Below are 115,343 nucleotides of genomic sequence, written 5' to 3'. Positions count from 1 at the left end.
GATGATGTTGCCTCTTTAAGTAGAGCATTATCTGAATTAAAAAAATCACTACTTAAAGCAGATGTTCACCATAAAACAACAAAAGATTTAGTAGCTGCAATTGAATTAGAAACAAAAAGAAATGGTATTGGACAAGACTCATTTTTAAAAGCTCTTAGAGGTGAATTAACAAATATCTTAACTACAAATGGTAATCAAGGTTTTGTATTTTCAAGTACTCCTCCTACTGTAATATTAATGACTGGACTTCAAGGTTCAGGAAAAACAACAACAACTGGTAAATTAGCAAACTATTTAAAACTAAGAAAGAAAAAAGTATTAGTTGCCGCTGCCGATTTACAAAGATTAGCAGCAGTTGAACAGTTAAAACAAATAGCTGCTCAAATAGAAGTAGATATCTATTTTGATGATAATGAAAAAGATCCTATAAAAATTGCTCTTGGAGCAAAAGAGAAAGCAAAAAAAGAACTTTATGATGTTCTTTTAATAGATACAGCTGGACGTTTAGCAATTGATGAAGAGTTAATGGCACAATTAAGTGATGTTAAAAAAGCAGTTAATCCAAATGAGATTTTTTATGTGGCTGATTCATTAACTGGTCATGATGCTACGAAAACTGCAACTTCATTTAAAGAGCAAATAGGAATAGATGGAGTTATTTTATCAAAATATGATGGTGATACAAAAGGTGGAGTTGCAATCTCTATTGCTCATCAAGTAGGTGTTCCTTTAAGATTTATTGGTATTGGTGAAAAAATGCCAGATTTGGAAGTTTTTATTCCAGATAGAATTGTATCTAGACTTATGGGAGCAGGGGACATTGAAGGTCTTGCTGAAAAAACTGCTGCTGTTATTGATGAGAAAAAAGCAAAAGAGGTTACTAAAAAGATTAAAAAAGGTGAGTTTAATTTTAATGACTTTTTAGATCAACTATCAATGATGAGTAAACTAGGTTCAATGAAATCTATTATTGGAATGATCCCAGGTCTTTCACAAATGGCAGGACCTATAAAAGATATGGACTTTGAAAACTCTGATGATATAAAAAGAATCAAAGCTTTAATTGGTTCAATGACACCAAAAGAGAGAGAAGACCCAAATCTAATGAATCCTTCTAGAAAAAGAAGAATTGCAATAGGTTCAGGACTTAGTGAAGTTCAAATAAACAAAATATTAAAACAGTTTAAAAATGCTTCAAAAATGGCAAAAAAACTCTCGTCAAAGGGTGGAATGAAAGGGCTTCAAAGTATGATGAAGCAAATGCAAGCTCCGGGTGGCCCTGGCGGATTTAATCTACCAAGATAGGCCTTGTTTTTTAGTATTGAGTTGTAAACTTATTAGAGTTTAGAATTCAATACTAAATATAAAAAAGAAACATAAAAAAAGGAAAAGAATATGACAGTAATTAGATTAACAAGAATGGGAAGAAACAAAAAACCATTTTACAGAATCGTTGTAACAGACTCAAGAAAGAGAAGAGATTCAGGATGGATTGAATCAATTGGATACTTTAACCCAGTTACTGAGCCAAAAGTATTAAAAATTGATGAAGAGAGATATAACTATTGGTTAAGCGTTGGTGCAAAACCATCTGAAAAAGTTAAAAAATTAGCATCTAAGTAATTATAGTATAAAATAATAACATGATTACAAATTTTATAGAGAGTTATGCAAAACTTATAGTTAGTAAGCCTGAAGATGTTTCAATAACAACTAATATAATTGATGAAACATTTACAGAGATAACCATTAAAGCTGATAGTTCTGATATTGGGAAACTAATTGGTAAAAATGGTAACATGATTAATGCTTTAAAAACTATGGCAAATGGTTGCAAAGCAAAAGATGGTGTTTCTTACAAAATACAGGTTTTAGCAAACTAACTTTCGTTAATGAAAAACAGAGTATATGTTGGAAAATTAGGGAAAGCAGTTGGTCTAAAAGGTCACTTAAGACTTTTTATTGACTCTGATTTTCCTGAACAATTCAAAAAAGGTGCTATCTTTAGCACAAATAAAAAATTGACTTTAAAAGTCGAAGAGTATATCCCCTCAAGAGAGCTAATCAAATTTGAAAATTATGATGATTTAGAGACCTCTAAAAAGCTTACAAATCAAGAACTTTATGTATCACAAGAGGATAGCAAAAACAATTGTAATTTGGAAAAAAATGAGTACTTTTGGTTTGATATAATTGATTGTAAAATTATTGAGGATGAAAAAGTTCTAGGATATGTAAAAGATATCCATAGATATCCACTTGATGACTATCTTGAAGTTGTAACTGAAACAAAACTTGTAGATGAGTTAAAACTTCCTAAAACTTTTTTAATACCATACAAAAGAGATACTTATATATTAAGTGTTGATATTGATAAAAAGATAATTGAGACTAAAGATTGTTATGCAATATTAGAAAACTCGTAAGTCTTCTAATATTTACATCTTTTATTGTACTCTTCAGCAGTAAAATCTACCAAATAAGCATCTTTGTAACCATTTTCCATTAAATTAGAAAATACTTTTTCTCTCTCATTTTGTGAATCAAATGGCCCAAAATAGATTTCTATATTGTTTTTTGTATCTCTACATAGCGAGATGTTTTTATTATATTTTTCAATATCATCAAGATATGTCTTAAATAGTTCACCTTTTATAGTAGCTACATTAATAAAAGAGAGGAAGCTTTTTGTTACAATTTTTGTTGCTTCTTCTTTTGGCATTTGTTCTTGTGATACAAGTTGTTGCTCTTGTGTTTGTGCACTATTTTCATCAGTATTAGCATTATCTTCTTGTGGCGTTTGTGCTACATCTGTAGTTGGATTTTCGCTATTAGTATCTTCTTTTGCAGGTGCATTAACTGCAGGTTTATTTTCACTAGAAGTTCCATTTAAAATCTGATTTTTTTTCTCTTCTAGCTCTTTTTTTGCCTCTTCTTGTAGTTTCAAAAACTCTTCTTGTTGCTGTTTTATAGCAAGTTGTTGTTCCTCAAGAGCTTTTTTCTCTTCTTGTATTTTTGTGAGTTGGTTAGCAAGTTTTAGTTCTTCTTCTTTTTTCTTCTCTTCAATCTCTTTTTGCATCTCCTCCTCTTTTCTTTTTTTCTCTTCCTCTATTTTTTTCTCTTCTGCTTCTAGCTCTTCTTGGCTCATAATCTCTTTTTTTGTAAGCATATTGAGTTTTTTGTTAAGCTCTTTTTTGTTTATATCATTTTCATTAAATACAACTTCAGGTTCAACTTTTTTAATCTCTTTAACAACTTTTGTTTCTACAACAGGTTTTGGGTCAAAAAAACCAGAAAAATATAGTATGATTCCAATTAATAAAACAACAGACAATAAAGCGGCAATTGCAATTAAAACTTTAAATATTTTTGGTTGTTTTTTTTGAATTGGGAAATCTTCTTCATCAATACTATTATTTAAAGAGCCATCTTTATCTTCATTTTCAATAACATTTTCTTTATTAGCACTTTTGCTTTTTGAGTTTTCGTTAAGAACTGGTTCTAACTCATCATCAGATTCATCATTTTGATTTTTTCTTTTATCATCTCTAATTGAAAGTTTTGCTAATGCGTCCGCTTCATTAGTAGGTTCTTTAGATTCAGAATCTCCTGAGCCTACGATTTCATCTATTATCTCTTCATCACTCTTATTTTTCATTGTTATACTTCTCTCTTCTTTTTTCTTTTTGTTTCTCTAAGATTTTTTCTTTATTCTTTCTATAATACTCTTTTCTATACTCTTTTAATTCCTCTTTTCTTTTTTCTCTATAATTTTTGTCATATTCAAGTCTTTTATTTCTATTTGTTTTATAGTAGTTCTGTTTTTTTTCTTTATACTCTTCAATTTTAAGAAGAATTTGTTCTTTTCTATCATCTACATGGGCTTTTTGCTTTTTTGCAATAAGTTTAATATTTGCTGCAAAATTTTCATTATTAAGTTCTTGTGAGTAGTCAATCTCTTTATAATTTTTATATTTGGTATTACTATTTTTTTCTTTACTTTTTAAGTAATACTCTCTTTTTTTCTTTTTATGTTTTGCAAAATTTGTATCTCTAAGTTTTTTTAACTTTTCAAAATCTACAGACATGTTTAATATAAATTACTTAGTTTTTTAATTGGTTAACAATAGCTAACATATCATCAGCTGTTGAAATTGATTTAGAGTTTGCTTCATAAGCTCTTTGTGCAGTAATTAAATCAACCATTTCATTTACAAGTTTTACGTTAGAAAGCTCAATCATACCTTGAGAGATTGAACCAAATTGCTCTTCTGTAGCAACCCCTTCAATTGGGTCACCTGACGCATCACTTGAAAGATAAAGTGAATTACCAAGGGGAGTTAAACCTGCAGGATTAATAAAATCAACAAGTGTAATTTGTCCTAATTCTGTTATCTCACCAGTTTGAGGGTCCTCGGCACTAACTGTTCCATCATTAGCAATACTAACTTTAATTAGATTTTCAGGTATAGTTATTTGAGGTTCTAGTAAATATCCACTTCCATTTACTAAATTACCTTCATTATCTAATTTAAATGCTCCACCTCTAGTATATGCAATATCACCATTTGGCATTGTTATTTGAAAAAATCCATTTCCTTGAATTGCTAAGTCAAGGGTATTATTGGTTGTTTGAAGGTCACCTTCTTTAAAGTTTTTTTGAACTCCTGATGTTTTTACTCCAAGTCCAACATCAATACCTGTCGGATTCATGGTAGTTTCTGAGGTCAAGCCCGAAGTATAGTTTAAGCTTTCATACATTAAGTCTTGAAACTCTGCTCTGTCTTGCTTAAATCCTATAGTATTTACGTTTGCAATATTGTTTGAAGTTACATCAATTTGATTTTGCATCGCGTTCATTCCCGTTGCAGCTGTGTAAAGACCTCTAATCATGGTAATCCTTTTATTTTTGTAGCATTAAATAATTATATTTAAAGATTTTTTAAAGTTAGATAAATTGCTAATTAAAAAATAATTATATATTAAGTGTAAATTTAAAACATTTCTTATATAATAAAAAGATTTTGAATACAGTTTTGAAAAAAGGTAATGTTATGAAAATATTGATTGTTGATGATAGTTCTACAATGAGAAGAATTATTGGTAATGTTGTCATGCAATTAGGTTATACGAAAGAAGACTTCAATGAAGCCGAAGATGGTGTAAAAGCATGGAAATTATTGGAAGAGTCTCAATATGATATCATTTTAACAGACTGGAATATGCCTAATATGAATGGTTTAGAACTAGTCAAAAAAGTAAGAAGTGAAGGGAAACATCAAAAAACTCCTATAATCATGATTACTACTGAAGGTGGGAAAAATGAGGTAATTACTGCATTAAAAGCTGGAGTTAATAACTATATAGTTAAACCATTTAATGCAGAAGTGTTAAAAGAGAAACTAGACGGAGTTTTGAAATAGTTTAAAATATCAATTAAGGTGTAGATTATGAGTATGAGTCAAGAAGAGATTGAGTCTTTGATGAATGGTTTGGAGTTTAAAGATGATGAGGCAAGCTCTGAACCAGAAGAAGAGAAGGCAGAGTCTCAGGACAATATGTCTGAAGATGATATTAATGCATTGATAGCACAAACTGGCGATTTATCTAAAGAAGAAGCCAAAAGTGCAGAAGAAGATGAATCAGTTGATGATATTTTAAATAGTCTTGAAAATGTTGAAGTCTCTGAAGAGTCTAATGATGAAACGAATATAGATGACATTATTAAAGAGTTAGAAGCTAGTGGTTCTAATGAAGAGGAAAATAAAGTTGTAGAAGAGGAAAAAGAACCTACAATAGAAGAGACTATTGCTGCTTCAAATGAACAAATTTCTACAGATAATATAGATGAACTTCTCTCTTCAATTGATGGTATAACAGAAGAGGAAGAAGTTAAACCAAAAGAGAATAAAGAGGAATCTCATAAAGATGATTTAGATCATAAAATAAATAGTGGTGTTTTTCCTTTTCCTGTTGAAGAGGACACTAAAGTTGTTAGTCAATTAAGTGCTGTTGCAACTGATTCTGAAGAAAAAGCTAGTAAAATTTTTGATGTTTTAAGTAATATCTTAGATTATAACAATGCAATTCAAAAAGATATTAAAGCCTTAAGTAACTTTAGTGAAAAACAGATAAATATGCTCTCTTCTTTAAATCAAAAATTTCCTAATATAGAATCTTTTAAACAAAATTTAGAGTTTGCAAAACAGATGAGTGAACATATAAGTGATGCAAATGAAAAGTTAAATAGTGGAAATACTGAGATTTTTCAGGCAATGGAATTGATGCAATATCATGATATTAATAGACAAAAAATTGAAAGAGTTATGTCTGTTATTAGAAAGTTAACAATTTATCTAAATAATCTATTTGAAGATCAAGAAGGAAGACCAGAAGTTGCTGTTGCAAGACATATACATGGAGATTCTAGTACAGATGATTTAATGGCAGGTGATGATTTAGAGGCATTAATAGCAGAGTTTAATAAATAAGGAGTTTAATATGAATCAAGGTACTTATCCTTTAGCTGCATCAATGGTAAACCAGATCAATAGAATTGATGTTGTATCAAATAATTTAGCTAATATCAATACTCACGGGTTTAAACAAGAGGATACTACTGAAGGTTCTTTTAACTATTATCTTCAAAGAGCTCAAAATGAAGGTTTTACTCCAACAAAAATAAATACTGTAACAAATACTATACCTAAAATGGATAGTAAGTATATAAATAGTGAAATGGGTCCAATAATGCCAACTGGTAATGCTTTGGATTTTGCTTTAAATAGTAGTGATACTTTTTTTAGAGTTCAAGATAGCAGCGGAGAGGTTGTATATACAAGAGATGGGGCATTTAAAAATTTGAATGGTTTTTTAGTTGATTCAAATGGACAATTTGTATTAGGAAATGATAATGGTCCAATTGAAGTAGCTGATGATTTTCAAAACCAAATTTCAATTGCAAAAATTTCTTATACAGATATAGAAAAGTATAAAGATAACAACTATAAAGAGAAAGATGGTGCAGCAGTACAAGTTCTAGAAAATATTGAAGGAGAATTGATTCAAGGAGCTATAGAGAAATCTAATGTTAACTCTGTTTCAAGTATGGTTCAACTCATTGAAGCACATAGAAGTTTTGAGCAGTCTCAAAAGGCAGTTAGTTCAATAGATCAGATGAATGGAAAATTAATAGATAAACTTGGGAATAATAACAGCTAATGGAAGCAAGTAAAGTAACAGGTCTTTTATTTGACCAATTAAGTTTTAGAAATGATAGACAAAATGTTATATCAAGTAATATAGCAAATATTAACACGCCAAATTATAAAACAAAAGATTTAGTTTTTGAAGATGAACTACAAAAAGCTAATAACAGTAATGATTTATCTCTTACAACAACAAGTTCAATGCATATTGCAGGATCAAATGATAGTTTAAAACAACAAGAAAAGTCTAAACTTATTGAATTAAAGGGTTTAGAAGAACAGAATGATGGTAATAATGTAAATTTAGATTCACAAATGAGTGAAATGTCTAAAAACAAAGTTATATTCGATGCATTACAATCATCAATCAAAAAAGATTCTACATGGTTTAAATCTGTTATTGAATCGTCAGCAAAAAATTAATTTAGGGTATTTGTTATATGGATCAACTTTTAAAGTTTATTAATAATCTCAACTCTGCGCAAAGAGCTGTGATTATAGGTGGTTTTTCTGTTCTTTTTATATTGTTAATTGGTTTATTATTATATTCAAATATAAAAGCAGAAGATAAAAAATTAAATTATACAATAGCATCAAATTTGACTAAAAACCAGGTAATGCTAGCTTCAAATGAGTTAGAAGCATCAGGAATAGATTTTTCAGTTGTTGGTAGTGGAGATAATTTAACACTAAAAACATCAAAAGATTTTATAAATATTGCAAAAATAAAACTTGTTACAAGTGAAGCGGCTACTAGTAACCATGTTGGTTGGGAAATATTTGAAAAATCTTCACTGGGTACCACTAACTTTGAAAATAAAGTTAAATATTTAAGAGCACTTGAAGGTGAACTTTCACGATCATTAGAATCCCTTTCTGGAGTTTTACGAGCAAGTGTAAAAATAGCAATACCAAAAGAAACAATTTTTACAGAAAGAAGAACTGAACCAACAGCCTCTGCTGTTATCTCTATGAAGCCAGGTGTTTATTTAACACAAAAACAGATTGATGGAATCAAAAATTTTATTGCATCAGCTGTTTCAGATTTGAAAGTTGAAAATATACAATTAATAGACCAAGATGGTGCACTTTTACAAATGTCTTCTGATGATTTAGATAACCAAAAATCTATGGCACAGAATAAATATAAACAGAAGCTTGAAGAGGATTATGAGAGAAAGATAGTTGCTCTACTTGAACCTTTTGTTGGTGTTGGAAGAGTTGTTGCAAGAGTTAGTTTGGATTTAGAGTTTAAAAAGAGACATATCCAACAAGAGATATATGACCCAGAAGGGACAATTAGAAGTCAACAAACAGATGAATCTGAGAGCAGTTCTAGTGGAACTAAAGATAGTACAGGAGGAGTTGCAGGAGTTGATAGTAATATTCAAGTTCCAGAAAATGCAACAGGGAATAACTCTTCAAAATCAAATTCTGTTGTAACAAAAAATATCACTAATTATGAAATATCTAAAAAAGTTATTGATGAAAAGAACAATAACTACTCTACAATAAAAAGAGTGACTGCTGCTGTTACTTTTGACTCAACTGTTTTAGAAGGTATTCAAAATAGAGATGAATTTTTAGCTTCTATTCAATCAATTGTTCAAGATACCATTGGATATGACCCAAAAAGAGAAGATAAGATAACTGTTAAAGATTTTAAATTTATTGGTGTAGCTAATGGTACACAAGCCAATGGAACTAGACTTGATGAAAATGGTAATGTTATTGTATCTCAAGATGATGAAGTTGATCAAGTATCAAAAATAAGAACTATTTTAAAAGAGTTCTCTGAGTATATCCAGTACTTAATAGCTGCAATTCTTCTTTTTGTTTTTTATAAAAAATTTATTGTCAACCATGAAATTGTGATTCTTGGGGAAAAAGGTGGTAAAAAACTTGATAAAGATGGTAATCCAATAGATAAAAATCTAATGGATGGCTTTATGTCAGATTATGAGGATGAGTTTGATGCAAATTCTGCACAAGGAAGACTTAAAGCAAAAGTAAAAAGCCAGATTCTAAATAATATTGAAGGTTTAGATGAAGAGAGTGCTGCAAAATATGAGGTACTTATTGAGGCATTAGATAAAGAGATTAATAATAATCCAGAAAGTATTGCAAAAATGCTGGAGCTCCTTCTCACTGAAGGTAGCGGTAAATTTAAGTAAGGTTTATAAATGGCAGAAGTAAAAGATATTCTAAAGGGCATGAGTATGCTCGAGAAGGTTGCTAAATTTTGCGTTTTAATTGGAGAAGAAGCTACAGTTAAAATATTTCAGCATATGCCTAAACACCTTGTGGAAGAGATATCAACAGCGATTACAATGATTAATGCAATTGACAAAGAGACATCTTTGGCAATATTAGAAGAGTTTCATCTATTTACAAGATCAAAATCATTTATTAGTTCAGGTGGTTATGATTATGCAAAGGATATTTTATATAAATCACTAGGTAAAGCTGAAGCTGATGAGGTCTTAGCAAAACTATCTAGAATGAAACTAGCTTCACAGTCTTTTGCGTATTTGGATGCCATTAATCCAAAGCAGTTATCAGACTTTATTAAAGAGGAATCACCTCAAACTATTGCAGTAATTTTGTCTCATATGGAGCCTCATAAAGCAGCAGAGGTCTTAACACAACTTGATGAAGATATTAAAGTTAAAGTTACAATGCAAATGGCTACAATAAAAGATGTATCCCCTGATGTTGTTAGAACGATATCTGTAGTTTTAGAGAAAAAACTTGAATCTCTATTATCTTCTATTGTTACTGTTGGTGGGGTTAAAGTTGTTGCTGATATGTTAAATAGATTAGGTCCAAGGGCACAAGATATTCTTAAAAATATTAATGGGGTTGATACTTCATTAGCAACAAAAATTAAAGAGAATATGTTTGTATTTGAAGATTTATTAAAACTTGATTCAGAGTATATAATGAAAATCTTACAAAATGTTGATACAGCAGATGTTGCAACAGCAATGAAAAATGCAACAGATGAAGATATGCAAAAAGTATTAAGTGCTATGTCACAAAGAGCTAGTGAAAGATTTAAAGAAGAGTTTGAAATGCTTACAAAAGTTAAAATTAAAGATATTGAAACAGCACAAAGAAAAATGCTTGATGTTGCCCAAAAAATGATTGAAGAGGGTGCAATTGATAGAGATATGGATGCACAATAATGGATAAAAATAACGTTTACTCAACAGCAAAAATAGTTAATGGTGAGCAACAAGTAGAGAATTATAAATTAGGCTCTTTTGTTCAAAATTCAGCAGATGGTACACAAAACAACAATCAAACTTACTTAAATGATAGAGCAATTAATGGTAATATTGATCCTTTTTTAACGGAAGTTAAACTTTTAGCTCAAAAATTTGATCAAATGAATCAAAGAATTGCAAATATTGAAAGTGGTGGGAAAACAGGAAAAGAGATTGATGCTCAAGTGGTTCAAGCAATAAAAGATTTGAAGCATTATGCAAACTTTTTTGAACAAGCAACCTTTCAAATGGAGTCAAAACTGTTGAAGACTTCAGTCTCTATTGCTCAAAAAATCATCTCAATTGAAATAGGTGAAAATTCAACAAAAATAGCAAAACAGACAATAACACATCTTTTAGAAAAAATTAAAAATGCATCAAAAATTATAATTCATCTAAATCCAAAAGATTATGAAATTTTAAGACATGACCTAAATTTGGAAAATCATATACAGCTTGTTGAAGATATAAACGTAACAGCTGGTGGTGTAGTAATTGCCAGTGACTTAGGTAATTTCGATGGAAACATTGAAGCAAAAGTAAATAGTATGCTTGAGTCATTGGATATGGTTATATAGATTTTGACATTTGGTTTAGATTGTTTTAAATAACTTTTTTTTATGATATGGTTAATGCTTTAATAAAGAAGAAAAAATGGAAATAACTGAAAGAGATTATGACTTATTAGTTGATACACAAATTGTGGTTGACGTTATGTTAGGTAATGCAAATATAACAATAAAAGAGTTCTTGGATTTAAGTCCAGGAGATGTGCTCTCTTTAGATAAAGCTGCCGGAAGTGGTGGTGATATATATGTAAATAAAAGAATCATAGGAACAGGAGATATAATTGTAATGGATGAAAAACTTGCAGTTAGAGTTCAAGAAGCTATGGATTCTGATAATGTAGTTAGATATTTCTTCGAAGAAAATACTATATAATTTATTGGCAGAATTTTAAAATATAAAGGTAAAAGTTGGAAAATTTATTATTAGTTGTTTTATTTGGTGTTTTACTTTTATACTTTTTTTCTAGTACAAATGTATATAAATCATTGTATAGAAAAGTTAATGAAGAGAAAAGTATTATAGAAGAAGAGAATAAAAGACTTCAAGATATAATTGAAAAATATGAAAAGCAGGTTAAAGTAAGTGCTGGAACACTAAAAAACAATCAAGATAACCTCAAAGTAGCTAGAGATGATTTACAAAAATTAAGATTAGAAAATGCAGAATTAAAACATCAACTAGAGATTATTGAGAAAAGAGCAGATGAGCTTTATGCACAAGTTAACACTATGGTTTAATAGCTTTAAAAAAGTTTATTTTTTTATTTTTTTAATAGTTTCTTTAGTTAGCAACTCATATGCAAAAGATGATATATTAGAGTCTCAACCAGAAATACCTTTTAAATATGATAAATTAAAAGAGTCTCAGAATCGTTTAAAACTACAAGTTGATTTTAACAAAGCTATTTTAATGTTAGAGAGAGAAGAGTATCAAAAATCAATTGATTTGTTTAAAGAGACTTCATCAATTCTCAAAATACCATCTTTTTTAAATATTGGAATCGCTTATTATAAAATGGGTCAAACCCAAAATGCACTTCTATATTTAAACAATATTTATAATTATAAAGAGGCCTCTGTAACGGATACTTATTCATATATTTCTGCATGTTTTTATCTCTATCAAATTGAAAAAGATAGGGACTATTTAGAGACAATAATTGAAGTAACTAAAAAGTATAAAAGTTTAACTGAACATTCAAAAAGATTACTTGCTGATACATATATAATATTAAAAGATTATGAAAAAGCGTTGGATATATTAAATACTATGGAGTTTCCAATGGAGCTTAAAAAAGCAATGCTCTATTTGAAACTTAATGATTATGTAAAAGCGGAAACTCATCTGTCAAAAGCAAAAAATGAGACTTTTAATCGTGAAAAAAGAGATTTGATTCTATGGCTAATGGTCTTTAGAGATTTAAAAGCAAATGAGATTGATAAACTAAAAGAGCATATAGAAGAGTTAAAGAAAATAAAAGATGATTTAAAAGTTAACTTAGAATATCCATTAGAAATATTTTTTAATCAAAATAAATATACAGCAAATGAGTATTTTAAATCAATAACTAAATTTGATTTTAATAGACAAATAGACTTTTTATTTTACTTTGCACCATTTATCTTTTCAGATTATGAAGAGATAATGTATGATATTTCAAAAGGGTTTATTTTTAAAAATAAACAAAATGTTGAGAGTCTTGAACAAATGGTCAAGTTTAATGCTGATTTTATAGCAATAATTCAAGATGACCCAATAATAAGAGTTGATAAAATGAAAGCCTTGTTAAGAGACAATTCTAATTCATATGTATTTTATAATCTAGCTCTTTGTTATGCACAAATTGATGATTTCCATAATGCTTATAAGTATTTTACAAAGGCATATAAACTTAATCCAGGAAATAAACTTTATGCAGCTATGATGATAATCAGTGCACAAAAAATTCATGTAAAAATAAAAGATATGGATTATGTTGTTTTAAATATAAAATCAAAAGAGGGAATGTATAACTATTTTGGTCAAATTTTATATAAATTTTTTGTAGAACCAAAATATAAAGTTGATTTTGATCCACTTAATTACAAAGCAACAATATTTTATAAAGCAATAAATTTTTTATATGATATGCAAGAGAATAAACTTGATATAAATAATTCTTTATTTACAGAGCACTATAAAGATCCTTTGGTATATTTAATGAAATTAGCCTTTAGAAGAGAAGGAGAAAATAATTTTAATTACTTTTCTAGAGTACAAGATGAAACACCTTTAAAAATTAATAACAATTTTGTAGATGCTCCTTTAGTTGTTACAAGATATTATATTGATTTGTTAAAAGCTATTGGGTTATTTTATAAAGCTGATTTTACAATTGCTTCAGCGGAATCTCCATCATATTTACGTACAAAAGCATTAAGAGAACTTCATGAACATAAACCAGAAGAGAGTTTACAAATATTAGATGCGTTACAAAAACAGTATAAACTAGAAGATAAATATACAATGTATTTAATGGTAGCAGCATACCTAGAAGCAGGTAGATATAATGAGGCGTCACTTCAAATATCTCTTATTAAAGCATTATTAAATGATGGAAGTGCAGATTTTTTAACTGGGGTACAACTTATTCAAGAGTTAAAATTTTCAAGTTCATCACAATATTTTGTAAGACCTTATTATGATGATTTTATAGATTTTAAAATTCTCAATTTTGAAGAGTTACTCGAATCTCTATAGTACAAAATTAATAATTTTCTTATTTTTAAGTCTTTCTACCCATATTTAGGTTTTTTTTGCTATAATAATTAAACTCTATGCTTTAAGGAGGGTATTATGGAATTAGGTAAAATTGCTGAAATAGATAACGCTCAAACTAATCATATTAAAAAGATTCAAACTGTACAAGAAGTTGATGAAAACTACCGTGTAGTAGACAATGAAGAACATAAAAAAGCTCAACTTAAAATAACAGATAGTAGTCTTAATGAAGTTATTTTAGATAATGTAAAGTTTGGTTATAATAAAAGTTCAAAAGATTTATTTGTCAAAGTTATAAGAGGTGATGCTGAATATAAATATCCAACAGAGGATATGATGAGAATTAAAGCTCAACTTCTGAAAGATATTGAGAATACGCAAAAAAAAGTCACTCAATAATTAATAAAATATAAGAGTAAAGGTTAGTTTTTGGCATCTGATTTATCAAGTTTTTTAAAAGATGAGTTATCAAATACATTAGAACAGTTATTATCGAAAAGTGTATCAATTGATTCTGTCAGTAGTCTTGAAAGTCCATTAGAAGAGACTCAATGTATTGAGGTTTTAGTTAAGTTTGAGTTTGCAGATATCTCTTTAAATTGGAATTTTTATATTCCAACTTTAACTGCTACAAAATTTGAATTTTTCATGCTAGGTGGTATGGGAGATTTAAAAGAGCACGTTGATGATGAAATAGTAGATGCTGTAAATGAGATAATTTCTAATGTATGCGGAAGTTTATGTACTGCTGTTAATGCGCAAGGCTTCCCTGATATATCATCAATAAAATCTGAAGTTACAAATGCTTCAATAAAAAACTGTAAAGAGATGGAAACTCCTGCAAATACTTATATCTTTGATTTAAGTCTTGATGGGGAAAAATTGCCAGTAAATATAGCTTTTGATAGTATCTCTTTGCCTTATTTAAGTGAAATTACAGGAGTAGGGGAGACTTTACAAAGTATTTCTCCTTCTGTAAACACAACACCAAATGTTATTTCTAGTAATATTCCTCCAACTTCACAAATGGGAGTTAGTTCTTTGCTATCAGAAGACGCATCACAAAATTTACAACTTCTTTTTGATATAAAATTAAAATTAAGTGTAAGATTAGGAACAAAAAATTTTCTTTTAAAAGATATATTAAGATGGGATATTGGTGAAATTATTGAACTAGAACAGATGGTAAATGAACCTTTAGATATTTTAGTTAATGGTGTTAAAATTGGAGAGGGTGAAGCAGTAATTGTTGAGGGAAAATTTGGATTAAAAGTTAAATCAATTGGTAATGACTCAACTAAACTTAATCAAATAGGATTTTAATAGATGGATAAAAGTACTCTTGGTGGATTAATCGGTGGTTGGACGCTTGTTTCTTTAGCAATTATGTTAGGAGGAGTAGGGTTCGGTCCATATATTGATGTTCCTTCTGTACTTATTGTTCTTGGAGGTTCAATGGCTGTTATTGCCGGTCAATTTGAAGCAAGTGATTTAAAAAGAATTATCCCTTCTTTAAAGGTTGCTTTTCGTGAAACTAATGCAGAACCTTTACCTGAACTTGTTGAGAAGATAATTTTTTACGCAACAGAGATAAAAAAGCATGGTGTAATGCATGTTGAACAAAAAGTTTTAGAAGAGAGAAATCCTTTTTTTAAAGAGGCTTTTCAACTTTTAGTAGATGGTACAAAGGTTGAAACTATGGAACCTTTATTAAATACAAAACTTCAATATATTGATAAAAGACATAATACAATGATAGGTTTATTTGGTAATTTAGGTGGTGTTGCAGGTTCAATGGGAATGATTGGTACACTTGTTGGGCTAGTTGCAATGCTTGCGAATCTATCAGATCCAGCTTCTGTTGGTCCAGCAATGGCAGTTGCATTGATTACTACACTTTATGGGGCATTAATTGGGACACTTTTTGCTGGATTAGTTGAAAGTAAACTGACTCAAAAACATAAGAAAGAGTTAGACTCTTATGAGATTATTATCCTTGGCGCAAGTATGATTGCAGCAGAAGAATCAATAGGTAATATAAAAATGCAATTAAACTCTATCTTAGTAGATGTAGCAGAGCAATAGTAGGGTTTTATGGCAAAAGAAAAGTGTCCAGACTGTCCAAAATGCTTACCAGGTTGGCTTGTACAATTTGGTGACTTAATGTCACTATTACTCACTTTTTTTATTCTTCTTTTATCTATGGCTGTAATGGATAAAAAAAAGGTTGAAGAGTATTTTAACATAATGAGAAAAGCTATGGGTTTCATTGAAGCATCTACTGATGTTCAAACCCAATCAGAAAGTTACTCAACTAAAGATAGTAATTCTCAAGATGATAACACTGAGTCTATTGATCAAGTAACGGAAGATGCTGTTCAAGTTGTAACTGAAGTTGTAGAACAAATGAATGAAAATATAAAGGAACAATCAGAACAGATTCAAATTGAAAAAGGGAAGAATGAGTTTACTTTAGATATTCCTTCAACTGTTATGTTTGAAGAGGGAGAATATCTTATCTCTAACCTTAATGCAAAAAGATTTATTGCAAAAGTTGCAAGAGTTATTAGAACAATGCCTCAAACATATAGTATAGAAATAATTGGGCACACCTCTTCAAGCATGTATAAAAATGATAAAATTCCTAGAGATAATTGGGATTTATCTGCACTTCGTTCAATAGAAGTTGTAAAAGAACTTATAAAAAATAAAATTGATCCAGCAGTTTTAAAGGTTTCAGCATATGCTTCTTATCATCCAAAAAGTGAGATGGCTGCTGATAATAGAAGAGTTGAAATGAGATTTTTCTCTGAAAATAATCAAGAAGATTTATTAGCAGAAGAGAACTTTTTTGATAGATTGGAGTAAATTATGGAGATAAATACTAGTTTCCCAGATGTAAATATGGTAAAAGCAAATAGTGCTAAATCATATGAAAATATAGATACTTCTAAATTAGAAGATGAAGCTCTTAGAAAAGTAGCTAATGATTTTGAAGCCTTTTTTATGCAACAACTTTTAGATGTATCTTTAAAAGATGTAAATGTTGCAGGTGAAGGAAATGCTGGAGAAATTATAAAAGGTATGTATACTGAGGCTATTTCATCACAAAGTACAGGTAGTGTTGGAATTAGTGATTTACTATATAATTTCTTATCTGAAAATAATAAATAAAGAGTCTGTTATGGTTGATAAAATAGTAACTGAAATGATTGAACTTGTGAAAGAAATGCAGAGTTATATAGAACAAGATATTGAAGATATAAAAAATGCAAAACATGCAGAATTGTTAAATAGAAATGATATAAAACAAGAGTTAATTGATAGTATTACCCTTTACAAACAAAAACTAAATGAAGCAATAGTAGCTGAAATGAAAGAGGGTATTGACGTTAATATATACAGAGATAAAGTTGATAATTTAGAAGTTGAACTTAGAACCCTTTATGATTTAAATAGAAAACTTGCATTAATTGTTGAACCAATCCAAAAAATGTATAAAGATATTGTTGATGAAATTGCAGAAAATAATGGTGGAGTTATTTTTGATGTTAAAGCTTAGTGGCATAGTTTTTCTTTTGTTATTTTCTCAAGTATTTGCTATTGAAGTAACTGTAGTTAATAAAGATGTTGATTATAAAGAGCTTTTAACAAAAGAAATATTAACAAAAACTGATGTAGATAGTGTAAAAAAACTTTGTGAGCCGATTCCTTATTCAGAACTAATAACTAATAAATATCTAGCAAAAAGATATATGAAAAAAGGAACAGTTATTTGTGATAGAGATATAGAAGAGTATGAAAAAAAATCTGTACTTTTTAACTTTGGTACCATACAAATTGAAAAATATGGAAAGATTATATTTGAAAATGATGAATATATTAAAATAAAAGATAATGATGGCAATGTTGAAAAAATTTACAAAGATGGACGAATAGAATGAATATGTTGTCATTTTTAGGTGAAACTCCAACTGCAGCGTTAAGAAATGCTCAAGAAGAGTGTGGTGAAGATGCAATAGTTGTTTCAACAAAAAAGATTTCTAGTGTTAAAGATGGTAACAAAGATATGTATGAAGTTGTTGTTGCTTTAGAAGATGAACAACAATCTTTAAAGCATACAAAAAAATTTAAAACTTCAGAATCTAACGGTTTGCCATCAAGAAATATGGATGTAAAATTTTACGACTTCAGAGAAGAGATATTAAAAATGCAAGATGCAATAATGCAGGTGCAGAAATCTCTATGGAATCCAAAAAGTCAACTTTATGATTTAAATATTCCACCTGAATTTGTTGATATGTATAATCTTTTTGAACAAAATGAGTTTGATCAAGAGATGACTTATACCATTATGAAAAAAACTATAAAACAACTACCCGTTGCTTTAAAATCTAATCCAAAAAAGGTAAATGATTTTTTTAAACTTGTTCTTAGAAGAATAATCCCTATTAAACAAGAGGTTCCTTTAAGAAAACATCAAAGAAAAATAGTAATGATGGTCGGACCAACAGGTGTTGGAAAGACTACAACTATTGCAAAACTTGCAGCAAGATATGCTTATAAACTAGGACAAAATTATAAAGTAGGAATAGTTACTTTAGACTCATTTAGAGTTGGTGCAATGGAGCAGTTACAAGCATATACAAATATTATGAGATTGCCCCTTGAAATAGTAAAAAAGCCAGAAGAATTAGTTGAAGCACTTTTAAGACTAAAAGATTGTAATTATATATTTATTGATACAGCTGGTTCATCTCAATATGATATTGATAAAATTGAGTTAATTAATGAGTATCAAGAAAAAGTACATGAACTTCCTATTGAAAAGATTTTGGTTTTGCCTGCAAATGTTAAACATAGTGATCTTATTGATATTTATACAAATTATTCAAGACTAAATATAAATTATTTAACTTTTACAAAGCTAGATGAAACTAAAAGTTTTGGTAATCTAATATCTTTTGCCCATAAAACTAAGAAATCAATAACTTATTTCTCTATTGGTCAAAATGTTCCAGATGATTTAATAGTTTCAGATTCAAGTTTTTTAATTGATTGTTTTATGAATAATGCTTGTAAACGGAGATAGCCTTGTTTAATAGTATTTCCACTCAGGCTAATAAATTATTACATCTAACAAAAAAAAATAGCACAGCTTCAAAAACAAAAATTATAACAATAACATCTGGAAAAGGTGGTGTTGGAAAGTCAACTTTTACTGCAAACATGGCTTATTTATTGGCACGAAGAGGTTATAAAATTGCAATAGTTGACGCAGATATTGGACTTGCTAATATGCAAGTATTGTTTGATATTAAACCAAGACTTACTCTCTTTGATTATATTGAAGGTAGAAATACAATAAATGAGATTATCTCTTCAACTGCATATAATAATTTGGATTTGGTAGCAGGGAAAAGTGGTTACCAATATGCAAATCTAAAAAACTCTTTAGTTTTAAGCCGAGTTGTAGATGAAATAAAAGGCTTAAACAAATATGATATTGTTTTAATAGATACAGGTGCCGGACTAAATGAATATGTGCAAGAGTTTTTGTCTGTTTCTAATAATATTTTGGCATTAACAACAACTGATCCTTCTGCATTAACTGATGTTTATGCTCTAATGAAAATGCTTTCAATTGACAAAGATAGACTTTTAATCTGCTTTAATCATACAAAAAATTATAAGATTGGTGAAACAATTGCGAATTCTTTAGTAAATTTAGCTAAAAAAAATAGGTTAAATCATAATTTTGTGGTAAAATATATAGGCAATGTTTCAACATCAGCAAATATAACAACAACTTCAAGGTTGAGAAAGTTATTTGCACATGAATTTATTAATGATGAAATAACAAAACAGTTACATTTGGTTATTGATTCATTATTGGAAAATATTCATTAAATCAGATTTTGCGTTAGCATTTAATATTTTATAAATAGTGGAAGATAATGGTAGTAGAAAAATTTTCTCAAAGCGTACTTAATAGTGGTATCTTTAGACTGTACATAGCTACAGGCTTTTTCGCTACATTAATATTCTTTGTTATAAATGCAGAACTATTTACTCCATTAGAGATGATTGCTGGGATTATAGGGGTAACAATAATCTTAAAAGGCATATCTAATATGATGTTATCTTTGATTATTTTACTATTTAGTTTGGATAATAAAAGAGAAGAACTAGATTTTAAATATAACGAAGAGAAGATAAATGCTATTTTAGCAGAGCTTACAGTACATGATGCAGATGCTGTAATTAAAAAAAGATAAAGGATTTTAAATGAATAGTATATCACCAATAGGTGTTTCGTCAATTAATTCACTTTTAAATAATCAAACAAATAATCAAACAAATAAAACAGATGATAAAAGTTTTTCAGAGTTATTGAATAATGCTATTACTGAAGTTAATGGAACACAAGTTGATGCATATAATGCAATGGAAGGTATAGCAACAGGAAAAGTTAAAAACCTTCAAGAAGCAGTTCAAAAAATAGAAGAGGCAGATTTATCTCTTAAATTAGCTCTTGAAGTCAAAAATAAAGCATTGGCAGCGTATAAAGAAATTAAATCAATGCAAATATAAATAGGAGGTTAGTATGGGTTTTTTCGATGGTTATAATATAGCTGTTTCTGGTATGTCAGCTCAAAGAACTAGAATAAATGTAGTAAGTGCAAATATAGCTAATGCAAAAACAACTCATACAGCTGAGGGTGGACCTTATAAAAAACAAGATGTAGTTTTTGAAGAGGTTCTTTTGCAAGAGAATAATAAATCAAATAAAACATCAGAAAAAAATATAGTTGAAAATCCTGATTTATCTTTAAGAGGAGTAGGAGTAAAATCTATAGTAGAAGACGATGCTCAACCAGTGATGAGATATGAACCTTCTCACCCTGATGCAAATGAAGATGGATATGTTGCATACCCAAATATTAATCCTGTTATTGAGATGGTTAATTTAATTGAGGCTATGCGTTCATATGAAGCTAATGTTTCAGCTTTTAGTACACATAAAAGTATTGATTCTAAAACATTGGATATAATTAAAGTGTAACCTATGACAAAAGAGATAGATTTTTTATCAATTCTTAAAAGTGATAATACTACAGCAAAAACTACAAAAAGTTCAGAAAAAGAGGGAGCTTCTCTCTTTGATACACTTTTAAAAAGTAGTAAAGATGAAGTTGATAATAAATCAAATAATGACCAATCTTCTGACAAAACAAAAAATTTAAGTAATCAAACAATAAATGGTGACGAAAAAATTGAAGAAAATAGATCTTCAACAATAAAAAATGATAAGAACATTGAAGAGAGTCAAGATAGTGAAAATAATACTAAATCTACAAAAAGTGGAAAATCTTTTCTTGACAGATTAATTTTGGAAGCTAATAAAAATAGTGAGTTACAAGAAACAGATTTGGGATCTGATAATATAAAAACAACAAAAAACAACACTGAAACCATAACTAATCTTGTATTAGATGAAGAGAATAATAAATCAAAAACAACTAAAGAAAATATTAATGATACTTCTTCTACACAAACTAATAAGAGTGAAAAACTTGATGAATCATCTTTAAATACAGAAAATAATAAAAATGATACAACTAAAAAATTATTGAATGAGAAAATATCTTCTGATGAAAAGAGCGTAGATTCTGATTTAAATACAAACAAAACAAATTTAGAAACTGATACTAATATTGAAGAAGACAAGGATAGCAATAAATCTTTAGATAAGAGTGAAACTTTAATAAATAAAGATAAAAGTCAAGAGTTAGCTACTAAAGATATAAATTTAGTAAATAAAGAAAACACTACTTCAACAGATATTGAAAGTTCTGATATTTTAAAGGATGGTAAAGAGATAAAAGATTCATCTTTAACAAATCAAAATAATAAAAATGAATCTGAAAATATTAAAACTACAAATGATAATGAAAGTTTAATAAGTAAAGCTAAGACTCAAGAGTCGATAAATAAAGAAAACATCTCATTAACAGATATAAAAAGCTCTGATACTATAGAAAATGGTAAAGAGATAAAAAGTAGTTTATCTTCAAATAATCAAGATATTAAAAATAAAGTAGAAGTTAGTAATAAAAATATCATTGATAACGATGAAGAAGTAAAAAATAATAAATCTTTAGAGAGTAAAAATTTAGTAAATAAGAATAAAATTCAAGAAACAGAAATAAAAGATTCTAGTACAACAACAAAAAGTACTAATTTAAATTTGAATGGAGCGGAAGAAATATCAAAAAAATCTTTTGACAGTGAATCTTTAGTATCAAAAGATGAAAGAATTAATCTAGATAAAAAAGCTTTAAGTGATACTAAAAACATAGAGACTAAAGAGAACAAAACAACAAACTCATCATTTCTTGATAAGTTAATTCAAGATTCAGAAGAGATAAATTTGTCAAAAAATCCTCAAAATCAAAATACTACAACACAAAAATCTACAGATATTGTAACAAATATATTTTTGAGTACTCAAAAGGGATCAGTTCAGTCTCAATTGATGGCAAATAAGAGTGATAATGTAAAAATGGTAAAAGATGCTAACTCTTTAAAAGATGTTAAAGAGGGAGCTGATGGTTTAGATTTAGGGTTGGATAGTCTAGATGTAGCAACCCAAGAGGCTGAAATAGAACCAGAAACACCTAAAAAATTAAATAGGGATAATAATTCATTATTATCAAAATTAGCACTAAATACAAAAAATATAAATACATCTTTAATAACTGAAGATACTGTTACAAATCAAACAACAACTTCAATAAGTGATAATAGTTTAACTTCAGATGAACAAACTGTTAATTTGAATGTAAACTCTTCATTAGCAACTTCTATTCATACAAAAATAATTGGAGCTAGACAACAAATGGCTTCAATGATGTCAGATGTAGCAAGAAGTATGTATGAGAACTACAAACCGCCAGTTACTGCATTTAGAATTAATCTTACACCTGCATTTTTAGGTAGTATTGCAATATTAATGAGAAATAATAAAGAGAATTCTCTTACTATTAATATGACTATGTCTCAGTCAACTACCCATGATTCAATGATAGAAAACCAATCGATGCTAAGAGATGCTTTACACAAAACATTTAATAGTAATGAAAATAATAATAATCAAACATCTTTTGATTTGAATTTTGGTAAGGATGATGGAAATAATTCTAATAAATCAACTTTTTCAGATTTACAAGAGGAAAATAATCAGACTACAAAAAAACACTCTTCAGAAGAAATTGTTGAATCTATTATAGAGAATCAGGATTTTGCTGAAGATATGAACTATATGTAGATGCAAGAACTGATATCTTTTCTTGGTGAAGAGAAAATCTACTCTTTTCTTCTTCTTTTTGCAAGAATTCTAGCGTTTATGGTTTTTTTACCAGTTTTTAGCCACGTTGCAATATCTTCAACAGTAAGAGTTGCGGCAGCTTTTTTTGTTACAATTTTTTTGTATCCTTTGGTTAATGTTCAAGGAGATTTTACTCAAGATAGTTTTATTATAGCTATTGTTTCAGAACTAACCCTTGGTTTTATTGCTAGTATGCTTATTATGGTTGCCTTTAATGCTGTGCATATTATTGGAGATTTTATTGGTCAAGCAACAGTATTATCAATGGCAAGTATGTTTGACCCTTCAACAGGTACAAATGAGGGGTTAGTAGGTAGACTTTTATATTGGATTGCATTAATGGTTTTTTTTGAAACAGGTATGTATGAGATGACAATTGTTATGATTACAAAAAGTTTTTCTATGATTCACTTGGGAGCTTTTAATATATTCTCTTATGATGGTATTCAAATAGCAATTAATGAAATTAATAGAATGTTTGCTTTTGCTTTTTCTTTTGCCTTACCTCTTTTTTTCATAAGTTTTATATTAGATATATATTATGGGTATGGAACAAAATCAATGCCTGCTTTTTCACCTTTTGTAATCACTTTTCAGTTAAAATTTGCTTTAATATTTATATTTTTGATACTAGGGATGCAGATATTTACAGAGAGTTTTACAAACTATTTAATTACAAAGTTTCAATAAGGTAATTTTATGGCTGATGAAGAAGAAAAAACAGAAGAGCCCACCAGTAAAAAGCTTGATGATGCAAAAAATGAGGGAAACGTACCTAAATCTGCTGAAGTAACTGGAGCAGCAATTCTTTTTTTTGGGTCAATATATCTGTTATTTTTTTCAACACAAGCTGTTGATCAAGTTAAAAAGTTAATGTATTTTATATACAGTTTTATAGGACATGAACTAGATAGTAATGTCTATTACTCAATAGCATATACTTCTGTTTTAGCATTACTAAAAATATTAGCTCCTCTTTTTATTTTAGTTTTACTTTTAGTATTTATATCAAACTATAGCCAATTTGGTTTTGTAACAGTTCCCTTAAAGTTAAATTTGCAGAAACTTGACCCCATAAAAGGATTAAAGAGTCTTTTTGCCTTTAAAAAATTATTAGAAGCTTTAAAATTAACTTTTAAACTTACAATTATAATTATAGTTATGTTTCTAGTTTTGATTTTTACATACAAATCATTTTTAGCAATGATGAATATGGAGTTAATGGCAACAATCTCATCAATAATTGATTTGACCTCTTACTTCTTAGCTGCCATACTTTTAATTATAATTATTTTTGCTATAATAGATTTTTATTTTACAAGGCATTACTATTTTAAATCACTTAGAATGAGTAAGCAAGAGATAAAAGATGAGTTCAAGAATATGGAAGGGGATCCACAAGTCAAATCAAGAATTCGTAGAATTCAAATGAAAATGGCTATGAATAGGATGATGACTAATGTTCCTGAAGCAGATGTTGTAATAACAAACCCAACGCACTATGCAGTTGCTTTAAAATATGACAATAAAGTGGATAATGCTCCAAAAGTTGTTGCAAAAGGTATTGATTTTATTGCGTTAAAGATAAAAGATATTGCAAGGGATAATAAGATTCCCATTATTGAGAATCCATCTTTGGCTAGGTCAATTTATTCACAAATAGAAGTTGATCAAGAGATACCAAGTGCTTTTTATAAAGCATTAGCTGAGATATTCTCTTATGTATATGAGTTGAAAAAGAAAAAATAGAGGTTAATTTGAAATTATTTGCAGTTTTAATATTAGTTATTTCATTTTTAGAAGCCAAAAAAGATTTTTTTTATAATTTTATTGACTCTTCTGGAAATCAGATATCTGAAAAGAGTAAGTTACAGATTTCTGATGGTTTTGAAGTAATTAATCAAGCTAGAAAACTTGCAAAAGAGGGACGAATTGATGAAGCTTATAGCCAAATAGAGGCTTTTAAAGCACAAAATAAAATTAGAATTTTAGAATCTGATATTTATATTTTATATGCAGAATTATGTCTAAAAAAGAAATCAAAAAGATTGATTATTCAAGCAGCAAAAGAGCTTGAGGCAGCAATTAATAACTCAAGAATTCATGAAGATGAGTTGGCTCATGCATATATGATATTAATTGAGTTGAAGTTAAATTTAAATAGAGCAGAGGATGCTGTCTATTTTTCAAATATAATTATAAATAATTTTGACAATCCAGTAACAAAAGCCTATGGAAAAATCTATTTATCAAAAGTCTATAAATTTCAAAAAGATTATTCAAAAGCAATAAATATTTTATATAAAATTTTAACTGAAACTACAGATGTATTAGTTGCTACCATTGTTGCAGATGAACTTTTTGATGTTTATATTTTAGATGATAAAAAAGATGAAGCAAATAAATTGATTTCAAAAGTTTTGCAAAGAAATATTGATTATTATGCTGATGACTCATATCTTGCCCTTGAAAAGGTGGATAAACTTGTTAAAGTTGGTATGCCAGGGTTTGCTGCTGAAATATTAGAAGAGCTTCTCAAAAGAACCACTAGTAAAAACTCAATTGAAGATTTTAAGTTTAAGCTTGCTGATACTTATATGAATATGTATGATAGAACCCCTAAATATCTTATAAAAGCAAGGGAACTATTTAAAGATGTGATTAATGATTATCCAGAGGGTATATATTTTGAAAAATCAAAAATGTATTTGGATGAGATATTAATGAGAGAGGGAAAAATTGAACCGGCTATTTTAGTTACAAAATATCCTTCTTCTGAATCAATGGAACAAAAAGTATTATTGCAAGAGTTATTAAATGATTGGAAAAGAAAAAACTTTGAAATAATAATCAAATCTGAAAGAGTTTATAAAAAGATATCTGATAGCATTGCAAAAAGATTTGGTTTTGATTCAATTGGTACAATCTTTGATGAGATAAATATTGATATGATAAAAACCTATTTAAAAGATGGAAAATGTTCTCTTTTAGGTGATATTTTAGATGGTACAAGATCTGAAACTTTTGAGCTTTTAGTAAAAGATGAAGAGGTAAAAGACAGCTTTTTTGAGTGTACAATAGAGTCTCCCTCTGAGAAAATTTATGGAAAACTTGTTACTGCATTTAATGATAAAAGAGATGCAAATATCTATCTATATTTGGAGAGAATGGCAATAGCTTTGAAAAAATATAGTGATGCAAAAAATTTATCGGCAAAAGTTGAAATGGTTGATGATAAAAGTGTATTAAGCAAAGAGTTCCTTTATAGATTTTTAATTCTTTATGAACAAAGTGATATTGTAGCTTTTGATAGATTTTTTGATTATGCAAGAAAAAATCCAAACTATATTGAAGATAATAAAGAGAACCCTATAATAATAGATTTTTATTATAGCTACTATTTATATCTCTTAAGAAAAGATTTAAAAGTTGAAGCAAAAGAGATTTTGGATAGATTGTATAACAAACAGCAAGAGTTAAATGCACATATTTATTCTCCTTTTGTTGAATTGGAACTTGCAAAAAATGAACAAAGTAATAATAACTATGATAAAGCATTAGAACTCCTTTTAAATTCACTTGATTATACAAGAAAGATAAAACCAAACGATTTAGCTCAAACATATTACGAAATAATAAAACTATATGACTCATTTGGTAATAAAATAAAAAAAGATGAGTATATTACAAAATGTAAAGAGATAAAAGATGCAAAAGATAGTCTTTATAAAAAAATGTGTGATGAGATGTAATGGATATAGATAAAATTTTAGATAGCATTGATTCCACAAATCTATCAGTTCCTTTTGGAAGAATTGTACATATCTCTTCAACAACAATTAAAGCAAATGGAATTGAAGTAGCAGTTGGAGATATTGTAAGAATTGAGTCTCAATCTCACACTTATACTGTTTTAGGGATGGTTGCTTCCATAGAATCTAAAGATTTTACAATTGTACCTTTCTCTTTTATTGATGGTTTTAGAATACAAGATAAAGTATATTTACAAAAAGAGGGCTTATCTGTAAAAGCAGGTTATGGCCTTTTAGGAAGAGTAGTTAATGCTTTGGGTGAACCAATAGATGAAAAAGGGAAAATTAGAGATTTAGAGGAGAGTTCGGCTATAAATAAACTCTCTATGCCAGCTCTTGAAAGGGGAATTATTGATGAAAGATTCTCAACAGGCGTAAAAGCAATTGATACTATGTTAACTTCAGGAAAGGGACAAAAAGTAGGTATTTTTGCTGGTTCTGGAGTTGGAAAATCAACTCTAATGGGAATGATTGTAAAAGGGTGTGAAGCACAAATAAAAGTTGTTGCACTAATTGGGGAAAGGGGAAGAGAAATCCCTGAATTTATTCACTACAACTTAAATAATAAGTTAGAAAATACAATTATAGTTGCAGCAACTTCTGATGAATCAGCGCTTATGAGAAAATATGGAGCTTTTACCGCAATGGCAATTGCTGAGTTTTTTAGAGATAAAGGTCATGATGTTCTTCTTATGATGGACTCAGTTACAAGATTTGCCATGGCTCAAAGGGAGATAGGACTTAGTACAGGAGAACCTCCTGTAAGTAGAGGATATCCACCTTCTGTATTTGCTCTTCTTCCTCAGTTAATGGAGAGAGCAGGAAATAATGCAAAGGGTTCAATTACAGCTTTTTTTACAGTTTTGGTTGATGGAGATGATTTAAATGATCCAATTGCCGATCAAAGTAGATCTATTTTAGATGGACATATTGTTTTAACAAGAGAATTAACTGAACAGGGTTATTATCCTCCAATTAATATACTTAAATCAGCTTCAAGGGTTATGGATAAAGTAGTTGCAAAAGATCACTATAATGACTTTTTAAAGCTAAAAAGGATATTATCTCTCATTAAAGAGAATGAAGTTTTGGTTAGAGTTGGCGCTTATAAAAAGGGAATGGATCCTGAATTGGATGATGCCCTTGAGAGAAAAGAAAAAATCAGAAGTTTTTTAACCCAGAGTACAGAAGAGCAGTATAATTTTAATGAAATTATTGCAAAATTCAAAGAGGTATTTAAATAGATGCAAAGAGAAAAATCTTTCTATTTTTTAGCAACTTTTCCTTCTGTTTGTGCTAAATCTACAAAAAATAGAAAACAATCTTTAATAATTTCCTAAATAGTTAAAGTATAAATGAATATAAAAAGATTTTTTTCAAAAGACCTTTTAGTAGTTGCACTATTTGTTGCAATTTTAATGATTATCATTGTTCCTTTACCAAAAGGGATACTTGATTTTTTCCTAGTTATATCTTTGTCTTTATCTTTATTGATTTTACTTATCTCTTTATATATTCAAAAGCCTTCAGATTTGACAACTTTCCCTACATTAATACTTATTTTAGCACTATTTAGACTATCTTTAAATATTGCAACTACAAGGTCAATTTTAAGCGAAGGGCATAATGGACCAGAGGCAGTAAGTTCTATTATTTCAGCTTTTGGAGAGTTCGTTGTTGGTGGGAATATGGTAATTGGTATTATTGTATTTATTATTCTTGTTCTTATTAACTTTATGGTTGTAACAAAAGGTGCTACAAGGGTTGCAGAAGTAACAGCAAGATTTACTCTTGACTCAATGCCAGGTAAACAAATGGCAATTGATGCAGACTTAAATGCAGGATTTATTGATGATAAACAAGCCCAAGTAAGAAGAAAAGAGCTTATTACCGAAGCAAACTTTTATGGAGCAATGGATGGGTCTTCAAAGTTTGTAAAAGGTGACGCCGTTGCTGGTATCATTATTACCATGGTAAACCTTATAGGTGGTCTTTTAATCGGTCTTTTTCAACATGATATGACAATTGCACAAAGTGGAGAGATATATACAATTTTAACTATTGGTGATGGATTAGTTGCTCAAATTCCTGCGTTAATTTTATCTACTGCAACAGCAATTATAATAACCCGTTCAAATATGGATGAAGATAGATTTGCAAATCAATCAATTTCACAAATGATAAAAGATTCTAAGTCTCTTATATTAGTTGGTATTGGTATGATACTATTTGGTTTTGTACCAGGGTTTCCTACTGGAATCTTAGTTATAATGGGTTTATTGATGGTATTTATTGGATATACAATAAGCGTAATAGAGGCTGGCAAAGAGAATTTTATTACCAAACTCTTTGTTTCAAAAGAGAGTAAAAAAGTGGAATCTCCTTCTGACTTAAAAGATTTTAAAGACAAGAAAAAGAAAAGCGCTCCTGATGAAAAGAAAACTATGGAAAACATAATGAAGATGGAAGTGTTAGAGCTTAAACTTGGAGTTAGACTTTTACAACTTGTTCAAGGGGATTCTGAATTATTAGATAAAATTAAAGCAATTAGAAAAACAATTGCAAGTGAATTAGGCTTTATCATTCCTCAAATTAGAATCTCAGATGATTCTAGTTTACCTGCAAATGAGTATGAATTGTATTTAAAAAGAATACCTGTATCAAAAGGTAGAGTTGAGATTAATAAACTTTTAGCAATGGGTGGAGTACCTAATGCTGACTTAAAAGGTCTAAGAGTAAAAGAACCAGTATTTCAACTTGATGCAATTTGGATTGATTCTAAACTTAAAGAAGAAGCTTTGATGAAGGGGTTTACAGTAGTTGATGCACCAACTATTATCTCAACACACATCTCTGAACTTATTAAAAAATATGCTGAAGATATTATTACAAGACAAGATATTGTGGATATTATTGATGGGCTTAAAAAAGATTTCCCTATTGTTGTAGAAGAGGCTATGAAAGTAACTTCTTATGGTTCTTTATTAAAAGTTTGTAGAGATTTACTCCATGAAAAAATACCAATTGTTGATATGTTGACAATTATTGAAGCAGTAGCAGATATAGCAGAATTTACAAAAATACCTGATGTACTTTTAGAGCATGTAAGAAGTAAATTATATAGACTTATTACAGAAAAATTTAAAGATACAGATAATACTCTTCATATTATTACTATAAAACCTGATTTGGAACAACAATTTATAGGAAAACTTCAAGAACAACATGGAGTTTCACAACTAATGCTTTCTATTTCAGAGATAAATAATTTAGTTACTAAAACAAAAGCTATGTTAGAAAAGTTAGAGAGCAAAGGTTTGGGTAAAATTGTAATGGTCGTTGACCCTCTACTTAGAAAAAGAGTATCTGAAATTTATGAAAAATTTGGACTTCAACTAGCTGTATTATCCCATGCAGAGCTTGATTCAAAAGCTAGTTTTTCAATTGAAGGAACATTGGAGTTTTAATGAACTGTCTTAGAGTTTTAATACTATTTTTTCTTTTTTTATCTTCATTGTATGCTGAAGTTCTTCTAAAAGCTCCTGATAGTTTTGTAAAGGGTGAAGCCTATTTTTTTGAATTGGAAGTTTCAGGAGAATCTCTTAAATTTCCTAAAATTGAAAAAATTGATGATTTTGTAGTTCAAGAACAAGGTACTTCAAAGTCTATGCAATATATAAATGGAAACTATTCAGAAAAATATATAAAAAGATATATGATAGTTCCAGATAAAAGTTTTACAATCCCTAGTTTTAAATTTATTATTGATGACAAAGAGGTATATACAAAAAGTAAAAGTATTTCAGAAAAAAGAGTAGATAAAACTGATTCTACAGATTTTGATTTGACTTTAATCCCTTCTAAAACTTCTTTGTATGTGGGTGAAGAGCTAAATATAAAATTGGTTTTTAAATATAAAAAAGATTTACAAATAACAAATCTTGGTTTTGACAAACCTCATTTTGAAAATTTCTGGTATAAAAAACTAGATAACTCAAATAAAAGATATGAAGATAATGGTTTTATTGTACAAGAGCTAGAGTTTTTACTTTTCCCTCAAAAAAGTGGAGAGTTGTCTGTTGGACCTTTGAGAGTTGATGTTCAAATGGTTAATAGAGCTAATAATACACCTTTCTCTTTTTTTACAAGTTTGCCAGTTGAGAAAAAAATATACTCAAATAGATTGAATTTTAGTGTAAAAAGTTTACCTTCAAATATCTCTTTAATTGGTGATTTTAATATTGATGCAACAGTAGATAAACAAAAGATAAAAGAGGGTGAATCTATATCTTTAAAGCTTAATATTGATGGTGTAGGTAATTTTGATGATATTCAAGATATAAAACTAAATATTCCAAATGCAACAATTTATGATAATAAGCCTGAGATTAAAACAAACTATACAAATAGAGGATATGAAGGAACATATACAAAAGTTTTTTCAATTGTTCCAAGTGAATCTTTGGTTATTCCAAGTATCAAAATAGAGTATTTTGATAAAAAAGAGAAAAAAATTATAACAAAACAGAGTAAATCTTTTAAAATTGAAGTTGAAAAAAGTAAAGAGCAAAAAGCAGTTTTAGAAAAGTCTAAAGAGCAAACTACCAAGAGTTTAAAAGAGAGTGTTGTAATAGAAGAACTTTCAATTAGACAAAGAGTTGAATATTTTATTTTTGGTATAATTACCACGTTATTTATTTTTGGTTTATATACTCTTGTTAAAATTCAAAATAGTAAAAAAGAGTCAAAAGATGCTCCTTTGGTAAGTTTGATTAAAAGGGCAAAAACAAAAAATGAAATGATTAAAGTTTTAATTCCTTTTTTAAAAAAGGATGAAAAACTTGATAAACTAATTTTTGAGTGTGAAAGTCAAAAAGATTTTAAAATTCTAAAAAAAGAGATTTTAGAGAGAATAAAAGAGATTAAAATTTAAGAGGTATATATGAAATATTTATTGTTAGTTTTTTTATCGCTAAACTGTTTATTTGCAAATGAGTTTTATGCAAAACTAGAACCTATTGAGAGTTATGAAATAAAAGCAGCTGTTAGTGGCAAAGTAATATATGCTAATAGAGATATAGAAGGTAAAAAAGCAAATAATAGTACTATTGTTGAGCTTGATTCTTATGTCAATAAAATTGACTTAGAACAATCTTTGAATAAATTAAAAGCTATTGAAGAGATGATTGAGCTTCAAAATAGAAACTATCAAAGATTATTAAAAATCACTTCAAAATCTGGATATGAGAAGGATAACCAAAAAATAAATGTTATTAACCAAGAGGTTAATAAAGCGGATATGTTAATAAATATTGCAAATTTAAAAGATAGTATAAAAAATAAAAAATTAGTTGAGAAAAATTTTTATATCTATAATATTGCAGTAAATGAAGGTGATTATGTAACTGCTGGTACTCTTTTGTATGAAGCAAAAGATTTAAGCAAAGGAAAATTGGAGATTTATGTTCCAATTTTGGATATTGATGATATAAAAAACAAAACAATATATCTTGATGGAGAGAAAACCAATTTGAAAATAGAGAAGATTTTTGATGTTGCTGATTCTCAACACATCTCTTCATATAAAGTAAAAATAGTTTTAAATAATCCAAAAAAATTTTCAAGGTTGATAAAAATTGAGTTTAAGTAAAAATAGTATTGCCTGTCCACTTGATTGTTATGATACTTGTGAAGCACTATATGAAAATGGTTTAATAAAAGGGAACAAAAATCATAGAGTAACAAATGGAAAACTCTGTATAAATTTTGCAAATTTGCAAAATGAGAACTTCTTAAAAACTGCATATTATGAGAATAAAGAGATAACTTTAGAAGAGTCTTTAAATATTTTAGTTGAAAAACTTAAAAATACAAAACCTGAAAATACACTTTTTTATAAAGGTGCTGGAAACCTTGGAATAATGCAAAGTATTACAAAAATATTTTTTGCTTCATATGGTTCTGTTTTAACAAAAGGAAGTCTTTGTGATGAAATTGGAGGTTATGGTTTAGCTAAAGGAAGAGGTAAATTAGTAAACCCTCCAATAGAAAATTTGATTAATAGTGATGTAATTATTGTATGGGGAAGAAATTTTTCTGTTAGCTCTCCTCATATGTACAATTTGGTTAAAGATAAAACTTTTATCACAATTGATCCAATAAAAACAGATATTGCAAAAAAAAGCTCTTTACATCTACAACTTAATCCAAAAACTGACCATGAGTTAGCACTTCTTCTTACAAGATTTGCGTATATGGAAGATATGGAAGATGAAGAGTTTATTAAAAATAATTCTAATAATGTAGAAGATTTTTTTGATCTGGCAAAGGAAAAACCTCTTCTTTCATATGAAAAAACAACAGGAATTAGTTTAACTGATATTACAAAATTTTTTGAGTTAATAAAAAATAAAAAAGTTGCAATACTTATTGGTCTTGGAGTTCAAAAGTACTATGAAGGTGCACAAATAATAAGAACTATTGATTCCTTTGCTGCATATATTGGAGTTCATAACAAAGATTACGGTGGTGTTTGGTATTTAGATGAATCTGCTGCTGGTTATGAAAAGCAGATAGTATCAAAACCTAAAAAAAAGATTCCCCTGCCAGAAGTTGATTTCTCACAATTTGATTTGGTTTTTATTCAAGGAGCAAATCCTGTTGTAAGTGCACCAAATACTAAAAGAATCGTTGAAGGATTAAAAAATAGTTTTGTAGTCTATTTTGGTACAACTTTAAATGATACGGCAAAATATGCAAATCTGATTATTCCTGCATCAAATTTTTTGACAAAAGGTGATGTAAGACTCTCTTATGGACACAACCTAAAAGCAGTTTCAAATGCCGTTATAGAAAAAGAAGAAGGAACAATAAGTGAGTATGAACTTGCATCCTTTTTAACAAAAGAGTTCTCTTTTGAAAACTTAAAAGCTGAAGAAGAGATTTTGAATTACTATAAAAATACAGTTCCGAATAAATCTCATAAAATGGAAACTTTTAAGTTTATTGAAGAGTTAGAGATTGAGAATTTATATGAAAATAAAGAAGAGAATCAATACTATTTTATTACTGCAAAAAGAAAAAGGAATCTAAATTCACAATTTGAGAGTGATGACAAAGCCTATTTCAATCCAAGCAGTGGTTTGAAAGAGAAAGAGATGGTAAAACTTTTTACCGATTATGGGGAAGCTATATTTGAAGTGGCTTTAAGTGAAGATGTAAAAGAGAATTGCATATTAACCTATGCAGGGAACAAAAAAGCGAATTATCTAACACCTTTTAAAAAAGATGAAGTGGCAGATTCTGCAACTTTGCAAGAGGTACTTGTAACAATTGACATATCGTGAACTATTAACTAATTATCCAATTATTAGACAACTATCATTACTACAATTCATTGCATATTTTGGCTCTTGGTTTTCCAATGTTGCTATTTATACAATGGTTGTTGATTTTGGATCATCTGCTTTTATTATTGCCTTAGTAACAGCAATGCATCTACTACCAGCAGTTTTAATTGGTCCATTTTCTGGGGCAATTATAGATAAAGTTAGAGTAAGAGCTTTGATGCTAAGTCTACTTTTAACTGAACTTATTATGACTTTGCTTTTTTTAACCATTGATAGTAAAGATGACTTATGGTTATTAATGGTTCTAATTTTTATTAGAATGGGAAGTTCTTCTATGTTTTTCTCAACGGAGATGACACTTCTTCCTAAGTTAATAAAAGGAAGAGCCTTACAAAAAGCAAATGAGATACACTCAATTATTTGGTCTTTTACCTATGCAGCAGGTATGGCAATAAGTGGAGTTGTTGTTCACTCTTTTGGAATAAAAACTTCAATTATCATAGATGCTCTATTTTTTATTGTGGCAATAATTCTATTTTTTAATATTGAGTTTAAAATAGAAATTATTCATACAAAAGAGAAAATAAGTTCAATGATAAAAGATGGTTTTTTATATTTAAAAAAGAACAAACTTATCCTTCATCTAATAGTATTACACTCTAGTGTTGGGCTTACATCTTTTGATACATTAGTAACTCTTTTGGCAAAAAATGAGTATAAATATGTAATAGCTGTTCCTTTAGCAATAGGAATTACAAATGCAGTAAGAGCTTTTGCTTTGATGATTGGCCCACTTTTTATTACCAATAAAGTAAATAAGGATACTTTGACATATATCTTTATTTTTCAAGGTTTGGCAATTATTATTTGGAGTTTTTTACAGTTTGATTTTTATTACTCTTTAATTGCACTTTTTTTAACAGGTTTTGCAACTACAACTATTTGGTCTTATACTTATGCTCTTATACAAGAGGGTGTTGAAGAGAAATATTTAGGAAGAGTAATATCTTATAATGATATGATTTTTATGATTTCAAATATTGTTACAACTTTTTTTATTGGTATTGCTGCATCTATTATCTCTTTGGAGTTAATAACTGCCATTTTAGGTTTTGGTTTTTTTGTTTTTGCTTTATATTATAATTGGTTGAAAAAGTTTTTATAAAAGTTGGAGAATTACTCCAACTCATGAAGAAAGTTCAACTTTCCAAAATAATCTTCTAAAAAGGGTTTTGATACTTCCTCAAAACTCTCTTTATCTTGAAAAAGATTAATATACCACTCAAAACCTATCTCTCTTCTTTTTAAAGCCTCTTGTGAAAGAAGAATGTCATTTATACATCCTAGTTTAGATGGAGCAATCAAAATTGCTTTTGCCTCAAATATTTTTATTAAATCAATCATAAAAAGATCTTCCAAAATTGGTACCATTAAACCACCAGCACCCTCAATTACTAAAAAATCACACATGGTTTCTAAATAGTTTATTTTATCTTTTAAGAACTCAAAATCAATATTTTGTTCACCTTTAGCAACATATGGAGCAGCTGGAAGCTTAAATTGATAAGGAACCACATCATTAATTGTTGCAGTAAAATCATTATTTAATTCTTTTACAAGATTTAACATCTTTGTTCCATCTAAAGGAGAGTCAATAACTCCAGTTTCACAAGGCTTAAAATATCCTACTCTTACGCCTTTTTTTGCATAATATTTTAAAATTGTTTCACAAGCATATGTTTTCCCAACATCTGTATTAGTTGCAGTTACAAATACCCTTTTCATTATAATCCTTTTTTATAAATTATTATTTTTTAAAAAATAAAAGAAGCTTTAAAATATTTTGTAAACATTTTGTTTTACTAAGATTAGTTCTTTTTTGTTATAATATATACAACAATAAATTAAAAAGAGGTATATTGTGGCAAACGAATTAGAAATTGAACTTGATAATGACCTGGAAGTAGAAGAGCCAAAGAAATTTAAAGTACTACTATTAAATGATGATTATTCAACAATGGATTTTGTAATTGACGTCTTAACAAAAGTTTTTAGAAAGAATATTGATCAAGCTACAAAAATTATGTTAAATATTCATAATAATGGGAAAGAAGTTTGTGGAATATATACCCATGAGATTGCAACAACAAAAGTGGCTCAGGTTAAGTCCTTAGCGAGAGAAAAGGGGTTCCCTTTAAAAGCAATAATGGAAGAAGAATAAAAAATGATTAGTAAAGAATTAAGAAATATATTTGCGCAAGCAGTAAACTATGCAAAAAAGAGTAGACATGAATATTTAACAATTGAGCATGTTTTTTTAATGCTTATTCATGATGAAGTTATTGAAAATTTATTAAATGATTTGGGATTAGATAAAAATAAAATCTTTAATCAAATAAAAAAACATATTGATGAAAATACTCCAATTTTCCCTGAGAATATTCAAGATGAACCTATTGAGACAATTACACTTACTTCTACAATTGAGAATATGGTAGCACATACTCAAAATAGTGGTAGAAGAAATGCAAGTGTTGAAGATATGTTTGTTGCTATCTTAAAAGATGAAAAATCTTATGCAACTTATGTTCTAAAATCAGCAGGAGTTGAAAGGGTTGATATCTTAGAAGAGATTTCTCATAAAGAGGAAACAGAAGAGCCAAATGATTTTGATGACTTTAAAGAAGATGACGATGGAAAAGATAATAAGGTTTTAGATAAAAACTCAACTGAACTTGTAGCTTTAGCAAAAAAAGGTGATATTGATCCAGTTATTGGAAGAGTAAATGAGATAGGAAGAGTTATTCAAATTCTAAGCAGAAGAAAGAAAAACAATCCAATTTTAGTTGGTGAACCTGGTGTTGGTAAAACTGCTATTGCAGAAGGTTTAGCTTTAGAGATTGCAAATAAAAGAGTTCCAGAGTTTTTAGAAGATGCAAAAGTATTTTCACTAGATATGGGATCAATGGTTGCAGGAACTAAATATAGAGGGGATTTTGAGAAAAAATTAAAAGCTTTGTTAAAAGAGATTACAAAAATTCCTAATGCAATTTTATTTATTGATGAGATTCATACAATAGTTGGGGCTGGAAGTGTAAGCGGAAGTTCAATGGATGCTTCAAATATCTTAAAACCAATGCTTGCAAATGGAAAGTTAAAATGTATTGGGGCAACTACTTTTAGTGAGTTTAGAAATGATTTTTCAAAAGATAAAGCACTTAGTAGAAGATTTGCAAAAGTTGATGTTGATGAACCTTCTTTGGAAGATACTGTTCAAATATTAGAGGGTTTAAAATCTAAATATGAAGATTATCATGGGGTAAAATATAGCAAAGCAGCAATAGAAGTTGCCGTTGAACTTAGTAAAAAATATATCAATGATAGATTTTTGCCAGATAGTGCAATAGATGTTATTGATGAGGTTGGGGCAAGAAAAAAAATAGAGTATTCAACTGTAAATAAAAACAATATTAATATTACTCAAAAAGATATTGAAGATACAGTTGCAAAAATGGCACATATTCCTTCAAAATCAACAACAAAATCAGATATTTCATTGCTTAAAAGCCTTGAAAAAAGTATGCAAAAAAGAGTTTTTGGACAAGATAGTGCTATTGCAACTATAGTTCAATCAATAAAAAGAAACAAAGCTGGGCTTAATATTGATAAAAAACCAATAGGAAGTTTCCTATTTACAGGACCAACAGGTGTTGGTAAAACAGAGGTTGCAAAAGAGTTATCTAATCAATTGGGTATCCACTTTGAAAGATTTGATATGAGTGAATATATGGAAGCTCATACTGTTTCAAGACTTATTGGAGCTCCTGCAGGATATGTAGGGTTTGAAAATGGTGGGCTTTTAACTGAAGCAATTAGAAAACATCCACATTGTGTACTTTTATTGGATGAAATAGAGAAAGCTCATCCTGATTTGATGTCAATTTTACTTCAAGTTATGGATAATGCAGAATTAACTGATAATAGTGGAAATAAAGCAGATTTCCAAAATGTAATACTTATTATGACATCAAATTTAGGTGCTAGTGAAGCAAATGTAATGGGATTTGCAAAAGATGATTCTCTAAATGAGAATAAAGCAATAAACAAATTCTTTGCACCAGAGTTTAGAAATAGACTTGATGCTATGGTAAGTTTTGTATCATTAGATATCTCTATTGTTGCAAAAGTTGCAGGTAAATTTATTGAAGATTTAGAAAAACAACTTGAAAACAAAAAAATCAAAATTGCAATTAGTGCAAAAGCAAAAAATGAACTTGCAGTTTTAGGTTATGATAAAGCAATGGGAGCAAGACCTTTAGCTAGAGTAATCTCTGATAAAATTAAAAATGTTCTGACTGATGAGATACTTTTTGGAAGACTTAAAAAAGGTGGTAATGTAAAAATTGATTTTGTTGATGATGAGTTTAAATTCACTTATACTCCTTTAAAAAGTTAGTGTAGAGTTTTTTAGATTTTAATTAAAATAATTTATTAAATGTTTTTTAATAAAAATCATGTACAATTTCAACTTATTTTGTATAAGGAAAAATAATGAATAAAATTTTATTTAGTTTGATTGTTGCAGCTTCAATTTTTGTTGGATGTTCTGATGAAAAAGTAGAAACCACTACACAAAATGAAGAAGCAAAAGCTCCTCAAGAAAAGTTTGTTACACAAACAAAAGAATCAGCTGCTGAAGTTGCAGCTACAATAGTAGAAGAGTCTAAAAAAGTTGCACAAGCAGGTTCTGAAGCAGTAAAAGATATGACAAATGATGTTATAGAGAAAAGTAAAGAGATTAAAGAAGAAGCAGTAAAGAGTGTAAATCAAACAAAAGATAAAATTGAAGATAGTATAAATAGTATTGTTGAAGCAAAATCAGCTATAAATGATGAGTCTAAAACAATGTTAGATAAAGGAAAAGCTTTATATTTAAAGTGTGCAGGCTGTCATGGAGCAAGTGCTGAAAAACCTGCATTAGGGAAATCTCTAGTCATTAAAGGGTGGAGTAAAGAACAAATTGTTAGTGCACTAGAGGGGTATAAAAATGGAACTTATGGTGCAGTAATGAAAGGCGTAATGAAAAGCCAAGTTTCATCAATGACTAAAGAAGATATTGAGGCAGTTGCTGAGTATATTTCTAAATTCTAATTAAGACCAATAATCTTGGATATTTTCCCTTTAGATAACTACTCTTATAGTTTTCCAAATCCAAGATTGGCTTCAAATGAGGGAATTTTAGCTTATGGTGGAGATTTGTCTCCAACTAGGCTATTTAAAGCTTATTCAATGGGAATCTTCCCTTGGTATAATAAAACTGATCCTATTCTTTGGTGGAGCCCTAATCCTCGCTTAATTTTAAATCTAGATGAGTTTAAAGTTTCAAAGTCACTAAAGAAAACAATCAATAGTAATATATTTGAAATAAAATTTGATGAAAATTTTAAAGAGCTTATGCTTGAGTGCTCAAAGATAAAAAGAGAGAATCAAAAGGGTTCTTGGATACATGATGAGGTTATAGAGTCATATAATGAGTTTTATAAATTAGGTTTTGCTCACTCTTTTGAAAGCTACTATGAAGGGGAATTAGTGGGTGGTGGTTATGGTGTTGTAATTGGTGATATCTTTTGTGGAGAATCTATGTTTGCAAAAAAAAGTGATGCTTCTAAAGTTGCTTTGTATTACCTTATCGAGAGACTGAAAAAGAGTAATTTTAGATTAATAGATTGTCAAATTCCTACAAAACATTTAAAATCATTAGGAGCAAAAGAGATTAGTAGAGATAGCTTTTTAGAGTTAATACAAAAAGCTTTAGAAAATCCAAGAGAATTTTAAAAAATTATAAATTTGACTTATAATAAAACAAATTCTTATAAAGAATAAAAAATACCCATGATATATAAGAAAAAATAAAGTAAATAGTTGTAAAATTCCCAAAAAAATAGGAAAAATTATGATAAGAAAAATTGATATTGAAAGTGATGAGTTTCAAACTGAACTAGAACTAACAAAACAATTTACTAATAAAGTTTGTGAAGAACATGGATTTTTTTATAATCCTGAAGATGATGTAAATGAATCAATACAAATGGGACTAACAAGAAACAAACTTATTTATGGAAAAAGATATTGTCCCTGTTTTATGGTTGTGGGTGAGACTCAAGAGGAAAAAGACAAAGCTGATAATAGATTGTGCCCTTGTACACCAGCTCTTACAAAAGAGATACCCTCAAAAGGACATTGTCACTGTGCAATTTTTTGTACAAAAGAGTATGTGGATGATGTTTTAGCACAACAAACACCACAAAGTGAAGAGAAAAAACACTCTTTAGGTTTAACAAAAAAACAGTGTGAAGATTTACTTTTAAAACCAGAAGTTAATGCAGCAGAAGTTGAAGCTCTTTTAGAAGCAAGAAATTTAGGGTTTGTAGATTTTTTATTAGTTGATACTAGAGAGTGGATGGAGTGGATTGGTGGAAGAATTGTAGGTACAGATTATTTAGTTCCAACAACTTCATTTTATCAATCATTAGAGCAAATAGAAAACAAAAAAGAGACCCCTATTATTCTTTATTGCCATAGTGGTAGTAGAAGTGCATATTGCCAAAGAATTATGTTAAGTTCAGGATTTAAAACTGTTATTAATCTTGATTATGGAATTATGACTTATCAAGGTGAAATAGTTGCAGGAGAGTAGATCTAGTCTATCTCCTATCCTCTAAGCTCTTTTCAATACTATAAAAGTCATCACTAAACTTTTTAAGTAGTTGTAAAAGTGAGATAAAAAAAGTAACCATCGCTGGACCTATTATCATCCCCCAAAAACCAAAAGTAGAAAGACCTGCAACTATTGCAAAAAATATTAGCAGTTCATTTACTTTTGTTGGAGTTTTTACAATTCTATGATTTATATATTTTATAATAACTGGTTTTATAAAAGTATCTGCAATTACAGATATAACTACTATTGAATAAATAGCAATTGCAACGGCATTTGCACTGCTTCCTGCAAAGATTTCATAGATTGCAACAGGAAGCCACATAATCATTCCACCAACTACAGGAACAAGTGAAGCAAAGCCATATAATACTCCTAAAAGTATTCCATCATATCCAAAGAAAGAGATAAATATTCCAAAAAGAAATCCCTCTAAAATGGCAGTAGCTAAAATTGAGTATAAAACAACACTCATTACATTTGAAGATTCATAAAATAGTGCATTCGAGTCTTCCATTTTAAGTGGTAATGCCTCTTTAAAGTAGTGAGCCAAACTTGTACTATAAAAGGTAAAAAAGAAGAAAAATATTAATATCATAACCATATCAATAATAAATTTTGCAGAGTTTTTACCTAAAAATGCACCAATTGAAAAGAGATTTTGTATAAACTCTGGAATATCAACTTTATCGATTACTCTAAGGAGTTGATCTTTCAAAAAGACAAAATCATCAGGGATAGTATCTACCCATTGTTTTACAACTTCAAAAATATCAAAAAGTGCTTTTTGATCAATTTTATTAATCAAAGAGGCAAAAGAGAAGATGCAATACAAAACTGGAACAAAGAATATCAAAGTTAAAAGTATTGTTAATAAAATAGCCGAAAAAAACTGATTTGGTATATGATATTTAAAATAAATATTCATAGAGTTTGTAGCAACAGCCAAAAGTAGTGCAACAATTATTGGTTTTAAAAAAGGATCAAATAGCTGTAGCATAAAAAAAATAGTAACTACAGTCAATCCAATCAAAAAATATTGGGGTTTCAAAAAAGCCTTCCTTCGCTATCAAGTTTTTCACTTCCTGGATATGAGAGTCTGAAAAGTTCATAAGTTTTAACAGAAGCTACTCTTCCTCTTGCAGTTCTCTCTATATATCCATTTGCCAAAAGATATGGTTCTATTGCATCTTCAATTGTTCCCTCATCTTCACTTAAAGCTGCTGCAATAGTTGAAAGTCCCATTGGTTTACCTCTATTAGAGACAAGCAATTCAAGTAAATTTATATCCATTTCATCAAAACCTGATTCATTTACACCCAATTCATTTAAAGCGTATTGACATCTTTTTAGATGAATTGAATTTTCATTTTCAACTTCTGAAAAGTCTCTTACACGTCTAAGAAGTCTTAAAGCAACTCTTGGTGTCCCTCTGCTTCTTCTTGAAATCTCCAATGCTGCATTATCTTCACAGGCTTTTCCCAGTTTTAAAGAGGCTTTTTGGATAATTTTTGCAAGCTCTTCATGGTCATAAAACTGCATTCTAAAGTGCATTCCAAATCTCTCTCTTAAAGGATTACTTAACATCCCAGCTCTTGTTGTTGCTCCAATTAGAGTAAATCTTGGAAGGTCAATTTTAACAGTTTGTGCTGCTGGTCCTGAACCAATTATAATATCTAATCTATAATCTTCCATAGCTGGATACAAAATCTCTTCAACAGCAGGACTTAATCTATGAATCTCATCAATAAAAAGAATATCTCCCTCTTCAAGGTTTGTTAAAATTGCAGCCAAATCACCACTTTTTTCAATCATTGGTCCAGCAGTAACTTTTATATTTGAATTCATCTCATTTGAGATTAGATAAGATAGGGTTGTTTTTCCAAGTCCTGGAGGTCCATAAAAAAGTATATGATCTAAGGCTTCATTCCTTTTTCTAGAGGCTTCTATAAAAACTTTTAGGTTTTTTTTGATTTTCTCTTGACCTATATAGTCATCCCAAGAAGAGGGACGAAGGTTTACTTCACTACTCTCGTCTTCAAAAGATATTTGTTCAACTTCAACTACTCTTTCCATTTTTAATACTCTTCTTCTTTAGAAGGGAAAGATCCATTTTGAACATCACTTCTATATTGTTTTACAGCATCTTTTACTAAATTTGCACCATCCAAATAATCTCTTACAAATTTTGGTTTAAAATCTTCAAAAAGACCTAACATATCAGACCATACTAAAACCTGTCCATCTGTGTCTTTCCCTGCACCAATTCCAATAGTTGGAATATTAACTGCTTCACTAATCTCTTTTGCTACATCAGACATAACACCTTCTATTACAATAGAAAATGCTCCAGCTTTTTCTATTGCAAGGGCATCTTTTATAAGTTGTTGGGCATCGTGTTTATCTTTTCCTCTAACTTTGTATCCACCTTCACTTCTTACATATTGAGGCATAAGTCCTATGTGTCCCATAACTGCTATTGAATTTTTTGTTAAGTGTTCAACAATATCTGCTCTATCCTCTCCACCTTCAATTTTAACTGCTGCCGCATTTGTTTTGGCATATACTTTACTTGCATTTTTTAGTGCTTCATCTTTGTTTATATAAGTTCCAAAGGGCATATCAACAACAACAAAAGCCTCTTTTGCTCCATTACAAACTGCTTTTGTGTGGTAAATCATTTGATCTAACGTTGCAGATAGAGTGTCATTTTTACCAGCAAAACTCATATTTAGACTATCTCCAACTAAAATTATATCTGCTATATTTTTAAATAGATTCGCAAAAAGAGCATCGTAAGCAGTAATAACTGTCAACTTTCTGATATTCTTTGCATTTTTAATTTTTGTTATATTCATCTTTTCAAAATTTTCTTTAATAATACTCATAAAAATGTTTCCTAAAATCTTTATTTTGAGTCTTAATTGTATCAAATTTATCCTTTTTGTTGAAGTTTTATTTCTATTCTTCTAAATAAAATTATTTTTACTAAATTGCTATTCAAGATAATTTGGATAAAATAGAATAAATTTGAAAATTATTAGGATTTATTTTGAAAAAATTAGTAGGTTATATAACTTCATCAATTCCAAGTAATGATTTTACAGTTGATTTAGCTCTTAGTATGAAAGAGGCAGGAGTTGATATTTTGGAGTTAGGTGTTCCTTTCTCTGATCCTGTTGCTGATGGACCAGTTATAGAAAAAGCAAACCATATAGCTTTAAACAGTGGTTTTAAATTAAAAGACCTTTTTGAAGCTAGCTCTAAAATTGCACCACAAATGGATATGTTATGGATGGGATATATGAATCCTTTTTTTCATTATGGTTTAGAAAACTTTTTAAAAAAAGCAGATGAGTTTGGTGTAAATGGTATGATAATTCCTGATTTACCCTTTGAAGAGGCGCTTTTAGTAAATGATACTTTTGAAAAATATAATAAAGCAAATATCTCATTTGTTGCACCTACTCATGGGGAAGAGAGAATAAAAAAAGTTGTAGAAAATTCTAAAAAATTTATCTATATGGTTGCCTATGCAGGAATTACAGGAAGTGGACAAAGTGAAGATTTAAGTTCTATTATTTCTACTGTTAAAAAGTATTCTAATACTCCACTTTACATAGGTTTTGGGGTTGATGAAAAGAGTTGTAAAGAGAAAGCAAAAGGTGTTGATGGAGTAATTGTTGGTAGTGCATTTGTTAAACATTTGGTTGATGAATCCCTATCAAATAGTGAAAAAATCAAGAAAATATCTGCAATTGCAAAAGAGATTAAAGAAAAGATAAACGAATAATTATGCATATTTTAGAACATGATGTAGAGTTTGTTGAAGAGAACAGAGATTGCTCTTATTTTAGTGATGAGATATCTGATATTAGATATAGATATATACATAAATGTAATATTGATGATTATCAAAATATGCTTGAACATGGATGGCGACGTTTTGGTAAAATGCACTTTGTGCCAGAGTGTAAAGAGTGCACAAAGTGTGTCTCAATGAGAATTGATGTGGCAAATTATAAATTTTCAAGTTCAGAAAAGAGAGTATTCAAAAAAAATTTAGATACTAAACTTTATATTCAGCCTCCATCTTTGACTTTAGATCACTTAAGGCTTTATGATAAATATCATGAGCATATGAATAAGAAAAAAGATTGGCCATATACTCCAATTGAACCATCAGAGTATGATAGATCTTATGTTCAAGGTAAAGAAGAGTTTACAAAGGAGTTTTTATATGTTAGAGATAATAAACTAATTGGTGTGGCATTGGTTGATATATTGCCTGAATCAATTTCATCAATTTACTGTTATTATGATCATGATTATGAAAAACTATCTATAGGTAAGTTTTCAATATTAGCACAGATAAAAATTGCAAAAGAGTTGAACATCCCTTATATCTATTTGGGATATTGGATAAAAAATCATTATTCTATGGGATATAAAGAGGCTTATCTTCCCTTTGAGGTTTTGAAAAATAGAGCAACTTTAAGTGAAGATGCAGTTTGGGAAAAGTATAAAAAATAATAAGCGAGATAAAATGAAAAGATTAGTTTACTCATTACTGTTAGTTACAGTATTCTGTTTTGCTGAAGCCTTTGAAGGAGAACAAAAGAAGGCAGATTGTCTACTGTTGCAAGATGAAAACTCAATTATATGTAAGTATGAACACGAAAGAATGGAAGAAGATGTTGAAATTAGTGTTCATTGGATTTCTCCAAATGGTGAAACTTCAAGGGAGAGATTAATGATTATCCCAGCAGGTCATGGTTCAATTTATGACTTTAGATATATAGAAGGCAGAGCAAAAGGAACTTGGAGTTTTATTGTTAAAGAGGGAGATGTTGAAACTAAAACAACTTTCGTTGTAGAGTAAAATTTACTCTACAAACCAAGTCCTCTGGCAACATTATATGTAACAAATGAAAGAATCCAAGCAATTGATGTTGTGAAAACAAAAAGATAAACTAAATATCTCCAACCCCCAGCTTCCCTTGTAAATACCATTGATGCAGCCAAACAAGGCAAATAAATCATAACAAAAACAATATAAGCTAAAGCAGATGCAAGAGGAATATTTGTTTTTATTTTTTCAAGTAACCCTTGGCTACCTTCATCTGTTTCATCCCCTAGTCCATATAAAATCCCTAAAGTTGAAACTACAATCTCTTTTGCAGCAAGTCCTGTTTCAAGAGCAATTGTCATTTTCCAATCAAAACCTAATGGTGCAAAAAGAGGTTCTGAGAATTTTCCAACTTTACCTAAATAAGAGTTCTCAAGATTATAAAGAGCCATTTTATTATTCAACTCATATCTTTCTTCTTCTGAGTTAGCCAATTCAAGTTGTTGATTTATTATTGCTTCATACTCTGGTTGTTTTGGATAGTTTGAGGCAAACCAGATTAGAATTGAAGCTGCGAGGATAAATGTTCCAGCTTTTTTAAGATACATTAATGCCTGATTTGAAACTGTATGCCAAATAAGTTTTGTAGAAGGAAGTCTATATTTTGGCATCTCCATAACAAAAGGTTCATCTTCACTTTTAAATACTACTATTTTTAGCACTTTTGCTGCAATAAGTCCTAAAAGAGCCCCCACAATATAGATTAGAAAAAGAATATTTCCAGCATTTTTTTCTGAGAAAAAAGCACCTGTAAATAGTACATAAATAGGAAGTCTTGCTCCACAAGACATAAAACCAATTATAAAAAGAGTTAAAAGTCTATCTTTTGGATTTTTAAGTGTTCTTGCTGCCATATAAGCTGGAACTGAACAACCAAATCCTGTAACTAAAGGGATAAATGATTTTCCATGAAGTCCAAATTTGTGGAAAAAACCATCTAAAAGGAATGCAACTCTACTCATATATCCTGTTGTTTCAAGTAGTGCAATCCCAAAAAATAGAATAACAATATTTGGAATAAAAAGAACAACAGCTCCAACTCCAGCAAGAGCACCATCCGCAATAACTGAAGCTATTTGAGTATCACCTAAAATATTTTTTGTTTCATCAATCAATGTCGCAAAAAAAGCATCAATTAGATCCATTGGAATATTTCCAAGTTCAAATGTTAACTGAAAAAGCCCCCACATTAAAAATAAAAAAATTGGAAGACCAAATATTTTGTGAATTAAAATTGAATCAATCTTATCTGTAAGAGTTTTGTTATCTTCATTTTGTTTTTCTAGTTTTACAACTTCAGTAACAATACCCCTTGCAAAAGCAAACTTTTCATCTTCAAATATATTATTTAGATTTTTTGTTCCATAATGCAAGTAGATGTGTTCAAATGCATTTGTTAAAATGAGTTGAAGTTCTATCCAAATAGGTTCATCTCTTAAAATAAGAAAAGTCTTCTTATCCTCTTTTAAAAGTTTAATGGCAATCTCTCTATAGTGAATATTTGTTCTATATTTTTTTTCTAATAGAAATGATTTAATATTTGCAATCTCTTCTTCTATTACATCTGAAAAAATCAGTTTTGATTCAAATTTCATAGATTCATATTTTGTTGTTAACTCTTCTAATAACTCTTTAATACCAAGTTTTGTTTTAGCAGATGTTTTAACGCAAGGTTTTCCAATAATTTTTGAAAGCTGTTTTTCATTTATCTTAATTCCCTCATTTATTGCTTCATCTGACATATTTAAAGCTAAAACCATTTTTTTATCTAAAGCTAACAACTCGTTAGTTAAATATAAGTTTCTCTCTAAATTTGTTGAATCCAAGACATTTAAGATAATATCATAATCCTCTTCTTCAAGATAATTCTTTGTAACTTTCTCTTCTAATGTAAAATCTGTTAGTGAGTATGAACCTGGTAAATCAATAATTTCAAAAAGATAATCTTTATATTCAAACTCAATTTGTGTTTTTTCTACTGTAACTCCAGAGAAGTTTCCAACTTTTAGCCTTGAGTTTGAAATAGAGTTAATAAGCATAGATTTACCAACATTTGGTTGACCAACTAAGGCCACTTTGATTAGTTTTTTATTTTTTTTGTTTAACATTGTGAGTTCTCTATTTCAATTGTTTCTGCTTCAGATATTCTAATAGCAATTTTTGTATTTTGCACTTTTATTTCTATAGTATTTTTTGATAAGGTTTGTTCTAATACTGACACAATGGCACCTTTTACAATGCCAAAAGAACTAAATCTTGACTTTAATACAGGTTCTGAATCAATTGCAATTATTTTTCCACACATACCTTTTTGCAATTCACTTAGTCTCATAATAAACCTCTTTATTTTTCTTGTATTGATAATAATTATCGTTAAAATAATACAAAAACTTTGCTTAAAATTTATAATTAATCTAATTTATAAGCAAAGATAATGAAAAATTTGCAGAATTGAGATTAAAAACAATAAATTACAATAAATTTTAAGTGATTTTGATAATAATTTTGTAATAATTAATATTAGAGTTTTTAATAAGGTTATTAAATGGCAAAAAGTGAAGAAGTAATTGGCGAGTTAAAAAAAATTGTTAAACAAAAAGGTCTTAAGTATACTGAGCAAAGAGAGATAGTTTTAAATATTCTCTTTAATGCAAATGAACATTTAACTGCTGAAGAGATCTATAATTTAATTAAAGTAAAAAGACCTGATTCAAATATTGGAATAGCAACAGTTTACAGAGCATTAAGCTTCTTAGAAGAGGTTAACTTAATCACATCTATAGCATTTGGAACTGATGGTAAAAAATATGAAAGTAATTTTAAAGATCACCATGATCATCTAATTTGTACCCAATGTGGGAAAATTGTAGAGTTTATGGATGATGAAATAGAAAAAAGACAAGATAAAATAGCAAAGAAAAATAAATTTAAAGTTTCAAGCCACTCAATGCAACTATATGGTATATGTAGTAGCTGTCAAAATAGTTAATTGTAAATAAAAATTTAGGTAAAAATGTTTAAGAACTCATTATTCCTTTTTGCATGCTTAATAATATATTGTCATGCAACAAATATCACACCTATTCCTCAAACTATTGAGTTTAATTATAATAAAGCAATATTAGGTAAAAAGTTGTTTTTCGACAACAAACTATCAAAAGATAATACAATCTCATGTGCAACCTGTCATGATTTGAATAATGGAGGAGATGATGGCCTTCAATTCTCTTTTGGAGTTAATGGAGCGTTAGGAAAGGTAAATGCTCCTACAGTTTTAAACGCTTATTTTAATTTTAGACAATTTTGGGATGGAAGAGCAAAAGATTTAAAAGAGCAAGCAGCAGGTCCAATTGAAAATCCAATTGAGATGGCACATAATTTTAAACTATTGATAGAAAAATTAGAGAATACAGAGTATAAAGATATATTTAAAAAAATCTATAGTGGTGCGATAACAAAAGATAATATAGTTGATGCTATTTCAGAGTTTGAAAAAACACTTATTACCCCAAATTCAAGGTTTGATAAATTTTTGTTGGGAAATAAAGAGGCTATAAGTAAATATGAAAAAGAGGGATATGAACTTTTTATAAATAAAGGTTGTATAGCTTGTCACCATGGAATAAATGTTGGAGGAAATCATTACAATAAATTTGGGGCATTTAATTATATTGCTAGTGATAATTTAGGTCGATATGAAGTAACAAAAAAAGATGAAGACAAATACTATTTCAAAGTTCCATCTTTGAGAAATATAGAGCTGACTTCTCCATATTTTCATGATGGTAGAGAGCCTGATTTAAAAAAAGCTGTAGAAACGATGTCTTTGGTACAACTTGGACGGCCAATTACAAATGAAGAGATAGATAAGATTGTCTCTTTTTTGAAAACTTTAACTGGGCAAGTTAAAATTATTGAGTAGTAGATGAATAGAATAAAAGATTATTTTAGCTTTAAACTACTGTTTTTTACCCTTTTTTTAACTTTTATCTTTTTATATTTGTTTAAAATAGAGAATAGTAAAAAGTTTTATAATAATTATAAAAAAAATATTGATACTATGGTTGTTTCGAATTTAAGACTAAATGGTTTTTTAAATCAAAAAGAGAAATTTATAAATTTTGATACCATAGTTGATGAGACAAACTCTTTTGAAAAAGCTTTGGAGCATGTTATAAAAAGTGGCATAAAAAATGAGTTTGGACAAGATATTTATAATCAAGTATTAGAGATAAATGATACTTTTATTAAAAAATCTGACTTTATAGAAAAATTCAAATCAAAACACTCTTCAATTTTAAATTCAGTTCATTATATTTATGATTTAAATCAGTATTTATTAAATGATAAGAGTATAAATCAAGATATTAAACTTCTAATAAATAGTACACTTTTTATGATAATGCAACAATTTGTTGGAATAAATAAGAATGAAGAACCAATAATAGAGAGTTTAAAAAAGATAAATGAATATAATAAAGATTTAGAATATAATAGATTAACTCTTCTAACAAAACATGTAGAAAATATTTTAGAGAATGTTAAATATATAAATAAAATCAAAGATAATGCAGAAAAGTTGAAATTAGCTTTTAAACTAAAAGAGCTAAACAGTCAATTAATTTATAAATACAATAACAAACTATTTTATCAACTTGTAATATCAATTTTCTTTTTCTTTATTATTTTAATTGCACTTTTATTAATCTATTATGAACACAAAAAATCTCAAAAAATTAGAAAAGAGTTGGCAGCTTTTAAATATGCTATTGAAAATAGTGATAACTCAATAATTCTTACAGATACAAATAAAAAAATTCTATATGTAAATGATATTTTTGAAAAGACTTCTGGTTTTAAAAAAGAGGAAGCATATGGCAATAGCCCAAATATTCTAAAATCTGGTGAGACTCCAGATTCTACATATGAAGAATTAAATGAGAGTTTAATAAATGGCAAAAAATGGAAAGGGGAGTTTGCAAATAAGAAAAAAGATGGTTCAATTTATTATGAAAAAGCCTCTATTGTTCCAATTATTTTAGATGATGAGATAACTAACTATTTAGCAATTAAACTTGATATTACAAAATATATAAAACAGAATGAAAATTTAAAATTATCTGCTACTGTTTTTGAAAATATAGAAGAGGGTATTTTAGTTATAGATGCCAAAGAGGATAAGATATTATCTGTAAACAGTGCTTTTGAAGAGATAACTGGATTTACTAAAAAAGATGTGATAGGTGAGTCTCCAAAACTTTTAGTTGAGAATCAAACTCACGATAAAATGTTTTATGAAAAAGTTTCTGCGGGACTTTTAGAAAAAGGTGAGTGGAAAGGTAAAATCCAAAATAGAAAAAAAGATGGTCAAATTGTACCAATATGGTTAAATATCTCAAGTATAAGAAATGATAAAGATGAGATAAGTAAATATATTGCAGTTTATACAAGTATGCAAGAGATTATAGAGACACAAAAAAAGGCAGATTTCTTAGCCTATCATGATAGTTTGACAAAACTTCCAAATAGAATAAAACTTGAGGGTGATTTAGAATTTGCCATAAAGGTTGCCAAAAGAAAAAATCAGAATATTTTTGTAATGTTTATAGATTTAGATAGATTTAAAATGATAAATGATTCACTGGGACACTCAATAGGGGATGAACTTCTTAAAATAACCTCAAAAAGAATAAAGAGTGTATTAAGGGAAAATGACATTATTGCAAGAATGGGTGGAGACGAATTTATTGTTGTTCTTGACTCTACAAAAAATAGAAAAGCAGCTGATTATGTTTGCAAAAAAATCCTTGATGTGGTTAAAAAAACAATCACTTTGGATAATAATATTTTAAATACAAGTGCAAGTATTGGTATTGCCATGTATCCTGATGATGGAGAAGATATTACAACTTTGATTAAAAATGCAGATACTGCAATGTATCATGCAAAAAATTTAGGTAAAGATAATTTCCAATACTATAATAAACAACTCTCTTTAAATGTTCATGAGCAATTAAAAATTGAACAATCTTTAAAAGATGCCATCAAAAATGGTGAGTTGTATTTAAATTATCAACCTCAATATAATTTGCAAACACATAAAGTGATAGCTTTTGAGGCTTTAGTTAGATGGCAAAACAAAGAGTTAGGAGTTGTGCCTCCAACAAAATTTATTACAATTGCTGAAGATACTGGTTTAATTATTGATTTGGGAAAATATATTTTTGATGTGGCATGTAGAGATTTTATTCAAATGAAAAAGGTTGACTCAGAACTGCATTATATAGCTATAAATGTATCTAGTGTACAGTTTAAAGACCCTGATTTTGTACAAGATGTTTTAAAAATTGTTGAAAAAAATGGCCTTAAACCATCTGATATTGAGATAGAAGTTACTGAAAGATATATAATGGAGTATTCTGAAATGAATCTAAAAGCTATGATTGACCTTAAAAATCTTGGTTTTAGATTCTCTATTGATGATTTTGGTACGGGATACTCTTCAATGAACTATTTGACAAAATTTCCTATTGATGTTATTAAAGTTGATAAAGCTTTTATTGATGGAATACCAGAAGATAATAACAATGTTCAAATTAGTAAAGCAATTGTTGCACTCTCAAAAAGTTTAAATTATAAAGTTGTTGCCGAAGGGATTGAACATGAAAAACAAGAGGATTTCTTGTTATCAATTAAGTGTGATATTGGACAAGGATATTTCTTCTCAAAACCTTTAAGCATTGAGGATGCATTAAAGGTTCTAAAGGATAATTAATTCTCTTTTCTTTTATCTGGAATATATTTAAAAAAGAGATATAAGCCTGCTAGCATAATTACTATAGTTACTATTGAAAAGAAGTTTAATTCAACTTCTGGAGTAACGCCTCTTTGGTAATTTTTTGGCATAAAGAGGAACATTGTAGATAGAAGCATAAAAGATGATGTGATAATTGCAATTATATGTGCAAAAACCATATTATACCTAGCACCATAAAAATCTTTTACCATTTTCCAAGTTAAAAATGAAGCAGTTAAACTAATAACTAAAACAACTATTTTCTCATATTCTGGGGTCATAATTCTCCTTTACATTGTGGTTATATTGTAATAAATTTAACTTAAAAAGTAATCAAAAGATAAATTTAATAGAAATTTTGTTATTGTATAATCGATATACATATAAAAACTATACGAATGTAGATTAAATGATAGAATAGAATATGAAAACAGTAATATATACAGATTTAGATGGAACCTTTCTAAACCATGATGATTACTCTTTTGAAGACTCTAAAAAGGCTCTTGAGAAGATAAAGCAAAGGAGTATTCCTCTTCTCTTTACTACAAGTAAGACTAGACTTGAAGTTGAAGTTTTACAAAAAAAAGTAGGAATCAAAGAACCCTTTATTATTGAAAATGGTGCAGCCATTTTTTTCCCTAAAAACTACCAAGGTTTTGACTTAAGCTTTTTAGATAGTTTTGATAACTACTTTATTAAACAATTAGGTCTTACATATCAACAAATCCTAAATTTTTATAATAGATATAAAGATGAGTTCAAAATGTTTGGTTTTAGCGATATGAGTATTGATGAAATTATAAAGTTTACAGGACTTGACGAAGAGGGGGCAATATTTGCAAAAAAAAGAGATTTTACAGAGCCTTTTATCTTAAAAGATGAATCAAAATTAGAAAATTTAAGAAATTTAGCAACAACCTATAGAATAAAAATAACAAAAGGGGGAAGATTTTATCATCTAATTGGTCAAGGGCAAGATAAAGGCATAGCTGTTAAAAAAGCTAATGAGATTTTTAAAAGCCTTTATAACGAGGAGATAAACTCAATAGGTTTGGGAGATGGAGAGAATGACACTCCTATGTTTGAAAATGTTAAAAATCCAGTTATAATAAAAAATTACGAAAATAGTTATGTAAATTTTAATTCAAAAGAGACAAAGAAATCAACTTTTAAAGGCTCAAAAGGTTGGAATGAGATGGTACTAAAATATGTCTAGAGAAATTTTAGAAAAGATATTTTATAAAGCTTTGAAAAAAGTTCAAGCGGATTCTATTATAAAAGATAATATCTCTTTAAAAGGGAAATCTCTTAAAATAGTTGATAAAGAGATTGATTTAAATAAGATAGGTTCTTTGTATATTTTTGGAGTTGGAAAAGCTGCCTATGCCATGGCAAAAGAGTGTGAGAATATTCTTAAAAACGAAATAAAAGGCGGAGTAATTGTTTCAACTACAACAGGAGAGTTAAACTATTTAAAGCATTTCAAATCTACCCATCCTGAAGTTACAACAAAAAGCTTAGAAGCTGCAAATCTTCTCTTTGATGAAGTTGCAAAAATGAATGAAAATGACTATTTTATTTTTTTACTCTCAGGTGGAGCCTCTGCCATGATTGAAAAACCAATTGAGGACTTAAGCCTAGAAGATTTTATAAAAGCATCTTCCTCTTTACTTACTTCTGGAATAGATATTAAAGCTCTAAATACAATAAGAAAATCAATTTCCCAAATTAAAGGTGGCAAATTAGCAAATAAAATTAAAGCAAATGGACAAGTTTTAGTTTTAAGTGATGTAATTGGAGATGACTTAAATACAATTGGTTCTGCACCTATGAATAATGGAGAGTTTGAACATTATCTAATAGGTAATAATTCAATTGCATTAAATGAAGCAAAAAACTATTGTGAACAGCTGGTTGAAAAAGTAGAAATTGTTACTACAACTTTAGATAGTAGTTCTTTAGAAGCGGCTAAATTTATAGCAGAAATTATAAAGAAGTATGATAAAAAATATAGTAGTTTTGCTCTTTTATTTGGGGGAGAGACAACAACAACTGTAAAATCAAAGGGTGGTTTTGGTGGAAGAAACCAAGAACTGGCTTTAAGGTTACTTTTGGAAGATATTTTAGAAAAAGAGTTATCAATACTTTGTGCAGGAAGTGATGGAATAGATGGCAAATCTGATGCAACAGGAGCTTTTATAGATTTTGATATTATAAAAAAAATAGAAGAGAAAAAATTAGATGCAAAAGAGTTTTTAGAAAAGAGTGATAGTAACACTTTTTTTAAGAGCTTGGGTTATGATTTTGTAACAGGGCTTACTGGCACAAATGTGATGGATTTTGTAATTGTACTAAAAAAAGGAGAATAACATATGTCAGATTTTTTTCAAAATGGTGTTATAACAACACTTCAAAGCGTAGGAAATAGAAAACTTGAAGATATGGAAAAAGAGCTTGAAGATTATAGTAAAAGAAGAAAAATGGTACTTTTGCTACCTGCTTTGTATTCTGAATTTGAAACTCCTGCAATGCACAAAATAATCAATGAATTAAAAAGCGTAAAGTACCTTTATAAGATAATTTTAGGACTTGATAAAGCTACAAAAGAGCAGTTTGATGAGGTAAAAGAGTTAATGTCTGTATTGCCTTGCAAAGTTGATGTTCTTTGGAATGATGGACCTAGAATAAAAGAGCTTTATGAAGAGATGACAACAGAGGGGTTTCCTGGACTTGATACTCCTGGAAAAGGGAGAAATGTTTGGACAATGATGGGTTATGGTTTGGCAGATAAAGATGCCTATGCTTTTGCCTTGCATGATTGTGATATTGTAAATTATTCAAAAGAGATTCCTGCAAGACTTTTTTATCCTATTGTTCACCCTGCATTAGATTTTGAGTTCAACAAGGGTTATTATTCAAGGGTCACAGACAGGCTTCATGGAAGAGCAACAAGACTTCTATACACTCCTCTTATAAACTCTCTTATTAAAGTTTATGGTTCAAACAGATATTTAGAGTATATGGAGAGTTTTAGATATGCTCTCTCAGGTGAGTTTGCTTTTATAAGATCACTTGGGCGGGCTATCACAATCTCTCCCACTTGGGGCTTAGAGGTTTCAACTTTAAGTGAAATATATAAAAACACTTCAAATAGAAGAATATGCCAAACTCAAATTATGGATAGTTATGAACATAAACATCAAGAGTTAGGAAGTCAAGAAAGCTGTGATGGTATTTATAAAATGGCAAATGATATTGCAAAAACACTATTTAGAGTTTTAGCTCAAGAGGGAGTAGTATTCTCTCAAAGTTCATTTAAAACCCTTCTTGCAACCTATTTTCAAGAATCAAGATTTGAAATATCTAAATATAATGCCTTAAGTAAATTAAACGGACTAAAATATAATAGAGAAAAAGAGATTAAAGCAGTTGAGGCTTTTCAAATTGCCATAAAAGAGGCTGCCCAAGAGTTCTATGAAGATCCAATGGGAATACCATCTCTTTCATCTTGGACTACTGTTCGATCTGTTATGTCACATTTTTCTAGAAAGTTTGATGAATATGTTAAAAAGGATAATGAGTCATGAAACATATATCAGATTTAGAACATATAATAAATAAAAGAATACATAAGCTTTACCCTCCAGAAATTGCGGAAAGAGCGGTAAATAGTATAATTGATTTGATTTTTAAATATAAGCAGAGGATTATATCAAAAGAGTATCACTTAAGTGAAAAGGATATTATTTTAATAACCTATGGAGATCAAGTAAATAGACACCATGAAGCTTCACTTCAAACCCTAAAAGAGTTTATGGATAAACATCTAAAAGGAGTAATTAATTCTATTCATATCTTGCCTTTTTATCCCTCTTCTTCAGATGATGGTTTTTCAGTTGTAAGTTATAATGCGGTTGATCCTAGAATGGGTTCTTGGAGAGAGATAGAGCAAATTGCAGGAGATTATAGACTTATGGTTGATGGGGTGATTAACCATGTATCTCAGTTCTCCGATTGGTTTAAAGCCTATTTGGCAAATGATAGATATTTCCAAGATTACTTTATAGAGGTAGATCCTTCAATTGATTTAAGTATGGTTACAAGACCAAGAGCAACACCACTTTTAAGTGAGTTTACTGATGAACAAGGAAAAATAAGACATATTTGGACAACTTTTAGTAAAGACCAAGTTGATTTAAACTACAAAAGCCATAGGGTTTTAAGAAATGTCCTTGATTCTCTTTTTTATTATATTGAAAAGGGTGCAACACTAATTAGATTTGATGCAATAGCTTTTATTTGGAAAGAGTTAGGGACTACTTGTGTTCATCTTCCCCAAACTCACGAGTTAATACAACTAATGAGAGAAGTTCTTCATGAAGTTGCCCCTGAAGTTATTATAATTACAGAGACAAATGTTCCCCACCATGAAAATGTCTCATATTTTGGAAGTGGAGCAGATGAAGCCCAAATGGTTTACAATTTTGCTTTACCACCTTTGTTAGTTCACTCAATATTAACAGGAAATACAAGAACTTTAACCTCTTGGGCAAAAACTTTAACACTGCCTAGCAATAAAGTATGTTTTTTTAACTTTACAGCAAGCCATGATGGAATAGGGCTTAGACCTGTAAAAGATATTTTAAGTGATGAAGAGGTTGTTAATCTTGTTGAAAGAGTAAAGGGGCATGGAGGTTTAGTCTCATATAGAGCAGAGGCTGATGGAAGTCAATCCCCATATGAATTAAATTGTAGTTATATAGATGCTTTAAGTGATCCAGATGAAGAGGATACTATAAGATTCAAAAGAATGTTACTTGCCCAAGCAACAGTTTTAGTTATGCCAGGGGTTCCTGGAATCTATTTTCATTCACTAGTTGGTTCAAGAAATTATCATGAAGGTGTTAAGCACTCAGGAATAAACAGAGCAATAAACAGAGAAAAATATAATATGGATTGGCTTGAAGAAGAGCTATCTACCCAAGGAACTCTGGCAAAAAGAATGTTGGATTCATATAAGAGATTAATCTCTATTAGAATTAATGAAGAGGCTTTTAATCCCTTTGGCAAGTTTGAATTTTTGGATTTAGATGATAGGATTTTTGCCATTGATCAGCAATGCTGTGGTGATGTTGAAAGAGTTGTGGCTCTGCATAATTTTTCAGAAGAAGTAGTAACTTGTATTTTGCCTGAAAATATTAAAGGTTCTTTATCTGATATTCTAACTTCAAATTGTACAATTGCAAATAGTGAAGCTTTTAAAGATAGAAGAGAGATTACTTTAGAGCCATATCAAATTATGTGGCTTAAAGGTAAAATCTAAAAAACAGAAGGAGATATATATGATAAAAGCATGCTTATTCCCAGCTGCGGGATATGGAACTAGATTTTTACCTGCAACTAAGGCTATGCCAAAAGAGATGTTGCCAATACTTACAAAACCACTTATTCAATATGGTGTTGAAGAGGCTATGGAAGCTGGATGTAATATAATGTCGATAATTACAGGAAGAGGGAAAAGAGCAATTACAGATCATTTTGATATCTCTTATGAGTTAGAGCACCAAATTCAAGGTTCAGACAAAGAGAAAATGCTTGCTGATATTAGACATATTATCGACAAATGTACTTTTACTTACACTAGACAAAATGAGATGAAAGGTTTAGGTGATGCAATTTATAAAGGAAGGGTATTAGTTGGAGAAGCAAACCCTTTTGCAGTTGTACTTGCAGATGACCTTTGTGTAAACTCAAAAGGTGATGGAATCTTAAAACAGATGGTAAAGCTGTATGAAAAATATAAATGTTGTGTTGTTGCTTGTATGGAAGTACCAACAGCTGAAGTCAATAAATATGGTGTAATTGAAGGGAATAAAATAGAAGATGGAGTTTATATGGTCTCTAATATGGTTGAAAAACCAGATATAGACAAAGCCCCTTCAAACTTAGCTGTAATTGGACGATATATTTTAACTCCAGATATTTTTAGTGTGATAAAAGAGACAAAACCAGGTAAAAATGGGGAACTTCAAATAACAGATGCTTTATGTACACAAGCTCAAAAAGGTATGGTAATAGCTTATAAATTCAAAGGAACAAGATTTGATTGCGGATCAGTTGATGGTTTTGTTGAAGCAACAAACTATTTTTATGATTTAGAGAAGAAAAAAAACAAAAAATAATCATTTTGTAACTTTTTTTCCCTATAATCATCTAAAGAAATAAGGTGATAAAGATGAGTGCAAAAAACAATTTATGTGATTTTATTCTGTTTGGTGGTCATGGGGATTTAGCCTTTAGAAAGTTAATGCCTGCTTTATATCACCTTTGCAAAGATGGATATTTAGGAGAGAATAGTAGAGTTATTACTGTTTCAAGAAGAGATATCTCAAATGAAGAGCATATCTCTTTAGTAAAAGAGAAACTAATAGAATTTTTGCCTACTAAAAGTTTCAATGAAGATGACTTTTCTAGATTTGAAAAAAAACTAACTTTGGTAACTGTTGATTTTGCCCAAAATCAAGGGTATGAAAAACTTCAAAAACTTCTTGATGAATACGATGATAGAGATAGGGTAAATTATCTTTCAACTTCACCAAAATTTTTTGGAGATATTTGCCAACAACTTTTTGAATACAATCTAATAAATGAAAATTCAAGGGTTGTTTTAGAAAAACCTTTAGGGAAAGATTTGAAATCTTCTCAAGCAATAAATCAAAGAGTATTGGAGTATTTCAAAGAGGATCAAATCTATAGAATTGACCACTACTTGGGTAAAGATACAGTTCAAAATATTATGGCTTTGAGATTTTCAAATAGACTTTTTATGCATTTATGGAGTTCAAATCATATTGACCATGTACAAATTACAGTTGCGGAGAGTGTTGGAGCTGAGGGAAGATGGGATTATTATAATGAGTATGGAGCTCTAAGGGATATGATACAAAACCATCTTATGCAACTTCTTTGTTTAATAGCTATGGAGCCACCATGTTCTCTTGATGCAAATGATACAAGGGATGAAAAAGTAAAAGTTTTAAAAACTTTAAGACCTATTACTCCTGCTGAAATTGCAACTAAAACGGTAAGAGCTCAATATACAGCTGGTTCATCTATGGGTGAGTTGGTTTCTGGATATTTAGATGGTGAAGTAAAACAAAGCAATACTGAAACCTATGCCGCAATGAGAGTAGATATTGATAATTGGAGATGGAATGGAGTTCCTTTTTATATAAGAAGTGGGAAAAGGATGCAAAAAAGAAACTCTGAAATTGTAATCCAGTTTAAAACTATGCCTCACTCAATTTTTGAAAAGAGCAACTGCTGTTCTATTGCTGACAATAAATTGGTAATTAAACTTCAACCTGAAGAGAGTATTGAACTTAGGCTTATGAATAAAATTCCAGGGCTTAGTGAAACAATGCAACTTCAAGAGGTAAATTTAGAACTTAATGCTCCCCACACAGACAAAAGAAAACCAGATGCCTATGAGAGACTTATTTTAGATGTAATTAGAGCAAATCCAACACTATTTATGAGACTTGATGAGGTGGAAGCAGCTTGGAAATGGGCTGACCCTATTTTAGAAGGTTGGGAGAGTAATTTGGTTCCAATGAAAAAATATACAGCAGGAAGTGATGGACCAACAGCAGCAGTACAGATGATTGCCCATGATGGAAGAAGTTGGAATGATGAATAATTTTAAAAAATTTCCTTCAAAGGAGCAGTTAACAGATGAATTAGCCTCTCATATTGCTTTGATTTTACAAGAAGCAATTGATGAAAAAGGTAAAACTTCTCTTCTTTTATCAGGAGGAAATACTCCCAAAGAATTTTTTAAGAAGCTTTCAACTTTTGATATTCCTTGGGAGAGTGTTTATATTGGATTAGTAGATGAAAGATGGGTTCCAAAGGAGCATAAAGATAGTAATGAATTACTTGTAAAAGAGTATTTGATGCAAAACAATGCTTCAAAAGCAAATTTTGTGGGAATGTATATTAATGACAAAGAGCCAAATGAGTGTGAAATAGTTTGTTCAGATAAGTACAAAAAGATGCTTTATCCTTTTGATTTAGTTGTTTTGGGTATGGGTGCAGATTCCCATACTGCTTCCCTCTTTCCAAATAATAAAAAACTAAAAGAGGCTTATGATTTAGAAAACAACAGTTTATGTATAGCAATAACACCAAATGATGCACCCCATAAAAGAATGAGTCTAACATTAGGTGCAATTTTAAGTGCTAAAAATATTATCCTTCATATTGAGGGAAAAGAGAAGTTAAAGGTTTATGAAGAGGCTTCAAAGTCAAATGATATATTAAAAAATCCAATCAGTGCAGTACTAAACAACACTGATTCTGAGGTAGAGGTATATTACGCATGAATAGAGTAGTTGAAAATGTAACAAACAGGGTTATTGAACGTTCAAAAAGTAGTAGAGAGATTTACCTAAATAGAGTAAGTGAAGCAAAAAAGAGTGGAACAAATAGACAAAGGGTAGGTTGCAGTAATTTAGCCCATGCAATTGCTCCTCTAAGAAGCAGCGAAAAAAAATTTATGACAGCAATGCAAGCTCCAAATATTGCAATTGTAACAGCATACAATGATATGTTATCTGCCCATGAACCTTATAGTGTTTATCCCTCTTTATTAAAAAGAACACTTTTGGATAATGGAGCAACTGCACAAGTTGCAGGTGGAGTTCCAGCTATGTGTGATGGGGTTACCCAATCACAAACAGGTATGGAGCTGTCTTTGTTTAGTAGAGATAATATTGCAATGGGTACAGCAATTGCCCTTTCACATAATGTTTATGATGGAGCTTTTTATTTAGGCGTTTGCGATAAAATTGTGCCTGGATTATTAATAGGAGCTCTGACTTTTGGTCATCTTCCTGGTATTTTTGTTCCAGCTGGCCCTATGCCTTCAGGTATTTCAAACTCTCAAAAAGCAAAAATTAGACAAGAGTATGCTCTTGGGAAAATTGGGAAAGATAAGCTTTTAGAGGCTGAATCAGCTTCATACCATAGTAGTGGAACTTGCACTTTTTATGGAACAGCAAACTCAAATCAAATGCTTTTGGAGATGATGGGTTTACAACTTCCAAATAGCTCTTTTGTTAATACAAATACTCCTTTAAGAGATGCTTTAACCCAAGAAGCTGCAAAAAGAGTTTTAAGTTTAGTTGAAAAGAAGATAAGTATTGCAGATATTATAGATGAGAAGAGTTTTATAAATGCAATTATAGGTCTTATGGCAACTGGTGGTTCTAGTAACCATACCATTCATCTAATAGCCATGGCAAAGGCTGCTGGAATAGTTCTAACTTGGGATGATTTTGATGATCTTTCAAAGGTTATTCCATTATTATGTAAAATGTATCCAAATGGAAGTGCAGATGTAAATCATTTCAGAGAAGCTGGTGGAATGAGTGTGGTTATTTCACAGCTTTTAAATAGTGGTTTAGTTCATAATGACATTGAAACAATAGTTGGTAAAGGTTTAGGAAACTTTATAGTTGAACCAAAACTAAGAGGTAGTTATCTTCTTTTTGAAGATGGAGCTAAAACATCAAGAGATGAAGAGGTTGTCTCAAGTGTAGAGAAACCTTTTTCAAGTGAGGGTGGACTTAAACTCTTAAAAGGAAATATTGGAAGAAGTATTATAAAAACATCAGCTCTAAAAGAGGAACAGATGTTTATAGAAGCTCCTGCTCTTGTTTTTGAATCACAAGAACAACTTCAAAAAGAGTTCAAAGAGGGAAAACTTGAAAAAGATTTTATAGCAGTTGTACGATTTCAAGGTCCAAAAGCAAATGGGATGCCAGAACTTCATGGACTTATGCCACCACTTGGAGCTTTGCAAGATAAAGGTTATAAAGTAGCAATATTAACAGATGGAAGAATGTCAGGAGCTTCGGGGAAAGTTCCTTCTGCTATTCATTTAGTTCCAGAGGCTTCAAATGGTGGAGTAATAGCAAAAATAAAAAGTGGGGATAAAATTAGATTTGATATAAAAAACTCTGAAGTTACTCTTTTGGTGGAAGAAGAGGAGTTAAATAGAAGAGAGCTTTTAAATTTAGATTTGTCAAAAAATAGATATGGGGTTGGAAGAGAACTCTTTTCAACAATTAGAGCCAATATTTCAAGTGCGGAAGAGGGTGGTTCAATCTTTGATTTAGTAGGTAAGGAGAGAGGATGAATGCAAGAGATATAATGGAGATTTCTCCTATTGTTCCAGTAATTGCGCTAGAAGATGAAAAAGATGCTCTACCTTTGGCAAAGGCTTTACAAAAGGGTGGAGTAAATATTATGGAGATAACTCTTAGAACACCAGCTGGTCTTAAAGCCATTGAAATAGTATCAAAAGAGCTTCCATCTATGAATGTTGGAGCAGGAACAGTTTGCAATGAAGAGGATTTGATAAAAGCAAAAAAAGCTGGGGCTAAATTTGTTTTCTCTCCAGGAATTTCTCAAGAGTTAATTAATGCTTCAAAAAAAGAGGAGATTACTCTTATTCCAGGTGTTGCAACAGCAAGTGAAGTTATGCTTGCTCAAAATAATAATATCTTTTACTGCAAACTTTTCCCTGCAACGCTAAGTGGTGGTGTTGAGATATTAAAAGCTTTTGCAGGACCTTTCCCAAAAATGAACTTTTGCCCAACAGGTGGAGTTAATTTAAATAATTTAAATGATTTTTTAATATTAAAGAATGTACTATGTGTAGGTGGAACATGGTTTGTTCCAAAAGATGAGATAATAATAAATAACTTTGAAGAGATAACATCTCTTTGCAAAGAAGCTATAAACAGCATTAAAGTTTAAAGAAGGGGAAATTCAATGCTAGATTTTGAACACAAGTTTGATGCAAAAATAGGGAAAAAAGCTAAAGAGAGTATAAAAAAGAGTTTTTCGGCACTGCAAAAGGAGAGGAGCTCTGGTAAGATAGGATATTACAATCTTCCTGAAAATGGTTTCTCTTTACTTGAAGAGGTTGAAAAGTATAAAAAAACAAATGAGTATTTAAAAGAGAACTTAATAAAAGATATTGTTGTTATTGGTATTGGTGGTTCTTCATTGGGTACAAAAGCAGTTTATGAGCTACTAAAAGATCAAACCAAAACAGATAAAAAGCTATATTTCCTTGAAAATGTAGATCCACTTGATATTACAAGAACACTAAAAAAAATAAATAAAAATAGAGCTATGTTTATAGTGATTTCAAAGTCTGGTTCAACTATTGAAACAACTTCTATTTTTAAATATATTATGGAAAAATATAAACTCTCTTTCAAAAGTAAAAGTGATATGCAAAGGGTTGTAGCTATTACAGATAATGGTTCAGCTTTATCAATGCTTGCTGAAAAAAATAGTATAAAACAGTTTAATATTCCACTAAATGTTGGAGGTAGATTTTCAGTACTTTCAGCTGTTGGGATAGTGCCTTTAGCTTTAGCAAATTTTGATGTAAATAGTCTTTTAAAAGGGGCAATGGCTTATGTAAACTCTTTTTTTGAAGGAAAAGAGAACAGACTTTTAGAGAAGGCATATTTTTATTCAAAAGTTGCAAAACAGTATCCAATAAATGTAATGTTTACTTATTCAACGCTTTTTACTTATTTTAACCAATGGTATGTGCAACTTTGGGCAGAGTCATTGGGGAAAATTGATAAAATTGGAAATAGTGTAGGACTTACACCTATTCATTTAATAGGTTCAGTTGATCAACACTCATTTTTACAGCTAATAATTCAAGGACCAAAAAATAAAACAGTTACAGTTATAAAAATAGAGGATTTTAAAAAGCCTATAAAAGTGCCAAAATTGAATCTAGACTTTTTAGATAAAGTTGATTATATAAACGGACATAAATTCAACACTCTTCTAAATGCAGAGTGTGACGCAACCTATGAAACTATTATTGATGAAAATATTCCTGCTGATTGTATAACATTAGATAAAATCACACCAGAAAATATTGGAAGTTTGATTTTGTATTATGAACTACTAACTTCAGCTGTTGGTCAATTTTTTGAAATAAATACTTATGACCAACCAGGTGTAGAGTTTGGGAAAGTTAAATTGGTTAAGAAGTTTACAAAATAGGGAGAATCCCTATCTTGTAATTAAAGTTTTGGAAGAGTTATTTCAAAGATAGTTGTACCATTCTCTTTTGAATCAAACTCAATTGAACCTTGTAAGAAATCAACTAAGTTTTTTATTACAAATAGTCCCAATCCTTGAGTCTTTTGAATTCTTATAACTCTATCATTTGACTGGTAAAATTTGTCAAAGATTTTATTTGAAATCTCATTTTTTATACCTCTGCCATCATTTTTTACAATAAATTTGAAGTTGTCATGTCCTTCAAAAAGTACAACATGAATTGTTGTGTTATTGTATGAAAACTCTATTGCATTTGCAATAAGATTTACTAAAATTGTGTAAAGCATCTTTAGATCAGAAGAGAACTCATTGCTTTTATGACTATCAATTTCAATCTTTATTTGTCTAATTTTTGTAAGATGTAATATATCATCTAAGACTTTATTAATCAATCTATCAAAATCAACACTGTTTCTTTTTAACTCTAACTTTGAGTGATCAATTTGCTCTAAATATGAGATATTATTTATTTGAAAATTAATATTATCTATTTCAATTTTTATCTCTTCACCAATTGCATTGATTGTCTCTTTACAATTTGTTATTTGCAATCTTTTTGCACTATTTAAAATGTAGTCTAATGGCGAAGTCAATTGCTCTTTTGCCAACTCTAAATATGTTTTATTACTCATTATAAATCCTTTTATAAGATATTTTGAAAGTATAAAAGAAGAGAGTATTTTAATAGTAATAAAAAATATTTATAATATTTACTTTTGAAGATACTTTTTGGTTATTTTTAATTTATTTATCCTATAAATGGTTGTTTTAAAGGGCTTTAAATAGTATTATTTTTTATATAAAATTTGTATATTTTTTAAAAAAAGATTTATTTTTTTGTAAAATAAGACAAAAAAGGTATGATTTTTCTTTTTTGAATAATTTTTTTGTGTTTTTAGGGATTATTTTAAATGGTTTTTCATGTTTTTTTGTGCACACTTTGTGTTGCACAAGTTCTCTTGTACTCTTTTGCAAAGCGTAGCGCTTAATACTTTTTTATAGAAAAAAGTATTGCCTGTGCTTGCACTCTTTTTGAGAAAAACTACCAACGGCTTCACTATTTGCTAAAGCAAATCCCCTCAAAAATATAAAAATATTTATTGCGTTGAGGAACTCATAATAAAAAGAGAATTTGTCTCTTTTTATTATTCAAACACTCCTCACGCTTATCATAAATACTTTTATATTTTTTCGGCAGTTGCAGAGGTTGGAAAGAAGAATGAAGGTTCAATTGCACATTAAAACATGCAAAAGTATAAATTGCACATTAAAAGATGCAAAAGTGTAAATTGCATATTAAAACATGCAATATTAAGATTATATATTGTATTATTTTATAATCTAAAGATTAGTGAGATAAAATGAGTAGATACTTTATATTAATGGGTGACATAAAAAATAGTAGAAAATTTGATTCAAATGAATTGTCAAAAATTATGATAGATATTATTTCTAATTCACAGAAAAAATTTGAAAATAGTACTCTTTCAAAATTAGAAGTTAAAGTTGGAGATGATTTTCAAGTTGTAATGAAAGATATTAAGACTCTTTTACAGATGCTTTTTTATTTAGATATCTCATTTTTATCAAAAAATATAGAGTGCCGTTTTGCGTTGGGTTATGGAACTATTTCTGGAGAAATAAATAAAAATGACCACTCTAGAATGTTGGGCTCAGGATTAACAAATATAAATGAAATTTTAGATAAAAAAGAAAAAAAATACAGCTTTTATATTGAAGATGAAATTTATAAAACTATATTGCTAAATAGTATAGGAACTCTTTTGGAAGATTGTTTATCAAACTTAACAGATAAACAAAAAGATTTTTTATATTATAAAGTTGTTCAAAATAAAAATTTAAAAGAGATAGAAGAGTTAATGCATATAAAACAAAGAGCAGTATATTATTTTGCCGAGAGATCTAAATATATTTTAGTGACAAATATATTTGAGCATATAGAATTATCATTTGAAAATGACACTAAAAAATTAGAAAAGACCTATTTTAAAGATTTAAATCTAGAGAGAGGAAATAGTATTGAATAAATCATCTATATTTATTTTTTTATCAATTGTTATATTTACTCTTGTATCTAAATGTTTTGATATCGGTTTAAATAGATTTTTTTCTATTATTTTTCTATTTTCTACAAGTTTAGTGTTATTGTATTGTGTCAATGACTTTATAGAAAATATAATATTGAAAATAAAAACTAATACAAGTTCAGAAAAATCTGAAAATCAAACAAAAATAAAGAAAATAATAACTAACAACTCTACATCTACTGAGACAATCATAGAAGAGATTATTGAAACAGTTAAACCATTAGATAAAAATAGTGATATAGAAGTAGATAACAATTCTAGAATTATAGGTTTTATTGAAAGAATATTATATTTTATAGGGGTAGTATCTCAAAATTGGACGTTAATATCTATTGTTATTGTGTTTAAAACTATTGCTAGATATAAAGAGATAGATAAACAAATCAAGGCTGAATATTTTTTAATAGGTTCGATGTTAAGTTTATTGTTTGCAATTGTGATTTCAATGGTATTTATAGCTTTTGATAAAATTAATAATTTAGGTATTGTAGATTATATTCTTAGTTCAGTTACTCACAATCCAAAAGGAAGTTAAATTTTTTTCATACTTTATAGAGTAATGACCTCTTTTACTAAAAGCTAAAGCTTGTAGATTCTCTTGCTCTCTCTTCGAGAGTAGCGCTTTATTACTTTTTGACACCAAAAAGTAATAAGCGTGTGCACAATAGAGATTATAAAACCATAGGTTTTATTGTTGAAATCTTTGAAAAAAATGCAAGATTATTTGTGCCACTCTCAGTGAGCACAATCCTATTAAAAGTTTTTGTAATTTTTCTGAAATATGGTGGAGGTGTCCGGGATTGAACCGGAGTCTTAAAACAATTACTACCAGCGTCTACATGTTTAGAGGAGTTGTAAAATTTCACTTTCTAGCAGCACAACTCGCAAGGCAACTAAAAAGCTAAGATTTAAAATGTCTCAAAAAAGGTCAATCAATCCTTTTAAGATAATCTATCTGGGTGAATCCACTATAATCAGCATAGATAGAATCTACTGAGTGAACCTCCGAGGTCTCAAGCCGTTAGGCGAGTCCTATAAGTTGTTAAACTTACGCAGCTTTTGCGTAAGCTGGAGCGTAATTTGTATTGTTTGCGTCTAAAAAAAATGAGCCGCGTAACGGCATGCTCAGGCCGACATGCAACTGATCCTCACTGCTCTAATCGATACCAAGTCACCCCCAGTGTGAAGACAGGTGCGAATTATATCAAAAGAAAAATTGTTTTTCAAGTGTTTTTATTGGAAGCCATTTTCAAGTGGTTACAAATTAGAGACACAAGTAGTAACAAAATTTACCACTTTTTTACAAAACTAATCTTATAATATTGATATTTTTATTGGAGATTTTAATGGATAAAAAAGGTATTTTAATAATCGGTGCGGGTGGAGTAAGTAGAGTTGCCACAGTTAAGTGTGCTATGAATATTGATACATTCGAAAAAATAACACTAGCTTCTAGAACTTTATCAAAGTGCGAAGCAATCGCTGCAGATATTAAAAAGAACCAAGGTGTTGAGATTGGTGTTGCACAAGTTGACGCAGACAGCGTGGATAGTTTAGTAGAGTTAATCAACAAACTTAATCCAAAAGTTGTTTTAAATGTGGCACTTCCGTATCAAGATTTAACAATTATGGATGCTTGTACAAAATGTAAAGTTGATTATGTGGATACTGCAAACTATGAGCACCCAGATGAAGCTAAATTTGAGTACAAACTTCAATGGGCTAGGGATGAACAGTTTGAAGAAGCTGGAATTAAAGCACTTTTAGGAAGTGGTTTTGACCCAGGTGTTACAGGAGTTTATTGTGCTTATGCTCAACAAAATCTATTTGATGAGATTCATTATATAGACATTATGGATTGTAATGCAGGTGACCATGGATACCCTTTTGCAACAAACTTTAATCCAGAAATCAACTTAAGAGAAGTATCTGCAAATGGTAGATACTGGGAAGATGGAAAATGGATTGAGACTAAACCATTGGAAATAAGAGTTGAGCATGATTATCCAGAAGTTGGAGTAAAACCTTCATATTTACTATACCATGAAGAGTTAGAGTCATTATCAAAAAATATTAAAGGACTAAAAAGAATTAGATTCTTTATGACTTTTGGTGATTCTTATATCCAACATATGAACTGCCTACAAAATGTGGGAATGTTGGGAATTGAACCAGTAATGCACAAAGGTGTAGAGATTATTCCAATTGAGTTTTTAACTACACTTTTACCAGATCCTGCAAGCTTGGGTCCTAGAACAGTTGGTAAAACAAATATTGGTTGTATTATTGAAGGTTTAAAAGATGGTAAAAAGAAAAAAATCTACATCTATAATGTTTGTGACCATCAAGAGTGTTATAAAGAGACAGGAGCTCAAGCAGTTAGTTATACTACAGGAGTTCCTGCAATGATTGGAACAAAAATGCTTTATAAAGGTATTTGGGATGGTAAGGGAGTATTCAATATAGAAGAGTTTGATGCTAAACCATTTATGGATGAGTTGATGACTCAGGGGCTTCCTTGGAAAATATTAGAGCTAGAATAGTTCTATTTTGTAAATTCTTCGTTTACAAAAAATTTTATTGAGAGTCATTTACTTTTATGTAAACTCCTCTCAAAAAATTTTTCAAGCCTTGAATTTGCTAAAATATAACTATTCTACAGTTTTAATGTGGAATAGTTAATAGTTTGATAGCTTCGCTATTTTGTTGAAAGAAATTATAGAAGAAGTGGATTCCTTTAAAATGGGAACCATTTATTAAGAACAACTAGTTGTTCTCTTTAGAGTTTGTTTCTTTAAAGATAGCTTCGCTATTTTGTTGAAAGAAATTATAAAAGAAGTGGATTCCTTTAAAAGTGGTTTCCACTTTTAAAGGAGTATTCATGCAAAAATATATCTGTACGATTTGTGATTATATATATGATCCAGCATTAGGTGATGAAGATAGTGGAATTGAGCCAGGAACACCATTTGAAGATTTACCAGAGGATTGGTCATGTCCAGATTGTGGTGTAGGAAAAGAAGATTTTGAGCCATATGATGAAGAGTAATACGGTAAAGAGTGTAGAAGAGCTTCCAAGTCCTGCTTTTGTTTGTGAAGTTGAACTTTTAAAAAAGAATTTAGAGCTTCTTAAAAGAGTTCAAGATGAGACAGGGGTAAATATTCTTTTAGCTTTAAAAGGTTTTGCACTTTGGTCAACTTTTGATATTTGTAAAGACTTTCTAAAAGGGTGTTGTGCAAGTGGTTTACATGAAGCTCTTTTAGCAAAAGAAGAGTTCAAAAAAGAGGTTCATACTTACTCTCCAGCTTTTAAAGATGAAGAGATAGATGAGATTATAGAGATTTCAAACCATGTGGTATTTAACTCTTTTAATCAACTAAATAGATATAGAGAAAAAGCAAAAGGTAAAACATCTATAGGACTTAGGGTAAATCCAGAGTACTCTTCTGTTGAAGTTGATCTTTATAACCCTTGTGGTGCTTTTTCAAGACTTGGAATTACAAAAGAGAATTTCCAAGAAGATAATCTTGCAGATGTTGATGGTCTTCATTTTCATGCACTTTGCGAACAAAATGTTGATGCACTTCAAGGGGCTTTAAAAAACTTTGAAGAGAGATTTGGAGATCTTTTAGCTCAAATGAAATGGGTGAACTTTGGTGGAGGACACCATATTACAAGGGCTGACTATGATGTTGAAGGTTTAATCTCTCTTTTAAAAGATTTTAAAAGTAGATATCCTCATTTAGAAGTATATATGGAGCCAGGTGAAGCAGTGGGCTGGAAAACAGGTTACTTAGTGGCTACTGTGTTAGATATTATTAAAAATCAAATGCCAATAGCCATCTTAGATACTTCAGCTGAAGCACATATGCCAGATACTTTAGCAATGCCTTATAGAGCAGAGATAAGAAATACTAATATTCCAGGTGTAAAACTACACACTTATAGATTAGGTGGGAATACTTGTCTTGCTGGTGATATTATCGGAGATTATTCATTTGATGAACCTTTAAAAGTAGGCGATAAAATTATTTTAGAAGATATGATACATTATACAATGGTAAAGACTACTACTTTTAATGGAATTAAGTTACCATCTATTGTATTAAAACTAAACGAAGAGTGTTACCAAATTGTAAAAGATTTTGGATATAATGACTACAAATCTAGACTTTCATAAAGGATTCTTGCGATGATGGGACAAGATAGAGCTATCATAAAGAGTGAATTTGACGATGGTGAAGAGATAGATACTCACGAAGATGAGATCCATACACCAAAAAACTATGCAAGAGAGAGAAAAATCCTTCAAGAGAAAGGTAAAAAAGTTCAAATTTGGGTAAAAAAAGAGACTCTTGAGTATGAAAGAGAGTTGACACTACTTCAAATTGAACTTTTGAAATTTCAAAACCATGTAAAGGACCAAGGTCTTAAGGTTTTGATGCTTTTTGAAGGAAGAGATGCAGCAGGTAAAGGTGGTACAATTAAAAGAATCACTGAACATCTAAATCCCAGAGGTGCAAGGGTAGTTGCTCTAGAAAAACCTAGTGATGTGGAAAAAACCCAGTGGTATTTTCAAAGATATACTGAGCATCTTCCAAGTGCGGGCGAGATAGTTTTGTTTGATAGAAGTTGGTACAATAGAGCAGGGGTTGAACCTGTTATGGGATTTTGTACCTCAGAAGAACACCATGAGTTTTTAAGAGAAGTTCCTGAGTTTGAAAACATGTTAGTCAAATCGGGAATAATTTTGCTTAAATACTATTTTTCTGTCTCAAAAAAAGAGCAAGCTAGAAGATTTAAAAAAAGAGAAATTGATCCATTAAAACAGTATAAATTATCTCCTGTTGATAAAGAATCACAAACACTATGGGATAAATATACTATTGCAAAGTTTTCGATGCTTATGTCATCAAATACTGAACCTGCACCTTGGATAATTATCAAAAGTGATAATAAAAAAAGTGCAAGATTGAACTGCATTAGACATATTCTTTCTCAAGTTGAGTACCCAAACAAAGAGATGGGACATGAGATGAAAATAGATAGAACTATTTTGTGTACGGGAAAAGAAGAATTAGCAAATATGGAACAAAAAAATAAATTTGAAAAGGCCTAAGAGAAAATGAATTTAAGTGATTTTGAAAAAACAAATTATAGTGGATTGTATATATCAAAAGCTGCACATCCTGCATTTGGTAAAAAATATATTGCAAGATTTCAATATGATAAAAAAAGATATGTTAAAGTTTTGGGATATACAAAAAAAGATAATTTGACAAAAAAAGCTGCATTGACTCTGTTGCAAAAGTTTAGAGACTCTATTGTAAATACTCCTGAGGAAGAGATTCCAACACAAAAGCTAAAAAATAGTTCGCCTATAGATGTGGAAAAAAATCAAAAACTTATGGAGGAGAATAAAGCACTAAAATCAATTTTAGGTGATTTTAAAGATGTTGATCCTCAAGTTCTAAAAGATGGTATTCAAAAAATATATGATTTAGAAGAGTTAAAACAGTATCAAATTGAGCTTATTAAACTTCAAAACTATCTTGAAGCACAAAACTTAAGAATGATTATTCTTTTTGAAGGTAGAGATGCTTCAGGAAAAGGTGGAGCAATTAGACGAATCACTAGATATATGAATAACAAACACTATAGAGTTGTTGCTCTTGGTAAACCAACAGATACACAAAAAAATCAGTGGTTTTTTCAAAGATATATCCAACATTTCCCAACAGGTGGAGAGATAGTTTTGTTTGATAGAAGCTGGTATAACAGAGCTATGGTAGAGCCAATCTTTGGATTTTGTACAAAAGAAGAGTATGAAATTTTTATGGAAGATGTTGTAAATTTTGAACAAGATTTAGTTAGACAAGGAATGATTCTAATTAAACTATATTTCTCTGTTTCAAAAGATGAACAAAAAAGAAGATTTGATAGAAGAATAAATGACCCATTAAGACAATGGAAATTTTCAGAAGTTGATATGCAAGCACAAGACTTGTGGGCAGAATTCTCTGAAAAAAAATATGAAATGTTAAGAAGAACTTCTTCAAGAGCAGCACCTTGGCATGTTGTAAGAAGTGATGACAAACATCTAGCAAGACTTGAAGCTATGAAGATTATTCTTAACTCTGTTGATTATGATGGAAGAAATTATGCTCTTAATTTTGAAGCTGATGAAAATATAAATATTTCAGTTCAAAAAGAGCTAATGCAGATGAGAAAATCTCAAAATTACTAATTCTACCAAGGAGTTGAAGAGTTATCTTCACTCTTTGTCTCAACCTTTTTTAATAGTACAGGAGTCTTTTGTTTTTGAAGCTCTTCTAACCATTTTTTCTCTTCCAAATCACTTATTTTTTTTGGTTCTTTTGCAGTTTGCTCTAAATTCTCTTTTTGAGTTTTATTTATTTGTTGATTTTTATTAGACTCTTTCTCTTTATCTTCTTTGTTTTTTTGTTCTTTATTGCTATTTTGTTTATTCTCTTTTTGCTCTTGTGAATCTTTGTTCTGTTTTTGAGAGTCTTTGTTCTGCTCTTGTTCTTTGTTTTTATCATCTTTGTTATTTTGATTTTCAGGTTTGTTTTGTTTATTCTCTTTTTTGTTCAAAGCCTCTTCTACTTTTTTTAAGTTCTCTTTGGTCTCTTTATCTTCTTTGATTTTTAAAGCATTTTCATACATCTTTTTTGCATTTTGTAAATCATTTAATTTAACATAAGTGTTACCTAGATTGTGAAGTTTTTTATACTCTAATTCTTTATTTGAACTAACTACCTCTTTATATGTTTTTAAAGCCTTGTCATATTCATTGTTTTTATAGTAAGAGTTTGCTAAATTATATTTTGCTTCTGGAGTTTTAGCAATTTTTTCATACTCCTTTATGGCATTTTTATAATCTTTATTTTCATAATACTTATTTGCTTTTTCAATATTTTTAAAATCAAACTCAAAAGCTTTGCTCTGTTGTGTGAAATTTGCAAGAAGGAAAAAGGTTAAAAGAGTTTTCAAAGATCTTCTTTTTAAATTTGGAAGAGAAGAAAAAGCAATAAAAAGTATAAAAATTGCAAAAGCCAAAGGATAATAAAAAAGTTCAGTATAGGTCTTGAATTTTTTTGATTCTAACTCTTTTTTTGAAGATTTTGCGTCTATATCAGCTAATATTTGTTTTATATCATCATTAGAGTTTGAAGACTCAATATAACCCCCATTGGTACTAAGACTTAAATTTTTTATATTTTCATTTAAAGTTACAGTTATAATTGAACCATCCTCTTTTGTTAAAAAATTTCCATCTTCAAGTTTTATTGGTGCTGGTTTTTTTGTTCCTATAGCTATAGTATAGATATTAATACTATTTTGTTTTGCATACTCTATCTCTTTTTCATAAGATTGATTATTTCCACCATCTGTTAACAAAATCAGATTTTTGTTTTTATAATCTTTTAAAAGTTTATTTGTTGTCTCTAAAGCTGAAAAAATATTTGAACCATTGTCAAAATTTAATCCTGTATTTAAGTTTTCAACTAAGATTTTCAGGGAGTTAAAATCTTGAGTGACAGGGGATAATATAAAAGAGTTTTTCCCAAAAAGAGTTACAGCTAGGGCATTTTTCTTTGAGAGTTCTATTAGATTTAATAGTTTTTGTTTTGCGAAGGCTAATCTGTTTGGATATACATCAGTTGCAAGCATTGATTTTGATACATCAATTGCCACAACAATAGAAGCAACTTCTTGTTTAAAGCTTTGCTCTTTTTCATTCATAACAGGTCTTGCTAAAGCTATAGTCATTAAAATAAGAGTGATAAATAATAATATATTTCTTGTTGTTTTATTCATATTTTTATTTGAAATAGAGAGTTTAATTAGGCTCTCTTTAGAAAAGAATTTTTGAAATCTATCTTTATTTGTAACAATTAAAAACATTAAAAGGAAGATTGGAATCAACATTAAAAAAAGGACATTGGGGTATAGAAATTGCACAGTGATTTACTCTCTTATTTTATATAATTGGTATTTTATTAAAAGTTAGATAAAATCACGACTAAATTAAAGAAATCGGAGTAGAGTTAATGGAATTTAACGCAAAAAGAGTTGATGAGGCAAATGCCGTTATTACTTCAACAATCTCTGCGGAAGCAGTAGAAAAGAGTATAGATAAAATAGCTAACAAAGCTGCTAAAACTATGGATGTTCAAGGTTTTAGAAAAGGTAAAGTTCCTGTAGCTGTTGTAAAACAAAGATACGGAAGTAAACTAAGAGAAGATGCTGAAGGTGAAGCTTTAAGAGAGGTTTTAAACCAAGGATTAAAAGAACTTGATATCAAAAATGAAGATTTAGTTGGTGAACCTGGTGTAACTAAATTCGATAGAAAAGAAGATGGTTCTATTGATGTTGAGATTCAAATTGCTTCTAAACCTAATATTGATTTAGGTGACTATAAAGCACTTGTTCCTGCTGTTGAAGATAAAGCTGTTGATGCAAAAGAGATTGATGCTAGAATTGAAGAGATGGCAAAACACTCTGCACCATTAGAAAAAATCAAAAGAAAAAGAATGGTAAAAGAGGGTGACTTCGCTGTTATCGATTTTGAAGGTTTTGTTGATGGTGTAGCATTTGAAGGTGGTAAAGCTGAGAAATATCCATTAGAGATTGGTTCAGGTTCATTTATTCCAGGATTTGAAGAGCAAATCATTGGTATGAAATATGAAGAACAAAAAGATGTAGTTGTTACATTCCCTGAAGCTTATCAACAAAAAACATTAGCTGGAAAAGAGGCTGTATTTAAAGTTACACTTCATGAGATCCAAGAGAAATCTGCTGGTGAAATAAATGATGATTTTGCTAAAAAAATGCTTCCAGGGGAAGAGAATGCTACAGTTGAAACACTAAAAGCAAAAATTGAAGAGCAAATGAAACTAGAAGCAAAAGCTGCATACTATAGAGATGAGTTAAAACCTGCTTATTTAGATAAACTTGTAAATGAGTTAAAATTTGCACTTCCTACAACTATAGTTGATCAAGAGATTAACTTTGCTCTTAACAACAAAGTTAGAACTATGACAGAAGAAGAGATTAAAGCTTTACAAGAGGATGCTTCTAAAGTTGAGTCTATGAGAGAAGAGTTAAGAGAAGATGCTGAAAATTCAGTAAAAGCTACATTTATTGTAGATGCTTTAGCAAAAGCAGAAGGTGTAGAGGTAAGTGACCAAGAAGTAACTCAAGTAATCTACTATGAGGCACTACAAACTGGACAAAATCCACAAAATGTATTAAAAAAATACCAAGAAGCTGGATATTTACCTGCTATTAAAATGTCAATGATTGAAGAGAAAGTAATTACTAAATTATTAGACGAAAAATTAGGAAAATAAACCTTAGGATAGAAAATGAGTTATATACCATATGTAGTTGAAAAAAGTGGAAGAGGTGAGAGAAGTTACGATATCTACTCTAGACTTCTTAAAGATAGAATTATTATGTTAAGTGGAGAGGTAAATGATGCTGTTGCGTCATCTATTGTTGCACAGCTACTGTTTTTAGAGGCTGAAGATCCAGATAAAGACATCTATTTATATATCAACTCTCCAGGTGGAGTAATTACAAGTGGTATGTCAATTTATGATACTATGAACTATATCAAACCAGATGTTTGTACTATTTGTATAGGTCAAGCTGCATCTATGGGGGCATTTTTATTATCTTCTGGAGTAAAAGGTAAAAGATACTCTTTACCAAACTCTAGAATTATGATTCACCAACCATTAGGTGGTGCTCAAGGTCAAGCAACAGATATTCAGATTCAAGCAAAAGAGATTCAAAGAATGAAAGATACTTTGAATCATATTTTATCAGAGCAAACTGGACAACCTTTGGAAGTATTAGAAAAAGATACAGATAGAGATAACTTCATGAGTGCTGAACAAGCAAAAGCTTATGGTCTGATTGATGAAGTAATAACAAGTCATAAATAAAGATAAATATGATTAGAGAAGTAATAACATATCCAAACAAACTACTTAGAACAAAATCTAAAGATGTGGAGAAGTTCGATGAAGAACTTCACACACTTTTAGATGATATGTATGAAACAATGATTGCTCAAAGTGGAGTAGGACTTGCTGCAATTCAAGTTGCTGTTCCCCTTAATGCTTTGGTTATTAATATTCCTAATGAAGAGGATATTCAAGATAAAGCAGAATTAATTGAAGCAATTAATCCAGTAATTACTCACAAAGATGGAGAACAAGTCTTTGTAGAAGGGTGCTTAAGTGTTCCTGGCTATAATGATGAAGTTAAAAGAGCTGAACATATAATTGTTGAGTATTTTAATAGAGACGGTGAAAAACAGAAAATGGAGTGTGAAGGATTTTTAGCAGTTGCTTGGCAACATGAAATGGATCACTTAGAAGGACACCTATTTATTGAAAATTTGTCAATTATAAAAAGAAAAAAATTTGAAAAAGAGTGGAAAAAGAAGTTAAAAGCAAATAAATAACTTCCTTTTTTTGCAATAAAAATCAACACTAAATAATAATATTAATTATATTTCTTATATAATTTTAAAAAAGTATAAGAAGTTAATATGAAAATTGTTAAATCTGCAACCTTAAATGAGATTGAGGCATGTGAAGTTAATGTGGAAGTAACTTTCACAAAAGGACTTCCTAGTTTTACTATTGTGGGGATGATCTCTACTGCAATAAATGAGTCAAAAGACCGTGTTAAATCGGCACTTCTAACAAATGAGTTTAATTTTCCACCCAAAAAAATTACAGTTAATTTATCCCCTAGTGAGATAAAAAAGAGTGGTACCCACTTTGATTTGCCAATTGCTCTTTTAATCTCCTTATATGATGAAAAGAGTGTAAGTTTTAAAGATTTTCATATCTTTGGTGAGCTCTCATTAAATGGGGAGATAAAAGATAGTAGTGCAATTTTTCCTATAATTTTATCTTTAACAAAAACAAATAAGATTAAAAATGTTGTTGTGTGTGAAGAGAGTGCAAAAAAAATTTCAAAGATTCCAAATATAAATATCTATAAAGTAAAAAATTTGAAAGATGCAATAGAGTTCTTTAAAAGTAGTGATAAAAGTAGGTTTTTGTACGAAAGGGAAAATTTTATTCACAATAAAATTACCATAAATGGTATTGATTATTTCTATATGAATGAGTATTTAGAGGATTTTAACGATATAAAAGGTCAGCAAAGTGCAAAAAGAGCAGCTCAAATAGCAGCAGCTGGAAATCACAATATAATTTTAGTTGGAAGTCCTGGTTGTGGAAAAACAATGATAGCCAAAAGGTTACCATATATTATGGCACCTATGAGTTTAGAAGAGATATTGGAAATAGCAAAAATGCAAGCTTTGGAGTTAAAAGAACCAGACTTTAAACCAATAAGGGCAAGACGTTCTCCCCATTGTAGTAGCTCTAAGGTCTCAATCTTAGGTGGAAATAGTTTAGGAGAGATTGCATTAGCAAACAATGGCTTACTATTCTTTGATGAGTTGCCACATTTTAGCTCTTCCATATTAGAAGCTCTAAGGGAACCTTTACAGGATAATAGACTTTTAGTTAGTAGAGCAAATTCAAAGGTAAGGTATGAAACCAAGTTTTTATTTGTGGGAGCCATGAATCCTTGTCCTTGTGGAATGTCAATGTCAAAAGATAATTCTTGCAGATGCAATGAACTTGAGATAAAAAGATATAAAAGTAGATTATCAGAACCTTTTCTTGATAGAATAGATTTGCATGTGCAAATGAGTGAAAGTAATATGAAAGATGAAGCAAAACAGAGTTCTAAGCAGATACATGAAAGTGTTATAAAGGCTTTTAAAATGCAAATACAAAGAGGACAAAAAGAGCTAAATGGTAAATTAAGTGATGAAGAGATTAATAAATTTTGTTTTGTAAAAGAGGAGGACAAAGAGATACTAGAAAAAGCAACAAAAAATTTGAATCTCTCTTTTAGAAGCATAAATAATATTTTAAAAGTTTCAAGAACAATTGCAGATTTGGAAAGTAGTGAAAAAATACAGAGAGAACATTTGATGGAGGCTTTAAGCTTTAGAAGAAGATAAGCAGTTACATTTTGATATAATATCTACTTAAAATGTTTTTGAAGGAAATAGATGAGTAAATGTGGATATGTTTCAGTCGTAGGAAGACCCAATGCAGGTAAAAGTTCACTACTAAATTGGTTGGTTGGTGAAAAAATTGCAATGGTTTCTCATAAAGCAAATGCAACTAGAAAAAGATCAAATATAATTGTAATGCATAATGATGATCAAATAATTTTTGTTGATACACCAGGACTTCATGAAACTGAAAAACTATTAAATCAATTTATGCTTGATGAAGCACTAAAGGCAATGGGTGATTGTGATTTAATTTTATTTTTAGCACCAATTACAGATAAATTAAGTCATTATGAGAGTTTTTTAGAAAAAAAGAAAAAAGATATAAAACATATTCTGCTTTTAACAAAAATTGATAATGTAACAAATAATGAAGTTTTAGAGAAAATGAAAGAGTATGAAAAATATTCTAATGAATATGAAGCTGTAATTCCAGTTTCAATAAAAAAACAGACTACCCATGCACATATACTTGACAGTGTAGTTAAACTTCTTCCAGAACATCCATATTTATATGATCCAGAGATTTTGACAACAGAACACTTAAGAGATATCTTTAAAGAGTTTATTAGAGAGTCTATTTTTGAGAATATCTCTGATGAGATTCCTTATGAAACAGATGTTTTAATAAATAAAGTTGAAGAGAAAAATGATTTGGATGTAATAAAAGCAACAATTATTGTTCAAAAAGGTACTCAAAAAGGGATGATAATAGGAAAAGGTGCAACAGCATTAAAAAGAATAGGAAAAGATGCCAGAATCAAAATAGAGAAACTTACTGGTAGAAAATGCTACTTAGAGCTTTTTGTCTCTGTAAAAAAGGGTTGGACAAAGAGTAAGCAAGGACTTAAAGATTTAGGATATGACGTAAATTTATAAAATAATATAAAATATTATATATTTAATATATTTACAAAGAATAAAATAATAGAATACATTATTAAACCAAAATAAGGTATTTATTATTTTAGTAGTTGAAATTGATTCAAATGAAGAGATTGAAAAGAGATATCTAAATAGCTTTATTATCACTAACCTTGAGTTAAAAGAGTTTAAATTTAATAAGAATTCAAAACTCTTTTGCTCATATATAAAACCATTAAATATTTATCAAGTTATTGTTTTTGAAGAGACTACTCCCAAGTTTTTGTATTATAAATCAACTAACAAAGAAGAGATAATTTTGGATGAAGATTATGTAATAGCTTACAAAAATGGAAGTTTTTACTATATTCAAAAGATAGATAAAACTCAAGTTTTAGAAAAACTTTTAAAGATTTTGATTGATACATTAAGATTTAAAAATCCAATTATAATAAAAAATGAGGATATTAAATATAAAAAAAGATATCTAAAGGAGTTCATTCGTCCCTTCCGTTCATATGGATTAAAACTCTATCTTCTTTATTTATTTACTTTAGGCTCTATATTTTATCTTTATGATTTTTCAAATGAAAAATATGAGTTAAATCTAAAAACAATACACAATACAACTACAAAACTTCAAAATGATACAAAATTTTATAGCATAAGTAAAAAAGTTGCAAATATATATAGTGTGGCAAAAGAGATGAATATTGATATTTTATCTATTGTTCTAAAAGAGTCAATTCTAGCTTTGGAGATAACAACTTTAAATAAACAAAGTATTTATGCATTTTTTAAAAAAATTGATTACAAAAGTGTTGAAAATATTAACTATGATGAAGATAGTAAAAGGTATCAAGCTAATGGAAAGATTAAGATATATAGAAGATGATTTTGACAATTTGTCAACTAAAGTAAAAATCGAACTCTACTTATTTCCTTTTTTACTTCTACTTTTATTAGCTTATTTTATCAGTGAAAATAGTTCTTTTGAAAAAAAGATAGATATTCAACCACTAACAATAGAAAATATTAAAATGAAAAAGAGTTTTATAGAGATCTCCAAAGAGATTGAAGAGTATGCAAAAAAGAGTTTTATAACACTTCAAAGTATAAAAAACAGTGACAATAATATTGAGATAGTTTTATATGAAAATCTCAAAAAGAGAGTTGAATTTATAAAATATTTGGAGCTGTATAACTCATTTTCAAAGATTGATTCAATTACTATAGATAAAAATCTATTAAGTGTAAAAATTGTTTTTGATAGATTTTATAAAAAAGAGCCAATTGATATAAAAGCTGAGTTAGAGTCCATATCTCCTAACAATAATAAATTTTTATTAAAAGCAATTGTGGGTAAATATGCTTATATAAATGAGACTTGGTTAAAACAAGAGGAGAGAATAGATAATTATAAAGTTGAAAGTATAGGAGTTAATGAAGTACATTTGCGCAATAAATATTCAAATTTAGTATTAAAGTTGTATGAAAATGAATAGTCTAGATTTAGAATTAAATTATGAGTTTATTAGTAAATTTCATATTCAAGAGCTTCAAAATAGTTTAATTGTACCTTTAAGCAAAGAGGGTATTTTTATTAAATGCCTATTTTGTAGTGAGTCAAATTATAGTAGTTTTAATACTCTGAATCTAATAAGAACTAAAGAGTTAACAAAAGAACAGATACTCTTTTTTCTAAGTGATATGGAGTTTAGAACAAAACTTTACTCTTTGGCAAGTGCTTCAATTCTTGATAAAAATAGCAAACAAAATCATATAGAGTCTTTTTTTAAAAATCTTATTGAAAAAGCAATCGCTTTAAGAGTTAGTGATATTCATTTAGAAAGTATGGAGGGTGTAGTATCAATAAGATTTAGAATTGATGGGAAATTAAAAGTTTTTTATATATTTCAAAACTCTTTACAAAGGGTTTTAAGTAGTTATATAAAAATGTTGTGTAGGCTTGATATTACTCAAAACAGAGTTCCACTTGATGGAAGTTTCTCTTTTTATTTAGATGAAAAGAAGTTTGATTTTAGAGTTTCAACTTTGCCAACTATTTATGGAGAATCAATTGTTATTAGAGTTTTAGATAATCAAAGCATTTTAAAAGATATAAGAGAGTTAGGTTTTAATCAAGAACATCTCAAAAATATAGAAGATATTCAAAAACTAAATAGTGGATTGGTTTTAATTACAGGACCAACTGGAAGTGGAAAAAGTACAACTTTGTATTCAATCATAAAAGGAATAAACAAAGAGGATAAAAAGATTATTACTGTTGAAGATCCTGTTGAGTATAAACTTCGTCAAGTACAACAAGTTGAGGTAAATGATGAGTTAAATATTAGTTTTAAAGAGGTTCTTAAAAATATACTAAGGCAAGATCCTGACATAATTTTAATTGGTGAAATTAGAGATAAAAACTCTTTAGATATAGCTTTACAAGCCTCTTTAACAGGACATTTGGTTTTTGCTTCAATTCATGCAAATAGTGCAGTTGAAACACTCTCTAGACTTTTTGAATTAAATAGTGATAAATATCTATTATCTTTAACTTTAAAATATATAATCTCCCAACGATTAGTTTTAAATATTTGCCAAACTTGTAAAAAGCAGGGGTGCAAAATCTGCAATTACAGCGGCTTTTATAAAAGAAGTTGTATTGCAGAGATACTAAAAATTGATGAAGAGTTATCCTCTTTAATTCTTAAAAATGATGGGGTTTCTGCTTATTTAAAAAGTATTGAATTTAAGACAATTGTAGAAGATGGAATGAAAAGGGTAGATAGTGGTATTACAACTCTTGAAGAAGTCTATAGAGTTGTAAATGCTTAGTAATAAATATAAAATCACATATCAAGAAAAAGGTGTAATAAAACATAAAATTGTTACAAAAAATGAATTAGATAGGTTAAAGTTACCTGAAAATATAATAAGCATAAAATCTTTGGGTTTTGATATACAACTTTTTAAAAAAATAAGAGATAGTAAAATCAAAGATAAACTATATGAACTAACATTGATGTTAGGTTCAAATATTAAACTAAATCAAGCCTTTGATATTTTAATAAAAAATGAAAAAGACAATCACTTCAAGGAGTTTTTAACAGATATAAAAAATTCCTTTATAAACTCTATTGATATTAGAAAAAGTATGAAAAAATATAGTGTTAATCCTTTAATAATTTCATTGTTTAAACTAATACAAGATAGTGGAAATATAAGTGAGAATATAAAATTTTTAAGTGAACTTACAAGGGAAAATCAAGAGATAAAAGGCAATTTTCTAAAAATAATGCTTTATCCAATTGTCTTAGTGGTTACTTTTATTTTTGCATTGATTGGTATATTTGAGTTTGTATTGCCAAATTTTGAGTCACTTTTTAAAGGAACAAATTATGAGATGTCAATTGCTACAAAAACTCTATTTTTATTAAAAGATATCTCTGGTGAAAAAATTATTATTGCAACAATAAGCATTTTTATTTTGATTATTGTCTTTTTTAGAGTATATAAAAATAATAACAGATTGAGAGTTATTGCAGATAATCTGTTTATAAAAGATAGTTTTTTTGTTACTAGGTTAAATAGGCTAAAAATACTATATATCTATTTTAGTGTTGTTCATATTTTATTAAAAAATAGATATGAGTTTTTAGAAGCAATAAACAAAGCAAAGGTTTTACTAAATAATCAATATCTTTTTGATAAAATTACCCAAATAGAAAATCTACTAAAAAGTGGGAAAAGTGTAAGTTTTGCTTTCAAATCATCTGGACTATTTGATGATATTGTTTTAAGCCTTATAGATACAGGTGAATTAACAAACTCATTAACTCTTGTAGTTGATGAGATAAAAAAGATTTATAAAAGAAGATTTGAAAACTCTTTGAGACTCTTTTCCATTATGATTGAGCCTATTTTTTTTATTATTATAATGACACTGATTTTATGGATTATTTTTGCTATTTTTGTTCCCTTGTGGAGCATGAATGATCTATTAAGATTTTAAGAGGAAATTCAATGACAAAAGAGAGTGAATTTGAGAACTCTATAAAAAACATTTTAGAGTATGTTGGTGAGGATGTAAATAGAGAAGGTCTTATTAAGACTCCTCAAAGGGTTAGAAAAGCTTTTGAATTTATGTGTAGTGGATATAACCAAGATCCAAAAGAGATAATCAATTCTGCACTTTTTACAAGTTCAAATGACGAAATGGTTGTTATAAAAGATATTGAGTTTTACTCTATGTGTGAACACCATATGTTACCAATAATTGGTAAAGCTCATGTGGCTTATATACCAAATGGAAAAGTTGTTGGATTATCTAAAATTCCAAGAGTTGTAGATATTTTTGCAAAAAGATTACAAATTCAAGAGCAGATGACAGAACAGATTTGTGATGCTTTACATGAAGCACTAAATCCAAAAGGTGTGGCTGTTATGATTGATGCAAGACATATGTGTATGGAGATGAGAGGTGTTGAAAAAATATGTTCAACAACTGTTACTTCAGCTCTTAGAGGTTTGTTTAAAAAAGAGAAAAAAACTAAAGATGAGTTTCTATCTATTGTAGCTCATTCACTTCATAAATAATTTTTATTAAGAATTTATTGGGAAATTTTCCCAATAAATTTATTCATAGATATAAACTGCATCTGCTTTATCTGTATCTATTTTTAAATCATTTTCCTTATCAACTTTTTCATTTGAGATTATGAAAAAAGGAAGATTACTTAATCTTGAGAATCTAAGTGGAATACCAACTCTTTTTTCAAGATGCATAGCTCCCACAAAAACTAAAAGTTTATCTTTTGAAGTTTTAATAATATCTTTTGATAATTTTGCAATATTTTCTGCCATGTATGTATCCCAAGCAACTTGTACTCTATACATTCTCTCTTCGCAAGGCTCATCACTTTTCTCTTTTAGTTTTTTACAGTGTTGCATAAAAGGCATAATAAGTTGTCTATGTGCGCTAACAGTTAAATCCAAAGAGTCATAAAAAGTTTTCTCTTCTTTGCTCATTTTATCAAACTCTTTTAAAGATATTTTTTTTCTACTCTCTTTTGTTAAATTGATACCATATAATCTTCCACCATTTGCTTTAATTGTCTCATATAATGGTTCAACATACTCCCATTTATATTTTGTAAACTCATCCCAATGACGTCTCTCTTTTAATCTTATCCCATCAAGTTTGCCATCTGTATAATCTTTTAATAATTTATCATGATTTGGACTAAACCACTCATTTGCAAGATTTAGATTGTATCCTTGTTTATCAAGTTCTTTTAAAAGATTTTCAAAAAATTTATGAGTTTTTTCATTATTATGATGATCTCCTACAAAAATAATAGGATAGTGCTCAAGCTCTTTTACTAATTTTTTTATATCAATATTTTTAGCTTGTTTTATCGAATATATTGTCTCTTTCTTTTCTAAATCATAAGATAGAGTAGGGCTTAAATTTTGGTTTATACAACCTGTGAATAGAAAGATTGTAAAAATAAGAAATAGTGAAACTTTTAACATTTATTTTTTCCTTTTTTTATAAAACTATTGTAAGTATTCTTACAATAGTTTTATTCTCTAAAATTTGTAACGTAATCCTATATAAGCAACTCTTCTTTGAAGGTAGTATGGATCGTTATTATCAAACTCTTCATCTGTAATATTATCTACTCCTAATTTTACAGATAAATCTTTAGTTATATCTTTATTGATTTGAGCATTAAAAATTGTATATCCTGATGCTTTATCTGTATTATCTACATCGCTATATTGTTCTCCTATATAGTTTGCACTTATATAAGTCGATATTCCCCATCCAAACTCAGAATTAAGTCCTATATTAAAAGTATGCTCAGGTTTATATGTTAAATCTTTGCCTGTTTGTTTATTTTCTGTTTGTATATAAGTATAATTTACATTTAGTGTATGGCTACTATTGAGATCATAATCAACACCTAATTCAAAACCTTTTGTTGCAACTTGATCAACATTTATATATCTAACATTTCCTGTTGTTCCAGCTGTATTAATCATATCTTCAACATCAGTTTTAAAGATTGCTGACTTAAAAGTTGTATTCTTCCCATAAAATTCATATGCCAATTCATAACTTTTTGAAGTTTCTGCTTTTAAGTTGTCATTTCCATATGGTGCTGCATGTGAACCTGAACCAAAGCCATTTGAACCTTTTGTTACAGATGGCGCTTTAAAGCCTTCTCCATAACTAGCTTTTAATCTCTGCATATCATCTATTTTATAAACCAATCCTAGATTTGGAGAAAATTCACTTCCATATTTTTGATTATCATCAAATCTTCCCCCAAATGATAATACAAAATCTCCTAACTCTATCTCATCTTGTAGATAGTATGCATTTGCTCTTGCATCAAATGCATATTGAGTTGAACCATTTTGTCTAAGTCTATCATAAGAGTCTTTTGATGTTTCGGCACCTATTATAATATAGTTCTTCTCAATCATTGAGATTTTTGCCTCACCTTTTAGGGAGTCACTGGTTAGCTTATGTGTGTATGTTGCAAACATACTATTTGCAGCTGCTTCTTGTTCAGATTTAGAATAATCTAAACTAAAAGAGAGTTTTTCAAAAGATTTTTCATATCCAACACTATAAATATCCCTTTCTAAATCATATGTAGTTGTATCATCATAATCTTTTCTCTCTTCTTCTCCTTTTATATATGAAGCATAAACTGATTGGGTATCATCAAAGTTATACTTTAATTTTGCTAACACATCTTTAGTCTCTAATCCTTCAATATATGTTGCTTCATTTGTTGGAGTTCCAAATGCAGTTGTACCAACTCCACCTGTAGCATCTTTTTCATTTTTATTTACACCTAAAAACAGACTAAGTTTGTCAGAAATATTTCCACCAATATTTGCACTTATTCTTGTCTCATCTCCTCCATTTTCAGCAGCTGAAAATCCACTTTGTAAGTTCACTTCTCCAAAAAGTTTTCTTGTATCTTTTTTTGTAATAATGTTTATTACACCACCAATAGCTTGTGAACCATATATTGAACTTTTTGGTCCTTTCATTACTTCAATTCTCTCTATCATATCAATAGGTACCCAAGAGTATTGAAAGTCACTATGACCAATATAATCATCTGTTGGACTTATTTTCTTACCATCAACTAAAATGAGTGCATATGTACTGTCAAGACCTCTAATTGAAATACTCTCTCTCCCTCCCATCATTGCTCCAGCAGCAGTTTTGATAATACCAGGGGTTTTGATTAATATATCTTTGATATTAGTTGCATTTATTTTTTTTATATCTTCTGCACTAATAACAGTAACAACCTCAGATAAATCTTTTATTGACTTTTCTGATTTTGCAGTAACAACTATATCTTCCAATTCATCTACTGCAAATATATTTGAGCTTACCATCGCAAGTGCAGAGATTACAAATAGACTTTTTTTGTACATTTATATTCCTTTTTGTAGTAAAAATTTAATTATATACATAGTTAAATATTTACAATATGTATTTTGATGAGATTATATGATTATTAATAATCAATATCAATATTGATTTATATAAATTGGAACTAATTTTACACAAATTGGAACTAATTTTTTTATAAAAATTTGAAGGAAAGGTTAGATTAACAAGCAGATCCCCTAAAAGGGGATAAATATTATGAGATTGTTATTAATATCTCTTTTTTTAGTTTTTTAGAGTAGACAAACTCACTTTCTACAGCAAATACATCAAAGATGTTCTCATATGTTAGTATATCTTTTGTCTCTCCAAAATATTTTATTTCGCCACTTTTCATCATTACAATTTCATCAGAGTAAAGATATGCCTGATTGATATCATGAAGTATTGCACACACCCCAATTTCTAAATCTTTTTGTAACTCTTTTGTTAAATCTAAGATTTTATATTGGTAATAGATATCTAAGTTCAAAGTTGGCTCATCTAAAAAAAGAAATTTCTCTTTCTCTTTACTTGCATATAGTTGCACTATAACTCTGGCAAATTGAATTTTTTGCTTCTCTCCACCAGAGAGACCTTGATAATCTTTATTTTTCAAAGGTTCAAGATTTAACTTATTTACTATATAGTTTATAATCTCTTTTTTCTTTTTTGAACTTAGAGTATAAGCATACAATCCCATTTCTACAATCTCTATGGCCTTGAAACTATATGGAAAAAAGAAAGATTGATTTAGAACTGATCTTTTTAATGCAAGCTCCCTATCACTATATCTGTCAATTGAAATATCATTTAAATAGACTTCACCTTTTTGAATATCAAGATTTCTATTTATACTTTTTATTAGGGTTGATTTTCCACATCCGTTGGGACCAACTATAGATAAAAAACTATTTGGTTTTATAATAAGGTCTATATTCTTTAAAATTTCTCTTTTTTGAATTGAAAAATTTAAATTCTTTATTTTATACACTTTTCTCCCCTTAGTTTGTAGCACTTTGTCTATTTTTTATTAGTAGCCATAAGAAAAATGGTGCTCCTAAAAGTGAAGTAATTATTCCAATAGGAAGTTCAGCTGGAGAGATAATAACTCTTGCTAAAGAGTCTGCCCATAAAAGAATAAATGCTCCTAATATTGCACTAAGAGGCAGATAAAATTTATGATTTGAACCAACAATAAGTCTCGCAATATGGGGAACTACAAGTCCAACAAAACCAATAATTCCACAAAAAGCTACACTTGTACCAATGGCTAAAGATACAAATAAAATGAGTTGCTTTTTTAACTTTTCAGCATTTACTCCTGAATTTTTTGCTTCATCTTCACCTAAAAGCATTAGATTTAGCTCAACTTTTTTTCGAATTGCAAAAATATAAGTGGCTACAACAATTGGGAATATAGTTAAAATAACTTTCATATCTGCATTTGCCAAACTTCCCATAGTCCAAAAAGTAAAACTTTTAAGCTCATCTTCTGTACTTACATAGGTAAATAAACCAACTAATGCTCCAAGCATAGCGTTTATTGCAATTCCTGCTAAAAGCATAACTGTAACGGCAACTTTATTATAAATAGTTGCCAATTTATATATTGCAAAAATAGTTATAACACTACCTAAAAAAGCACTAAGAGGAAGAGATAAATATGATAAAAATCCACTGTATAAAAGAGTGGGTAAAAAACTTCCAAGTAGCATAAATAGAACTACTCCAGCTGAAGCTCCAGCAGATACACCTATAATAGATGGGTCTGCTAATGGATTCTTAAATAGTGTTTGCATCATAGCTCCAGAGATACCAAAAGCAACCCCTACAAGTGCACCTAAAACAACCCTTGGAATTCTAATATCCATAAGAACTTGATAATAAATCTTATTGTTTTGTGGATCTAAAAGAGTATTTAGTATCTCAGAAAAAGAGATACTAAAAGCTCCAATAGTTATATTTAAAACAATAGATATTAAAAGTAATACAAAGCATATCTTAATTGCTGATTTTTTTAATCCAGTCATTTAAAAACTTATTTACAATATGATAATTGATTGTTATTTAACATACAAGAGAGATCTTGTAGTGCTTTGTCTACTCTTACAGTAAAACCAGAGATTAAAAGCATATCCATAGAGTAAATTTGATTATTCTTTCCAGCATTTGTAGAAGTTACAATACTCTCATCAATACCACTATCACCTGCATGATTAGTTTTTATAATAACATCTGGATTCATTTTTAAAATTGACTCTGCTGAAATTTTACTATATTGCTCAAAATTAACTGCATTTTTGCCACCAGCTAATTCTATCATAACCCCTGGTTTAGTTTTAGGACCAGCTGCCATTAGTGTACCTTCTCCTCTTGAAAATACAAATAACACTTTTGGCTCTTTTTTGCCTTTTATCTCCTCTTTTACTTTAGAGATATTCTTTTCTATTCTTGAGATAATTTCATCTGCTTTTTTTTCCTCTTCTAAAATTTTACCAATTTGTTTTATTTTATTTTTTGCAGATTCAATAGATGGGTTATCCTCAATAATATAAGTTTTTATACCATATTTTGGAAGTTCATCAACAACTTTTTTAGGCTTTGCTTGACTACTTATAATTGCAACTTCAGGTTTAAGAGACAGAATTCCTTCTTGAGGAAGACTTAACCAGTATCCAACATTTGGAAGTTTTGAAACAGCATCTTTAGGGTAAACACTTGATAAGTCAACTCCAATTAAATCATCTGCATGACCAAGAGCTGCTATTGTTTCAGTTATGCTTCCTCCAACGCTAACAATTTTTGAAGCGTAAGAGGTACTTATACTTAATAATAATGCCAGTGATAATTTAGTTATATTATGCATGTTCTTTTAAGCCTTCTTCATGGCTTTGAGAGTGGGCTTTACCTTTCATTGTTTTTTGTGTTTCAATTTTTTTATTTGATTTATCTAATTTATAAGCAGCTCCAAATCCAAGCACAATATTTCCATTATAAGGAGTCAGTTTATATATTCTTGAATCAACCATACTTCTTACAAGTGCACCTTGATCTCCAAGTTTCTTTTCAAACAGTGTTGCAATTTTCTCAAATCTTTCATCTTCTGGTTCAAATTTCTCAGCTTTTGCATTAAAATATAATCTTCTTCTTCCATAAATATGTGCTGTATTGCTTTCATCTTCAATGAAAAGTATATGTGCTTTACCTGTAGTGTACATATTGTGTGAGTGTTTTACAGCTGTACTTATAAACACATAGAAATTTCCCTCTTCATCCTCTACAAATGGTGAATAACTTGCAAATGGTTCTCCATCTTTATCAACAGTTGATAGAATTACACTTTTAATATTATTCAAAAAAACATCAAGCTCTTTTTGAGCTTTTTCTTTACTTATTCCCATTGCCTTTGCATTTTTCATTATTTATCCTTTATTTACAAATCTGGGAAAATTATAATTTAATTAAGAGTGAATATCAATATTAATTAATATAAAACAGAATTTTTTTTTCACAAAATAGAATTTTTTTTAATCTCTTTAGGAGAGAAGTATTCAATTATTAGTTTTTAAAAACTATTTTCACTTTAAAACTTATTACATTATATACTTGTATTGTAAAAATATAATCTTTTAAAGTCATAATTGGATTTTTAGTATATTTAATTGTTCTTGTATTAAATTATTTGTATATAAATTTAATGCAAATAAGAATATGGTAAAAATATAAATTTTTCATTTTTAAATAGATAGGTTAGATTTTATTAAATATTCTTAGAATAAATATAAAAACAATTATTGAATAAAAAACCTTTTCTTACCTAAAGTTTATAATAGACTAAGAATAATAAATAAGTTAAATATATTATGCTTAGAAAATAATAATTAAAAGATGGCTCATAATGCATAAAACTAAAATGGATGATAAACCCAATTAGTACTATAACTGCATGATAAACTTTAATTTTTTTAATATTAAAAAGAATATAACATTCAATAAACTTGATTAAACCATAAATAATACTCATTAATTTTACTCAGTAATTTAATGACAAGAATGTGTAATTACTTATTATAGGTGCATTACCCATTGTTAGTAGCCAACCAAAAAAAGCAAGGAGAACAACAATCTGTAGCAATTTTCCTTTTGTATTCTTCATTTCTTCCCATTGCTTTTGCATTTTTCATTATTTATCCTTTATTTACAAATCTGGGAAAATTATAATTTAATTAAGAGTGAATATCAATATTAATTAATATAAAACAGAATTTTTTTTTCACAAAATAGAATTTTTTTGAATATCTTTGGGAGAACAATTAAATTTTTGTGAAAAGGCATATGAAAAACTTCCTTGATTTGTATATCCAACCATTGAGGAAATCTCTTTTATTGAGTAGATATCCTCTTTTAAATACTCAACTGCTTTTTCAAGACGTACATCTTTTAGATATTCGTGAATTGTTTTATTAAAAAGCTCTTTAAAACCCTTTTTTAACTTTGTCTGATTAAGAGCAACCCTTTTTGATAATATCTCAATTGTAATCTTTTCATTAAAAGAGTTTTGTATTATATTTTCCACTTTTTTAACTCTTTTTATATCCTCATCATTTAATCCAACAAATTTAAGTTCATCTCTTTTTTGTATCTCTTCAAGAACATAAAGTATTATTTGCATGGCTTTATTTTTTAAATAGATTTTATCAAGACCGCTTTTATACTCCCTATTAAATAGCTCACTAAACTTATCTTCCAAGTTTGGTTCATATATCTTTTTATTAAAAGTATTTTTTAAAATATCAGAGAAGAATCCATTCTCATTTAAATATTTATCATGTAAAGTTATGCAGATATATTTTAGATGTTGACCTTGTTTATTTAACAAAGACTCTTCTATGTTTTTTTCATATTCAATGCTTATCTCATTTTTTTCATAAACTCTTTTTTCATTTGTATGGTGGTTTAGTTTTTCTAATTTCCCTTGAAGAATTATCCTAATTTGAAGATGTTTCCTCTTGGATTTTAGTTTTTGAATATGTGATTGTTTTATTTTATTATCTACAATATTTAAGTAGATATTCTCTTCAACCATGGCATTTACAATTTTTAAATCTATAAATTGATTGTTTATTGTGCCTACTTGTTTTATAAAGGATTTGCTCTCTTCCTTATTTGCTATGATTTTCCCAGTATTAAAAACTTCTGATCTTTTTAATTTAGTCATATTAACTCTTTGATAACAATTATTAAAATTGATTCTAGTAGAATTTACCTTTATATTTTTTTAATAACCAAAAATTTTATATAAAATAGAATTTTATAAAATGTTTAACAAGAAAATTAGCTTTTATATAGCTTAAAATATAGATTTTAAAAAAATTGATTAGTATCTTTTTATTTGAATATAAAATATTTATATTAGAATTTTCAAAAAAATTTAAGAGATTGTATGGAAAAAATTGATTTAAAATATATATGGGAATTACTCTTACAAAAGAAAAAACCTTTACTGTGGGGGCAGTTAATTACAGTTATAACTATACTTATTAGTGTACCAATTCCTTTGATGCTTCCAGCGCTTGTTGATGAAGTACTTTTACATAAGCCTGCATTTTTTGTATCAACTATTAATAAATTATTTGGTGAGGGAAATACTCTTTATTATATTGTTATAGTAGCTTTGATGGTAGTTTGTTTGAGATTTTTTTATTATCTTTTTTCAATTTTAATCACAAAGATATTTACAGATATTTCAAAATATGTAACTTTTAAAATAAGAGAGAAGTTAATTCTTCATTTAAAAGATGTATCAATGAATGAGTATGAAAGTATTGGAAGTGGAGCAGTTGCAGCAAATTTAATTACTGATGTTAATACTTTGGATAGTTTTATTATGACAGGAGTTAGTAAGCTTGTTACTTCCATTTTGACACTAGTTGCAGTTGCTATTGTAATTATCTCAATTCATCCTATTTTAGGATTAATGATTATTATAATTCAACCTTTAATAATGTTGTTATCTAGAAAAATAGCAAGAAAAGTAGGAATATTAAAGAAAGAAGAGAATGAAGCAATAGAAAAATTTCAAGATAATATTTCTGAATCTTTAGAACTTTTTGGACAGATTAAAGCTAGTAACAAAGAGGACTCTTTTTTTGATAGAGCAATAAAAAAAGCACAAAATATTCAAGTGACATCTAATAATTTTAGTTATAAAAGTGTAGCTTATGAGAAATTTTCTTTTACTCTTTTTTTAATAGTCTTTGAGATTTTAAGAGCTTCTGGTTTAGTGATGGTTGCCTATAGTGATTTATCTATTGGTATGATGCTTGCAATGTTTGGATATATTTGGTTTCTAATGAGCCCTGTTCAAGAGATGCTCTCTTTTCAATACTCTTACACAAGCTCAATGGCTGCAATAAAAAGAATAAATAGAGTTCTTCAACTTACAAAAGAGCCTAATGGTTCTAAGTCTCTTAAAAATAGGAATAATGGAGTAGATATAGAAGTAAAAGATCTTTACTTCTCTTATAATGAAAATAAAGAGTTATTAAAAGATATCTCATTAAGTATAAAAGCAGGACAAAAGGTTGCTCTAATTGGACCTAGTGGAAGTGGGAAAACAACCCTTGCACAAATAATTGCAGGTTTTTATACTAAAAAGGCTGGAAAGATTACATATAATGGTATAAGTATTGATAATTTAAATAAAAAGAGTTTAAGAGAAGAACTTTTTCTTGTTTTACAAATGCCAATTCTATTTAATAATACACTTAGATTTAATATTACTATGGGGGATGAAACTATAAGTGATGAGGCTATTTACAAAGCTTTAGAGATTGCTCAATTAAAAAGTAATGTTTTAAATATGAGTGAAAAACTTGATACTATTGTGGGGAAAAATGGTATTAGATTGAGTGGTGGTCAAAGGCAAAGATTATCAATAGCTAGGATGATTATCACAAATCCATCAATTGTAATTTTTGATGAATCAACTTCTGCTTTGGATGTTCATACAGAAGCTAGACTTTTTAATGAGTTAAAAGAGTTTTTAAAAGATAAAACAGTAATTACAATTGCCCATAGGCTAAGTACAGTTAGAAATGCAGATAGTATATATGTGTTAAATGATGGAGAAATTGTACAAAAAGGAACACCAAAAGAGCTTGAAGAGGAAGAGGGACACTATTTAGAGTTTATAAAAAATCAATTGGTTTAAAAATTTAATAAAAAGGAAATAATATGATAAAAGAAAAGATTAAAAAGATTTTGGAGTTAAACCCAGATATTACAACTTTGGAAATAGCACAAGAGTTAAATGTAAATGAGTATGAAGTTCTACAAAATATTGATGAAAGTTTCGCAAAAGCGATTGATGGTAAATATTTTGATGAAGTAATTGAAGATATCTCAAAATGGGGTAAGATTCTAATGATAAAAATCACACCATCTTTTGTTATAGAGATAAAAGATATTATGCCAACAGGAACGTATGGGCATGGTTATTATAACTTTGATTCTAAAGAGTCTTCTATCTCTGGACACTTAAAAGTCGATGATATAGAAAAAATCATTTTTGTTTCAAAAAATCACAGAGGAATGTTGTCTCATAGTGTTGTTTTTTATGATTCAAAAGGGGAGCATATTTTTAAAGTATTTGTAGCTAGAGATGAGAATCGTGAACTTCTCTCTTCTCAAGTTGAAATGTTTATGCAATTGAAAAATAGGTTTTAAATTTGCGCTAAAGTAATTCTTTTTATAAAAGGATTATTTTAGTAAGTATTAAAAAGAGAAAATCAAAAGATCCCAATCTTTATATAAATAAAAATAATATTTTAAAGAACTATAAAAACTCTTTGTTGTTTAAAAATAATGATTATTAAATTTCACTAAATAAAAATTATAAAAAAAATCTTTCAATCTTTTAGAAGTTAATATTAATTATAATATGATAAAAATTATCTTATAATAAAAAGAGTTAAAATGATTAAGAATTTAAGTATACCCAAAAAACTTTACCTTGGTTTCACAATCATGATATTAATTATTATCATAATTACTGCAATTGGAATCTATAAAGTTACTATTATTGATGAGACATTAAATAAAATAGTTGAAGTAAACTCGGTAAAACAAAGAGTAGCAATAAACTTCAGAGGTAGTGTCCATGATAGAGCAATTGCAATTAGAGATTTAGTTTTGTCAGGAAATAGTAGTGATAAGCTATTTGTTGACTCCTTAGCTGATATAAAAAGGCTTGGAGAGTTTTATGAAGAATCAGAAAAATCGATGGAAGCATTATTTAAAAAAGGTGTGGAAATAGATTCAAAAGAGAAAGAGTTATTAAATAAAATTAAAAGTATTGAAAGCCAAACATTACCCTCTATCTCTGAAATTATTAGACTAAAAGAGAATACTCAAGATACCCAAGCAAAAAAGATTTTACTTGATGAGGTAAGAGGTAATATTACTATTTGGTTAAAACTAATAAATGAATTTATCGATTATGAAGAGATGAAAAATCAAATGGAGATACCAAAAGCTAGACAAATAGCAAGTAGTTTCTCCTTTACAATGATAACAATTTTATTTATCTCATTGTTTATTGGTGCATTAATTTCTTTTATTATCTCTAGACAACTTATAAAATCAGTATTTAAAGTTCAAGATGGATTACAAAACTTTTTTGATTTTTTAAATAAAAAAACAAAAACCTCTTCGATTATTGATTTAGATACAAAAGATGAGTTTGGGAAAATGGCAGCAACAATTAATTTAAATATCGACTACATTGAAAAATCAATAAAAAAAGATGAAGAGTTTGTAAAAGATATTGCACGGTTTGCAAAAGATATAGGTTCAGGTAATCTTAGTTCAAAAATAGAAAAAGAAACCAATACTGATTCTTTATTGGAATTAAAAAATATTTTAACAAAAATGCAGTTTGAATTGGAACAAACTATCGCAAGTAGTATTCCAAAACTATTAGAAGTTTTAGAAAAATTTAAAGATGAAGATTTTACTTCAAGATTTCCAAAGGCAAACTCAAAGGTTTCCCAAGCTATCAATGAATTGGGAGAGGTTATTTCAAAACTATTAAATAACTCTTTTAATGTGGGTAAAACATTAGAAGAGTCTTCAGATGTTTTGATTAATAATGTTAATGAATTAAATATAAGTTCTAGTGAGGCTGCATCCTCTTTAGAACAAACAAGTGCTGCCCTTGAAAAAATAATTATGAGTGTAAAAAGTAATTCAAACAATGTGTCTAAAATGACTAATTATGCAAATGAAGTTGATATTTCAGCAAAAGATGGACAAAAATTAGCTCAAAATACAAGTTTAGCAATGGGTGAAATAGAAATGCAAGTTAATACAATAAATGAAGCAATCGGAATTATTGATCAAATTGCATTTCAAACAAATATATTATCCCTTAATGCTGCTGTTGAAGCAGCAACAGCAGGGGAAGCTGGAAAAGGTTTTGCTGTAGTTGCACAAGAAGTAAGAAATTTGGCTAATAGAAGTGCAGAAGCTGCAAAAGAGATTAAACTAATAGTTGAACAAGCTACATCAAAAGCTAGTTATGGAAAATCAATAGGTGATAAAATGATTGAAGGTTATAATCAATTGTTAGGAAATATAGACAAAACAATGAATACTATAAATAGTATAGAAGAAGCATCAAAAGAGCAAGAATATAGTGTGGCTCAAATAAATGATGCAATTGTTTTACTTGAAAAACAAGCACAAAAAAATCTTTTAATTGCAGGGCAAACAAAAGATATTGCAGTAAAAACTGATTCAATTGCAAAAGAGATTGTATTAGACCTTGGAAATAAAAAATTTTAAAAGTAGGGGGAAACTCCTACAATAAAATTAGTTTAGCAAGCATCAAAAAGCTAAAGAATCCTACAATATCTGTAACAGTAGTAAGTAAGACGGTGCTTCCTATTGCTGGATCAATATCCATCTTTTTTAAAACCAAAGGGATAGATGCCCCAAAAAAACCAGCACTAAAAAGGTTTATTATCATTGAAAGAGCTATTACCAAACCAAGAAGAGCTGTATTAAACCAAAACCAAGCAATAATTCCTATAATTATTGCAAAGATAAAACCATTGGCTAGTGAGATAAATACCTCTTTTTTTATGGCATCTTTACTATTATCAAAATCAATCTCTCCTAAAGCTAACTGTCTTACTGTTACAGCTAAAGTTTGTGTTCCTGCATTCCCTCCCATAGAAGCAACAATGGGCATTAAAATAGCTAAAGCAACAAAAGCTTCAATAGTTTTATCAAACATTCCTATTACCAAAGAAGCTAAAATTGCAGTTCCCAAATTTAAAAAGAGCCATAAAGCTCTCTTTTTTGCAGTATTTAAAAGATTGTCTTCATGTTCAAAGTCATCATTTACCCCTGCAAGTTGGTACATCTGTTCAGTTGCATTCTCTTCAATTACATCTAAAATATCATCACTTGTAATTCTACCAACTAAAATACCTTGATATCCCACAACAGGAACAACGTTTAAGTCATACTTTTCAACCTGTTTAGCAACTTCATCAATATGATCTTTATCATGTACAACAAAGGGTTTAAATCTATTCTCTTCATGTTCATTTATAATTTGTTCATATGTTTTTTCAAAATCAAAAATAATCAAATCTTCAAGTAATATTGAAGCAATTAATTTTTTTTCATTATTTACTATATATACTTGATGAATATTTTCTAACTCATCTGACTCTTTTCCCTCTTTTAATCTTTTAATCGAATCACTAATTGTTTCATTAATATTTGCAGAGAAAAGCTCAGTTTGCATATAAGAACCAGCTTCATCTTCATGGTATCTTTTAAGCCAGTTAATCTCATGCTTATCCTCTTCTTCTAAGCCTTCAAAAACCTCTTTTGCTTTCTCTTCATCTACCTCTTCAATCTCTTGGATAATATCTGTAGCATCATCTGAATCTAGTTCATAAACAACGTCTGAGAGTCTTTGAGAAGGTAAGAGAGTATAAACATCTTCTCTTAAATTATCAGGAAGTTCAAGAATAACTTCCCCTAAAATTTCATCGGGAATCTCTTTTAAAACATAATAGAAGTCATCTTCTGACTCCTTTTCTATCTTTTTAAGTGAGTATGCTATATCACTAGGGTGTAATTCATTTAACCTTTCAAGAAGTTCATGGGGGTTTTTTATAGCATTCTCAGAAGACATTAAATCTCCTTGGGAGTTACAATTGGACTACTTGATGCTACTCTATCTAGTCTTGTAGCTTTTTTTCTATTTTGATCATTTACAACCAAATCAAGATTTTGCATAGTAATTTTTGCATTTGCAATAAAAGTTTTTTTCTCTTTTCCTTTTAGTGCTATTTCTTCTGGTTTTTTGATTATTTTTAATGGATTAACAGCTCTTCCATTTATGTAAAGACCCAAATGCAAGTGGGGACCAGAACTAAGTCCTGTACTTCCTACATAACCAATAAGTTCTCCTCTTTTTACCCATTTACCTCTTTTTATACCAGCTCTAAATTTACTTTGGTGTCCATATAGAGTTTTATATCCATTTGGGTGTTTAATAATTATTACATTTCCATATCCACCCTTTCTTCCTGCAAACTCAATTCTACCTTCAGCTGCTGCATAGATTTTTCTTCCCCTTGGCGCTGCAAAGTCAGTTCCTAAGTGGGCTCTATATCTTTTTAAAACTGGATGCCATCTTTTTTGGGTAAAACCACTTGAAATCCTTGTATATGTTAAAGGAATTGTAAAGTAGTAAAATTTTGTAAAAGCTTTTCCTGTTTGATCATAATATTTATCATTGTCTTCATTTTTAAATCTATAATATTTTTTTCCAGAAATTTCTACCATTGCTGCTTTTATATCTGGTTGTCCAAAAGGTCTTCCAAGTAGCTCTTTTTGGGTATATTCAATTGCAACAAAATCACCTTTTTGCATTCTTCTAAAGTTTACAGAACCAGCAAAAATATCTTTTAGATTAGCTGCAAGGGCAGCACTTCCTGTTGCATCTTGAAGCTCTTTTGCAACTGATGTTTCAATAGGTATGGCAATTGTTTCTGTATATTCGCTATAACTAATAGGCAAGGTTTCAAATTTGTATTCACCATTGTTTTGTTTATATACATGAAGTTGAATCTCTTCTGAAACAGGAATAAGTACTTGATTTAGCGTTTTATCTTCATCTTCTATTAAATAAAAGTATGAATCAGCTGTTATCTCTGAACATAACTCTTTATCCTCTTTTTCCAAATCAAAATATAGTTTTTGGGGGATGGAATATTTTTCTAAAAAGGTCAAAAATGTTTCACCGCTTGGCCATTTTTCCTCTTTAACAACTGCTGAAAATAGTGATGAGATTACTAAAAAAAGTGATATTATTACTCTATACATTGCCCTTCTTTATTAAAAAATTAGAAGCATTATTATACAATTGCGCAACTAAATAAAATATAAAATTTTAGGGGCTTTTTGTGAAAAAAACATTATTATTAATGTTGTTGGTTTTTAATTGTTTGAGCGCTGATTTAGTAGATATTTACAGAAGTCAAGGTCTTGAAGCAGTTAAAGAAAAACTTGAAAATGAGTTGAAAAAAAAAGAGTATTGGCAAAGCTATTTAGCTAATAAAAATGTTGACTATGGGTACTATGAGTCAAGAGAGTTTGTTATCTTAGCTCAAAAAGATAAAAAAGAGTTGACTTTGTACAAAGTTGATAAAAATCAGTATAGTATTCTCTTAAAAGATAATGTAATTGTTGGTGAAATTGTTGGTGATAAACAAGAGGAAGGGGATTTGAAAACACCAACAGGAGTATATGATTTAACTCAAAAACTTACAAAGCTTGACCAGTTTTATGGACCACTAGCTTTAGTTACTTCATATCCAAACACTTTTGATAAAACTAGGAATAAAAAAGGACATGGTATTTGGATTCATGGAATGCCTTTAAATGAAGATAGAGAGAGCTTTACTAAAGGCTGTATTGCTTTAGATAACTTTAGACTTGAAGAGTTAGATAATACAATAGATTATGATAAATCTGTTCTTTTAATATCTGAAGATAGTGTGAATAAGGCTTCTAAAGAGGAGATTAGTTTAATCCTTTCTTCTATTTTTAAATGGAGAGATGCTTGGAAAAAGTCTGATATAGATGAGTATCTTGGATTTTATTCAGACTCTTTTAAAAGGGATGATGGAATGGATTTTGAAAGATTCAAAGATTATAAAGAGAGAATTTTTTCAAGAAAAGAAGATAAAACAATTGAATTTACAAATATTAATATAATTCCTTATCCAAACTCTTTAGACAAAATTATGTTCAAAGTGGTTATGGATGAAGATTATAAAACAAATAACTACACCTTTGTAGGTAAAAAAGAGCTCTATATTGAGCTTAAAGATGACAAAATCAAAATCTTAGCAGAAGGTTAAAACTTTCGCTAAGAGCTTTTTAGATATAATCGCCTCATTATTAACAACCATATTTTAAGGCGAAAAATGCAAAAAGAAGAGATGAATCTTGAAGAGCTAGCACTTGCTCACTCTTTAACACTTGAAGAATTAGATAATATCAAAGAGATCTTAGGAAGAGACCCAAATTATGTGGAAATTGGAATTTTTTCTGCAATGTGGTCAGAACACTGTTCATATAAATCAAGTAAAAAGTATTTAAGTGGTTTCCCAACTTCTGCTCCTTGGGTTATTCAAGGTCCAGGTGAAAATGCAGGAGTTATTGATATAGGTGATGGATACGCTGCTGTATTTAAAATGGAATCACATAATCACCCTTCATTTATTGAGCCATACCAAGGTGCTGCAACAGGTGTTGGTGGTATTATGAGAGATGTATTTACAATGGGAGCAAGACCAGTTGCATCTATGAACTTAATTCAATTTGCTGAGATTGAAGGTGATAGTGAAATAGCACAAAAACATAGATTTTTATTAAGAGGTGTTGTTTCAGGTATTGGTGGATATGGTAACTGTATGGGAGTTCCAACTATTGGTGGACAAACAAACTTTGAAGATTGTTATGCAGGAAACAACCTAGTAAATGCTTTTAACTTAGGTATTGCAAAAGCTGATGAAATTTTCTTAGGAATTGCAGAAGGTATTGGAAATCCTGTTATGTATGTTGGTTCTAAAACAGGACGTGATGGACTTGGTGGTGCTGTTATGAGTTCTGCTTCATTTGATGAAGATTCTGAATCAAAAAGACCAACAGTACAAGTTGGAGATCCTTTCACTGAAAAACTACTTTTAGAAGCTTGTTTAGAGCTATTTAAAGAGGATTTGATTATTGGTATTCAAGATATGGGTGCTGCTGGTCTTACATCTTCATCTTTTGAAATGGCAGGAAGATCTGGTTCTGGGATGATTATGCATTTAGATAGAGTTCCAGCTAGAGAAGAGGGGATGACTCCTTATGATTTTATGTTATCTGAATCTCAAGAGAGAATGTTAATTTGTGCTAAAAAAGGTTGTGAAGCAAAAATTATAGAGATTTTCCAAAAATGGGAATTGGATGTTGCAGTAATTGGTGAAGTTACAAATACGGGAAATATGGAACTATTCTGGCATGGGGAAAAAGTTGCTGATATCCCAGTTCAACCAGTTTCTGAAGAGGCTCCTATTTTAGATAGACCAGTTGCTAAACCTGCATATTTAGAGGGTATTGAAAATGTTGAAATGAACAAAGATATACCAAATCAAGAAGCATTTGACAAACTATTTTCAGATATGGAAGTTGTAGATAAATCTTGGGTTTATAACCAATATGACTCAATGGTACAAACAAACACTGTAAAAGGTCCTGGAAAACTTGATGGTTCAGTTATTAGAATCAAAGAGACAGGAAAAGCTCTTGCAATGAGTGCTGATTGCAACACAAGACAGTGTTATATTAACCCTGAACTAGGTGCAGCAGCAGCTGTTATGGAATCAGGAAGAAATGTTGCAATGACAGGAGCAGTTCCAAAAGCAATTACAGATTGTCTAAACTTTGGAAACCCTCAAAATCCAGAAGTTATGTGGCAGTTTGCTCAATCTTGTGAAGGTATTAAAAAAGCTTGTAAAGAGTTAAATACTCCTGTAATTGGTGGAAATGTATCTTTATACAATGAAACAAATGGTGTAGGAGTTTTCCCAACACCTGCTATTGCAATGGTTGGAGTGAATGATGATGAGAACAAAGTATTGCCTTCTTGTTTTCAAAATGATGGAGATTTTGCATACCTTTTAGGTGATACAAAATCAGAGTTTGGTGCATCATTATACATGAAAAGATTTTATGACAAAGTTGCAGGAGTACACCCTGAAGTTGATTTTGACAAAGAGTTAAATCTATGGAATAGTGTAATTGAAGCAAATAAACAAGATTTATTAGAAGCTGCAAAAGATGTAAATGTTGGTGGATTGGCAATTGCACTAGCTAAAATGGCAGTTGTAGGAAACAAAGGAGTAGAAGCTACTATTGAGCTTGAAAATAGTAAAGATATCTTTTCTGAAACATTGAGTAGAGCAGTAGTTGAAGTATCTCCTGATAATGCAGAGAGTTTTGAAAGACTTTGTAGAAATAGAGGAATTTCATATACTAAACTTGGAGTTATTGGTGGTGGTAAAATTGCTATCAATGATGTATATAAAGAGCTTGATGAAGCAAAAAATATCTACTTTAACAGATTTAAAGAAGTTATAGAACAAGACTTATAATAAAGGGGCACTTTTTAAGTGCACTCTTTATCTTTTTTAAATAAATTTAAAATCTTAAAACATGCCTTAAATGTAATCAATTTAATTGTATAATTTAGCTTATATTAAATTAATTGATGAGGTAAAAACAATTGCGTGTAGCATTTATTATTGAAAACTGGGCTAATATAGAGCCACTAAAAAGCACAACTTTAGCAGTTATAAAAGAGTGTATGACAAGAGGTCATAGGGTTGCAATTTTATATACCCATGATTTGACTGTTAGAAACAACACTGTTCATGGCTTTGCAAAGATGCTTAAATATGAGGGGAAAATTCCTGATTCAGTAACAACATTTTATAAAAAAACTACATATGATATAAAGTTAGTAGCTCTACATGCTTTTGATTGTATTATGATTAGAAAAGATCCTCCAATCTCACCTTTAGTATTCAATTTCCTTGATTCTGTTAAAAATGAGACTGTTATTATAAATGATGTGGATGGAATTAGAAAAGCAAATAATAAACTTTATACAACGACTTTCCATGACCCAGGAAACTCATTCTTACCTAAAACCCATGTATCTGGTAGTAAAAAGTATATAAAAAAGATAATTGAAGAGTCAAATGAACAAAAGATGATTCTAAAACCACTTGATGGTTCAGGAGGAAGAGGAGTTATTGTATTGGAGAAAAATGCAATGTCAAATATTAACTCTCTACTAGATTTTTATATTGATGAGTCAGGTGAAAATTATGTAATACTTCAAGAATATATTGCAGGTGCTGAAAATGGTGATGTTAGGGTTATTATGCTTAATGGTAAAGCAATTGGAGCTTATCATAGAAAACCAGCAGAAGGTGACCATAGAGCTAATATTCAAACTGGTGGAAGCGCACATAAATATACCTTAACTGAATCACAAAAAAAGATTTGTTCAAAGGTTGGTAAAAAATTAATAGCAGATGGAATTTTCTTTGCAGGTCTTGATATAATTGGAGACAAAATCTTAGAGGTAAATGTTTTAAATCCTGGTGGAATTACAAATATTAATAAGCTTAGTAAAGTTAAACTTCATCAAAATGTAGTAGATTTTCTTGAAGAAAAAGTTCATGAAAAGGTTGAAAAGAGAGCAGAGTTAGAGTATCTACTTAAAAAACTAAATGAATTAAGAGAGTAAAGTTTATTTCTTTTTACTCTCAATAATTGAGTCAGCTAATTTAGCTAACTCAAATTGACTTAATTTGATTGTTTTCTCTTTTAATGCTTGAATTGAAAAATTACTACTTATCATAACTTTTGCAGCATTAGCATAATCATTTTTGTTTTTTATAAAGTAAATTATTTGATTTACTTGTTCATTTCTATTTAATTCGCCACCTGAATGATTAATATTCATCGTCATCATTATATCCATTATAACCACTGCTATTACCACTATCATAATCATCATAGTCGTCATATTCATTATATTGATCATAATCCACAGTAAATATTTTCGGATATCCTAGTTTTTGAAGTTCAGCATCAATATTCTCTTCAGAGATTCTATTTTTTACTCTCTTCATTATAAACTCAATATCATCTTCTTTAACATCATTAGCTCTTAACTCATAAATAATAGATTCCATTACCCTTTCCCTAAATTATTTAATTCTTTGTAAAATCTATCTCTTTGAAATTAGCAAATCTGCTAATTTAACAACATCTTCTAGCGTAAGTCTCGCTGTTCTTGAGACTACATCCTCTAATTTCAAATTGTTTTGCAAAATTAGATTTATTGCACTGTTGAAGTCTCTTGTGTTTTTTATCACACTTGTAATTTGATATACAAGTTTGTTAAGAGGATCTTCAATATGATAATTTGATGGCAAATCATATGATCTCAACGCCATAATTTACTCTTTAAAAAAAATAAGAAAACAGACCAAGTCTAAATAAACTAAGTCTAATTTGCACACATAAACGTACTCTAACAAAGTACATTGACACATACTTAAACTTTAAATACGCACTACTGCGAGTCTAAAAGGTTTAAGCTACCCTTATTTAATCTAAAATTATAAAACAAAATAAAAATTTTTTTCCTAAAACAAAACTTAAAGTTTATTTACTGGAGTAAAAGTGCCATTTTATGGCTACTTTGCCTATAAAAAATTATTTATTTTTATTAAATTTTATAAAAAAAATCCATTTATAAAAATTAGATTTCTATGAAAAATCTACTTTTTTTGCTCTAATTGTTCATATAAGCTAATTAAATCGCCTAATACCCAAATATTAGATATCTTTCCATCTTTAAATCTGAAAAATGATGCCCCGTTATATTTGATACGATTATTAGTTGGTTCATAATTGAAAAGTTTTCCTTTATGGGTACCATTATAAACAGCTCTTACTGCAATAACTCCATTTTCTTCAACCATCATCTCAATTCCATGGTAAAGATTAGGAATAGCAGTTAAAATGTTTGTCATATACTCTTCAAATTCCTTTTTACCTTGAGTTTCAATATTTAAAGTACCTCTAAATGTTATGTCATCATCTAATAGTTCATCAATTGCTACTCTATTTTGTTTATTCCAAATTTCGTCATAATATCTTTTTACTAACTCTTTATTTGTATTTTTCATCTTCTTTCTCTATAAGTTATTTTTTCTTTTTTTATTCATTTTTACTGCATTTTTTTCAATAAATTGGATAATCTTTGATGCAATATCAATTTTTGATATTGTCTCAATCCCTTCAAGTCCCGGAGAAGAGTTTACTTCAAGTACAACAGGTCCTTTATTTGATTGTAAAATATCAACTCCTGCAACATTTAATCCTAAAACTTTTGCAGCTTGGATTGCAATCTCTTTCTCTTGGTCAGTTATTTTTACTAAAGAGGCAGTTCCTCCTCTGTGAAGATTTGATCTAAACTCTCCCTCTTTAGCTTGTCTTCTTATTGAAGCAACAACTCTATCTCCAATAACAAAACACCTGATATCTGCACCATTTGACTCTTTTACATACTCTTGAACTAAAATATTTGCTTTTAGTTCCATAAAAGCATGAAGTACACTCTCAGCTGCTTTGTTTGTTTCAGCCAAAACAACACCTAAACCTTGAGTTCCTTCTAACAATTTAATTACAAGAGGAGCACCTCCTACCATTGCAATTAAATCCTCTATATCATCAGGAGAACTTGCAAATCCAGTAATTGGAAGATTTACATTATGCCCAGCTAAAATTTGCATTGATCTTAGTTTATCCCTTGATCTTGTAATGGCAATAGATTTATTTAGACTATAAACATTCATCATCTCAAATTGTCTTACAACACTTGCTCCATAAAAGGTTACATCAGAACCAATTCTAGGAATAATTGCATCAAATTCATCTAAAGTTCTACCCTTATAGTGTATTTTAGGATTGTTAGCTGTGATATTCATGTAACATGAAAGAGTATCTATAACTTCAACTTCATGACCCCTTTGAATACAAGCTTGTACAAGTCTTTTGGTTGAGTATAGATTCTCATTTCTTGATAAAATTCCAATTTTCATTTTTCCCTCAATTTTTTATATATAAACTTTTTAAAATATAGAGCATTGACTTGACAGATTTTATTGATGCTGTCTCTTCAACTGTGTGATAACCTGTTGTTGGTACTTGGATTGTGGTTCCTTGTATTTTATTTTTAGATTCTTTAATGATTCTTCCAAGTTCTGTACTCCCCAATGATAACAAAGGTTTATTGCTCTCTTTTAATATTTTGTTTTTCTCTTGAATATATGCATCTTTACAAGAGAAAACAATATTATTTTTATGGCAAAAATTTTTAAGTAGTTTTAATAATGGAGATTTGAATTTTGCATTTGCATCTCTATTTCTTAATACTATATCTTGTAAATCTGCCTCATCTCTACTATTATATGGACTTGTATCAAGTACCAATAATTCTGATGTAGAGATATTGTTTTTTGCAAACCAATCTAAAATAAACCTCCAGCTTCTACCAGCTTCTTCTTGTGCTGTAAAAAATGCTGTTCCTTTATATCCATTTTGGTACAAATATATTATAAATGCTGCTGATAAAACGTTATCAAGCTGCGCCCAAATCAAATCCTCACTAACATCAAGTTTATCAACAAAAGCAATAGGAGTTCCTGGCATTAGATGGTGTAGTCCTTCGATCTTAAACATTAAGTTATTAATCTCTTCACACATATATACATCAGTAATCTTACCAATTCCCAAGTAACTTCCTGACCAAGGCTCATAAGCTTGAACTTGTTGATTCAAAAATCTTGATGAAATTTGTTGATAAGTCTGCTCTGAAACAGAGTTTCCTTTTAAATCATTTCTATTTTTTGTTTGGAATGCTGCAAATTGAAACTCATTTGGACCTGTACAAACAAGTCCATGTCTATCAATATGAGCGCTTAATAAACCACTGTTAGGTTCACTTCCTTGAGCAACCAACAATCCATCGTAATAAGAAGTTGAAATTCCTAACTCTTCAAGCTCTCTTTTTAAATAGAGGAAAAAAGAGTGTTCATAACCTATTACGGATGGAACTCTAATCAATTGTTTTAATGTATCTAAAAAGTCTGAAAAGTTCTGAACATTATCAATTAGTTCCCTAGAACGCTTCATAGAGAGTTTTCTGAATTTCATCTTTTCCCTTAATTTTTTAGTATAGAATAAGAGTATTCAATAAATTAATTTGATGGTTTTTCTAAATCTTCTTCAACTTTTGAATTACAGATATAGAGTTTTTCATCGCAAGTTACAACACATTCATCCGATTTTGAATTTGTCTCTTCGCAAACTGCTAAGCATTCATCATAAGCTTTTTCACAAGTTGCATATTTATCCTCAATTGTTTGATAAACCTCTTGTGCACTTAAGTTAAGGCTTGAGATTAGCAATAGAGGAAGAAAAATTTTTTTTAACATTTATACTCTCCTAAAAAAGTATCAATTAAATGTACAAAAGTACGACAGAAGAAAACCTTTTAAAGATAGACTGTTTAGGTACTCTTGGGGTTCTCGCTTATTCTATTTCGGAATTATAAATCAAAAAGTAGAAAATAAACTAAAACGAAACTTAAGTGAAGTTCTTGATTTTTAAAAGTGCCTTTTTTAGGAACTAATATTAAAAAAAATTTTTAGTTTTTTGAGAAGTGTTATGTTAAAAAAAGCTAGTTTTTTTAAAGAAAACTAGATTTTTATGTCAAAACTGACACTTTAAAATAAAAAATAGCCCATTTTGTATTTTTTTTATCTTATAAGGTTTTCTATTAAATGAGCAAAAAATAGGAAAATATTATCTTCCTATTTTTATAGCTCTTTTTTTAAGCTCTTGATAATCAATTATTTCGTGCCCTTGTTCAAGTGATTCTTTTGTTTCATGGGCACCAAAACCATAAGCCATTGGAGAGATACTAATAGTATCATAAAAAGCTTTTTTTGCATCTATCCATTTTGATGTATCTCTATCTTTAACCCAAATTATTGCACTCTCTTCCCATGTTATGTTCTCTTCTTGAAACCATAAAGGAACACATCCAATATCATCAAATTTATATACTCTTGAGTTTGTTGGATTGATAACTTCCACAGCAAAATTTCTATCACTAATAACCATTTTGCATCTTTCACACATATCTCTGTCCCAGTGAATCTCTTTTGGGTCTGTAGAGGTCTGATTATCACAACCACTTAAAAATGTTAATAAAACTATAAGATAAAACAGCCTAAATATATTTTTAATTTTGTACTCTATCATCTGAAACAATCTCCCCTAAATCCATATAAACTTGTCTATTTACAATATCTTTTACTTCATCCAATCTATGGGTTACAAAAAGAGATATTTTCTCTTTTTCGTTTTCTTTTAAGAGTCTATAAAAGTCATCCCTTGCTTTTGGGTCTAAGTTCGCTGTTGGTTCATCATAGATTATGATTTCACTGTTTTTTGCCAAACTAATGGCAATTAACATTTTCTGTTTCATCCCACCACTTAATTTAAAAAATGATTTATATAGGTTGTTTTTTATATCTAACTTCATTTCATTTGCATAGTGCATTATCAAATCTCTTTCTACATTTGAGCTAGTTTGAATATACTGAATTAACTCATCCAAATTTAGTTTAATTGGAGGTGGAAGTTGAGGTACAAAAGAGATTGCATCCAAAACTTTTGTTCTGTTTTTTATTGGATTTAAACCTTTTATTGTAACTTCCCCAGCATTTGGATGATAATATCCCATAATAGACCTAATAAGTGTTGTTTTCCCAGCACCATTAGGTCCCATTAAAGCTACATAATCATTTTTATCAAATTCTATACTTACGTTATTTAAAGAGGTATGAGAACCAAATTTTTTTGTTAAGTTTGAAACTTTTATCATTTTATATTAAACCTTTTAATCTAAAGTCAAATTTTAGTGCATTTGAATGGCATACATCAATACATCTTCCACACAAAGTACAATCAGCACCTGTAACATATTGGTTTTTTATCCCTTTCTCTTTTCTTTGTTCATCATATTTTGCTTTTGTTAATTCTAATACTTGATTTTCAAAGCAGACATCATGACAAACCATACAGTGGTCACATGAATCGTTCCATTGTATTCTAAGCCCACTTACTTTTCCTATATATCCAAAAGTTGTTCCAACTGGACAGATATATGTACACCAAGCTCTTCTAGAGTAAAAAACTTCAATTAAAAATACCACAACTACCCATGAAAGTGCTAAACTCCATCCATAGGCAATAAATCTACTTAATATCCCAACGATATTAAATGTTTCAAATACCAAATAACCACTTGTAAAAGCAAGTAATGCAAAAATAATCCAAAAAATATGTCTGATTCTATGATCAAATCTTCTGTTTTTGATTATTTTTTTATGCACTAGTGTATCATGGAGTTTTTCTCCAATCTCACTAAGTAGTCCATATGGACAGACCCATGCACAGTATGTTCTTCCACCAAATAGTAGATAAAAAGCAACAATTGTTGCAGTACCTATTACTATATTTGTATGGATATGATGCTCTGCAAGATACATCTGAATAGTTGTAAAAGGATCAATTAGGTGAAAACCTAAAAACCTTGAACCATTTAGTGTCCCTTCTAGGGTTTGAATATCAATTGCAAAAGATAGAAAAAATAGCAAATGTATTGTTATTATTACTGTCCATCTTTTTGTTCTTAGCGTCAAATGTGTTTTCCCTTTTTCATCTTTGTCATAAAAAGTTGAAAAAAAGGTCGAATGATTTATTGTCTCTTTGTTATTATATTTATCCATTTTTAGTTCCTATTCATTCTTAACTATTGATTTAAAGCATCTCTTTTTGCTTTAAATTGTGAAATCTCTTTGGCAAAGTTTCTAAGTTCTTCTTCTGAAAGATTTAGTAATAAGCCTTTCATAATAAGATTCTCTTTTCTTCCATCTTTAAAATCAATTAGAGTTTTATAAAGAGTCTCTTCACTTTGTCCCATAAGCGCAGGTCCCATAAGTTTTTTACCATTTTGAGTTCCTGAACCATCAACCCCATGACAAGATGAGCATTTACTTTTATAAGCATTACTTACTTCAAACATTGCAGTATTTCCAGCTTTGTCTCTTAATGCTTGTAGTTTTTCTTGCTCTATATTTTTTTCTTCTATAGGAGCAATTTTTGCATTTTGTTGCGCTACTTTCAAATCTTCAATAATTCGACCAGCTTCTCCTCCATGGTATGCTCCACCTTGACTAAAAACATATAAAATCAAGCCAATTACTATAACAGTTGAAGCTATTGCTATTATATTTTTCATTTTATATCCCTAATTTGTTTGTTAAACTCATAAATCTCATCAGCAATTTTTCTTATCTCTTTCTCATTCATTTGATTTACAAGTCCTGTCATTAGAACATTTGCATCTTTATCCCCTTTAAATTTCATAATTTTGTTAAAAATAAAATCAGAATCTTTATCCAATAAAGATGGACCAATAATTCCATTTGCATAGTCATTGTGACAAGCTGAACACTTTACAATAAACTCTTTACTAAGTTTTTTTACAAGTAATGAGATTTTGATTTTCTCATAAGGACTTCTTACATGCATATTTGCATCTATATTTGTTCTTGGTTTTACTCTAACTGAAGCATCACTATTTGCTGGTTGTGAATTTGGGTCATATTCACTCTTTACTCCATAATCCATATAATATGATTTCTCTGAAGTTTCATGATTTAATTTATCTGCAACCTTAATCTCTTTTGCATTTTTATTCTCTTCTACTTCAATTTTCAATGGAGCTTGTGTCTGAGATACCTCTTTATTATCTTTATTTTCCTCTTTTTTATCTGTACAACCAGAAATTAGAAATGCAACTGCAGCTGCTAATAATATTTTTTTAATCACGACTTAACTCCTTTTACTACATAATAATCTTCATATGTTAATCTTGGTTTTACTACAATTGCTGGCTCATTTGCAGGGCACAACTCTTCACAAACTCCACAACCTATACAACCATCATAAATTTCAGGTTTTTTACTATCTCCACTTCCTACCATTGAAATGGCACTTAATGGATTAGGTAATGGGCACATATCGGCACAAATAGTACATTGTTTACCTTCAAACTCATCAAGTTTACTTAACATATCTCTCTCTAATTGAGTTACATTATTTTGTTTGTTTGTAAAGTCATGTATTCTTTTACTATGACCTTTTGGTACGGGCGTATTTGTTAGAGCCAAACATCTATTTGGGAACTCTAAAACAGCAATTCCCATATGTGCATCTTCTGCTTTTTCTAGTGTATGCTCAAGTGCTCCACTTGGACAGGCAAGTACACATGGAACGGCACTACAGGCATAACAACCTCTCTCTCTTGGATCAATATGTGGAGTTCCAACTCCATGCCCCATAACTAAATCTGAGAGTTTTATTGAGTGATATGGACAAACCTGTAAGCATTGACCACACTTAATACAAAGGGCTAAAAACTCTTTTTCAGGAACTGCTCCTGGTGGTCTTAGTCTCATCTCTGCTCTTAATAAATGGGGACTAATTACTACTCCTGTTCCAAGAGCTAATCCCAAAATACCCAATGTGGAAAACTTTATAAAACCTCTTCTCTCTTCTTTAATATTTGCCATTATTAATCCTTATAATTTTAACTTTGGTTTCTCATCTTGCAAGAGAAAGATTGGCTCACTAAAAGGAGCCAATTTAGCAAGAAAATTTAGCAGTGAAATTACAGGGGAACCGTAAAAAAATTTTACACTTGGATTGTATACCCATAATTGATCTGCATATTGAAAAACCTTGTGGGGAGTATCACCAACATTATCTTCATTTTTATCAAAACCTTGATAATTATCCCAATAGTTCCCTACTATTTCATTTTCATTGGTTCTAGAACCACGACTATCATTTACAATATCTTCGATATTACCTAAGATAGTATTACCTTTGATTACATTATTCTCACTAAGTGAGTGAAAATGTACTGCTTCTGAGTTGTACAAAATTTTATTATCTTCAATCCAGTTTTTTGTATCAGGTTCAAAAGGAGATCTATCTATGTACATTCCTTGGGCACAATAAATTACAGTATTATCTTTAATTGTAAAATTTGATACATCTTTTAATCCTATACCCATTCCTGTCGCACCTAAAGAGCTCTTTATAACATTTCCTGTTGCAACAGAGTCTTGGCTATACATAAAAAATATTCCAACAGAATTAAATTGATAAGTGTTGTTTTTTATAAAATTTTTCCCAGCATACATAAAGTGTAAAGAGTATCTGTTGTACTCTCCAAAGTTTCCAGATATTTCATTTCCATGTGAGTACCAAACAACCATATCTCTTGATTTAATCAACTTATTGTTTTTTACAATGTTGTCATTTGAATACCACAATCTAAGACCATCGCCCCTTAATCCCAAATCCAAATCTTTTGAGGTGATATAGTTATCTGCAATTATAGAGTTGTTTGTCATAGAGACATCAATTCCAAAAAGAGAGTCTCTTATTGTACAGTTTGAAATTTCAGATTGTCTAGAGTTTGCGATTTTTATTCCAGCATCAATACCTTCATGTCTATCTCCACTATTTTGTATAATCAAATTTTTTATTGTCACATAAGGACTATTTATTTGAATAACTGTACCTTTGCCTTCTCCATCAATTATAACTCCATCCTCTTTTCCTATTATTGAAAGAGGTTTATTTATTACAATTGAACCTTTATATAAGCCTTTTGGAAGTTTTAAAATTGAACCTTCTGGTGCATTATCAATTGCCTCTTGTAAAAGATTTGCCCACATGAAGTTAACAAATAAAAATAAAAAGGCAATAAGTAGTTTTATCATAATTAGCTCTCTTTTTCAGCTTTTTTTGTCTCTCTAAGGGCTTTGTTTCTTGATAAAACAGCCAATAGACCAAGAAGTCCTATTACAACAAGCGTATAAAAACCTATATTTGGATAGGAGTGAGTTGTAAATTGTGCAATTTTCCCATCCCCAAATACTGTAGGCATAAAAGGTTTGATTTTAAAAGCTCCCCAGTCATGAAGATTGTGTCCAAACCAATAGAGCCAATATGAATATTCAGCAATAAAGATTAGTGGCAGTGCTGTTACAATCCACATAATATAAGTTAAGATTTTTTTGTGGTACAAGATAAAATATACCATAAACAAAGAGAGTCCTAATAGGGCATAAATACCAACTTCTCTTTCAAATCTTCCACCTCTCCACATAGGATCCATTCCTACATAGTGATTGATTGTATTCATCTCATGAACTTCCCCTGAAAATCCATCAAAGTGGAAAAATACAGGAATACCTTCTGGAAAGGCTTTTTTAGGATAGTTTGGTGCCTCTAATCCACAGGTCCAAATTGGAAATGAAGCTACACCTATTTCTGAAGAGGTCTCTATCATTTTTTCAAGATTATTATGAGCTTCTTTAGGAGTAGTAGTACTTTTGTATCTTCCTTCATTATAAAAGTTCCAAACCTTTATTGCTAGTGGCGATATCTCTTCAACTCTATTGTCATGAATTTTATTTAGAGTACCATGAAAAGCAACCATTGGAAAGGTAAATCCTATGGTCATAATAATTAATGCTAATGTTGCATAAATTTTTGATTTTATAAAACTTGGGTGCATACTTATCCTTCAAATTAAGCTTTAAACTATAAATTAATTCAATTTACATTTTAAAACTTATGGTTTTTATTTTATAAAATTAATAAAAAGGAGGAGATTTCTCTCCCCTTTTTACTATTTTAGAATAGGTTAGCGTTTTCGTCTACCCATTTTAAGTATTCGATAATATCTTTAACCTCTTCTTTATTCATATGTTGATTAGGCATTTTTAGATTGAAGTAGTCAATCATACCTTTTACATATGGGTCAGTGTACATAGATTGTGGATCTAAAATAAATCTACTTACCCAATCTACACCATTTTCATGTCTTTGTAATACACCAGTTAAATCTGGACCAGAAGATACTTTACCAATTACGTGACATCCATTACAACCACCCTCAGCAAATGTTTTTTCACCTCTTGCTGCAGCTGTACTTTGTGTAGTTGCAATAATTCTAACTAATGCATCTTTTGCTCTAATACCAACATCTGCTGTTTTAACCATTAATTGCCAAATCATATTTTCAAACAAAATAGCTTTTTCCATCTCTCCAGCTTTTACAGCTTCATCAGCTTTTTTCTTTTGAGCTGGAATTTGATTATATTGATCAAATGCATCTGTAACTAAGTTTGCAACAACTTTATGATCTTGATATTTGTTGTCTTTTAAGAATTTAACAACTGATTGAATAACAGCATCTGTTGCATTATTAACAGCAACTGTTTTATCATATTCAGCTTTTAACTCTTCAGGAGTCATAGATTTCATTTTAATTTTTTGTGCACTCTCATATTTTTTGTTAGGGTCTTTAACCATTAAGTAACCCATCATCTCCAAGTGAAGTGCAGAACAGAACTCTGTACAATAGTAAGGGAATACACCCTCAATATCAGCAGTAAAATCTAACTCAATAGTTTCACCTGG

At 29.2% G+C, this 115,343-nt stretch carries 117 protein-coding genes and 1 other RNA gene (2 of these 118 cut by a window edge); 80 read left to right on the top strand and 38 right to left on the bottom strand.

What is annotated here, in order from left to right; all coding sequences use genetic code 11:
• The 4 genes from ffh to rimM form a co-directional block, all read left to right on the top strand.
• A protein-coding gene (gene ffh, locus AEBR_RS12255; protein WP_129086816.1) for a signal recognition particle protein crosses the window boundary here: on the top strand, window positions 1-1,305 show its 3' portion. 57 nt of this gene lie to the left of the window's left edge; only the last 1,305 of its 1,362 coding nucleotides appear in the window; its start codon lies beyond the left edge, outside the window; it ends in the stop codon at window positions 1,303-1,305.
• Between the two features lie 90 nt (window positions 1,306-1,395).
• Complete coding sequence (gene rpsP / locus AEBR_RS12250) at window positions 1,396-1,623, top strand: 30S ribosomal protein S16 (RefSeq protein ID WP_129086815.1); 228 nt, start codon at window positions 1,396-1,398, stop codon at window positions 1,621-1,623.
• Between the two features lie 20 nt (window positions 1,624-1,643).
• Entirely contained in the window at window positions 1,644-1,883 is a 240-nt protein-coding gene (locus AEBR_RS12245) for a KH domain-containing protein (RefSeq protein WP_128978695.1), read from the top strand.
• A 9-nt stretch (window positions 1,884-1,892) separates the two neighbouring features.
• Entirely contained in the window at window positions 1,893-2,426 is a 534-nt protein-coding gene (gene rimM, locus AEBR_RS12240; RefSeq protein ID WP_129086814.1) for a ribosome maturation factor RimM, read from the top strand.
• A 5-nt stretch (window positions 2,427-2,431) separates the two neighbouring features.
• On the opposite strand, the gene AEBR_RS12235 is transcribed toward rimM, so the two are convergent.
• The 3 genes from AEBR_RS12235 to flgG are packed head-to-tail and all read right to left on the bottom strand — an operon-like array spanning window position 2,432 to window position 4,893.
• Complete coding sequence (locus AEBR_RS12235) at window positions 2,432-3,658, bottom strand: hypothetical protein (protein ID WP_129086813.1); 1,227 nt, start codon at window positions 3,656-3,658, stop codon at window positions 2,432-2,434.
• Window positions 3,648-4,088 carry a hypothetical protein gene (locus AEBR_RS12230; RefSeq protein ID WP_129086812.1) on the bottom strand — a complete coding sequence of 147 codons (441 nt, stop codon included), beginning with the start codon at window positions 4,086-4,088 and terminating at the stop codon, window positions 3,648-3,650. The genes AEBR_RS12235 and AEBR_RS12230 overlap by 11 nt, the downstream gene beginning before the upstream one ends.
• 16 nt (window positions 4,089-4,104) lie before the next feature.
• Complete coding sequence (gene flgG / locus AEBR_RS12225; protein ID WP_129086811.1) at window positions 4,105-4,893, bottom strand: flagellar basal-body rod protein FlgG; 789 nt, start codon at window positions 4,891-4,893, stop codon at window positions 4,105-4,107.
• A gap of 161 nt (window positions 4,894-5,054) precedes the next feature.
• Here flgG and AEBR_RS12220 point away from each other — a divergent pair, with 161 nt between their 5' ends.
• The 32 genes from AEBR_RS12220 to AEBR_RS12065 all read left to right on the top strand — a co-directional run bounded on the left by AEBR_RS12220 (window position 5,055) and on the right by AEBR_RS12065 (window position 35,524).
• Window positions 5,055-5,423, top strand: a complete 369-nt coding sequence (locus AEBR_RS12220; RefSeq protein WP_128978705.1) for a response regulator — start codon at window positions 5,055-5,057, stop codon at window positions 5,421-5,423.
• A 27-nt stretch (window positions 5,424-5,450) separates the two neighbouring features.
• Window positions 5,451-6,491: a hypothetical protein gene (locus tag AEBR_RS12215; protein WP_129086810.1), complete on the top strand. Its 1,041-nt coding sequence runs from the start codon at window positions 5,451-5,453 to the stop codon at window positions 6,489-6,491.
• A 10-nt stretch (window positions 6,492-6,501) separates the two neighbouring features.
• The gene (locus tag AEBR_RS12210; RefSeq protein WP_128978709.1) at window positions 6,502-7,221 is read left to right on the top strand and encodes a flagellar hook-basal body protein; all 720 of its coding nucleotides are present in this window, start codon (window positions 6,502-6,504) and stop codon (window positions 7,219-7,221) included.
• Window positions 7,221-7,631 carry a flagellar basal body rod protein FlgB gene (gene flgB / locus AEBR_RS12205; protein WP_129086809.1) on the top strand — a complete coding sequence of 137 codons (411 nt, stop codon included), beginning with the start codon at window positions 7,221-7,223 and terminating at the stop codon, window positions 7,629-7,631. Before AEBR_RS12210 ends, flgB begins: the two co-directional genes overlap by 1 nt.
• Window positions 7,632-7,648: 17 nt before the next feature.
• Complete coding sequence (gene fliF, locus AEBR_RS12200) at window positions 7,649-9,382, top strand: flagellar basal-body MS-ring/collar protein FliF (RefSeq protein ID WP_129086808.1); 1,734 nt, start codon at window positions 7,649-7,651, stop codon at window positions 9,380-9,382.
• 9 nt (window positions 9,383-9,391) lie between these two features.
• Window positions 9,392-10,396, top strand: a complete 1,005-nt coding sequence (gene fliG / locus AEBR_RS12195) for a flagellar motor switch protein FliG (protein WP_129086807.1) — start codon at window positions 9,392-9,394, stop codon at window positions 10,394-10,396.
• Window positions 10,396-11,055, top strand: coding sequence for a FliH/SctL family protein (locus AEBR_RS12190; RefSeq protein WP_129086806.1), 660 nt, complete (start codon window positions 10,396-10,398; stop codon window positions 11,053-11,055). The genes fliG and AEBR_RS12190 overlap by 1 nt, the downstream gene beginning before the upstream one ends.
• 76 nt (window positions 11,056-11,131) lie before the next feature.
• A complete protein-coding gene (locus AEBR_RS12185) occupies window positions 11,132-11,419 on the top strand; it encodes a FliM/FliN family flagellar motor switch protein (protein WP_128978719.1) in 288 nt (95 codons plus the stop codon).
• Between the two features lie 35 nt (window positions 11,420-11,454).
• Window positions 11,455-11,784 (top strand): hypothetical protein, encoded by a 330-nt coding sequence (locus tag AEBR_RS12180; RefSeq protein WP_129086805.1) that lies wholly within the window; start codon window positions 11,455-11,457, stop codon window positions 11,782-11,784.
• Window positions 11,759-13,786, top strand: a complete 2,028-nt coding sequence (locus AEBR_RS12175) for a tetratricopeptide repeat protein (protein ID WP_129086804.1) — start codon at window positions 11,759-11,761, stop codon at window positions 13,784-13,786. Before AEBR_RS12180 ends, AEBR_RS12175 begins: the two co-directional genes overlap by 26 nt.
• Before the next feature lie 96 nt (window positions 13,787-13,882).
• On the top strand, window positions 13,883-14,206 hold the full coding sequence (locus tag AEBR_RS12170; RefSeq protein ID WP_129086803.1) for a flagellin: 324 nt from the start codon (window positions 13,883-13,885) through the stop codon (window positions 14,204-14,206).
• A gap of 30 nt (window positions 14,207-14,236) precedes the next feature.
• Complete coding sequence (locus AEBR_RS12165) at window positions 14,237-15,130, top strand: FliM/FliN family flagellar motor switch protein (protein WP_129086802.1); 894 nt, start codon at window positions 14,237-14,239, stop codon at window positions 15,128-15,130.
• Between the two features lie 3 nt (window positions 15,131-15,133).
• A complete protein-coding gene (locus tag AEBR_RS12160; protein ID WP_129086801.1) occupies window positions 15,134-15,892 on the top strand; it encodes a motility protein A in 759 nt (252 codons plus the stop codon).
• 9 nt (window positions 15,893-15,901) lie between these two features.
• The gene (locus tag AEBR_RS12155) at window positions 15,902-16,675 is read left to right on the top strand and encodes an OmpA/MotB family protein (protein ID WP_129086800.1); all 774 of its coding nucleotides are present in this window, start codon (window positions 15,902-15,904) and stop codon (window positions 16,673-16,675) included.
• Between the two features lie 3 nt (window positions 16,676-16,678).
• The gene (locus AEBR_RS12150; RefSeq protein WP_129086799.1) at window positions 16,679-16,981 is read left to right on the top strand and encodes a hypothetical protein; all 303 of its coding nucleotides are present in this window, start codon (window positions 16,679-16,681) and stop codon (window positions 16,979-16,981) included.
• 10 nt (window positions 16,982-16,991) lie between these two features.
• A complete protein-coding gene (locus tag AEBR_RS12145) occupies window positions 16,992-17,369 on the top strand; it encodes a hypothetical protein (protein ID WP_128978733.1) in 378 nt (125 codons plus the stop codon).
• A complete protein-coding gene (locus AEBR_RS12140) occupies window positions 17,356-17,751 on the top strand; it encodes a hypothetical protein (protein WP_129086798.1) in 396 nt (131 codons plus the stop codon). The genes AEBR_RS12145 and AEBR_RS12140 overlap by 14 nt, the downstream gene beginning before the upstream one ends.
• The gene (gene flhF / locus AEBR_RS12135) at window positions 17,748-18,899 is read left to right on the top strand and encodes a flagellar biosynthesis GTPase FlhF (protein ID WP_129086797.1); all 1,152 of its coding nucleotides are present in this window, start codon (window positions 17,748-17,750) and stop codon (window positions 18,897-18,899) included. The genes AEBR_RS12140 and flhF overlap by 4 nt, the downstream gene beginning before the upstream one ends.
• A gap of 2 nt (window positions 18,900-18,901) precedes the next feature.
• Window positions 18,902-19,717: an AAA family ATPase gene (locus tag AEBR_RS12130; RefSeq protein ID WP_128978739.1), complete on the top strand. Its 816-nt coding sequence runs from the start codon at window positions 18,902-18,904 to the stop codon at window positions 19,715-19,717.
• A 47-nt stretch (window positions 19,718-19,764) separates the two neighbouring features.
• Window positions 19,765-20,085, top strand: a complete 321-nt coding sequence (locus tag AEBR_RS12125; RefSeq protein ID WP_128978741.1) for a hypothetical protein — start codon at window positions 19,765-19,767, stop codon at window positions 20,083-20,085.
• Window positions 20,086-20,095: 10 nt separating this feature from the next.
• Window positions 20,096-20,401, top strand: coding sequence for a flagellar hook-basal body complex protein FliE (gene fliE, locus AEBR_RS12120; RefSeq protein WP_129086796.1), 306 nt, complete (start codon window positions 20,096-20,098; stop codon window positions 20,399-20,401).
• A 13-nt stretch (window positions 20,402-20,414) separates the two neighbouring features.
• Window positions 20,415-20,873, top strand: a complete 459-nt coding sequence (gene flgC, locus AEBR_RS12115) for a flagellar basal body rod protein FlgC (protein WP_128978745.1) — start codon at window positions 20,415-20,417, stop codon at window positions 20,871-20,873.
• Window positions 20,874-20,876: 3 nt separating this feature from the next.
• Window positions 20,877-23,138: a hypothetical protein gene (locus AEBR_RS12110; protein WP_129086795.1), complete on the top strand. Its 2,262-nt coding sequence runs from the start codon at window positions 20,877-20,879 to the stop codon at window positions 23,136-23,138.
• The gene (locus tag AEBR_RS12105) at window positions 23,139-23,888 is read left to right on the top strand and encodes a flagellar biosynthetic protein FliR (protein WP_129086794.1); all 750 of its coding nucleotides are present in this window, start codon (window positions 23,139-23,141) and stop codon (window positions 23,886-23,888) included. It abuts the gene before it with no gap.
• A 9-nt stretch (window positions 23,889-23,897) separates the two neighbouring features.
• A complete protein-coding gene (flhB, locus tag AEBR_RS12100; protein ID WP_129086793.1) occupies window positions 23,898-24,947 on the top strand; it encodes a flagellar biosynthesis protein FlhB in 1,050 nt (349 codons plus the stop codon).
• A gap of 8 nt (window positions 24,948-24,955) precedes the next feature.
• On the top strand, window positions 24,956-26,950 hold the full coding sequence (locus tag AEBR_RS12095; protein ID WP_129086792.1) for a tetratricopeptide repeat protein: 1,995 nt from the start codon (window positions 24,956-24,958) through the stop codon (window positions 26,948-26,950).
• On the top strand, window positions 26,950-28,254 hold the full coding sequence (gene fliI / locus AEBR_RS12090; protein WP_129086791.1) for a flagellar protein export ATPase FliI: 1,305 nt from the start codon (window positions 26,950-26,952) through the stop codon (window positions 28,252-28,254). Before AEBR_RS12095 ends, fliI begins: the two co-directional genes overlap by 1 nt.
• Window positions 28,255-28,365: 111 nt before the next feature.
• Window positions 28,366-30,477 carry a flagellar biosynthesis protein FlhA gene (gene flhA / locus AEBR_RS12085; RefSeq protein ID WP_129086790.1) on the top strand — a complete coding sequence of 704 codons (2,112 nt, stop codon included), beginning with the start codon at window positions 28,366-28,368 and terminating at the stop codon, window positions 30,475-30,477.
• Window positions 30,477-31,943, top strand: coding sequence for a BatD family protein (locus AEBR_RS12080; RefSeq protein WP_129086789.1), 1,467 nt, complete (start codon window positions 30,477-30,479; stop codon window positions 31,941-31,943). Before flhA ends, AEBR_RS12080 begins: the two co-directional genes overlap by 1 nt.
• 9 nt (window positions 31,944-31,952) lie before the next feature.
• Window positions 31,953-32,660: an efflux RND transporter periplasmic adaptor subunit gene (locus AEBR_RS12075; RefSeq protein WP_129086788.1), complete on the top strand. Its 708-nt coding sequence runs from the start codon at window positions 31,953-31,955 to the stop codon at window positions 32,658-32,660.
• Window positions 32,647-34,356 (top strand): molybdopterin-dependent oxidoreductase, encoded by a 1,710-nt coding sequence (locus AEBR_RS12070; RefSeq protein WP_129086787.1) that lies wholly within the window; start codon window positions 32,647-32,649, stop codon window positions 34,354-34,356. Before AEBR_RS12075 ends, AEBR_RS12070 begins: the two co-directional genes overlap by 14 nt.
• Window positions 34,343-35,524, top strand: a complete 1,182-nt coding sequence (locus tag AEBR_RS12065; RefSeq protein WP_129086786.1) for an MFS transporter — start codon at window positions 34,343-34,345, stop codon at window positions 35,522-35,524. The genes AEBR_RS12070 and AEBR_RS12065 overlap by 14 nt, the downstream gene beginning before the upstream one ends.
• 11 nt (window positions 35,525-35,535) lie before the next feature.
• Here the strand turns inward: AEBR_RS12065 and bioD are convergent, their stop codons facing one another.
• A complete protein-coding gene (bioD, locus tag AEBR_RS12060) occupies window positions 35,536-36,144 on the bottom strand; it encodes a dethiobiotin synthase (RefSeq protein WP_129086785.1) in 609 nt (202 codons plus the stop codon).
• Between the two features lie 136 nt (window positions 36,145-36,280).
• Between bioD and clpS the strand changes: the two genes are divergently transcribed.
• From clpS to AEBR_RS12035, 5 genes are all read left to right on the top strand, one after another.
• On the top strand, window positions 36,281-36,580 hold the full coding sequence (clpS, locus tag AEBR_RS12055; RefSeq protein ID WP_128978769.1) for an ATP-dependent Clp protease adapter ClpS: 300 nt from the start codon (window positions 36,281-36,283) through the stop codon (window positions 36,578-36,580).
• Between the two features lie 3 nt (window positions 36,581-36,583).
• Window positions 36,584-38,815, top strand: a complete 2,232-nt coding sequence (gene clpA / locus AEBR_RS12050) for an ATP-dependent Clp protease ATP-binding subunit ClpA (RefSeq protein ID WP_129086784.1) — start codon at window positions 36,584-36,586, stop codon at window positions 38,813-38,815.
• 95 nt (window positions 38,816-38,910) lie between these two features.
• A complete protein-coding gene (locus tag AEBR_RS15580; protein ID WP_323807948.1) occupies window positions 38,911-39,510 on the top strand; it encodes a c-type cytochrome in 600 nt (199 codons plus the stop codon).
• A 15-nt stretch (window positions 39,511-39,525) separates the two neighbouring features.
• Entirely contained in the window at window positions 39,526-40,194 is a 669-nt protein-coding gene (aat, locus tag AEBR_RS12040; RefSeq protein WP_129086783.1) for a leucyl/phenylalanyl-tRNA--protein transferase, read from the top strand.
• 118 nt (window positions 40,195-40,312) lie between these two features.
• The gene (locus AEBR_RS12035) at window positions 40,313-41,056 is read left to right on the top strand and encodes a ferredoxin-thioredoxin reductase catalytic domain-containing protein (RefSeq protein WP_129086782.1); all 744 of its coding nucleotides are present in this window, start codon (window positions 40,313-40,315) and stop codon (window positions 41,054-41,056) included.
• A 7-nt stretch (window positions 41,057-41,063) separates the two neighbouring features.
• Here the strand turns inward: AEBR_RS12035 and AEBR_RS12030 are convergent, their stop codons facing one another.
• From AEBR_RS12030 to panB, 3 genes are read right to left on the bottom strand one after another with little or no spacing between them, the layout of a single operon-like run.
• Window positions 41,064-42,128, bottom strand: coding sequence for an AI-2E family transporter (locus AEBR_RS12030; protein WP_129086781.1), 1,065 nt, complete (start codon window positions 42,126-42,128; stop codon window positions 41,064-41,066).
• Window positions 42,125-43,153, bottom strand: coding sequence for a Holliday junction branch migration DNA helicase RuvB (ruvB, locus tag AEBR_RS12025; RefSeq protein ID WP_129086780.1), 1,029 nt, complete (start codon window positions 43,151-43,153; stop codon window positions 42,125-42,127). The genes AEBR_RS12030 and ruvB overlap by 4 nt, the downstream gene beginning before the upstream one ends.
• Before the next feature lie 2 nt (window positions 43,154-43,155).
• The gene (panB, locus tag AEBR_RS12020; RefSeq protein ID WP_129086779.1) at window positions 43,156-43,965 is read right to left on the bottom strand and encodes a 3-methyl-2-oxobutanoate hydroxymethyltransferase; all 810 of its coding nucleotides are present in this window, start codon (window positions 43,963-43,965) and stop codon (window positions 43,156-43,158) included.
• A gap of 164 nt (window positions 43,966-44,129) precedes the next feature.
• Here panB and trpA point away from each other — a divergent pair, with 164 nt between their 5' ends.
• From trpA to AEBR_RS12005, 3 genes are read left to right on the top strand one after another with little or no spacing between them, the layout of a single operon-like run.
• Window positions 44,130-44,870 carry a tryptophan synthase subunit alpha gene (trpA, locus tag AEBR_RS12015; RefSeq protein ID WP_129086778.1) on the top strand — a complete coding sequence of 247 codons (741 nt, stop codon included), beginning with the start codon at window positions 44,130-44,132 and terminating at the stop codon, window positions 44,868-44,870.
• A gap of 2 nt (window positions 44,871-44,872) precedes the next feature.
• On the top strand, window positions 44,873-45,610 hold the full coding sequence (locus tag AEBR_RS12010) for an arginyltransferase (protein ID WP_128978785.1): 738 nt from the start codon (window positions 44,873-44,875) through the stop codon (window positions 45,608-45,610).
• 13 nt (window positions 45,611-45,623) lie between these two features.
• On the top strand, window positions 45,624-45,959 hold the full coding sequence (locus AEBR_RS12005) for a hypothetical protein (RefSeq protein WP_129086777.1): 336 nt from the start codon (window positions 45,624-45,626) through the stop codon (window positions 45,957-45,959).
• A gap of 8 nt (window positions 45,960-45,967) precedes the next feature.
• Here the strand turns inward: AEBR_RS12005 and feoB are convergent, their stop codons facing one another.
• Window positions 45,968-48,094 carry a ferrous iron transport protein B gene (gene feoB, locus AEBR_RS12000; RefSeq protein WP_129086776.1) on the bottom strand — a complete coding sequence of 709 codons (2,127 nt, stop codon included), beginning with the start codon at window positions 48,092-48,094 and terminating at the stop codon, window positions 45,968-45,970.
• Window positions 48,088-48,318 (bottom strand): FeoA family protein, encoded by a 231-nt coding sequence (locus AEBR_RS11995; protein WP_128978791.1) that lies wholly within the window; start codon window positions 48,316-48,318, stop codon window positions 48,088-48,090. Before AEBR_RS11995 ends, feoB begins: the two co-directional genes overlap by 7 nt.
• A gap of 213 nt (window positions 48,319-48,531) precedes the next feature.
• Between AEBR_RS11995 and AEBR_RS11990 the strand changes: the two genes are divergently transcribed.
• From AEBR_RS11990 to AEBR_RS11980, 3 genes are read left to right on the top strand one after another with little or no spacing between them, the layout of a single operon-like run.
• Window positions 48,532-48,975, top strand: coding sequence for a Fur family transcriptional regulator (locus tag AEBR_RS11990; protein WP_128978792.1), 444 nt, complete (start codon window positions 48,532-48,534; stop codon window positions 48,973-48,975).
• A 24-nt stretch (window positions 48,976-48,999) separates the two neighbouring features.
• Window positions 49,000-49,908 carry a cytochrome-c peroxidase gene (locus AEBR_RS11985; protein ID WP_129086775.1) on the top strand — a complete coding sequence of 303 codons (909 nt, stop codon included), beginning with the start codon at window positions 49,000-49,002 and terminating at the stop codon, window positions 49,906-49,908.
• 3 nt (window positions 49,909-49,911) lie between these two features.
• Entirely contained in the window at window positions 49,912-52,761 is a 2,850-nt protein-coding gene (locus AEBR_RS11980) for an EAL domain-containing protein (protein WP_129086774.1), read from the top strand.
• Here the strand turns inward: AEBR_RS11980 and AEBR_RS11975 are convergent.
• A complete protein-coding gene (locus tag AEBR_RS11975; RefSeq protein WP_128978798.1) occupies window positions 52,758-53,063 on the bottom strand; it encodes a hypothetical protein in 306 nt (101 codons plus the stop codon). The two genes, AEBR_RS11980 and AEBR_RS11975, sit on opposite strands and share 4 nt — an antisense overlap.
• A 143-nt stretch (window positions 53,064-53,206) precedes the next feature.
• Here AEBR_RS11975 and AEBR_RS11970 point away from each other — a divergent pair, with 143 nt between their 5' ends.
• The 10 genes from AEBR_RS11970 to AEBR_RS11925 are packed head-to-tail and all read left to right on the top strand — an operon-like array spanning window position 53,207 to window position 64,890.
• Window positions 53,207-54,001, top strand: a complete 795-nt coding sequence (locus AEBR_RS11970; RefSeq protein WP_129086773.1) for an HAD-IIB family hydrolase — start codon at window positions 53,207-53,209, stop codon at window positions 53,999-54,001.
• A complete protein-coding gene (locus AEBR_RS11965) occupies window positions 53,994-55,154 on the top strand; it encodes a glycerate kinase type-2 family protein (RefSeq protein WP_129086772.1) in 1,161 nt (386 codons plus the stop codon). The genes AEBR_RS11970 and AEBR_RS11965 overlap by 8 nt, the downstream gene beginning before the upstream one ends.
• Before the next feature lie 3 nt (window positions 55,155-55,157).
• Complete coding sequence (locus tag AEBR_RS11960; RefSeq protein ID WP_128978804.1) at window positions 55,158-56,372, top strand: glycosyltransferase family protein; 1,215 nt, start codon at window positions 55,158-55,160, stop codon at window positions 56,370-56,372.
• Complete coding sequence (locus AEBR_RS11955) at window positions 56,369-58,108, top strand: sugar phosphorylase (protein ID WP_129086771.1); 1,740 nt, start codon at window positions 56,369-56,371, stop codon at window positions 58,106-58,108. Before AEBR_RS11960 ends, AEBR_RS11955 begins: the two co-directional genes overlap by 4 nt.
• Before the next feature lie 19 nt (window positions 58,109-58,127).
• The gene (gene galU, locus AEBR_RS11950) at window positions 58,128-58,967 is read left to right on the top strand and encodes a UTP--glucose-1-phosphate uridylyltransferase GalU (protein WP_129086770.1); all 840 of its coding nucleotides are present in this window, start codon (window positions 58,128-58,130) and stop codon (window positions 58,965-58,967) included.
• 53 nt (window positions 58,968-59,020) lie between these two features.
• Window positions 59,021-60,484: a glucose-6-phosphate dehydrogenase gene (zwf, locus tag AEBR_RS11945; protein ID WP_129086769.1), complete on the top strand. Its 1,464-nt coding sequence runs from the start codon at window positions 59,021-59,023 to the stop codon at window positions 60,482-60,484.
• On the top strand, window positions 60,456-61,169 hold the full coding sequence (gene pgl / locus AEBR_RS11940; protein WP_228712158.1) for a 6-phosphogluconolactonase: 714 nt from the start codon (window positions 60,456-60,458) through the stop codon (window positions 61,167-61,169). The genes zwf and pgl overlap by 29 nt, the downstream gene beginning before the upstream one ends.
• Complete coding sequence (gene edd / locus AEBR_RS11935; RefSeq protein WP_129086767.1) at window positions 61,166-62,986, top strand: phosphogluconate dehydratase; 1,821 nt, start codon at window positions 61,166-61,168, stop codon at window positions 62,984-62,986. Before pgl ends, edd begins: the two co-directional genes overlap by 4 nt.
• Window positions 62,983-63,609: a bifunctional 4-hydroxy-2-oxoglutarate aldolase/2-dehydro-3-deoxy-phosphogluconate aldolase gene (gene eda / locus AEBR_RS11930; protein WP_129086766.1), complete on the top strand. Its 627-nt coding sequence runs from the start codon at window positions 62,983-62,985 to the stop codon at window positions 63,607-63,609. Before edd ends, eda begins: the two co-directional genes overlap by 4 nt.
• A gap of 15 nt (window positions 63,610-63,624) precedes the next feature.
• The gene (locus AEBR_RS11925) at window positions 63,625-64,890 is read left to right on the top strand and encodes a glucose-6-phosphate isomerase (protein ID WP_129086765.1); all 1,266 of its coding nucleotides are present in this window, start codon (window positions 63,625-63,627) and stop codon (window positions 64,888-64,890) included.
• Between the two features lie 20 nt (window positions 64,891-64,910).
• Here AEBR_RS11925 and AEBR_RS11920 read toward each other — a convergent pair whose 3' ends face one another.
• Window positions 64,911-65,582, bottom strand: a complete 672-nt coding sequence (locus AEBR_RS11920; RefSeq protein ID WP_129086764.1) for a sensor histidine kinase — start codon at window positions 65,580-65,582, stop codon at window positions 64,911-64,913.
• Between the two features lie 729 nt (window positions 65,583-66,311).
• Between AEBR_RS11920 and AEBR_RS11915 the strand changes: the two genes are divergently transcribed.
• Entirely contained in the window at window positions 66,312-66,998 is a 687-nt protein-coding gene (locus AEBR_RS11915; RefSeq protein WP_172658902.1) for a SatD family protein, read from the top strand.
• Window positions 66,999-67,152: 154 nt separating this feature from the next.
• Window positions 67,153-67,593, top strand: a complete 441-nt coding sequence (locus tag AEBR_RS11910) for a hypothetical protein (RefSeq protein ID WP_129086762.1) — start codon at window positions 67,153-67,155, stop codon at window positions 67,591-67,593.
• Between the two features lie 247 nt (window positions 67,594-67,840).
• On the opposite strand, the gene ssrA is transcribed toward AEBR_RS11910, so the two are convergent.
• Window positions 67,841-68,237: a transfer-messenger RNA gene (ssrA, locus tag AEBR_RS11905) on the bottom strand.
• A 167-nt stretch (window positions 68,238-68,404) separates the two neighbouring features.
• Here ssrA and AEBR_RS11900 point away from each other — a divergent pair.
• The 5 genes from AEBR_RS11900 to ppk2 (AEBR_RS11880) all read left to right on the top strand — a co-directional run bounded on the left by AEBR_RS11900 (window position 68,405) and on the right by ppk2 (AEBR_RS11880) (window position 73,306).
• Window positions 68,405-69,601 (top strand): saccharopine dehydrogenase family protein, encoded by a 1,197-nt coding sequence (locus AEBR_RS11900; protein ID WP_129086761.1) that lies wholly within the window; start codon window positions 68,405-68,407, stop codon window positions 69,599-69,601.
• Between the two features lie 338 nt (window positions 69,602-69,939).
• Entirely contained in the window at window positions 69,940-70,107 is a 168-nt protein-coding gene (rd, locus tag AEBR_RS11895; RefSeq protein WP_129086760.1) for a rubredoxin, read from the top strand.
• Window positions 70,097-71,239, top strand: a complete 1,143-nt coding sequence (gene nspC / locus AEBR_RS11890) for a carboxynorspermidine decarboxylase (RefSeq protein ID WP_129086759.1) — start codon at window positions 70,097-70,099, stop codon at window positions 71,237-71,239. The genes rd and nspC overlap by 11 nt, the downstream gene beginning before the upstream one ends.
• Before the next feature lie 15 nt (window positions 71,240-71,254).
• Window positions 71,255-72,178 carry a polyphosphate kinase 2 gene (gene ppk2, locus AEBR_RS11885; RefSeq protein ID WP_129086837.1) on the top strand — a complete coding sequence of 308 codons (924 nt, stop codon included), beginning with the start codon at window positions 71,255-71,257 and terminating at the stop codon, window positions 72,176-72,178.
• Between the two features lie 6 nt (window positions 72,179-72,184).
• On the top strand, window positions 72,185-73,306 hold the full coding sequence (gene ppk2 / locus AEBR_RS11880) for a polyphosphate kinase 2 (RefSeq protein ID WP_129086758.1): 1,122 nt from the start codon (window positions 72,185-72,187) through the stop codon (window positions 73,304-73,306).
• A gap of 2 nt (window positions 73,307-73,308) precedes the next feature.
• On the opposite strand, the gene AEBR_RS11875 is transcribed toward ppk2 (AEBR_RS11880), so the two are convergent.
• On the bottom strand, window positions 73,309-74,988 hold the full coding sequence (locus AEBR_RS11875; RefSeq protein ID WP_164969459.1) for a VWA domain-containing protein: 1,680 nt from the start codon (window positions 74,986-74,988) through the stop codon (window positions 73,309-73,311).
• Between the two features lie 146 nt (window positions 74,989-75,134).
• On the opposite strand from AEBR_RS11875, the gene tig reads away from it, so the two are divergent.
• From tig to folE, 10 genes are all read left to right on the top strand, one after another.
• Window positions 75,135-76,436 carry a trigger factor gene (tig, locus tag AEBR_RS11870; protein ID WP_129086756.1) on the top strand — a complete coding sequence of 434 codons (1,302 nt, stop codon included), beginning with the start codon at window positions 75,135-75,137 and terminating at the stop codon, window positions 76,434-76,436.
• A 15-nt stretch (window positions 76,437-76,451) separates the two neighbouring features.
• A complete protein-coding gene (gene clpP / locus AEBR_RS11865; RefSeq protein WP_128978840.1) occupies window positions 76,452-77,036 on the top strand; it encodes an ATP-dependent Clp endopeptidase proteolytic subunit ClpP in 585 nt (194 codons plus the stop codon).
• A gap of 8 nt (window positions 77,037-77,044) precedes the next feature.
• A complete protein-coding gene (def, locus tag AEBR_RS11860; protein WP_128978842.1) occupies window positions 77,045-77,560 on the top strand; it encodes a peptide deformylase in 516 nt (171 codons plus the stop codon).
• 87 nt (window positions 77,561-77,647) lie between these two features.
• Complete coding sequence (locus tag AEBR_RS11855) at window positions 77,648-79,147, top strand: YifB family Mg chelatase-like AAA ATPase (protein WP_129086755.1); 1,500 nt, start codon at window positions 77,648-77,650, stop codon at window positions 79,145-79,147.
• 51 nt (window positions 79,148-79,198) lie between these two features.
• On the top strand, window positions 79,199-80,083 hold the full coding sequence (gene era / locus AEBR_RS11850; RefSeq protein ID WP_129086754.1) for a GTPase Era: 885 nt from the start codon (window positions 79,199-79,201) through the stop codon (window positions 80,081-80,083).
• Window positions 80,084-80,351: 268 nt separating this feature from the next.
• Window positions 80,352-80,963 carry a hypothetical protein gene (locus AEBR_RS11845; RefSeq protein ID WP_129086753.1) on the top strand — a complete coding sequence of 204 codons (612 nt, stop codon included), beginning with the start codon at window positions 80,352-80,354 and terminating at the stop codon, window positions 80,961-80,963.
• Window positions 80,935-81,573, top strand: coding sequence for a hypothetical protein (locus AEBR_RS11840; protein ID WP_129086752.1), 639 nt, complete (start codon window positions 80,935-80,937; stop codon window positions 81,571-81,573). Before AEBR_RS11845 ends, AEBR_RS11840 begins: the two co-directional genes overlap by 29 nt.
• Complete coding sequence (locus AEBR_RS11835) at window positions 81,566-82,912, top strand: GspE/PulE family protein (RefSeq protein WP_129086751.1); 1,347 nt, start codon at window positions 81,566-81,568, stop codon at window positions 82,910-82,912. Before AEBR_RS11840 ends, AEBR_RS11835 begins: the two co-directional genes overlap by 8 nt.
• The gene (locus AEBR_RS11830; RefSeq protein WP_129086750.1) at window positions 82,905-84,089 is read left to right on the top strand and encodes a type II secretion system F family protein; all 1,185 of its coding nucleotides are present in this window, start codon (window positions 82,905-82,907) and stop codon (window positions 84,087-84,089) included. Before AEBR_RS11835 ends, AEBR_RS11830 begins: the two co-directional genes overlap by 8 nt.
• An 11-nt stretch (window positions 84,090-84,100) precedes the next feature.
• A complete protein-coding gene (folE, locus tag AEBR_RS11825; RefSeq protein WP_128978856.1) occupies window positions 84,101-84,673 on the top strand; it encodes a GTP cyclohydrolase I FolE in 573 nt (190 codons plus the stop codon).
• 39 nt (window positions 84,674-84,712) lie between these two features.
• Here folE and AEBR_RS11820 read toward each other — a convergent pair whose 3' ends face one another.
• The 7 genes from AEBR_RS11820 to AEBR_RS11790 all read right to left on the bottom strand — a co-directional run bounded on the left by AEBR_RS11820 (window position 84,713) and on the right by AEBR_RS11790 (window position 92,763).
• On the bottom strand, window positions 84,713-85,612 hold the full coding sequence (locus tag AEBR_RS11820; RefSeq protein WP_129086749.1) for a ChaN family lipoprotein: 900 nt from the start codon (window positions 85,610-85,612) through the stop codon (window positions 84,713-84,715).
• A gap of 57 nt (window positions 85,613-85,669) precedes the next feature.
• Entirely contained in the window at window positions 85,670-87,547 is a 1,878-nt protein-coding gene (locus AEBR_RS11815; protein WP_129086748.1) for a TonB-dependent receptor plug domain-containing protein, read from the bottom strand.
• 212 nt (window positions 87,548-87,759) lie between these two features.
• Window positions 87,760-88,536, bottom strand: coding sequence for an ABC transporter ATP-binding protein (locus AEBR_RS11810; RefSeq protein ID WP_164969458.1), 777 nt, complete (start codon window positions 88,534-88,536; stop codon window positions 87,760-87,762).
• 10 nt (window positions 88,537-88,546) lie between these two features.
• Entirely contained in the window at window positions 88,547-89,575 is a 1,029-nt protein-coding gene (locus tag AEBR_RS11805) for a FecCD family ABC transporter permease (protein WP_129086746.1), read from the bottom strand.
• A gap of 8 nt (window positions 89,576-89,583) precedes the next feature.
• Window positions 89,584-90,411, bottom strand: coding sequence for a heme/hemin ABC transporter substrate-binding protein (locus tag AEBR_RS11800; RefSeq protein ID WP_129086745.1), 828 nt, complete (start codon window positions 90,409-90,411; stop codon window positions 89,584-89,586).
• Window positions 90,404-90,964, bottom strand: a complete 561-nt coding sequence (locus tag AEBR_RS11795) for a HugZ family pyridoxamine 5'-phosphate oxidase (RefSeq protein WP_129086744.1) — start codon at window positions 90,962-90,964, stop codon at window positions 90,404-90,406. The genes AEBR_RS11800 and AEBR_RS11795 overlap by 8 nt, the downstream gene beginning before the upstream one ends.
• An 854-nt stretch (window positions 90,965-91,818) precedes the next feature.
• On the bottom strand, window positions 91,819-92,763 hold the full coding sequence (locus AEBR_RS11790; RefSeq protein WP_129086743.1) for an AraC family transcriptional regulator: 945 nt from the start codon (window positions 92,761-92,763) through the stop codon (window positions 91,819-91,821).
• Window positions 92,764-92,988: 225 nt separating this feature from the next.
• Here AEBR_RS11790 and AEBR_RS11785 point away from each other — a divergent pair, with 225 nt between their 5' ends.
• The 3 genes from AEBR_RS11785 (at window position 92,989) to AEBR_RS11775 (ending at window position 97,391) form a co-directional block, all read left to right on the top strand.
• On the top strand, window positions 92,989-94,758 hold the full coding sequence (locus tag AEBR_RS11785; protein ID WP_129086742.1) for an ABC transporter ATP-binding protein: 1,770 nt from the start codon (window positions 92,989-92,991) through the stop codon (window positions 94,756-94,758).
• 23 nt (window positions 94,759-94,781) lie between these two features.
• On the top strand, window positions 94,782-95,273 hold the full coding sequence (hutX, locus tag AEBR_RS11780; RefSeq protein ID WP_129086741.1) for a heme utilization cystosolic carrier protein HutX: 492 nt from the start codon (window positions 94,782-94,784) through the stop codon (window positions 95,271-95,273).
• Between the two features lie 249 nt (window positions 95,274-95,522).
• On the top strand, window positions 95,523-97,391 hold the full coding sequence (locus AEBR_RS11775; protein ID WP_129086740.1) for a methyl-accepting chemotaxis protein: 1,869 nt from the start codon (window positions 95,523-95,525) through the stop codon (window positions 97,389-97,391).
• A 16-nt stretch (window positions 97,392-97,407) separates the two neighbouring features.
• Here the strand turns inward: AEBR_RS11775 and mgtE are convergent, their stop codons facing one another.
• Both mgtE and AEBR_RS11765 read right to left on the bottom strand, forming a co-directional pair.
• Complete coding sequence (gene mgtE, locus AEBR_RS11770) at window positions 97,408-98,760, bottom strand: magnesium transporter (protein ID WP_129086739.1); 1,353 nt, start codon at window positions 98,758-98,760, stop codon at window positions 97,408-97,410.
• Window positions 98,760-99,956 (bottom strand): peptidoglycan DD-metalloendopeptidase family protein, encoded by a 1,197-nt coding sequence (locus AEBR_RS11765; protein WP_129086738.1) that lies wholly within the window; start codon window positions 99,954-99,956, stop codon window positions 98,760-98,762. The genes mgtE and AEBR_RS11765 overlap by 1 nt, the downstream gene beginning before the upstream one ends.
• 80 nt (window positions 99,957-100,036) lie before the next feature.
• Between AEBR_RS11765 and AEBR_RS11760 the strand changes: the two genes are divergently transcribed.
• The 3 genes from AEBR_RS11760 (at window position 100,037) to gshB (ending at window position 104,439) form a co-directional block, all read left to right on the top strand.
• Complete coding sequence (locus AEBR_RS11760) at window positions 100,037-100,996, top strand: L,D-transpeptidase family protein (protein ID WP_228712157.1); 960 nt, start codon at window positions 100,037-100,039, stop codon at window positions 100,994-100,996.
• A gap of 66 nt (window positions 100,997-101,062) precedes the next feature.
• Window positions 101,063-103,276, top strand: a complete 2,214-nt coding sequence (gene purL, locus AEBR_RS11755; RefSeq protein ID WP_129086737.1) for a phosphoribosylformylglycinamidine synthase subunit PurL — start codon at window positions 101,063-101,065, stop codon at window positions 103,274-103,276.
• 131 nt (window positions 103,277-103,407) lie between these two features.
• On the top strand, window positions 103,408-104,439 hold the full coding sequence (gene gshB, locus AEBR_RS11750; RefSeq protein ID WP_128978884.1) for a glutathione synthase: 1,032 nt from the start codon (window positions 103,408-103,410) through the stop codon (window positions 104,437-104,439).
• Window positions 104,440-104,442: 3 nt separating this feature from the next.
• Here the strand turns inward: gshB and AEBR_RS11745 are convergent, their stop codons facing one another.
• From AEBR_RS11745 to nosZ, 16 genes are all read right to left on the bottom strand, one after another.
• The gene (locus AEBR_RS11745) at window positions 104,443-104,658 is read right to left on the bottom strand and encodes a hypothetical protein (protein ID WP_128978886.1); all 216 of its coding nucleotides are present in this window, start codon (window positions 104,656-104,658) and stop codon (window positions 104,443-104,445) included.
• A complete protein-coding gene (locus AEBR_RS11740) occupies window positions 104,648-104,890 on the bottom strand; it encodes a hypothetical protein (protein ID WP_129086736.1) in 243 nt (80 codons plus the stop codon). Before AEBR_RS11740 ends, AEBR_RS11745 begins: the two co-directional genes overlap by 11 nt.
• Before the next feature lie 36 nt (window positions 104,891-104,926).
• The gene (locus AEBR_RS11735; RefSeq protein WP_129086735.1) at window positions 104,927-105,154 is read right to left on the bottom strand and encodes a hypothetical protein; all 228 of its coding nucleotides are present in this window, start codon (window positions 105,152-105,154) and stop codon (window positions 104,927-104,929) included.
• Between the two features lie 327 nt (window positions 105,155-105,481).
• A complete protein-coding gene (locus AEBR_RS11730; protein ID WP_129086734.1) occupies window positions 105,482-105,892 on the bottom strand; it encodes an ester cyclase in 411 nt (136 codons plus the stop codon).
• A gap of 9 nt (window positions 105,893-105,901) precedes the next feature.
• Window positions 105,902-106,807 (bottom strand): 30S ribosomal protein S6--L-glutamate ligase, encoded by a 906-nt coding sequence (gene rimK / locus AEBR_RS11725; protein WP_129086733.1) that lies wholly within the window; start codon window positions 106,805-106,807, stop codon window positions 105,902-105,904.
• A 7-nt stretch (window positions 106,808-106,814) separates the two neighbouring features.
• Entirely contained in the window at window positions 106,815-107,921 is a 1,107-nt protein-coding gene (locus AEBR_RS11720; protein ID WP_228712156.1) for a peptidase M42, read from the bottom strand.
• A gap of 44 nt (window positions 107,922-107,965) precedes the next feature.
• Window positions 107,966-108,202 (bottom strand): hypothetical protein, encoded by a 237-nt coding sequence (locus AEBR_RS11715; protein ID WP_129086732.1) that lies wholly within the window; start codon window positions 108,200-108,202, stop codon window positions 107,966-107,968.
• A gap of 370 nt (window positions 108,203-108,572) precedes the next feature.
• The gene (locus AEBR_RS11710; RefSeq protein WP_129086731.1) at window positions 108,573-109,034 is read right to left on the bottom strand and encodes a hypothetical protein; all 462 of its coding nucleotides are present in this window, start codon (window positions 109,032-109,034) and stop codon (window positions 108,573-108,575) included.
• Window positions 109,015-109,659: an ABC transporter ATP-binding protein gene (locus AEBR_RS11705; protein WP_128978899.1), complete on the bottom strand. Its 645-nt coding sequence runs from the start codon at window positions 109,657-109,659 to the stop codon at window positions 109,015-109,017. The genes AEBR_RS11710 and AEBR_RS11705 overlap by 20 nt, the downstream gene beginning before the upstream one ends.
• 1 nt (window position 109,660) lies before the next feature.
• Window positions 109,661-110,566: a NapH/MauN family ferredoxin-type protein gene (locus AEBR_RS11700; RefSeq protein ID WP_129086730.1), complete on the bottom strand. Its 906-nt coding sequence runs from the start codon at window positions 110,564-110,566 to the stop codon at window positions 109,661-109,663.
• A gap of 23 nt (window positions 110,567-110,589) precedes the next feature.
• Complete coding sequence (locus tag AEBR_RS11695) at window positions 110,590-111,078, bottom strand: c-type cytochrome (RefSeq protein ID WP_129086729.1); 489 nt, start codon at window positions 111,076-111,078, stop codon at window positions 110,590-110,592.
• Complete coding sequence (locus tag AEBR_RS11690; RefSeq protein WP_129086728.1) at window positions 111,075-111,671, bottom strand: c-type cytochrome; 597 nt, start codon at window positions 111,669-111,671, stop codon at window positions 111,075-111,077. Before AEBR_RS11690 ends, AEBR_RS11695 begins: the two co-directional genes overlap by 4 nt.
• A complete protein-coding gene (locus AEBR_RS11685; RefSeq protein ID WP_129086727.1) occupies window positions 111,668-112,414 on the bottom strand; it encodes a 4Fe-4S dicluster domain-containing protein in 747 nt (248 codons plus the stop codon). The genes AEBR_RS11690 and AEBR_RS11685 overlap by 4 nt, the downstream gene beginning before the upstream one ends.
• Window positions 112,415-112,423: 9 nt before the next feature.
• Window positions 112,424-113,635, bottom strand: a complete 1,212-nt coding sequence (locus tag AEBR_RS11680; protein WP_129086726.1) for a nitrous oxide reductase family maturation protein NosD — start codon at window positions 113,633-113,635, stop codon at window positions 112,424-112,426.
• A gap of 2 nt (window positions 113,636-113,637) precedes the next feature.
• Window positions 113,638-114,435: a cytochrome C gene (locus AEBR_RS11675; RefSeq protein ID WP_129086725.1), complete on the bottom strand. Its 798-nt coding sequence runs from the start codon at window positions 114,433-114,435 to the stop codon at window positions 113,638-113,640.
• Window positions 114,436-114,554: 119 nt separating this feature from the next.
• Window positions 114,555-115,343: the end of a Sec-dependent nitrous-oxide reductase gene (gene nosZ / locus AEBR_RS11670; protein WP_129086724.1), read on the bottom strand. Its footprint extends 1,809 nt past the window's final position; only the last 789 of its 2,598 coding nucleotides appear in the window; its start codon lies beyond the right edge, outside the window; the stop codon is at window positions 114,555-114,557.

The sequence above is a fragment of the Halarcobacter ebronensis genome (genome assembly GCF_013201825.1).
GTDB classification, from domain to species: Bacteria; Campylobacterota; Campylobacteria; order Campylobacterales; family Arcobacteraceae; genus Halarcobacter; species Halarcobacter ebronensis.
The sequence above is the reverse complement of the archived record's forward strand: the minus strand, read 5'-3'. Positions and strand labels throughout refer to the sequence as shown.

What these genes read in the sequence shown, in the direction of transcription:
- rpsP (WP_129086815.1), top strand. Translation starts at nt 1,396, where the DNA reads ATGACAGTAATTAGATTAACAAGAATGGGAAGAAACAAAAAACCATTT.
- AEBR_RS12245 (WP_128978695.1), top strand. Translation starts at nt 1,644, where the DNA reads ATGATTACAAATTTTATAGAGAGTTATGCAAAACTTATAGTTAGTAAG.
- rimM (WP_129086814.1), top strand. Translation starts at nt 1,893, where the DNA reads ATGAAAAACAGAGTATATGTTGGAAAATTAGGGAAAGCAGTTGGTCTA.
- AEBR_RS12235 (WP_129086813.1), bottom strand. Translation starts at nt 3,658, where the DNA reads ATGAAAAATAAGAGTGATGAAGAGATAATAGATGAAATCGTAGGCTCA.
- AEBR_RS12230 (WP_129086812.1), bottom strand. Translation starts at nt 4,088, where the DNA reads ATGTCTGTAGATTTTGAAAAGTTAAAAAAACTTAGAGATACAAATTTT.
- flgG (WP_129086811.1), bottom strand. Translation starts at nt 4,893, where the DNA reads ATGATTAGAGGTCTTTACACAGCTGCAACGGGAATGAACGCGATGCAA.
- AEBR_RS12220 (WP_128978705.1), top strand. Translation starts at nt 5,055, where the DNA reads ATGAAAATATTGATTGTTGATGATAGTTCTACAATGAGAAGAATTATT.
- AEBR_RS12215 (WP_129086810.1), top strand. Translation starts at nt 5,451, where the DNA reads ATGAGTATGAGTCAAGAAGAGATTGAGTCTTTGATGAATGGTTTGGAG.
- AEBR_RS12210 (WP_128978709.1), top strand. Translation starts at nt 6,502, where the DNA reads ATGAATCAAGGTACTTATCCTTTAGCTGCATCAATGGTAAACCAGATC.
- flgB (WP_129086809.1), top strand. Translation starts at nt 7,221, where the DNA reads ATGGAAGCAAGTAAAGTAACAGGTCTTTTATTTGACCAATTAAGTTTT.
- fliF (WP_129086808.1), top strand. Translation starts at nt 7,649, where the DNA reads ATGGATCAACTTTTAAAGTTTATTAATAATCTCAACTCTGCGCAAAGA.
- fliG (WP_129086807.1), top strand. Translation starts at nt 9,392, where the DNA reads ATGGCAGAAGTAAAAGATATTCTAAAGGGCATGAGTATGCTCGAGAAG.
- AEBR_RS12190 (WP_129086806.1), top strand. Translation starts at nt 10,396, where the DNA reads ATGGATAAAAATAACGTTTACTCAACAGCAAAAATAGTTAATGGTGAG.
- AEBR_RS12185 (WP_128978719.1), top strand. Translation starts at nt 11,132, where the DNA reads ATGGAAATAACTGAAAGAGATTATGACTTATTAGTTGATACACAAATT.
- AEBR_RS12175 (WP_129086804.1), top strand. Translation starts at nt 11,759, where the DNA reads ATGCACAAGTTAACACTATGGTTTAATAGCTTTAAAAAAGTTTATTTT.
- AEBR_RS12170 (WP_129086803.1), top strand. Translation starts at nt 13,883, where the DNA reads ATGGAATTAGGTAAAATTGCTGAAATAGATAACGCTCAAACTAATCAT.
- AEBR_RS12160 (WP_129086801.1), top strand. Translation starts at nt 15,134, where the DNA reads ATGGATAAAAGTACTCTTGGTGGATTAATCGGTGGTTGGACGCTTGTT.
- AEBR_RS12155 (WP_129086800.1), top strand. Translation starts at nt 15,902, where the DNA reads ATGGCAAAAGAAAAGTGTCCAGACTGTCCAAAATGCTTACCAGGTTGG.
- AEBR_RS12150 (WP_129086799.1), top strand. Translation starts at nt 16,679, where the DNA reads ATGGAGATAAATACTAGTTTCCCAGATGTAAATATGGTAAAAGCAAAT.
- AEBR_RS12145 (WP_128978733.1), top strand. Translation starts at nt 16,992, where the DNA reads ATGGTTGATAAAATAGTAACTGAAATGATTGAACTTGTGAAAGAAATG.
- AEBR_RS12140 (WP_129086798.1), top strand. Translation starts at nt 17,356, where the DNA reads ATGTTAAAGCTTAGTGGCATAGTTTTTCTTTTGTTATTTTCTCAAGTA.
- flhF (WP_129086797.1), top strand. Translation starts at nt 17,748, where the DNA reads ATGAATATGTTGTCATTTTTAGGTGAAACTCCAACTGCAGCGTTAAGA.
- AEBR_RS12125 (WP_128978741.1), top strand. Translation starts at nt 19,765, where the DNA reads ATGGTAGTAGAAAAATTTTCTCAAAGCGTACTTAATAGTGGTATCTTT.
- fliE (WP_129086796.1), top strand. Translation starts at nt 20,096, where the DNA reads ATGAATAGTATATCACCAATAGGTGTTTCGTCAATTAATTCACTTTTA.
- flgC (WP_128978745.1), top strand. Translation starts at nt 20,415, where the DNA reads ATGGGTTTTTTCGATGGTTATAATATAGCTGTTTCTGGTATGTCAGCT.
- AEBR_RS12110 (WP_129086795.1), top strand. Translation starts at nt 20,877, where the DNA reads ATGACAAAAGAGATAGATTTTTTATCAATTCTTAAAAGTGATAATACT.
- AEBR_RS12105 (WP_129086794.1), top strand. Translation starts at nt 23,139, where the DNA reads ATGCAAGAACTGATATCTTTTCTTGGTGAAGAGAAAATCTACTCTTTT.
- flhB (WP_129086793.1), top strand. Translation starts at nt 23,898, where the DNA reads ATGGCTGATGAAGAAGAAAAAACAGAAGAGCCCACCAGTAAAAAGCTT.
- fliI (WP_129086791.1), top strand. Translation starts at nt 26,950, where the DNA reads ATGGATATAGATAAAATTTTAGATAGCATTGATTCCACAAATCTATCA.
- flhA (WP_129086790.1), top strand. Translation starts at nt 28,366, where the DNA reads ATGAATATAAAAAGATTTTTTTCAAAAGACCTTTTAGTAGTTGCACTA.
- AEBR_RS12080 (WP_129086789.1), top strand. Translation starts at nt 30,477, where the DNA reads ATGAACTGTCTTAGAGTTTTAATACTATTTTTTCTTTTTTTATCTTCA.
- AEBR_RS12075 (WP_129086788.1), top strand. Translation starts at nt 31,953, where the DNA reads ATGAAATATTTATTGTTAGTTTTTTTATCGCTAAACTGTTTATTTGCA.
- bioD (WP_129086785.1), bottom strand. Translation starts at nt 36,144, where the DNA reads ATGAAAAGGGTATTTGTAACTGCAACTAATACAGATGTTGGGAAAACA.
- clpA (WP_129086784.1), top strand. Translation starts at nt 36,584, where the DNA reads ATGATTAGTAAAGAATTAAGAAATATATTTGCGCAAGCAGTAAACTAT.
- AEBR_RS15580 (WP_323807948.1), top strand. Translation starts at nt 38,911, where the DNA reads ATGAATAAAATTTTATTTAGTTTGATTGTTGCAGCTTCAATTTTTGTT.
- AEBR_RS12035 (WP_129086782.1), top strand. Translation starts at nt 40,313, where the DNA reads ATGATAAGAAAAATTGATATTGAAAGTGATGAGTTTCAAACTGAACTA.
- ruvB (WP_129086780.1), bottom strand. Translation starts at nt 43,153, where the DNA reads ATGGAAAGAGTAGTTGAAGTTGAACAAATATCTTTTGAAGACGAGAGT.
- panB (WP_129086779.1), bottom strand. Translation starts at nt 43,965, where the DNA reads ATGAGTATTATTAAAGAAAATTTTGAAAAGATGAATATAACAAAAATT.
- AEBR_RS12010 (WP_128978785.1), top strand. Translation starts at nt 44,873, where the DNA reads ATGCATATTTTAGAACATGATGTAGAGTTTGTTGAAGAGAACAGAGAT.
- AEBR_RS12005 (WP_129086777.1), top strand. Translation starts at nt 45,624, where the DNA reads ATGAAAAGATTAGTTTACTCATTACTGTTAGTTACAGTATTCTGTTTT.
- feoB (WP_129086776.1), bottom strand. Translation starts at nt 48,094, where the DNA reads ATGTTAAACAAAAAAAATAAAAAACTAATCAAAGTGGCCTTAGTTGGT.
- AEBR_RS11995 (WP_128978791.1), bottom strand. Translation starts at nt 48,318, where the DNA reads ATGAGACTAAGTGAATTGCAAAAAGGTATGTGTGGAAAAATAATTGCA.
- AEBR_RS11990 (WP_128978792.1), top strand. Translation starts at nt 48,532, where the DNA reads ATGGCAAAAAGTGAAGAAGTAATTGGCGAGTTAAAAAAAATTGTTAAA.
- AEBR_RS11985 (WP_129086775.1), top strand. Translation starts at nt 49,000, where the DNA reads ATGTTTAAGAACTCATTATTCCTTTTTGCATGCTTAATAATATATTGT.
- AEBR_RS11980 (WP_129086774.1), top strand. Translation starts at nt 49,912, where the DNA reads ATGAATAGAATAAAAGATTATTTTAGCTTTAAACTACTGTTTTTTACC.
- AEBR_RS11975 (WP_128978798.1), bottom strand. Translation starts at nt 53,063, where the DNA reads ATGACCCCAGAATATGAGAAAATAGTTGTTTTAGTTATTAGTTTAACT.
- AEBR_RS11970 (WP_129086773.1), top strand. Translation starts at nt 53,207, where the DNA reads ATGAAAACAGTAATATATACAGATTTAGATGGAACCTTTCTAAACCAT.
- AEBR_RS11965 (WP_129086772.1), top strand. Translation starts at nt 53,994, where the DNA reads ATGTCTAGAGAAATTTTAGAAAAGATATTTTATAAAGCTTTGAAAAAA.
- AEBR_RS11960 (WP_128978804.1), top strand. Translation starts at nt 55,158, where the DNA reads ATGTCAGATTTTTTTCAAAATGGTGTTATAACAACACTTCAAAGCGTA.
- AEBR_RS11955 (WP_129086771.1), top strand. Translation starts at nt 56,369, where the DNA reads ATGAAACATATATCAGATTTAGAACATATAATAAATAAAAGAATACAT.
- galU (WP_129086770.1), top strand. Translation starts at nt 58,128, where the DNA reads ATGATAAAAGCATGCTTATTCCCAGCTGCGGGATATGGAACTAGATTT.
- zwf (WP_129086769.1), top strand. Translation starts at nt 59,021, where the DNA reads ATGAGTGCAAAAAACAATTTATGTGATTTTATTCTGTTTGGTGGTCAT.
- pgl (WP_228712158.1), top strand. Translation starts at nt 60,456, where the DNA reads ATGATGGAAGAAGTTGGAATGATGAATAATTTTAAAAAATTTCCTTCA.
- edd (WP_129086767.1), top strand. Translation starts at nt 61,166, where the DNA reads ATGAATAGAGTAGTTGAAAATGTAACAAACAGGGTTATTGAACGTTCA.
- eda (WP_129086766.1), top strand. Translation starts at nt 62,983, where the DNA reads ATGAATGCAAGAGATATAATGGAGATTTCTCCTATTGTTCCAGTAATT.
- AEBR_RS11925 (WP_129086765.1), top strand. Translation starts at nt 63,625, where the DNA reads ATGCTAGATTTTGAACACAAGTTTGATGCAAAAATAGGGAAAAAAGCT.
- AEBR_RS11920 (WP_129086764.1), bottom strand. Translation starts at nt 65,582, where the DNA reads ATGAGTAATAAAACATATTTAGAGTTGGCAAAAGAGCAATTGACTTCG.
- AEBR_RS11915 (WP_172658902.1), top strand. Translation starts at nt 66,312, where the DNA reads ATGAGTAGATACTTTATATTAATGGGTGACATAAAAAATAGTAGAAAA.
- AEBR_RS11900 (WP_129086761.1), top strand. Translation starts at nt 68,405, where the DNA reads ATGGATAAAAAAGGTATTTTAATAATCGGTGCGGGTGGAGTAAGTAGA.
- rd (WP_129086760.1), top strand. Translation starts at nt 69,940, where the DNA reads ATGCAAAAATATATCTGTACGATTTGTGATTATATATATGATCCAGCA.
- nspC (WP_129086759.1), top strand. Translation starts at nt 70,097, where the DNA reads ATGAAGAGTAATACGGTAAAGAGTGTAGAAGAGCTTCCAAGTCCTGCT.
- ppk2 (WP_129086837.1), top strand. Translation starts at nt 71,255, where the DNA reads ATGGGACAAGATAGAGCTATCATAAAGAGTGAATTTGACGATGGTGAA.
- ppk2 (WP_129086758.1), top strand. Translation starts at nt 72,185, where the DNA reads ATGAATTTAAGTGATTTTGAAAAAACAAATTATAGTGGATTGTATATA.
- AEBR_RS11875 (WP_164969459.1), bottom strand. Translation starts at nt 74,988, where the DNA reads ATGTTTTTAATTGTTACAAATAAAGATAGATTTCAAAAATTCTTTTCT.
- tig (WP_129086756.1), top strand. Translation starts at nt 75,135, where the DNA reads ATGGAATTTAACGCAAAAAGAGTTGATGAGGCAAATGCCGTTATTACT.
- clpP (WP_128978840.1), top strand. Translation starts at nt 76,452, where the DNA reads ATGAGTTATATACCATATGTAGTTGAAAAAAGTGGAAGAGGTGAGAGA.
- def (WP_128978842.1), top strand. Translation starts at nt 77,045, where the DNA reads ATGATTAGAGAAGTAATAACATATCCAAACAAACTACTTAGAACAAAA.
- AEBR_RS11855 (WP_129086755.1), top strand. Translation starts at nt 77,648, where the DNA reads ATGAAAATTGTTAAATCTGCAACCTTAAATGAGATTGAGGCATGTGAA.
- era (WP_129086754.1), top strand. Translation starts at nt 79,199, where the DNA reads ATGAGTAAATGTGGATATGTTTCAGTCGTAGGAAGACCCAATGCAGGT.
- AEBR_RS11840 (WP_129086752.1), top strand. Translation starts at nt 80,935, where the DNA reads ATGGAAAGATTAAGATATATAGAAGATGATTTTGACAATTTGTCAACT.
- AEBR_RS11835 (WP_129086751.1), top strand. Translation starts at nt 81,566, where the DNA reads ATGAATAGTCTAGATTTAGAATTAAATTATGAGTTTATTAGTAAATTT.
- AEBR_RS11830 (WP_129086750.1), top strand. Translation starts at nt 82,905, where the DNA reads ATGCTTAGTAATAAATATAAAATCACATATCAAGAAAAAGGTGTAATA.
- folE (WP_128978856.1), top strand. Translation starts at nt 84,101, where the DNA reads ATGACAAAAGAGAGTGAATTTGAGAACTCTATAAAAAACATTTTAGAG.
- AEBR_RS11820 (WP_129086749.1), bottom strand. Translation starts at nt 85,612, where the DNA reads ATGTTAAAAGTTTCACTATTTCTTATTTTTACAATCTTTCTATTCACA.
- AEBR_RS11815 (WP_129086748.1), bottom strand. Translation starts at nt 87,547, where the DNA reads ATGTACAAAAAAAGTCTATTTGTAATCTCTGCACTTGCGATGGTAAGC.
- AEBR_RS11805 (WP_129086746.1), bottom strand. Translation starts at nt 89,575, where the DNA reads ATGACTGGATTAAAAAAATCAGCAATTAAGATATGCTTTGTATTACTT.
- AEBR_RS11800 (WP_129086745.1), bottom strand. Translation starts at nt 90,411, where the DNA reads ATGCATAATATAACTAAATTATCACTGGCATTATTATTAAGTATAAGT.
- AEBR_RS11795 (WP_129086744.1), bottom strand. Translation starts at nt 90,964, where the DNA reads ATGAAAAATGCAAAGGCAATGGGAATAAGTAAAGAAAAAGCTCAAAAA.
- AEBR_RS11790 (WP_129086743.1), bottom strand. Translation starts at nt 92,763, where the DNA reads ATGACTAAATTAAAAAGATCAGAAGTTTTTAATACTGGGAAAATCATA.
- AEBR_RS11785 (WP_129086742.1), top strand. Translation starts at nt 92,989, where the DNA reads ATGGAAAAAATTGATTTAAAATATATATGGGAATTACTCTTACAAAAG.
- hutX (WP_129086741.1), top strand. Translation starts at nt 94,782, where the DNA reads ATGATAAAAGAAAAGATTAAAAAGATTTTGGAGTTAAACCCAGATATT.
- AEBR_RS11775 (WP_129086740.1), top strand. Translation starts at nt 95,523, where the DNA reads ATGATTAAGAATTTAAGTATACCCAAAAAACTTTACCTTGGTTTCACA.
- mgtE (WP_129086739.1), bottom strand. Translation starts at nt 98,760, where the DNA reads ATGTCTTCTGAGAATGCTATAAAAAACCCCCATGAACTTCTTGAAAGG.
- AEBR_RS11765 (WP_129086738.1), bottom strand. Translation starts at nt 99,956, where the DNA reads ATGTATAGAGTAATAATATCACTTTTTTTAGTAATCTCATCACTATTT.
- purL (WP_129086737.1), top strand. Translation starts at nt 101,063, where the DNA reads ATGCAAAAAGAAGAGATGAATCTTGAAGAGCTAGCACTTGCTCACTCT.
- AEBR_RS11745 (WP_128978886.1), bottom strand. Translation starts at nt 104,658, where the DNA reads ATGAATATTAATCATTCAGGTGGCGAATTAAATAGAAATGAACAAGTA.
- AEBR_RS11740 (WP_129086736.1), bottom strand. Translation starts at nt 104,890, where the DNA reads ATGGAATCTATTATTTATGAGTTAAGAGCTAATGATGTTAAAGAAGAT.
- AEBR_RS11735 (WP_129086735.1), bottom strand. Translation starts at nt 105,154, where the DNA reads ATGGCGTTGAGATCATATGATTTGCCATCAAATTATCATATTGAAGAT.
- AEBR_RS11730 (WP_129086734.1), bottom strand. Translation starts at nt 105,892, where the DNA reads ATGAAAAATACAAATAAAGAGTTAGTAAAAAGATATTATGACGAAATT.
- rimK (WP_129086733.1), bottom strand. Translation starts at nt 106,807, where the DNA reads ATGAAAATTGGAATTTTATCAAGAAATGAGAATCTATACTCAACCAAA.
- AEBR_RS11720 (WP_228712156.1), bottom strand. Translation starts at nt 107,921, where the DNA reads ATGAAATTCAGAAAACTCTCTATGAAGCGTTCTAGGGAACTAATTGAT.
- AEBR_RS11715 (WP_129086732.1), bottom strand. Translation starts at nt 108,202, where the DNA reads ATGTTAAAAAAAATTTTTCTTCCTCTATTGCTAATCTCAAGCCTTAAC.
- AEBR_RS11710 (WP_129086731.1), bottom strand. Translation starts at nt 109,034, where the DNA reads ATGATAGAGTACAAAATTAAAAATATATTTAGGCTGTTTTATCTTATA.
- AEBR_RS11705 (WP_128978899.1), bottom strand. Translation starts at nt 109,659, where the DNA reads ATGATAAAAGTTTCAAACTTAACAAAAAAATTTGGTTCTCATACCTCT.
- AEBR_RS11700 (WP_129086730.1), bottom strand. Translation starts at nt 110,566, where the DNA reads ATGGATAAATATAATAACAAAGAGACAATAAATCATTCGACCTTTTTT.
- AEBR_RS11695 (WP_129086729.1), bottom strand. Translation starts at nt 111,078, where the DNA reads ATGAAAAATATAATAGCAATAGCTTCAACTGTTATAGTAATTGGCTTG.
- AEBR_RS11685 (WP_129086727.1), bottom strand. Translation starts at nt 112,414, where the DNA reads ATGGCAAATATTAAAGAAGAGAGAAGAGGTTTTATAAAGTTTTCCACA.
- AEBR_RS11680 (WP_129086726.1), bottom strand. Translation starts at nt 113,635, where the DNA reads ATGATAAAACTACTTATTGCCTTTTTATTTTTATTTGTTAACTTCATG.
- AEBR_RS11675 (WP_129086725.1), bottom strand. Translation starts at nt 114,435, where the DNA reads ATGCACCCAAGTTTTATAAAATCAAAAATTTATGCAACATTAGCATTA.